This is a genomic window from Bacillus sp. NPDC060175, from assembly GCF_042728695.1.
GTDB lineage: Bacteria > Bacillota > Bacilli > Bacillales > Bacillaceae_G > Bacillus_A.
This window is the reverse complement of sequence record NZ_JBHWYR010000009.1, coordinates 1-114,659: the sequence shown is the minus strand read 5'-3', so window position 1 is coordinate 114,659 and position 114,659 is coordinate 1. Positions and strand designations below refer to the sequence as shown.

Here is a 114,659-nt window from a genome sequence, read left to right as displayed (position 1 = left end):
TTATTATATATTACGCCTTATGACACTCTGGACAAACGCCATAAATTTCTAAGCGATGACTATTAATAACGAAGCCTGTCGTTTTCGCAGCTTCCTCTTCAAGCTGTTCCAAACCTCCATAAGGAAAATCAACAATCTTACCACATTTTTCGCAAATCACATGATAATGTTGACTTGTAACATAATCAAATCTACTTGAAGCATCCCCATAAGTTAATTCCTTTACAAGTCCAACTTCTTTAAACACACGTAAGTTATTATAGACAGTTGCAACACTCATATTTGGAAACTTACCTTCTAATGCTTTATAAATGTCATCCGCTGTTGGGTGCGTCATAGATTCCACAAGGTACTCTAAAATAGCATGACGCTGTGGAGTAATGCGTACACCCGTATTTTTCAGCATTTCTAGCGCTTCTTTTAATTCTTCTTTGACCACCGTCATGCACCCCGATTCTATACGGATTATTATTTTATAATTCTTATAAAGAGTGTACTCTTTTTCTTATAAATCGTCAATATTTCTACTATAAGTATGTGGTTTATTTTTGTATATAGCCTTATTCTTATGTACCTTCCCCCATTTCCTATACATTTACATAGAAAAAAGTGCGACATAATCGCACTTGGAATACTATCATCTGAGGAGGTATGCCCTACACTTTCACTTTATGTATCGCAAGAAAATATGTATAGACGCATGCCTTACATATGTATTTTTTCTCCACATTAATATAGATTATTTTATCCCGCTATTTGCGGGCAGTAAGACTCCCACTTCAAAATTAAGCAAATGCGAAGAAGTTAGGCGGGAGATCAATTGCCCGTAAAAGCCCAATTGGTACGGGCTAATAATCAGTGTGGATAGCCCTCCACTGATTAAAGTTTCACTTTATATAAGAAAGAACGTCTTCAATATGTCCTTTCACTTTCACTTTACGCCATTCTTTTACAAGTTCACCATCTTTATTGATAAGGAATGTAGAACGCTCGATTCCCATGTACTCTTTTCCAAAGTTCTTTTTCAACTTCCAAACATCGTACAATTCTGCTACTTTATGATCTTCATCTACTAAAAGTACAAATGGAAGTTCATGCTTCTCGATGAATTTCATATGTCTGTTCACCGAATCAGGGCTTACACCAAGGATGACCGTGTCCTTCTCTTGGAATAATCCATATGCATCACGAAAATCACATGCTTCAGTTGTACACCCTGGAGTCATATCTTTCGGGTAAAAATATAAAACTACATTTTTACCTCGGAAGTCAGCTAAGCGAATTTGTTCTCCGGTACTTCCCTCTATTGTGAATTCCGGTGCTATTTCTCCTACTGTGATCATTGTTATCACTCCTTTTCTTTTCTATTACTATAACAAATGCTACCTTATTTTTCATTGTCCATTACAGTCCTTACCACAAAGGCAAACGGTAATGTATATCCAATTAGCGCTTCTCCAATTGCAATCCATCTTCCGATTCCAATCGGAGCTATATCACCATATCCAACGGACAATAAAGTAACCGCGCTAAAATATAAACATATTTCAACGAGTTGAAAGGAGTGAGCACTTAACCTATCCCCATCTTCTTTCAAAACTGCAAAACCCATTTCCTCTAGCACAACATAACTTAATCCAAACGCAATCAGTACCGTTGTATAAATTAAAAACAACGTAGCTAAATTGTACAGCGAAAAGAAACGATTGGAATTTGAATATGAACTCCATAATAATTGGACACTTCTCAAAATAGCGATTGCTGCAATTAATAGAATAAATCCCCATAACATGTCCTCCACCTCATTTTATATGTATGAGGACTATAGCTGATTTATCCCTTAGAAACGAACAAGCTTCTATAATTAATTCCCTGCACCACGATATCGCTTAACCCCTTGATTCCAGAGGGTGATTGCAATAGTAAAACAGATAATACCAACAATTGGTGTTGCGAAAGCATAGCTATTCCACTCTGTTTTTCTTAAAAAGTATGCTGCTGGATATACCCCAACAAATGCAAACGGTAAAACGAACGTTAAAACAAAGCGAATAACACGGTTATAAATATCAACAGGATAGCGTCCATAATTCCCTATGTTATACATAAGCGGCATAATGGAACTTTTCGAATCCGACCAAAAGCCAAGACTTGCAAGCGTAACAAATATCCCGCCGTACACAAGTGCCCCTCCCCCTACCATAAGTAGGAATAAGAAGAAATCATACCAGTAAAAAGATAATTGCAGCTCCATTGCTGCATAACCCATCACAATAATCCCCGTAATAGCCCCAATTAAAGATTCAAGTTCCATTCTTTCTAATATAATTTGAAATAAACTATGAATCGGTCTCGTTAATATACGGTCCATTTCTCCTTTAATAATGTAACGATCATTAAAGTCCCATATATTAAAGAAAGCTGAAAAAATGGCAAAAGGTACTAAAAAGAAACCATAAATAAAGATTACTTCTTCTCGGCTCCACCCTTTTAGTGCTTGGGTATGCCCAAACACTACGAGAATGAAGATTAAATTAACAGCTTGTAGTGATAAATCTGAAAGTAATCCGACGATAAAATCGCCACGATACTCCAATTTTGTTTTTATATATTGACTTGCATATTGCAAAAATAATTTTATATATATCATCTCGTCATCCCCCTTGTACGATTAGACGTTTTCTCGCCGTTTTCCACATCAGTACAATTGGAATAATAAGTATAATTGCCCAAATCATTTGAAATACTAAAGCTTCATATAACTTACTTCCTTGTATACCTTCAGAGAAAATCATACTCGGAATATAACTAATTGCTTGAAACGGTAAAAACACCATTGCTTTTTGGGCCCATAACGGATAAAAACTAATCGGTAATAATAAACCAGAAAATAAATCGATAACAACACGTTTCGCATACATAATTCCACTATTATTAAATAAGAAGAATGTAAGCATTCCTGTCATTAAATTTATTTGTGTATTAATGATAAAACTAAATATTAAAGATAAGAAGAAATATAACCACGTTTGAAAATTCGTTGTAATTTGTAATGAAAATAATAACGTAACAATAACCATACCCGGAATTGAAAAGAAAGCAAAACGGAATATCCCTTCTCCAAGCCCTTGCATAACTTTCATACCTAAATAGTTATATGGACGAATTAGCTCTACCGCCACACGTCCTTCTTGAATTTCCATCGCAATTTCTCTATCTATATTATTGAAATAAAAAGCGCGTGCCATCCATGCGATCGCAATATACGTAGTCATTTGCGAAATAGATAAACTTTCAATATTCTCTTTCCCGCTATAAATTGCTTGCCATAAAAAATAATATGCACCAATGTTAATCGTATAAATTAAAATCCCGCTGTAATAATTTGTACGATAAGCAAGCATCATTAAAAAACGAATCCGAATCATTTCAATATACTTACCCATGCATAATACCTTCTTCATAAATGTTACGAATAATTTCCTCTGTAGACACTTCGTTAATTTTCAAATCTTTAATTTGAAAGGCTTGTACTACTTTAGAAATCAACATAGAAATGATAACTTCTTCATTCGGTATTTTTGCAACCCATGCGTTTTCTTCTTTCGCTTTTGACCAAACAACATGACTATCTGGCATAACCATTGATAACTCCTGGTATGAAACTGGGGCAACAAACTGAAAATGTATTTCCTTCTCTACTCCCCACTGCGTACGAAGATTATCTAAAGATCCGTCATACATAATATTTCCTTCATCAAGCATGATGACGCGTTCACATAAAGCTTCAATATCAGTAATATCATGTGTCGTTAATAATATTGTTGTTTTATAACGTTCATTCATCTCTTTTAAGAATTCTCGTATTTTCAATTTCACAAGAACATCTAGTCCAATTGTTGGTTCATCTAAAAATAATAACGGCGGATTATGAATTAACGCCGCTGCTAATTCACAACGCATTCTTTGACCAAGAGATAATTTCCGTACCGGTTTATCTAATAAAGGACCGATATCTAACGTTTCAATAACATGTTCCATATGTTCCTTATACTGAGCATCTGATACACCGTACACTTTCTTCAATAAACGAAATGATTCTTGTACAGCAATATCCCACCAAAGCTGCGAACGCTGCCCAAACACAACACCGATTGTTCTTACAAATTCTTCTCTCTGTTTGTGTGGATTCATTCCGTTCACTGTAATTTGTCCTGATGTCGGAGTCAAAATCCCTGTAAGCATTTTAATCGTCGTTGATTTACCAGCACCATTCTCACCAATATAACCAACCATTTCACCTTGCTTTATAGTAAAAGAAACATCATTTACTGCTGGCACTATTTTATAATTACGATTTAATAAATCGCGAAATGCACCCTTTAAGCCCGGACGACTTGAATAAGCTGTAAACTCTTTACGTAACCCTTGTACCTCAATTACCGATTTCATAATCGGACCCCCTTCCTAAATGTCACAACGAATAGTTTACCCAACTGCTCCTTCTATCACAAACAATACGTCTTTTCGAAAAACATGTTAGAATAATACATAGATTTTTGTAAGGAGATGAATTGTAGTGAATTTCACGAAATCAGAAGCATTACATAAAGAAGCGTTAGAACATATCGTTGGTGGTGTTAATAGTCCTTCTCGCTCTTTTAAAGCAGTTGGAGGCGGTTCCCCTGTTGCAATGGAACGCGGGAAAGGTGCTTATTTTTGGGATGTAGATGGAAATAAATATATCGACTATTTAGCAGCATATGGTCCTATTATTACTGGACATGCTCATCCGCACGTAACAGAAGCAATTAAAACAGCGGCTGAAAACGGCGTACTATACGGTACTCCAACAGCATTAGAAGTAAAATTCGCAAAAATGTTAAAAGAAGCAATGCCCGCTTTAGATAAAGTCCGCTTCGTAAACTCTGGTACAGAATCCGTTATGACAACCATTCGTGTTGCTCGTGCTTACACTGGCCGCACAAAAATTATGAAATTCGCTGGTTGTTACCACGGTCATTCCGATTTAGTACTTGTAGCAGCTGGCTCTGGTCCTTCTACCCTTGGAATTCCTGATTCAGCTGGCGTGCCACAAAGTATCGCCCAAGAAGTTATTACTGTTCCATTTAATAATGTAGAAACTTTAAAAGAAGCGTTAGATAAATGGGGACATGAAGTAGCAGCTATCCTTGTAGAGCCAATCGTTGGAAACTTCGGTATTGTTGAGCCAAAACCTGGCTTCCTTGAAAAAGTTAATGAACTTGTTCACGAAGCTGGTGCACTAGTAATTTATGATGAAGTTATTACTGCTTTCCGCTTTATGTATGGCGGCGCTCAAGACTTACTTGGCGTAACCCCAGATCTAACAGCACTTGGTAAAGTTATCGGCGGTGGACTTCCAATTGGTGCTTACGGTGGTAAGAAAGAAATTATGGAACAAGTTGCACCGCTCGGCCCTGCATACCAAGCTGGTACAATGGCCGGGAACCCTGCTTCTATGGCATCAGGTATTGCCTGCCTAGAAGTACTTCAACAAGAAGGCGTATACGAGAAATTAGATGCACTTGGCGCAATGCTTGAAAAAGGAATTTTAGAACAAGCTACAAAACATAACATTGATATTACAGTAAACCGTCTAAAGGGTGCATTAACTGTATACTTCACGACAAATACAATTGAAGATTACGATGCAGCCAAAAATACAGATGGTGAAATGTTCGGTAGATTCTTCAAGCTGATGCTTCAAGAAGGTATTAATTTAGCACCTTCTAAATATGAAGCATGGTTCTTAACGACAGAACATACAAAAGAAGATATTGAATATACAATTGAAGCTGTTGGCAGAGCATTTTCTACCCTAGCGAACAATAAATAATCTCTTCATTCAAAAGGAAAAAAGAAAGCCCATCTTTCTTTTTTCCTTTTTTCTATTTCATAAATCCCTCATTAATAGTATAATTATTCATAATTATCTGTTTTATATTCTTTTATATCCTTACTATCCCTGTATACAAGGCAGTTCACGCCTTAAATAGTAAGATTATTCAAAATTCATTTTCCAGAGGGGGGATTGACGGATGCTCAATAAAAAAAAGAAATGGACACCGTCTTTATTTCGGAATTATAAAAATGCAGAACATGATGCGTGTGGAATCGTTTCCGTTATGGAAAAACGAAGAATTCCTACAAAAGAAAACATCGACCTTTGTATACAATCACTAGTCAAAATGAATCACAGAGCTGGTTTCATTAATGGCGAAGGAGATGGTATCGGAATTCATATCGACATGCCAAAAGCACTTTGGAATGAAAAACTGAAAAGTAGCGGATATAATCCAACGATTGTGGATCATCCCCACTTTATCGTTGGACATTTTTTTCTAAACAAAAAAGAAAACATTGCTGAGTTAAAAGATTACATTCGTACGCAACTAAACAATGAAAACTTTACAATTGTTCTCGAAAATGATGATGTAATAAACTCAGATGCACTCGGTCCTCTTGGTAAACAAGAAGAACCTTTATTTTGGCAAATTGCCCTTATCGCCGAAAGTGAAGTTAAAAATATTGAACAAACATTATTTTCTGTAACAATACAAATCGAAGAAAATGAAGCAATTCATGTTGCCTCATTAAGTCATGAACATGTTGTATATAAAGTTCTCGGCGCTGGTGATACACTCGTTGCTTATTACAATGATTTACAACACCCACTTATCGCTTCAACTATGACACTAGGACATAATCGCTATTCTACTAATACGTTATCTAATTTTTTTCGTGTACAACCATTTAGTATTCTCGGGCATAATGGTGAAATTAACACGATTGCAAAATTACGCGATCAAGCTGACATGATTAATGTACCACTTACTGCCGGGGGCAGTGATTCCCAAGATTTAAACCGCACCTTAGAAACCCTTCTCGTTCAGTATAACTACAGTTTATTTGAAGCAATGGATATATTATTTCCACCAATTATTAATGAAATAAAACTTTACGAAACAAAATTACAAAACTTATACACTTATATACGTGAGGCTTGGGGGCATTTCGCACAAGGTCCAGCTGGTATCATTTCACGTTATAAAGATGAAGCTGTTTTCAGTGTCGATTCCCTTGGATTACGTCCAGTTTGGAAAGTAGAGACAGAGAGCTCCTATATTTTCTCTTCTGAACCTGGAGTTGTATCACCAACTGAATATGTAGCAGAGCCGAAACCACTCGCTCCTGGCGAAAAGGTTGGATTAAAATGGAATCAACAAGATGAGCTTGTTCTCTATGAATACGATAATTATCAAATTGAAGTATACAACCGTTTTAAGAAACGAATCGATTTTACCAACTATCATGTAAACTTATCTATCCCTGAAACGAAAGAAACTGAGGGATTATGTGATTCTGTTCAAGTTGAAACGAAGCAATACGTCGCTTTCGGCTGGGATCGAGAACATATTCAGCTCCTTGAACAGATGGCGACAAAAGGCGTCGAACCAATTCGTTCACTTGGGCATGACTCACCACTTGCCGCACTTGATACAGATAGACGAAATATTGCTGATTTCATTAAGGAAAGTGTAGCCGTTGTTACAAATCCAGCAATCGATCGTGATCGAGAAGTCGAACACTTCTCCACACGTACTGTACTCGGAGAGCGTCCGGGTTTATTAGATAACTCTAAACAACCATTTGTAATCGAGATGCTCTCACCAATTATTTTAGAAGGAAGTTTAGCTCAATCTATCGCGGCAGACTTACACACGATTACGTACGAACAACTTATACAGCTATTCATCACTCATAGCTCTGTCTCTACAATTCCTGTCACATTTAGTCCATCAGAAACTCTACAAAGCGCATTAAACCGAATTAGTTCCGAAGCCATAGCAGCCGTTAAAGACGGGGCTTCCCTACTAGTATTAGATGACGCTAAATCTCATCAAAATGAACTGTTATGGATTGATCCACATTTAGTTACTGCTAAAGTACATCAAGCATTAACTGAAAATAAATTACGCCGGAAATGCTCTCTCGTTATACGTTCTGGCGCCCTTCGCTCCTTACATGATATCGTCACGCTATACGGATTAGGGGCAGATGGTATTAATCCATATTTATTGTTCGCAACGGTAAATGATGGAACAAAAGCACCGATTACTAATTTGTATACCGCACTTAATAAAGGACTAGAGAAAGTAATTTCAACGATTGGAATTCATGAATTACGCGGTTACGGTCGCCTCTTCTCCTCTATTGGATTACATGAGGAAATCGAAAATATATTACAAATTACAAACTTCTTCGGTTCAAATGATTTAGCTTTTTCACTTGAATCACTTGCTGAAGATGCGAAAATTCGAGCTGATGATTATAACAATCCAAAAGTTAGAATGCGAAAATCATTTCATATATTCCCGCGGATTTGGAAAGCAATTGGTGATGTTGCAAAAGGAAACTCTTATGATGATTACCGCGATAAGTTAAGTGAATTAGAAGAAAATACTCCCATCGCAATTCGGCACCTTATTCAAACAAAACAAACAAAACATGTAATTCCGACCGAAGAAGTGTCCATCGGCATTCAAAATCATGATTTACCATTTATTATTAGTTCTATGTCATTCGGTTCTCAAAATGAAATTGCCTTTCGCGCATATGCAGAAGCTGCCAATCAGTTAAATATGATTAGTTTGAACGGTGAAGGCGGCGAAATTAAAGATATGATTGGTAAATACCCACATACACGCGGACAACAAGTTGCATCTGGCCGATTTGGAGTAAACGCTGAACTACTAAATTCATCAAATTTAATTGAAATAAAAATTGGTCAAGGAGCAAAGCCTGGTGAAGGTGGACATTTGCCTGGTTCAAAAGTGACTGCCAAAATTGCGGAAGCACGTAATGCTACAATTGGCTCAGATTTAATTTCACCTTCTAACAACCATGATATTTATTCAATTGAAGACTTGGCTCAAATGATTACAGAAATTAAAACGGCTAATCATCTTGCAAAAGTAGCTGTAAAAGTTCCTGTCGTTCCTAACATCGGAACAATTGCTGTCGGTATCGCAAAAGCTGGCGCTGACTTTATTAACATTAGTGGATTTGATGGCGGAACAGGTGCTGCACGTATTCACGCATTGCAACATGTAGGTCTTCCTGTAGAAATCGGTGTTAAAGCTGCTCACAATGCGTTACTAGAAGCAAATATGAGACATAAAGTAGAAATTTGGGCAGATGGCGGTATTCGAAGTGTCAATGACGCCTTAAAAATCATGCTCCTTGGAGCAAACCGGATCGGATTTGGCACATTATCAATGATTGCAATTGGCTGTACAACTTGCCGTGGTTGTCATCTCGATACGTGCCACGTCGGAATTGCAACACAAATTGAATCTGAGGCTCAAGCGAAAGAACATGGACTGCGCCGCTTCGTCCCGCGCGAATTAGAAAGCGCAGTTACAGGGCTATTAAGCCTATTCACTACTTTCGGTACAGAATTGAAACGTTTAACAGGGCAGCTCGGTTACACAAACTTACAAGATATTATCGGACGATCGGATTTATTAGAACAAACTCGAGGCAAGGACTTATTAGACTTACGTAATTTAATACAAACGATAGAAGATTCATCCGTGAAAATAACGGCATCTGTACAAGAAAAACAATTGGAAACAACAAATTCTCTCCAGTCAAAAGAATTAGTAAGCGTCGGCGTAGAGCAACGCGTAATGGGCGGTCTAGAATCCTGTTATCGTATTCGTAGCAAATTATATGAAAACACTCATCTTGAACCACTTACATTAAAGTATACAAACGGATCTGTTCCCGGAAACGGATTAGGCGCGTACAATAGCGAGAACTTATTTATACACGTAAATGGTGGCGCGCAAGATGGAATTGGAAAAACTTCATTTGGCGGTGGCATTTATATAACGAAAGCAAAAGGAAAAGATGGAACATATTATAACGGTTCTGTCGGAAAAGGATTTGGATACGGCGCTCAAAAAGGTGCATTATACGTGCAAGGTAACGCTGATGCTCGTGCTGGCATTCGCCTTTCTGGAGCAGATATGATAATTGGAGGCAGAATTACAAAACCACTCCGCGAAAAAGAACAAGGAAATATCGGAGTATATTCTAATATAAAAGGATTTGCTTTTGAATATATGACAAATGGTCGTGCTCTTGTTTTAGGAGATCCTGGTCCATGGATTTGTGCCGGCATGACTGGTGGTGTTGTTTATTTACGTCATGAGCCAAACTTAGGTTTAACAGAACACGCTTTAAAAAGAAGAATTGCTAAAGGTGCAAATGTAACATTGCAACCAATTAGTAAAAATGGTTTGCAAGATGTGAATGAATTATTATTAGACTACATTCGTGTATTAAATGAGCATGAACAATATGAAGAAGTCGCTTTGTTAACACCATTATTAGATGATATCCAGCTTCACTTCTATGAAATTATCCCGAAAAAAGAACAGGCGGATCCATCTATTTCCACTGAATGATATGTACAATATTTATGTTCACAAAAAAATTGACGAAGCGAGTAGCGCATAGTAATCTAGAATAACAATTTGAAACCTGCTGAAATTCAGCAGGTTTTTTTATTAAAGAATAGATGTTTAAAGAGAATTTGGAGAAATTATAAATTGATTGTAATTTATTTACTAAACTTTTTAACGTCACTAAAATATCACTTGCTAACATATTGTAATGAATGTATAGTATCATGTTGTACATTCATTATGACAAGAGAAAGGATATCAATAAGGGTATGAAACTTGGTGCTCGCATTTTAAAAACGGGTATTGCCATTACATTAGCTTTATTTGCTTGTATTTCACTTCAATTACCGAGTCCAGTATTTGCGGGAATCTCAGCTATCTTTGCTGTTCAACCGTCTGTATACCGCTCGTATTTAACTGCTCTTGAGCAAATTCAAGCAAACGTAATTGGTGCGGTATTCGCTATCGTATTTGCTACTGCTTTTGGACATAATCCTTTTATTATTGGATTAACGTGTATATTAGTAATTGCTCTTACTTTACAATTACGCTTAGAAAAAACAATATCAATCGCTTTAGTAACAGTTATCGCCATTATGGAGTATCAAGGCGAAGATTTCTTTAATTTTGCCTTACTTCGATTCGCGACGATTATGATTGGAATTATTGCGGCTTCACTTGTAAATTTAGTATTTATGCCGCCAAAATATGAAACAAAACTTTACCATCGCATCGTTGATAATACAGAGGAAATTGTTAAATGGATTCGTATGAACAGTAGGCAAGCTTCTGATTTTACAACGCTAAAAACCGATATTGATCGCATGAAAGAAAAAATGATTAAACTAAATCATTACTATTTGCTGTATAAAGAAGAAAGAAGCTATACGAAAAAAATACAATTCGCGAAAATTCGTAAGCTCGTTTTATTCAGACAAATGTTAGCGACAACAAGCCGCGCTTTAAGCACGTTAAAGTCATTGCATCGCACTGAAAATGAACTGCGCTACATGCCAGAAGAGTTTCAGGAATCTATTCAAAACGAACTTGATTCATTAACGCATTATCACGAACAAGTGTTATTAAAATTTATTGGTAAAGCAAAGAAACAACAATCTGTTGAAATGCTTGATGAAGTTGAAACAGGTAAACAAGAATTGATTGATATCTTTATGGATTATCAAAATAAGGACGATGAGGAAGCATATAAAATATGGTTACATCTCTTCCCTCTTATTTCTTCAATTATTAACTACAGTGAGGAAGTAGAGCATTTAGATTTACTTGTGGATAGCTTCTACACATACCATAAACCAGAGAGTGAACTCCAAATCGAAGATAAAAAAGAAGACGAATAAAAAACAGCTCCTTTTACGCTAAAGGAGCTGTTTCTGTTATATGCTGAAGTTGATATAGATTGTAATAAAATTCCCTCTTTTTCATTAACTCTTCATGAGAACCCTTTTCTTTTATTTCACCATCTTCAACATAAATAATTGTATCGACATGCGTAATCGTCGCTAATCGGTGTGCAATGATAATTGTTGTCCGATCTGCAGCTAACGTTTGCAGTGCCTCTTGAATATATCGTTCATTCTCTAAATCTAAAGCGGAAGTTGCTTCATCTAATATAAGTAAAGACGGATTCTTTAGAAAAACCCGTGCGATTGCTACACGCTGTCTTTGTCCACCAGATAATTTCACACCACGTTCCCCAACAACAGTATCATAGCCCTCTGGCAACTCTGTAATAAAATTATGAATTTGTGCAGCTTTGGCAGCTGAAATCACTTCCGCCTCTGTAGCTTTCGGATTGCCATATAAAATATTAGCCCCGATTGTATCGCTAAATAATAAATTATCTTGTAGCACAATTCCAATATTACTACGCAAATTTCTCATATCATACTTTCTTACATCTATCCCGTCTATATAAACTGCGCCTTCAGAAACATCATAGAAGCGCGGAATTAAACTAGCAAGAGATGACTTTCCTCCTCCACTTGCCCCTACAAGCGCAACCTTCTCTCCCTGGCGCATAGTTAATGACAGATTATGCAATATTTCTTTTTCATCCGCATTATAACAAAAAGAAACATTATCAAATACAATTTCACCATTTAACTTTTTTGTTTGCACCGCATTTGGCACATTAACAATATCGTATTTTTCATCCAACAATTCAAACACTCGATCCATCGAGGCGAAAGACTGTGTTAATGTTGTAGATGAATTAACAAGGCGACGAAGCGGACTATATAAACTATCCATATATCCAACAAAAGCAACCATAGTACCCAGTGTTAACGATCCTTGAATTACCTCATACGCTGCAAAACCAATAACAAGTAATGGCCCTAAATCCGTTAACGTATTCACTGCCGAAAACGTTCTGGCCGTCCAACTCGTATGAGTTAGTGCTTTCGTTAAAAATTCATTATTTCTCTTTTCAAACTGTCCTCTTTCATACTCTTCTAATGCAAAACTACGTGTCACTTGCATCCCTTGAATACGTTCATGTAAATACCCTTGCATAGTTGCTAACGCTTGTGAGCGCTCTTTCGTCAATTTTCGAAGGCGCCCGAAAAAATATTTCACTGCAACTACATAAATAGGTAAGATTAATAAAGCAACAAAGGTTAATTTTATATTCATAGAAAACATAATGATAATAGCAATAACAATTGTTGCAGTATCTAACCAAACATTCATAAGACCAGTAATTACAAAGTCCTTCGTTTGTTCTACATCATGGATTACACGTGAAATAAGCTCCCCTGTTTTTGTGTTCGAATAATAACGTAAGCTCAATTTTTGCAAGTGCCCAAAAATGTATTTTCGTAAATCGTATAGTATTGTATTGGCAATGCGCTGCGCGAAATATTGACGATAATATTCTATCGGCGGTCTTACTATTGCAAAAATAAAAAAGGCAATCCCAATTGCGGTTATTAATTGAGACGTTTTTTCTTGAAGCGATCCCGTGCCTTGAATAACATCATCAATAATATACTTTAATAACCATGGCATAATAAGCGGGATACCAAACTTCACAAGACCAATAATGATTGTAATAGCAATGAGCCATCGATATGGTTTAACAAATTGTAAATATCTTTTTATACCTTGCACATAATCCCCCCTCTAATAGGACAAACCTGCCGGGAAATCCCCTGCAGGTTTGTTTTAATTTCTGTACATTAAATATCTTTCATACCACATATCTACGAAATCCGGTGCGAATGGACCTTTTCTTTGATGAATCCACTGTGTTAAATGTGCTACATTTCGTTTTAAAATTGTATCAATAACAGGTGGATACTGCATGATTTGACTATGCTTCTCATACTCATCTTCATCTAAAAGTGTATATGTCATATCCGGATATACTTTAATATCTAAATCGTAATCAATATACTTTAATGCCTCAGAGTCATATGCAAAAGGAGAACTTAAATTACAATAATAATATACTCCTTCTTCCCTCAGCATCCCAATCACATTAAACCAATAATTGGCATGAAAGTAACAAATCGCAGGTTCGCGAGTAATCCATGTTCGGCCATCTGATTCCGTAACTACTGTACGATCATTCGCTCCGATCACAAGACTCTGCGTCCCTTTTAAAATCGTTGTCTCTTCCCACATTCTATGAATGGAGCCATTATGTTTATAACTATGTATTTGTACCTTTTCTCCTTCTTTGGGAAATCCCATATATGCTCCCTTCTTTCAGCTGCAAATGCCATTCTTAAGTTGTCTTAACTACCCCTTGAACTGCATTCACTTTTTTTCTATTATAACTTTTTTGTCAAAATTTTAAAACTAAAGCGATAGGATACTTGTTTTCATAAGGAATATAATGAAGTTTGTATTATTGAATACCACATCACCAACCCTTTTAATAAAGGAAAATCCTCTATGAATTAGCAATACGTATTTTAGAAGATTAAACGAAGATATAACAAAAAGAAAAGTCCCCCTCATCTCTGTTTAAGAAAGGACTTTCCCCTAAAATCAACAACATATCTCACCCTTAATTTGAAATTATTTTTTCGGTTTCAAAAGATTGAATCACATTATTCGTTTGCTGTTCAAATTTTTCATGCAAAAGTTTTAATGCTATTTCTGTTCTGTATATTTCTTGACGGATAAAATGCAATTCTTTTTTATCACACGTATCCCTTCCACTCATTTCAATTTGCTGATACTTCTCTAAATGTGATTGTAACTTTAAAAGCTCATCCATCGTTTCCAACTGCTCTCCTACCAACTTATCAAAGTCGTTCATCACTTACCCCCTTTTGGATTCATTCGCCAGTTATAATTCCTATTACATATTTCTAATCGTGAACTTCTTTCTCCTTTGACTACATTTGTTGACTTATTAGAAGTTATGTCGTTCCCTTTATTTTCATTACAGTGACACGCACACAAAGAAAACACTTCTCTCGAACGGAGAAGTGTTTTTCTTTCATTACTGATTTGAGCTAGAAGATTGTGATTGTTTTGCAGCTGATTTTACATTTTGTTTTTGCACAGAATGCACATCTGTTTCAGTTGCAAACTCTGTACCATAACTAGCATTTGCACTTTGAGCACTAGAAGCTTGTGCTTTCTGTGCCTCTGATTGTGCGTTCGCTTGTTTTACTGCTTGTACATTCGTTTCAGTTGCAAACTCTGTACCATAACTAGCATTTGCACTTTGAGCACCAGAAGCTTGTGCTTTCTGTGCCTCTGATTGTGCGTTTGCTTGTTTTACTGCTTGTACATTCGTTTCAGTTGCAAACTCTGTACCATAGCTAGCATTTGTACTTTGAATGCTAGCACCAGAAGTTGCCTTATTATAACCTTGTTGTTTTTTACTCATCTTTCTCACCTCCACAATCAATAATGTAACCAATTCACTTAGAAGTTATCCTTAATTTTCTTTTAAAAATTCACGCATATATCTCTTATCACTCATTCAAACTACATATGATGGAGGTGGGAATATGTATACTGGACGTGATATGACTGAGCTAACTATGATTTCCAAAAATGAATGGAAAGAGGATGAATTAGCTTATTTTCATCATTCATTTCAGCAAATTATGCCTTATCTAAATGTAGAGGGACAAACGATTTATAAAGAAATTGTGAAAGAAATTGAGTCACGGGGCGGATTATAAACGCGTGGATTTTCAACCTCAAAATACAAATTTAGTTTCAATATAAAAAACGTGTTCCAAAGTTCTGGAACACGTTTTTATTATTTATCCCGCTATTCGCCGGGCAGTAAGACCCCCACCTCAAAATGCAGCGAAAGCAAAGAAGTTAGGTGGGGGACGGGCTGCCCGTAAAAGCCCGATTGGTGAAGGCTAATAATCAGTGGGGGATGAAGAAAAACCCCACTGATTAAAGTTTCACTTTATTGCATTGTAATTTTCTCAACACACTTTTCGTAAATTGTACGATGTGATTTCGAGAAAGGTAACTGTTCGAACGCTTCTTTCGACACAAACTTTAATGTATCCGTTTCGACAATATTACCTGTTACTTTTCCGTAAAATATAAATATATCCCAAGTACGATGTGTAAAAGTATGTTGTACATTCATCGCGTATTCATCAATTGAAACCGAGAGATCAAAGCTCTCCTTCATATAATCCGTAAGCTGTTGTTTCTGATTACGAATACCTTCACCTAGTTCAATATTCGGGAACTCCCACATATTAGCCAGTAATCCCGTACTTGGGCGTTTATTAATTACGTAACGACCATCTTCAGTTTGAAGTACTCCTGCAACGAGCGGTACCATTGTAGGTGCTTTCGCTTTACTTTTCACTGGTAGTTCTTTTTGAACACCTTCAGCATACCCTCTGCAATGTTCACGTACAGGACAAAGTAAACAAGAGGGATTTTTCGGTATACAAATTAATGCCCCTAATTCCATCAAACCTTGGTTAAAATAAGATGGATTTTCTGTCGAAATAATTTCACGCACAATCTCTTCAAAAACTTTTCTCGTCCTCGGTTTTGCAATATCATCCCACACTGATAAAATACGAGATAATACGCGCATAACATTTCCATCAACCGCTGGCTCTGGTATGCCATATGCAATGCTTAAAATGGCACCTTTTGTATATGGTCCCACTCCTTTTAATTTTTCAATTTTCTTTACATCGCTCGGTACTGTCCCGCCGTATACTTCTTTTACCTCTTTTACTGCAGCGTGTAAATTTCGTGCTCTAGAATAATAACCTAAGCCTTCCCATGCTTTTAATACTTCTTCATCATCGGCAGTTGCTAGCGCTTCAAGCGTAGGAAACTTCCCCATAAAATTTGCGTAATATGGTTTTACAGCCTCTACCCTTGTTTGCTGTAACATAATTTCTGAAACCCAAACACGGTATGGATCTTTATTTTTTCGCCACGGTAAATCACGTTGTTCTTTTTCAAACCAACCAATTAAATCATTTTGAAACTGTTCTATGTTAAACTCATTTAATATTTCAAGTGTCAAACTTGATCCCCCTCATTTTTTTGCATATACGTACTATTATAAAGATTTTAGGAAAAAATTTAAGTAAGATGACATAGAAAATAGAAGGCAAAGGACTTGAGGTATCGAATAAAAAGAGTTACATTAATAAAAAACGGAGGTGGATTTCTATGGACACAGCCACTCACCTTGTTATGGGCGTTACTCTAGGCAGTTTGGCAACATTAGATCCAGCTATAGCACAAAGTGATATTGGGCCACAAGCAGTGATGCTTGCAACAATTGCTGGTTCCAATATTCCTGACATCGATACAGTTTTAAAATTGCGTAATAACGCTAAATATATAAGAAATCATCGCGGGATTACTCATTCCATTCCTGCAGTGATTCTTTGGTCACTCCTTATAAGTGGCATCTCTTTCGCCTTCTTTTCAGACGCTCCCTATCTGCATCTACTACTTTGGTCATTTATTGCCGTCTTTCTTCATGTCTTTGTGGATATTTTCAATGCCTATGGTACACAGGCATTAAGGCCCTTCACAAAAAAATGGGTAGCGCTCGGCATAATTAATACGTTTGATACTGTCATTTTCTTTATCCATATACTCGCTATCGCCTGTATGCTTGTCGGAGCACATAAAGGCTATACTGCTTTAGCAGCGTATATATTAATGTTTGTTTACTACATCGGCCGCATTATGATGCATCGAAATATCAAAAGTGTAGTATACAAACGTTTCAAAAATGTAGAGAAAGTAATTATTTCTCCTTCTTACAAATTTTACCATTACCATTTAGCCGTCGTTACAACTGAACATTACTACGTCGCAAGATGGCACCGCGGTAACATCCTTGTATACGATAAATTTAATCGCGTACCGTTCCCGAATACTGCCATTATGCAAGCTGCTGTGCGAGATGAAAATATATCTGCTTTCTTATCTTTCTCACCTGTATATCGCTGGGATATTTTCGATTATGATAACTATTATGAAGTTCGATTTATTGATTTGCGGTATCGAAGTAAAGATTATTATCCATTCGTCGCAATCGTTCAGCTCGATCAAAATTTAAATATTATTAGTTCCTATACAGGATGGATTTTCAGCGAAGAAAAACTTCGAAAAAAACTAGAATTGCTTCCACATTAAAAAAAGCGACCTAAGTCGCTTTTTTTAATGTTTCAAATGATCTTCTTGATTGATTAAATGGCTATACTTCGGATTATTTGTACGCATTTCATGAAGGCGACTTCCATGATTATTAATCCATGTTCGTACCACTTGTTCAGTCATTTCCTCACCTTGGTAACGACCTGATTTAGCATAAGTTGTTCGGAAGTCTTCCCACAGTAATTCAACCCATGCACGAGCTTGTGCGTAAGAAAGGTTGTCATTCTTATCTAATAATTCTTTCGTTAATGTTTCATAAATATCATTCATGTTCTATTCTCCTTTTACCCATTTATTCCCTTAATTTCTAAAGGATAGTTTCTTCTATTTTGCACATTCTATAAGTGATACTTCTTAAAGAGGTATCGACTGATAATGAGGGGGCGTTCTTAATGGGTAGACAAGCCGAATTTTGGTCTGAGTCAAAAAACAACAGCAAAATCGAAGGTCAACCGAAAGCGAAATCACGCTTCGCTTCGAAAAGACCTAACGGCACAATTAACACGCACCCACAAGAACGTATGCGTGCTGCAAATCAGCAGGAAGAGTAGTACAGTAACAAACTAAATTAACTTCCTACACGAGGTGATAAAGATGAGCTACCGTGACCATTTAGATCGTCGTTCTGAATTATTTAACCATACGTGGACTCGTCCAAAACATGCGAAAGCGCAAGTTAATGGACAGACGCAACAAACCCAGTCTCTCATTATACTGGCAAACGAATGTAAAAAACGCCAATTTTAGAATCTCCTATCTCCTTTAACGCCTACCAAAGATGAAAACCAGAGAGATATTCACTCTCTGGTTTTTATTTTTCCTGCAGCAAGGAAATTGGTATTCCAATCTCTTCATTATCATTTTGCTTATATCCCCAAGCAAATACCCCATTGAAATACGTAATTTTAAATACCACACCAGGTTCTTCTACTAATTCATATGCCTCACCAATATGGAATTTATTTATATCTATCATATAAGCACGAGCCATAGCCATTTTTCTCATTAATACATCGAATTCATTTACAATTCCAAGTTGCTCAGCCTTTACTGCTTGCTCCTTCAAAACCCCAATTTCTTCCCTTAGCTCATGTGGTGTCATTTCACTGTAGCGTTTTGGCATACCCATCTTATTTCCTCATCCCTCTTCACGTTTCATTTGTAAAAATATATCGATCTCATCAATAGAGAATCCTTTTCGATATAACGCTTGCTTCACCTTATTTTCGAATGTCCAACCATCATACTTCTTATATTTCTCATAATATTTATTCCCATGATAGTGTAACGCTTCTTGTTGCTGTTCGTCATCTTTTTCGTCTTTCAATTCTTCCAGACAAATTTGAATTACCTCTCTAGAATACCCTTTACGAACAAGCATTTCGTCTAACTTTAGCTTCATTTGTAAAAAGGAATGTTTTTGATAAGATCTTTTCTTCTTTTCTATAAGAAATAAGGCATTCTCAATTTGCTTCTCCTTCGGATACTCTTGTAAACTATGCGTAATAATTAGATCCTGAATACCTTTATTTAACAACTCTCTTTTAATAACAGTTGGGCCTTTTCGACTCACATTACTTTGCGTTCGCACGTATGAAATCGCGTACTCTTTATCATTAATATATCGATCATGTAATAATTTCGAAACGACTTCAGAGATGATGGCCTGTCCCACTTCTTTTTTTCGTAAGAAATCTTCTATTTCTTGTTTTGTTCTCATTTGATAGGATAAATAGGAAATTGCTTGTAAATATGCTTTTTGTACCTCTTCATTGTACAAAATATTCCCTAACGCTACTTCATCAATTTCTAAGCCTTTTTGTAACCCATGTTTCATTAAGATTGATTGATTCACACTAAACCCGTACTCTTCACCTTGGCCTTTATCAATATAAATATTAAATCGTTCTTTCGATCGTTTTTGCACTTCTATTTTTGTAATGACAGCCATACTCTCACCTCTCTATTATTTTAACATAGTCAAGGAACGTTTTTGCTTTTCAAGAATATATATAATGAGGAGGAAATGATTGTGAAAATCGCAATTTCTGGTGGCACTGGCTTTATCGGCAAATGCCTTTCTAATTTTTTTATTCAAAAGGGATATACTGTTTACATTCTTACTCGAAAAAAAACTGCTAAAACTTCACATACTAACCTTCAATACGTACAGTGGACACCGGATTTACAGACCTTCCCCCTCTCCTCTATCGATGTAGTTATTAATCTATCTGGAGAGTCTATTAATAGTAGATGGACAAAGAAACAAAAAGAAACAATTTTAAACAGTAGGATTCAAACAACAAAAGGACTCATTAAACAATTACAAGCACTCGCAGCAAAACCACACACATTTATTAATGCAAGCGCTATCGGATACTATGGAACATCTGAAACAGAGTCTTTTACTGAGCAACAAGAAACTCCCGGAAATGACTTTTTAGCAGAAACAGTATTTTTATGGGAGCAAGAAGCATCTAAAGCACGTTCTCTTGGAATAAGAACAATCTACTCAAGATTTGGAGTCGTATTAGGTGCAGACGGAGGAGCTCTTCCAAAAATGCTACTTCCCTATCAATTATATATTGGGGGGACAATTGGATCTGGAAACCAATGGTTATCATGGATTCATATAGACGATGTCGTTCGCATGATTGATTTCATCATTCACAAAAAAGAAATTGACGGACCTTTTAATATTACAGCGCCAACGCCAATACGGATGAAAGAGTTCGGTGAAATTATTGCCACTATAACTAGGCGACCTCATTGGTTACCTGTTCCTTCATTTGTACTTCGCGCTTTACTCGGTGAGATGAGTATACTTGTATTAGAAGGGCAGCATGTATTACCGAATAAAGCGATTGAACATGGATATCGATACACATTTCCTACAGTTAACCATGCATTACAAAATATACTCTTGCATACAATGTAGTACTTCTAAAATAGTTTTACGGGTAGTTTATCTCCTTCAAAACTTCTCACTTTCTAAAATCCGGAGCATTACTACACGAACAACCTTTCAGTTACTTTGTCTTAACTTACACTAAATATTACAAAGTAACAGAAATGAGGTACCTATGAAAACATTGCTCAAACAAGCCATTGTATATCCTATTACCTCTCCAAAATTTCAAGGAGATGTATTGGTTACAGGAGAACGAATCACCGAGGTCAAACCTTATATTAAGCCTACTCAAGATATGACTGTTATAGACGCACGAGCTCTTCATCTTTTACCTGGATTTATTGATGTGCATACTCATCTTGGTCTCTATGACGAAGGCACTGGTTGGGCTGGTAATGATGCAAATGAAACATCTGAAGTTTCAACACCACATATCCGTTCTTTAGACGGGATCCATCCTTTTGATATTGCATTTCAAGACGCTGTACAAAATGGGGTTACGACTGTTCACGTTATGCCCGGAAGCCAAAATATTATCGGCGGTACTACTTGTGTAATAAAAACTGCTGGAACTTGTATTGATCATATGATTATTCAGGAACCTGCTGGTTTAAAAATTGCCTTTGGAGAAAACCCTAAAAAGGTCCATAGCAACGGCACAAAAGAATCAATAACACGTATGGGAATTATGGGGTTACTTCGTGAATCATTCTATGACGCACAACACTACGGGCATGAAGCTGATTTTCGAATGCTCCCTATTTTAAAAGCACTCCGCCGAGAAATACCGGTACGTATCCACGCTCACCGCGCAGATGATATCACTTCAGCTTTACGCTTTGCGACAGAATTCAATCTTGATTTACGTATTGAACATTGTACAGAAGGACACTTTATTGTTGAGGAACTTTCGAAACATAATTTAAAGATTTCAGTTGGTCCGACTCTTACACGACGTTCGAAAATCGAGCTTAAAAACAAAACATGGGATACTTATCATATATTATCGAAAAGTGGCATAGAAGTTTCTATTACAACAGATCACCCTTATACACCCATTCAATATTTAAATGTTTGTGCCGCTATCGCTGTTCGAGAAGGATTAGATGAAAAAACAGCCTTGGAAGGAATAACTATTTTTCCAGCTCGTAATTTACGTTTAGAGAATAGAATTGGAAGCATTGAAGTTGGAAAAGATGCTGATCTCGTGTTATGGACTCACCATCCTTTCCATTATTTAGCCAAGCCTGTACTCACCATGATTGACGGAAAAATAATTTACAAAAAAAATAAAAAAAACTAGTTTATTTTTTTGACTAGATAAAGTATTATACGATTATAAACTGAATGAAACCATAATCAATTTGTGTCGTGATTATCATTTTCAAATTGATGAATGGGGAAGGCAAATGGTGCGCCACCAGCGTTATAAACTGGTTCTAGTGGGTTCGATTCCCACCCCGAAATTTTTTAAAGATTGATATAAAAATTTCGAGGGTGGGTGTTTTTTCGTCATGCTACCCTCGTGTGAGGAGGAGTTAGTGTGTTGAAAAAACGCGACTTACACGACAGCCACGTTCTATACGAGTTAATGGTGGATCCAGCTGTCTTCCCTTTTGTGCGTCAAAAGGCTTATTCTTATGAAGAATATTTATTTTTAACGAAACAAACAATTGAAGCCGAAGAGCGTGGAGAATTAATCTCACGCACAATTTTAGATGAATGGGGTAACCCTATCGGTACAATTACTTTATTTGATGTGCAAGAAAAAGCCGGATTCCTCGGAACCTGGCTTGGCAAACCCTATCATGGTAAAGGATATAATAAATTAGCGAAAGATTCACTTTTTAGCGAACTTTTCTACGAATTAGATATTGAAACGATCTTTATGCGCATTCGTAAAATAAATATCCGGTCTATTAAGGCTGCCGAAAAACTACAATATGTAAATCTAGCAAACGAAACAAGAAAAGCCGTTTATGATGAAATTAACGCGCATGAAGAAGTATATAATTTATATGAAATTCCAAAAGATCAATATACACTTGCAACAATGCGAGATACAACATTCCAAGAAGCACACCAATTAAAAGAAGCATAATCTAAAAATTCAGAAATAATAATTAATCATTACTAGTTTGACATATATGTATATCACCCCATGTCTTTGGAAACGATAGATAGTGACTTTAGGACACGAGGTGATTTGTAATGGATAAAAAGAAACATGATAAAGCAAAAAACACATTATCTAGTACACAAGAAGTTCTCTATCAACGAGAATTTCGAAAAGCAGATCGTGCAGCGGGCTATCGCTCAAAAAGTATTTAAAGTGAAACTGAATAATTAGAAGGTTTCCCCCCTAATTATTCAGTTTCATTACATAAGATTTTCCAATAGATTGGCAAAAAAGGTTCCTTATAAATAAGGAATTTTTTTTGTGGACAACTTTATCCACAAAAATCGTAGACTTGTGCATAAATTCCAAAAGTTTTTTACGAATTCATCTATTTAAATGAATTCTAAACGTGAGAATTGTGGATAATTTTCTAAAAATTGTGGACTATGTGGATATAGTTGTTAATATTCCGACTTTACTGTCTAATAGAAGCGCAATCCTTTGTGGATAAAGTGAAACTTTAATCAGCGTGGTTTTTGTTCATCCCCCACCTAACTTCTTTGCTTTCGCTGAATTTTGAGGTAGGGGTCTTACTGCCCGCAAATAGCGGGATAAGTTAATAATTCACGTTTACTTTTTTTACAACAATAAAAAAACCCTCTTTAAATGCTTAAAAGAGGGGTTTCATATTAAGTAAAAGATTCGGCAAGAGCTGGTGATTTAATAGGTATATGATTCGGCTCTGCATGATTTTCTGCCAATATTGTATCCACAATATGACCAGCTGGCTCAGGACGATAAATACTTTTCATTGCTTCTTTCATTTGAAGAAGCTTCATATCATCTTGTAATAACGCCTCTGTTTTTGCAAAAACTTCACTATCATCACGAATTACAACTGCAGCCCCTTTTTTTTCAAAATACAACGCATTTTCATTCTCTTGTCCTGGGACAGGTTTATATAAAATGACAGGTACTTGTAATGCTGCTGCTTCGCTTAATGTAATACCACCTGGCTTCGTAATCATACAAGAAGTAACACGGAACAACTCATCAATGTTTTCAACATAACCAAATACTTTTAAAGCATCAGAACTTTGTTCCTGTAGTTCCATCAAATCCTGCTTTAAAGCTTCGTTTTTCCCACAAACGACAACTACTTGTAAGTTTGGTACTGACATAAATGACTGGCATAGCTCTTTTACACTCCCTAGCACACCATGAGCACCTGCTACAATTAGTAACATCTTTTTATCCTTACATAACTGATATTTATTATATATAATTGCTGGATTTATCTTTAGCTCAAAACTGCTGCGAATCGGAATCCCTGTTTCAACAATTTGCTCTGCAGGTACACCGATATCAACCATCACTTTTTTCACATGATCGGTTGCTACAAAATAACGATCTACTTCTCGATGGATCCATATTTTATGCACACAAAAATCCGTTAATACGTTATAAACAGGAATAGAAATACCTATTTGCTTTTTCAATTCTGGTACAGCGATGATTGGAAAGGTATTAATAACAATATCCGGTTTCTCCACCTGTAATAGCGTCTTCAAACGCTTTCTCCCAAAATTCGCATACCAAGATGCTATTTTTTTATCATAAATTTTCTCTACACCATAATAAAACAAACGATATAATTCTTTTCCTACCGTATAGCTTTTTAAATATAAATATTTTGTAATATCGGTTATAACTGGATGTGATTCTCCAAACAAGTCGCATACAATTACATCTTTGATTCCTTTTTGACGAAAGGTTTGTTCTAATGTTTTCGCTACTTGCACATGACCGTTACCGTAATGTGCAGTTAATATTAAAACCTTGGGGTTTTTTATCAAACAAATCCACTCCTAGCTTTTTGTTTCTCCATATTGCATATACGACAATAGGAAAAACATTTTCCTTAAACATTACATACTTGGATTCCAATATTCCCCTGTTAGCTATGTACCTGTCGTGGATATGCAAAGCATATAAGATTGACCCCTTAATCCTATCTGTGCTCATATCTTTACATTATACTTTCCTATAAGAGCTTTCGCAATAACTTACAAATGTTCTATATTTCATGATACTCACTCTTTTACTTCTTAATTCTTTTTACTATTTTGATTTCCCTTTACGATTATGTAAATTTTTCCGCCTATCCTTTACAAAAATATGGATATTATCTCTTCAGTATACTCTTTTCTAAATATATACTCTAGATTTTATTATAAAGAAACAAAAAGTCTAATCCAATATTTGGATTAGACTGCTTTTAAAATATGTTTTGCATGCTCAACATTTTCTTCTGTCGGTGGATTCACATCCGCAAGTGGATACTTATGTCCAAGTGCCTCCCATTTATAAACACCGAGTTTATGATATGGTAACACTTCCACTTTCTTAACATTAGATAGACTTTGAATAAAGTTTGATAATTTTTGCAGATCCTCTTCACCATCGGTAACACCGGGAACCAATACATGTCTTACCCAAATTGGTTTCTTTCTATCCGATAAATAACGAGCAAATTGTAAAATATGTTCATTTGGTTTCCCTGTTAATTTACGATGTTTCTTTGAATCAATATGCTTCAAATCCAATAAAACTAAATCTGTATAATCCATTAAAATATCTAGCTTATTTTGGAATTCTGGTTCTTCAGAATAACAACCGCCCGAAGAATCGATTGTTGTATGGATACCAGCTTCTTTGCACTTTTTAAACAACTCAATTAAGAAGTCTAGCTGTAATAGTGGCTCTCCACCACTAACTGTTATACCGCCTCCAGAAGCTTCAATAAATGGAAGGTAACATGTCACATCCTGCACTACTTCTTCAACTGTTATTTCTTTACCTTTACCGATTTCCCACGTATCAGCATTATGACAATATTGACAACGTAATAAACACCCTTGTGTAAATATGACATAACGAATCCCTGGGCCATCAACAGTACCACAAGACTCTACAGAATGTATTCTTCCTTTTACCATGTTACTTCCTCCTTTATTGAAACAGCCTCCCTCCGCTATATATTAAAAGCGGAGGAACACTTTTTTCACTTACATGCTTTCATGCATTGTACGGTTAATTACATCAATTTGTTGTTCACGAGTTAATTTAATAAAGTTAACAGCGTAACCAGATACACGAATTGTTAATTGTGGATATTTTTCAGGGTGCTCCATTGCATCCATTAATGTTTCACGGTTAAATACGTTAATATTTAAGTGGTGTCCTTGTTTTATTGCATATCCATCAAGCATAGATACTAAGTTGCGTACTTGTACATCATCTTCTTTACCAAGTGCTTTTGGAATAATAGAGAATGTATTTGAAATACCATCTTGTGCATCTTCATATGGTAATTTAGCTACAGATAATAATGACGCTAATGCACCTTTTGTATCACGGCCATGCATTGGGTTTGCCCCCGGTGCAAATGGTTCTCCAGTACGACGTCCATCTGGAGTGTTACCAGTTTTCTTACCGTATACAACGTTAGATGTGATTGTTAAGATTGACATTGTATGAACAGAATTACGGTATGTTTTATGTTTGCGAAGCTTGTTCATAAATGTTTTCACGAGATTTACTGCGATTTCATCTACACGATCATCATTGTTACCGTATTTAGGGAAATCTCCCTCAATTTCGAAATCAACTGCAATACCATTTTCATCACGAATTGGTTTTACTTGTGCGTATTTAATTGCACTTAAAGAGTCTGCTACTACAGATAATCCAGCGATACCTGTTGCCATTGTACGAAGAACATTTGTATCATGAAGTGCCATTTCAATACGTTCATAGCTATATTTATCGTGCATATAGTGAATTACATTTAATGTATTTAAGTATAGACCAGCTAACCATTCCATTGTCATATCGAATTTACGCATAACTTCTTCATAATCTAATACTTCAGAAGTAATTGGTGCGTATTCAGGACCAACTTGTGCTTTTGACTTTTCATCTTTACCACCGTTAACCGCATATAGTAATGCTTTCGCTAAGTTTGCACGTGCTCCGAAGAACTGCATTTGTTTACCAATTCTCATTGCTGATACACAACAAGCAATACCGTAGTCATCACCGTAGTCAGAACGCATAATGTCATCATTTTCATATTGAATTGCTGATGTTTTAATAGACATTTTTGCACAGTAGTTTTTAAAGTTCTCTGGTAATTGTTTAGACCAAAGAACTGTTAAGTTTGGTTCTGGAGCTGGTCCTAAATTATCTAATGTATGCAAGAAACGGAATGAGTTTTTTGTTACTAACGGACGACCGTCTAACGCCATACCACCGATAGATTCAGTTACCCAAGTTGGATCTCCAGAGAATAGTTCATTATAGTCAGGTGTTCTTGCGAATTTCACAAGACGTAATTTCATAATGAAGTGATCCACAATTTCTTGTGCTGCTTCTTCTGTTAAAGTACCATTTGCTAAATCTCTTTCAATGTAAACATCTAGGAATGTAGATGTACGTCCAAGACTCATTGCTGCCCCGTTTTGCTCTTTAATTGCTGCAAGATAAGCAAAGTATAACCATTGGAAGGCCTCTTGTGCATTTGTGGCTGGCTTAGAAATATCGAATCCATGAGAAGCAGCCATCTGTTTTAACTCTTGAAGTGCACGCATTTGCTCAGATAATTCTTCGCGTAAACGCATTGTATCTTCGCTCATTACACCGCCAGTTAAATTATAATCCGCTTTTTTCGCTTCAATTAAATGATCTATACCATATAGCGCTACGCGGCGATAGTCACCGATAATACGTCCACGTCCATACGCATCTGGAAGACCAGTAATAACACCTGATTTACGAGCCGCTTTCATTTCTGGTGTGTATGCATCAAATACACCTTGATTATGAGTTTTACGCCAGTCTCTGAAAATCTTGCTAAGTTCTTTATCCATTTCATATCCATACGCTTCACAAGCTTGCTCCGCCATACGAATACCACCATATGGTTGTAAAGAACGTTTAAATGGTTTATCAGTTTGGAAACCGACCACTTTTTCAATATCTTTATTTAAATATCCTGGTTCATGTGATGTAATAGAAGAAACAATTTTTGTATCCATATCAAGAACGCCACCGTTTTCACGTTCCTTTGTTGTTAAATCCATTACTTGATCCCAAAGTTTTTTCGTTTCTTCAGTTGCTTCCGCTAAGAAAGAGTCTTCTCCCTCGTAAACGTTTACATTATTTAAAATGAAATCGCGAACATCAATCTCTGCTTTCCATTTTTCACCTTTAAAGTTTTCCCACGCGTTTTTTACATTTTCTAATACTTGAGTCATCCTAATCTCCTCCATTTTTGATTAGTACAGGACTACGTTTTTTTATATAACAGCTTACACACTTAGAATACTACTTTTTTTCGGAAGTGAACGAAATAGTTGTGACATGTTTGTGAAATGTTGAGCAAACTACTATATTCGTAGTGTTAACCTCGTTTAAAAGTCTTTATAATTAACCCTTTCTTTAATTGTATTTTTTTGGTATTCTTATATACGAGTCCTATTTTGTAATATAAGAACGATACCCATTGTAGAGCTGTAATACTCTTATCTCCTAATCTGTTATAGTCTTATGACAGATTGAAAAGAAGTGTACCGATTAGGTACACTTCTTTTCATAATAAGATAGAAGCTCTATATAGCTCCTCTATTTCTATTTCCATCGTAAAATCCACCACGACTGTTTGTTAATGCAATTAATTGCTCTAATCCTTCTATATGATCACCAATAATTCGAAGGACAGCTGGAGGATGACCTATTTTTGCGAAATGTTCACTGGGACGAATACGGTTCACCCTATCAACATCAATACGACTTACACAAGCGATTTCAAAACCTGAAAGTACAGCTTTAACTTGTGCTACACAAGGTGACAATAATGATCTATACCCTATTTCCTTCAAACAAGTACGACTAAACGCATTAGGTACAGCAATAAGAGAGCCTACGCCTAAATCTTTTCTATCACAAGCTAAATTTAATGCATATTTAAATGCTGTTACAAGATGAAGTGGTACTCTCAAATCTAAATAATGATTTAAATCATTTAATGCGACATCTGTTCCATCTGCAATTGCTTTTGCAAAGGGATATAGCTCACTAGCTGGAATAACAAAATCGCCGTCTATAAATAACACAATTTCTCCTTTTGCAAAATAAGTTCCAAGCGAACGCCCCACATCGTTTCCAAGTGCTTCTTTATACACAATTGTTGTTGCTCCCTTGTCTTTTGCAATTGTTGCCGTTTTATCGGACGAACCATTTACAACAACAATGATTTCCAATGGTTCAATTTTGCGAAGCTCTTCTATAATCTTTCCAATCGTCATCTCTTCATTTTGCACAGGAATAATAACCGATAGTTGCTGTCCTTTATACAAATTAGATGTAATGCCCCACCCTTGATAAAAGTCTTCAAAATTTAGAGTATGGTAGACACTCTCTCTTTTCCTATTTCCATCATAATATCCTCCGCGCCCATCACTGTCTACTATCCGCTCTGCTACAGCTTCTATATGATCGCCTATCATTCGTTTTTCGGAATGAGCAAGATTCGTGCCGTATGCAGCATGCTCGAGTGGGCGAAATTTATTCGGAGTAATAACATCAATCGCACAATGACGGCTAATTCTCCATTTACTTTGTGCTAGGCGTAGATGAGCCACAATAGGATTAACAAAACATTCGTATCCAATATTTTGCACAACTTCCTTCGTCAGCGCATGAGGTACAGATAGTAAAGAATCAATTTTTAATTCTTCACGCTCTAACATTGCATTTAAGATTTGGCGCCATACTGTAATAGAATGTGGTCTTTGTTTCTTTAAAAATAATGCGGCCAAATTATTTAAAGCGATGTCCGCCTGATCATGTAAAATCGGATTAAGGAATAATTGTAATTTTGAAGTTTGAATAGCAAAATCACCATCTACAAACAGTAATACATCACCTATCGCATGTTTTGCACCAACTGCGCGTCCAACGTCGTTACCAAGTGACTCTTTATGCTCAATTACTGTACATCCTAAGCTCTCAGCAATTGCTTCTGTACCATCATTACAACCATTTGCTACTACAATAATCTCTACTGGATTTAATGGTTTTACCGATTGAACCACGTCTGAAATCGTATCCACTTCATTACATACAGGAATAATAACTGATAACGACTTAGCCATTGTTTTCTTCACGAAACCATTTAATAGTTTCTTTCAATCCTTGTTCCCACGTTACTTTCGCTTGAAACTGAACAAGTTCTCTTAATTTCGTTACATCCGGCTTTCGATTTGGAATTTCTTCAAATCCATGTGGATATACTTCCTCAAATGGAACGTGCACAATTTTGGAAACAGACTTCGTTATTTTTTTTATATCTTCCGCTACTTCCCTTATATTTTTTTCATTCTCAGAACCAATATTAATAATTTCACCATTTACCTTTTCATCCATTGCACGAATCGTTGCCTCGACCGCATCACTTACATACGTAAAGCAACGTGTCTGCTTTCCATCTCCATACACGAGAATATCGTCACCTTGCAAAGCCGCACGAATAAACCGTGGAATTACTCCTGCGTACGGACCATCTTTCGCTCTTGGACCATAAATATTAAAATAACGAACAATCGTTACAGGTAAGTCTTCTAATGCGTACCCTAAACATAATGTTTCCTCTAACGTTTTACAAATTGCATAACTCCAACGTATTTTGGAAGTTGCACCATATAAACGATCTCCTTCTTCAGAGAATGGTGGCTCTCCCTTTCCGTATACTTCCGAAGTAGATGCGAAAACTACTTTCTTCTTCCCTTTTAACGCTGCTTGCAAAATGTTTCTCGTTCCATCAAAGTTCGTTTCAATAAGCTCTACACTTTTTTCCATTGTAGTTTTGACTCCCAAAATTGCAGCTAAATGGAACACCACATCATGTTGATTCACTAATTCATGAATTGAACTTTTATCTAACACGCTTATTGGAATAACTGAAATCTCTTTCATTAACTCTTCATGATATTTATTTTTTCCTTTATAGAAGTTATCCACAATCGTGACCTCATAACCTCTTTTCACCAATTCTTCAGCTAGATGTGATCCAATAAATCCTGCTCCACCTGTAATTAAACATTTCTTACTCATACACTCACCTTCTTTATAATTCCACGTGTATCTATTAATCGCTCAATTCCTTTAAAGAGCTTCCAATCGATACTAGAGTGATCCGTTACAATTAAAATACAATCTGCTTGTTTAATTCTTTGTTCATCTAATGGAACGGATTGATATAGTGTATCTCCAATTTTCGCTGTAGAAATATACGGATCATGATATTCTATCTTGTATCCTTCTTTTATTAATAATTGAATAATTGGCAACGCCGGTGATTCTCTCAAATCATTTACATCTTTCTTATATGCAATCCCTACAATTAAAACCGTTGCGGGTGATTGCACCACACCTTTTACTTTTCCGATTATTTTCGCTGGCATTTCTTCATTAATTACATGTGCTGCCTCAATTAATTGACTAATTGCTCCAGCCTTTCTTATTCTCCATTGAAAATATAAAGGATCTACCGGAATACAGTGTCCTCCTATTCCTGGTCCTGGCCAATACGGAGTAAATCCAAACGGTTTTGTAGATGCAGCTTCAAGCGCCTCATAAAAATTAATATTCAAACTTTCACAAAGCATATTCAACTCATTTACTAATGAAATATTAACTAAGCGCTGAATATTTTCAAATAGCTTACACATCTCGGCCACTTTCGGAGAGCTAACTGGAACGACTACATCAAATATAGTGCTATACAAATCCTGTACTTTTTGTTTACACTGCTCTGTTTGTCCACTAATAACTTTTGGAATTGTTTCAACTGAATACTGGCTATTCGCTGGATCAATTCGCTCTGGAGAATAGCCAATATAATAATCTCCTCCTACCTTTTTACCGGTTTTAGAAATAATAGGAATAATAACTTTTTCAAGTGTTCCTGGATATGTGGAGCTTTCAAAAATGAAGGTTTGTCCTTTTTGAAGATTCTGTTGTATATAGTGAGAGGCTGAAACAAGGGCACTTAAATCTGGTTCTTTATATTCATTAATTGGTGTCGGCACAGTCACAATGACATAATCGCTATTCTTAAAATCGGTAACACCTTTATCTGGTGTATTCACTATTAATTTTCTTTTTTCTAATAAGTTTTGTAATACTTTAGAAGAAACATCAGGAATATAACTTTCTCCTTTTATAATTGATTCTATTTTCCTAGTATCTTTATCTAATCCAAGTACAGCATGTCCTCTTTCTGCAAAAAGGACCGCCAAAGGAAGGCCGACATACCCTAATCCAATAATAGTTACTTTACTACTGGCATCCATCTGTATTTTCTTCTTCCCTTCTCAATTGTAGTATTATATCTCTATCCCTTTCTCCGTCTGTAAAACTCCCGCGCCCATTCGTATGTTGTAATAAATAAGCAATAGCCTCAAGCTGATCTCCGAAAATACGATCGAATGCAGGAATTCGTCCATTTACAAATCCATGTTGCTCTGGGCGTACTCGATTTGTTTTTATAACATCTACAAATTCTACTGCTGTAATAGAGAATCCCTCCAAAATAGCTTTCATTTGAGCTAGTGGCGGAATAACAAGAGAATCATACCCTATTTTCTCTATTACCTTTTTATGCATAGCATGTGGTACAGCAGTTAAAGAGTTATTCCATAAATCTGGTCGTTTCGCTACCAAATTCACGAAATATTTCCCCATACTAATTGGATCTGCCGGGTGAAACATATCTAACAAACATTGCAAATCATTTAACGCCACATCATTTCCGTCTTCAATAGCATGCAAAAATGGAATTAACTTTTTTGCCGGAATAGCAAAATCACCATCAACAAATAAACAAATATCTGCCGTAGCATGCATGGCCCCTATCGCTCGCGCTACATTATGTCCAAGCGCCTTCCCAAATTCAACAACAATTACATTCTCTAGTTTTGCTTGTTTAATAGTCTCGATATCCGCTCCATTCGCAACAACAATAATTTCATCTACTCCTGCTTTTTTCACTTCTTGTATAACAGATCTTATAGTCATTTTTTCTTCTGACACTGGTATAATCGCACTGTATTTCGCTTTTTTCCGTTGTAATAAAACTGGTTTATACTTCCCTATAAACTCTCTATCCCTGTTTCCTTCCGAAAAACCGCCGCGTTTACCATATGTTTCAATTACGTATTGCAAAGCACGTAAATGATCACCTATAATACGACTAGTCGCTTTCGGATAAGGAGAACCAGGTGATGTACCAGTATGCACAGGACGAACCTTATTCGTGTGAATTACATCGACCGAAGCCATATCAACAATATCTACTCCCCTAGACATCGCCATCGCTTGAAATAATGCGGGATCTGCTAAATCCCACCATCCAAGTCTCTCGATAACTTCCCGGCTCATCGCATGTGGAATTGCGATTAAAGAACCAACAGCAAGCTCTTTTTTATTCAAATAACGATTCAACATGAATTTTCCAACTGTCGTATAATGTGGTCTCACCTTTAAATAAACAGACCATGTTAAATTATTCACAACAATTTGATGCCCCAGCTGAATTCCTTTCACGAAACATTGTAGCTCTTTACTCTCAATAACGATGTCACCATCTAAAAACAATATAATTTCACCTTTTGCTTCTCTAGCTCCAATTGCCCTTCCTACATCATTGCCAAGAGAATGTTTATAATAAATTACATGGCAACTATGCTGTAATGCGACTTCCTTCGTTCCATCTGTCGATCCATTATCTACTACAATAATTTCATACGGCTCGAGCTTCTCCACTTCTACTAAAACTTGTGATAAAGTACTTGCTTCATTATGCACTGGAATAACAACTGATACTCTCATACTTGTATCACTCTTACCCTTCCAAGCGAACATAAGAAATAATAGGAGTACGCACAAGTACATCTTCCGGTGGTCCATAAGAAGGAGCTGTACGAACACTTACTGCCCCATCCGTCACAGATAAAAGAATACCTGCAACAATTTCTACAGCTGTCACAACTTGCACTAATTCACCAACATGGTTACGCAATTCATCAGTAAATAACATATATAAGTCTCCTTTCTTACGCTTCTTTCATTGATATAATACTTGTAAATGGTAATAAAACTTCTGTTCCTATTCCTTCTTGCAGTGTTAAGAAATCGTCACCAACTGCTACAATAACACCTGTTAACTGTCCAACTGTCACAGTAATTTCTACGTTTTTACCTAAATATTGCTTTGCAATTTCTTTAAAAGGTGATGTATTGCATTCTTTTAAAATGCTACAAATAATAGATTGAAATTGACTTGATTCTATAAATTCTTCCGTAGCTTGCTTAGAATTTCTTTGAATAAATTTCGCAAAGTTTTGTGAAAATAAAAGTCGCTCCACAGCAGGCAGTAACTTGTCATCTAAAAAATAACCTAATTGTCTATTAAACAGTCGGGATAATTTATCCCAATATTTTCTGAACAAACACATACACTTCTCCTCCTATTATTTTTAAAGTATAAAATTTTACATCCATACATCTTAATTTATACAAAGCAGACTTTTTTTGTGATAGGTAAGGCATACATTTTTCAAAGAAACACTCTTTTCTAATCACATAAAAAAGATAGATGGTGTCCCATCTATCTTTATATATATTTTAATTTTTAATTGTCACAATGGCAGCTACGCCGTAATACACAAAATTCGTTTCGCATTGCGTGCATGATGCTTATGTATACTCATAAACCTCCCATTTTCCATTTATTTCATTATCGAACCGCACATATATTTCCTCAATACAAAAAAGACTATCCAAAAGGATAGTCTCTTACACTTCAATATTCCGCAACATCGTATAAATGTCGTTATTCACTTTACCAAATGATTTAATGTTATTTTGAATGTTAGATAATAAAACCACATATACACTACCATTTTTACTAAAACCATTTAAGCAATTCCAACCTGGCATTACACCGTGATTTGAATAGCTTCCTGGATCTACATACCAGCCAAATCCATAATCCTTTTTCACGGCTGTAAACATTTGATTATAACTCTCTTTTGAAATTAATTTTCCAGAAAAGAGTGCTTCATTAAATAAATATAAATCATGCGCGCTCGTATATATATCACCACAACCATATAGTTGTGACATGCTCGGAATATTAGGTGTTGTCATATTGTTATTCACTATTTTATAACCCGTTGATGGGAATCTTGTTTGTTCCAACGCTGTACCGAAACCAGAATGTTTCATACCCGCAGTCGCAAAAATATGTTGTTTTATATATTCTTCGAGCGACTGTCCACTTACCTTCTCAGCAATGTAAGCAAGTATAGAGTAGTTCGAATCGGAATACTTCCATTTCTCTCCTGGACTCCCGATACGCTTTTGATTTCCTATCCGCTTTATCAGTTCTTCATGAGAAATATCCTCTTTTCCCTGCTCATATTCTGGAATCCCTGATGTATGTGTTAATAAATGTTTTAGCTGAATGTTATTACCTTGAGGAAAGTCTGGAATATACTTTGCAACCGTATCCTCTACTTGCAACTTATTTTGATCTTTCAATTGCATAATAGCAGTCGCTACAAATGCCTTTGAAATAGAGCCAATATAAAAGGTTGTTTCTGAATTATTCGGTACTTGCTTCTCTTTGTTCGCCATACCGTACCCTTTATTCAAAAGAACTTTTCCGTTCTTCACAATAACAGCTGTCCCACTAAATCCTGCGTTTTGTAAATATTGATTCAATTGAGCGTTTTCATTAATTTCTTGAGGTGGTCCTTCAGCAGGTTTCTCTATAACTTGCGCCTGTTTTATCTGTTCTTCCTGTTCTTTTTGTTTTCTTTGTTTTTCAGCTTCTTGCCTTTTCATTTCTTCTTTCTTTTTTATCTCTTCTTGCTTCTTCATTTCTGCTGTCGCTTTTAAAGTTTCTTCTTTCTTATTATGCGCAACAATTTTTGTATACATGAAATATACAAGTAAGAATATTAAGACGAGAATGATTGTTCTTTTTATGTATACAATCGGCCGATGTGCTTTCCCATTCGCATTATTTTTTTCCTGATCCATGATTGCCTTTTTCCCCTTATTCACCAATAATTTACTTCCTCTACTAAAGATTTATTTTAGTAGATTATGGATACTCCATTCTATATCATCCCTACTTTATCACGCACTGCACATATTACCAACCTATATGTATAAAAAAGAAAAAGAAAATTTACAAAAGTAAGATTCCCGTTAAATTTTTAACAAAAAAAAGAGGATATCCTCTAAAAAAACTGATGTTATCAATCTTTTTGGATATCCTCTTATCTAATTATTTATACGTGTTTTTTCATATCATCGGCAACAGATTCAACATTTGTACCTACGATAACTTGTACACTTGTGTTACTTAATTTCATAACGCCTTTTGCACCTGCGCGTTTTAATGCTGGCTCATTTACTAAACCTGCATCTTTCACTTGTAAGCGCAGACGAGTTGCACAGTTATCGATAACTGTTAAGTTGTCTTTTCCACCTAAAGCAGCTACATAAGTTTCACCAATTGAACCTGCAACTGGTGCATCACCATCTTCAGCTAACTCATCGTCATCTTCACGACCAGGAGTTTTTAAGTCGAACTTCTTAATTAAGAAATAGAATACTACGAAGTAAATTGCTGCGTAAATTAAACCGATTCCTGCTAGTAAGACTGGTTTTGTTGCAATACCGAAGTTTAAGAAGTAATCAATTGCACCGGCACTAAATGTGAAGCCATCGTGAATGCCAAGTGATGTTGTTACAAATAAAGAAATACCTGTTAACACGGCATGAATACCATATAATACTGGTGATAAGAACATGAATGAGAATTCAATCGGTTCTGTAATACCAGTTAAGAATGAAGTTAATGCTAGACCACCTAACATACCTGTAACCATTTTACGTTTTTCTGGTTTAGCAGCCGCAATCATTGCGAAACATGCTGCTGGTAAACCGAACATCATAACTGGGAAGAAACCAGTCATAAACATACCTGCTGTTTTATCCCCTGCAAGGAAGCGAGCGATATCACCATTTACAACATTGCCTGCTGTATTTGTAAAGTCACCAAATACGAACCAGAAGTATGTGTTCATTACATGGTGTAAACCAATTGGGATTAATAAACGGTTTAATAAACCAAATAGACCTGAACCAACTGCACCTAAATTAACAATTCCATGAGCCAGTGCATCAATAGCATTTTGAATTGCTGGCCAAATTTGTGCGAATAGAATTCCTAATATTAGCATCACAACCGATGTAACAATCGGAACGAAACGTTTTCCAGCAAAGAAACCTAACCATTCTGGAAGTTTAATTTTATGGAATTTATTATAAAGGAGCCCTGCTATAACACCGACAATAATACCACCTAAAACTTTCATATCCACTTTAGTCGATAATTCGGCTGCCTTAGATACTTGTGTCATTGTATCTGCAAGCTTAGAAGGATCTACATTCGCGCTATTGCCTATTAAATCTTGGACTTTACCTAATTTATCTTGTAATTCTGCAGTAGAATATCCCTTACTAAGTGCATCAATACTGTTTTTCATAACCAGATAACCAATTGCACCTGCAAGACCTGCTGCACCACTACCATCAACTGAAAGACCTATTGCAATACCTATTGCAAAAATAAGTGCTAAATTATCAAAAACCGCTGCGCCGGCCTGTGCCATAACAGGAATATCAAATACATCTGGTTGCCCTAAACGAAGCAATAATCCTGCTGCTGGTAGTACGGCGATTGGAAGCATTAACGCTTTACCAATACGTTGTAAAAACTGCAACATTTTAATTCCCCCTATCAAATTTATGAAATCGTTATCATTATAAGTACGCTTTAGAAAACGCTTTCTATTACATAACCATAATAACATATAGTTGTATAGATGTGTAGTTTTTATTTTCGAACTTTTTATGGATAAGTTTTCTATTTCCAAACTGTTATATAAAAGGGAAATTCTCCTTATTGAATACAAAATATGCAGGCAAAAAAACTAATTATAGCACAGATAACTTTCGTTTTATCATTCCACTTTTTCATGTTATTATTTATTTCCGAGCATATCGGGAAAAGTAAACTTAGTTAATTCGAAATAGGAGCGTTGGTACTATGCAGTGCATTGAAACAAACAACTTACAGCAGTTGTTAGAACAAGTAAAACCATATACGAAAAAAGGAAAACTTGCTACTTATATCCCCGAACTAGGAAATGCAAATCCAGATGATCTAGGGATTGCTATTTTCCATAAAGAAACAGAATATATCCATGCTGGTAACTCACAAACACTATTTACTCTTCAAAGTATTTCTAAAGTAATTACACTTGCACTTGCCCTTTTAGACCGTGGTGAAGAATATGTATTTTCTAAAGTTGGAATGGAACCAACTGGTGACCCATTTAATTCTATTATTAAGCTTGAAACAACAAGTTCTTCCAAACCTCTTAATCCAATGATTAATGCGGGTGCATTAGCTATTACAAGTATGCTAGCTGGTAATGATAACGAGGAGAAGATGGAACGCATTCTTCAATTTGTGCGTGATATAACAGACAATCCTACTATTAGTTATTCTTCTAAAGTTGCCACTTCTGAATTAGAAACAGCTTACTTAAACCGTTCACTTTGTTACTATATGAAACAAAATGGCATCATCGATAACGATATTGAAGAACTTATGGATTTATATACGCGTCAATGTGCAATTGAGGTTAACTGTATCGACCTAGCACGTATTGGTTTAATCTTTGCAATGGATGGATATGATCCTTATAAAAAGAAACAGATCATCCCTAAACATATTACGAAAATTTGTAAAACATTTATGGTTACTTGCGGGATGTATAATGAATCTGGTGAATTTGCAATTCGTGTTGGAATCCCTGCAAAAAGTGGTGTAGCGGGCGGCATTTTCGGCTGCGTAAAAGGCGAAATGGGAATCGGTATTTTCGGACCAGCTTTAGATGCAAACGGAAATAGTATCGCTGGTTTTAAAATTCTTGAATTACTTTCTGCCCAAGAAGGTTGGAGCATGTTTTAATTTAGAAGTTATCCTGCTATATTGGCAGGATTTTTTATTTCACAAAAATCCGTTCTACTAGGCATCAACACAATTCAAAAAACAGTAATAAAAGTTCTCTTTATTATGCATATTTGCTCCCCCCTCCTGAATAATATAGTACAACCTAGCGCTGTATGTGGAGGTGTAAAAGATGAAACTCATATTTCAAATGGAGAAACAACCTGTTCTCGAAAAAACAATTCTTCTTTTCATATTGAGTATTGTAGAAAGTTTGAAACTAAAAGTTGTTTCACTCGATGAAGCTCACCGATACATATTCAATTTAGAAGTGCTTGAACTATTAATGGATCGGAACATCGATGATCAAGTACTAGAACTTATTCATTTCGGAATGGGACTTGAAGACATTTACCATGTACTTCCCGAAGAACTTGAGCATAGTATCGAAGAACTGAAATGGCTTTGTATTCAAGTTTTAAGTGAGTACAGTATGCATGATGATGAATGTGCACAACTAATTGAAGATATACGCTAAAAAGCACCTATGCAGGTGCTTTTACTTTTTTAAACCTTTTTACACACAAAGATTTGTATAATACTTACAATCTTTCATTACCGTGAAAAGATTTCACGTCGATATATGCAATTTCTTAGTGTATTTCCAAGGAAATACTCGAATACTGTTTTCCCTATCATTCTTACAACAATTGATCAATTCCAATAAGAATTAATAACACACCTGCAATTATAGTTGCCCATTTCCCTAAGTATTCAGCTAAAAATCTTTTACCAACATACGTAAAACCACTAATACAAATAAAACTAAAAACTCCAGAAATACATGCCGTAAGCCAAAGATTTAAATTTGTTACTCCAGCATCAAATCCACCTGCAATATTGTTTATGGACAATGCAACTCCTAAAACAATTGCTTCAGAAAAACTAATTGTTTTAGAACCATCAAAATCTGCTTTTTCTGGATCACGTAAAACCCCCATAAGTACACTACTATCTTTAGATTCTACGGTATCTTTTTGACTCAAGAAAGGCTGACATAAAATAAACACCCCGATTATTCCTAAAACGATTGCGCCAATAATGTTTGCTGTGAACTCTGAAATAAATAATGCGATCCAATTCCCAAAAAATCCAGCTAGTAAAGTAAATAAAAATCCAAAAAATGCGATGATAAAATTGTTAAGCCACGAAATTCGAATTTTACGAATGCCATATGCAATCCCAACACCTGCATTATCTAAATTAGACGCAATCCCGATTAAAAAAATTGAAAATAAACCTGCCGTACTCATCGTACAGTCACCCCTTTTCTCACTTTTCATTGCATATTATGAAAATGTTGAGCAACTGTGCCTGTCTGTTTCATATACTTGTAATAAATGCTCAACATTTTTTCAACGATAGACAATAGAAAAGGAGTGCCTACATTATGCCCAATGAAAATCCAAATGAGCGGCTCGGTAAATTAATAAAGAAACTGTTAAAGGAGCGCGCTCTATCTATGCGCCAACTAGGAACACTTACAAATATTGATCCTGCAACAATTTCAAGAATAATTAATGGCAAACAACAACCGAAGCAAAACCATTTACAAAAATTCGCAAACTGTCTACAAGTTCCACCGCAATTATTACTTGATGAAATGTACCCTGACTCTCCACACATAAATAAGGAAAAAGCAGATATGTACACATCTCTCGATACAATTCAGCAAACATTACAATCCTCTAACCTATTCGACTTCGAATACACAACAACTCGTGTGAAACAAGAACTTGAAAATTACGAGCGCTATGCTCAAACTACTGAAGGCGAAAAACGTATTCACGAGAGTTTCAAAAGTAAAATAGAACAAATTGATAGTGCTGGTCCTTTCATTGAGCAATTAACAAATATGTACCAACAATTTTGTACAGAAACCATTTCAACCGAAGAGCGTGCAATTATTGGGGGTGCCTTACTATATTTCATTTTATCAACAGACATTATCCCCGATTATCTTTTTCCAATCGGCTATTTAGATGATGCGATTGCCGTTGAATTAGCTAAAGAGAAATTAATTGAAATAAAACGAAAAACATAGAAAAATAAAGAACTATTTCAGTTGTTTATGTTCAACTCTGAAATAGTTCACTAAAAAAGCGTACAAGTACATACCTGCATGATTTCAACATACTAATCTATTTTTTTGTATGACACCATTCATATATGAACGCTGTTATTACTTTTGTAAATTCAATTAACTGCTCAACTTCAACTTTCTCATTTATTGAATGAGCTTCTTCTAATGTACCTGGTCCGTAAATAACAGCTGGAATGTTAAACTCACTAAACCATCCGCCATCAGTTACCGTTGCTGACATATTTAAAATTGCATTTTTAGATAAAATAGATTCATGTACTGAACTTAGCGTTTTTACAGCAACATGTTCGCTATCTACTTCTAAAGAAGGAAAAATTTCGCCACGATCCACAATCATTGATTCTCCGCCCCACTTAAATTGTGGTGGGTTCTCGCTTAACCATGGATCTGCTGCTGCCACTTTTCCTAAATACTCTTCTATTTCTTCTATTATTTGTTCATGTGTTTCATTTGGATAAAAGTGAACCGTAACCCATAATCGGCACTCATCCGCAATAAATGCTGCATGGCGCCCGCCTTCAATTACTGCTGGGTTAATTGTTGTTGTTCCTGATGGATATCCTTCATAGGTTTTCATTACCGCCCAATGACGTTCTAGCTCCTGTAAACTTTGGACAATCTTCATCATTTTCTCAATTGCACTTGCGCCAAACAAACGGCCTCCAGCATGAATCATTTGTCTACGTGTTGCATCATGAAACGTTTGCGGGCTCTTCACAGTAATCCATCCCGTAATTACGCCGCCCTGTCCTTGCATATGTAAATCACTCGTATCCACTACTACCGCAAAATCAGCATCGTACCCTCTTTTGCAGCATTGAAGTGTACCAGCTTCTCCAACTTCTTCCCCAATTACCGATTGAAAAATTAAATCTCCAGGTAATTCAATCCCCACTTCTTCTAAAAGCTGAATAGCAAATAAGGCTCCAGCTAGTCCACCTTTCATATCTGCCGCGCCTCTCCCAACTAACCAACCATCTTTTATAAACGGCTCAAACGGCTTTGTTTCCCACGGCTCGTCCGCTGTTACTTCTGCAACATCTATATGCCCATTAATAATGAGACTTTTATGTGACTCACTTGCTGTCCCTTTTTTCACTCCAACAACATTCGGATCATTCGGATATACATCCCACTTATCAATACTAAAATTTCGTTTTTTTAGAAACTCTGCCACAAATTCTTGCGCCTCATTTGTATTTCTTGCTGGTGGTGCTGGTGTTTCAAAGCGAATTAAAGCTTTTGTAAGTTCTAGTAGCTCGTCTTTTCGTAAATCAATCTGTTTTAATAGCTGTGAAACTTCTTGATTCATTGCTAATTCCCCTTTGCATACGTAGTATGTTTCCAGCTTTATTTTTACAAAAAAAGAGACTGTTTACAATTCTACAGTCTCTAAATTCCTTGTTATTATAAATTCAATTTCAACTATAAACTTTCTAATTCTGTTGTATTCATCTTTTCGATATGTTCTATTTTACTTTTCTTACTTCTTGTAGCACGGTAAAACAGTAAACAAACGATCATAAATGGAATACCACAATATAATGCCATTCTTTGTTCTGGAATAAAAGCCATAGCTACAATTACTGTTAAATTTAATACTAAAGCAAGAATTGGAACAAATGGATACAGTGGTGTTTTAAATTTCAAATCCTTAATATCTCCCCCTTGCTTCACGTATGTCCTTCTAGCTAATAGGTTAGATAAAGCAATAGATGCCCAAACTAATATCGCTCCAAACCCAGCAATAGAAAGAAGCCATAAATAAACTGTATCTTCCGCATAAATACCTGATAGTAATGAGAGACACCCTACAAACGTACTTACAATCAATGCATAAATAGGAACACCGTTTTTAGATAACTTACCAAAAATCGGGCTAATCATTCCTTGATTAGACATAGACCATAGCATACGGGAAGTTGCATATAATCCTGAATTCGCAACTGATAGTACAGCTGTAATAATAACGAAATTTATAATATCAGCCGCATAAGGAATACCAATTTTATCAAATACAACTACGAATGGACTTTCTATCACTCCTGCTTGCTGCCAAGGAAATAGTCCCGCAAGAATAAAAATAGATAGTACAAAGAAAATAAGTATGCGCCAAACTGTATTATTAATTGCCTTCGGGATAGTTTTCTCTGGATTTTCACTCTCACCAGCTGCAATACCAACTAGTTCTGTTCCTTGGAAGGAAAAATTAACTGCAATCATCGTAATTAAAATGGCTGATAATCCATTTGGGAACAATCCACCATAATCAGTAAAGCTAGAAAACATCGGCGCTGGTTCATTTCCTTTCATATCTAGAAAACCAAACATTGCTGCCCCGCCCAAAATGATAAATGCAATAATTGTAATTACTTTAATACTTGCAAACCAGAATTCAACCTCCGCAAAACTTCTTGAAGATAACGCATTAATAACAAAGAGCAATGCGGCAAACACTACGCACCAAATCCATGATGATACATCTGGAAACCAACGTTTCATTAATATACTAACTGCAATTAATTCAATGCCTATCGTAGCCGTCCAGTTTAGCCACGACATCCATCCCACTACATAACCCGCTGCAGGTGAAATATGTTTTGTAGCATATGTTTGATACGATCCTGCATCAGGCATCGCAACCGCTAACTCTCCAAGACAGAGCATCGTTAAATACATAACAAATCCACCGACAAGATACGCTACAATTGCTCCTCCAGGTCCAGCTTCATGAATTGTATAACTGGATCCTAAAAAAAGCCCAGTACCAATAACCCCTCCGAGTGCAATCATAAATATGTGCCGACTTTTCAATTCTCTTTTTAATCCCTGGTTTTGATCCATCATATAAATCCCCCCTTTTCACTTAGCAAACCCTTTTAATGTAAGCGTTTTTAAAACCCTTCATAGTAAAAATAATTATTAAAAAGTGCAAAATACATATTACTACTATTAATCACTACCTGTTATTAAAAGGTCATCCCTCACTGTTATTAATAATTTTTGATCAGCGATAGCTTCTCCTTCTATCACTTCTAATGATTCAATATAACCACTGATTCCCACTTTAATTTCTACTTTCTGTTTATCTATCGTTTCAATTAACGCTAATTTTTCCCACTCATATACGTAAGAACTTTCAGTAACAAATAATTTCTCTACTTTCCCGTAACAAGGACTATACACACCTTCTACAACCGTCTTCACTTTATAAATTCCTCCCTCTTATTAATTGGCACTGAAACGTTGCATAACCTATAAAGATTCCTAATCCCCCTACTCTTTAAATTTAGAGATCTCAACTACTATTCATGCAAAATACGTACCAACCTCAATACCTATGTAAAATTAGGATTTCTTACGAAAAAAATCTGCATAACCGCAAAATTTTTCTATCATTTGAAAAGTTTTAAGAGAAAATAGCAAAAAAATTTTGCGATTTTATGAGAATTTTAATAAAATTATAAAAAGTCAGTCTTCATAGGGTATAACGAGGAGAAGATAATTCATGTATACAGAAGAAATCAATTTTAAAAAGATTATTGAAATGAATATGCTATATGAAACTTTACTAAATGAACTAGATATTGGGATTCACATTATTAATGAGGAAAGTAAAACGATTATCTATAACCGCAAAATGATGGACATTGAATCAATGGACCGCTTAGATGTGCTATATAAAAATCCTTTAGAAGTATTTGCATTTGAAGAAAATAAAAATAGTACTCTTATAGAAGCATTAAAACTTGGAAAAACAAACAAAAATATAAAACAAACGTATTTTAACAATAAAGGACAAGAAATTACGACGATTAACGATACTTTTCCTATAATAGAAAATGGAAAAATTAAAGGCGCTATTGAAATTTCAAAAGAGATTAGTCATTTAAAGCAAACAACGAAAACGAACCTTTCTCGCAAACAAAATACTAAGTTTACCTTTGATCACATAATTGGTGATTCTAGAGCTATTCAATCAGTCATTGCAGAAGCAAAGAGAGTAATACGTACATCCTCCTCCATACTTATCATCGGAGAAACAGGGACCGGTAAAGAGCTATTTGCGCAAAGCGTCCATAATGAAAGCCAGCGTTCAACAAAACCATTTATTTCGCAAAACTGTGCCGCTATACCAGAAACCTTAATGGAAAGTCTACTATTTGGTACAAATCGAGGTGCTTTTACAGGAGCAATAGATAAACCTGGTTTATTTGAAGAAGCAAACGGCGGGACTTTGTTATTAGATGAGATCAACTCATTAAGTCCAACACTTCAAGCTAAATTGCTGCGGGCTATACAAGAAAAAACAATACGAAGAATCGGAGGCACACAAGAAAAAGAAATTGATGTTCGTATTATAGCAACTATTAATGAAGGTCCTCTTGAAGCCATAGCACACAATCGATTAAGACAAGACTTATATTACAGATTAAGCGTTGTTACTTTATGTCTTCCACCTTTACGGGAACGAAAAGAAGATATTGCATATCTTGTTCAACACTTTATTGAAAAATACAATATCCAATTTGAGCTTAGCGTAAAAGATGTAGATTTAAACGTAAATAACTTCTTCTATAAATACGATTGGCCTGGTAATGTGAGAGAACTAGAACATATAATTGAAGGCTCCATGAACTTAATAGAAGATGAAGATATCATTACAGCGTTCCATATGCCAACGCACTTTCGCGAACTAGCAAAAAAGGAACTCAATATGCAGACTCCGCTAACTAGTCACAATACTGATACACCACAGACTTTAAAACATATAATCGAAGAAATGGAAAAGAAATATATCCATCAAATTCTTAAAGAGAATAAAGGTAATATCTCACAAGCCGCAAAATTTTTAGGATTGAGCAGACAAAACTTACAATATCGAATTAAAAAATTACATTTACACATATAAAATGACTCTCTCCAAGTACAAGTAATCATTTGGGAAAATATGTTATAATATACATATAACATGCTAGAAAGGGGCTATATATATGAGTAATGATAAAAAATTAAAGTTATTACAATACTTATACCTTCTCCCTGCCGTTCTATGTATGATGTTATTCATTAATGCTGATATGAGCAGCTTTCCTCATGCAAAGCTCTTAGGCACAATTAGTGGCTCCTTTGCAGCTATTATGCTTGCTGCTTTTTGGAATTTGAAGCTACGTATGAAGAAAGAACGCTCTTCTTGAACTAACAAATTCTATTGTTTACTTATTACCAGGTGTTTTATTATTAATCGGCGGATTAATGGGGATTTTCCGAAAAGATAAGACTACTGCATCAGCATAAAAGAAGAAGCACTCAAATGAGTGCTTTTTTCTTATCCATATCTTTTCTAAAACTCAATCTTCTCCAAGTACAATCCACTCGCCTCAGCAAGACAATTAATTTGATTACGTTGTTTTTCCTCTAAAATGTTTGGAATTGCGTCCGCCTCTAATTGCCCTAATCCAACTTCAATTAATGCTCCAACAATTTTCCGCACCATGTTATGAAGGAATCCGTTACCACTTACTCTAATTTGTACAAATCCTGATTCTTCGGAAACATCAAGTGTATACACTTCTCGAACCATAGATTTTTTCTTAGACTTTGCATTTGAAAAGGCAGTGAAGTCATGTGAACCAACTAAATGTTTCGCAGCTTCTTTCATGCTTTTCACATTTAATTGTTTATTCACGTGCATGCTGTATTTACGCATAAATGGGTTCGTATGCTCTTCATTCCAAATTTTATAAAGATATGTTTTTGCTTTAGAATTGTAACGAGCATGGAAACGATCTGGTACTTCTTCTACACTCGTAATACTAATATCATTTGGTAAATATTGATTTAAATACTTTTTCACTTTATGTTCTACTAACTTCTCATCACTTTGAAAGTTAGCTACTTGATTCAAAGCGTGTACACCAGCATCCGTTCTACTACAGCCGATAATTTCAATTTCTTTTCCGACCATTTCAGATATTATACTTTCGATTTTCCCCTGAATCGTATTGTCATTATTACCAAGACGTTGCCACCCTTTATAACGCGCACCATCATATTGAATCGTCAATTTATAATTGTTCATCGTATTCTCCTTACTTCCATTCGCTAAATAAAATATACCCTCACATAACTCCTGCTTTGTGAGGGACATATCCTTATTGAATGTTACTTTCTAACAAGTTTCACTACATTTTCTACATGAGCTGTATGCGGGAACATATCAACTGGTTGTACATACTCCACTTCATAGCTCTCCATTAATGTTTCCACATCACGTGCTAATGAGGAAGGGTTACAAGACACGTAAACAACTTGTTTCGGTTTCACTTTTAAAATCGTTTCAAGTAATTTATCATCACAACCTGTACGCGGTGGGTCGACAACAATGACATCTGGACGCCAGCCTTCTTTTACCCACTTTGGTAACCATTGTTCCGCTTTACCAGCTTCATACTTTGCATTTGTGAATCCGTGGCGTTTTGCATTTTTCTTTGCATCTTCAATCGCTTCTGGAATTACATCCATACCACGTACTTCCGCTGCATCATTCGCAAGCCAAAGTCCAATCGTACCGACACCACAATATGCATCCACAATCTTCTCGTTTCCTGTTAAAGCAGCTGCTTTTTTCGCTTCATCGTATAAAACAACCGTTTGTTCTGGATTTAATTGGAAGAATGCGCGTGCTGATAATTCAAATGATAAATCACCTAGTGTTTCTTGAATTACTTCTTTTCCAGCTAATTTAAATGTTTTATCCCCGAAAATAACAGATGTTTTACGCCAGTTTACGTTTTGCATAATTGATTTAACACTTGGCATTTGTTTTTGTACTTCTGCGATAAATTGATCTTTATTTGGTAATTCTTCTTTTGTTGTAATAAGTGTGACTTGTACTTCCCCTGTTTGAACTGCAGTACGTGTCACAATTGTGCGTACTAAACCTTTTTGTTTTTTCTCATTGTAAATAGAAACATTTAATTTTTCTAATATACGTCTTACAACTTTTGTCGCTTCATTCGTTGCTTTATGTTGAATCATGCAATGAGAAATATCAATTAACTGATGTGAGTTTTGCTTATATAACCCTGTAATAACCTTTTCGTCTTTACGCCCCACTTGCAATTGACTTTTATTACGATAATGCCATGGATTTTCCATACCAAGCGTCGGGCGAATTTTCTCTTCCAGACTGTTATTCATATACTTTTCGAATGCTTGTACAACGATATCACGCTTTTGATTTAACTGTTCTTTATAATCTAAATGCTGCAATTGACAGCCACCACACTCCTCATATACTGAACATGGTGCTTTCACACGATGTGGTGATGATTTACGAACTTTTTTCACTTTCGCTTCAGCGAAGCCACGCTGAATTTTCGTTGCTTCAGCAACAACTTCTTCTCCTGGTAATGCCCCTGGAATGAAAACAACTTGTCTCTTAAAATAACCAACGCCTTCTCCGTTAATCCCAAGACGTTTAATTGTCACAGGAAACGTTTGACCAACTTCCAACTTACTCTCTTGTTGCTTTTGTATCATTATTACACCTCTACTCTATACTTTTCCATAAATATAACGCTGCATAACTGCAATATGGTTCACACTCTTGTTTCACTTTTTCTAAAAATACATCATCAGGCTTATTATCTAATTGAAATATACCTTGAAGTGCACGCCTAATCCCGATATCTGCTTCCGGAAACATGTTTTTCCGGCCAAGCCCAAACATTAAAAAGTTTTGCACTGTCCATGCTCCAATACCCCTTATTGGTAACAATTGTGCCGATACTTTTTCTTCTGTTTCGTTTTCTATCCTTGCTAAATCTAATTTACCGCCCACAATATGTTTTGCTAATCCTACTATATATTCAGCTTTTCGCTGACTAAATTTCTGCTCTCTCAATTCCTCTATTGAAATATTCGCTACTCTTTCTGGTGTTGGGAAAAAGAAAACGCCGTTCTTCTCTGTCCCATATCGTTTTACAAATTGATCTGTTAGCGCCGTAGCAAATTTTAAATTTATTTGTTGATGAATAATACAACGAAGAAGACAAGCGAAATAATCAAATTCTAATATAATTGGAGTATAAGCATATGTTTCAAACAGTGGACGTAATGATGTGTTTAAAAAATGATCTTGTATATTTTGAAACGGTTCATTCCAGTGAAAAATGGACCTCATTCGTTTCATTACTTTCTCTTGATCTCCTGCCTGACTAGAAATCCAAAACTGTGGATTTTGAACAGTACCAATCCCTTGCAAACGAACAACAATTTGTTCTTCGTCTATAAAAAGCGGGACATAGATTATTTTCTCGTCTAATTGAATGACGTTTAACGGGTCGAAAGATAAACGCTTTAGCACTTCTTCAAAATGGTACGGATATTCTAACGTAACATGTTCGCTCCACATACGTTTCCCCATCCTTTTTACACATCATTATAGCATGAGAAAACCGCAAGCATACATGCTTACGGTTGATTGCTTTTTACTAAATCATCTAGGCTTTTAAAATGATACCCTTTCTCGCGCAAATCATCAATGATTTTCGCAAGTGCTTCTGCATTATCTTTTGATATTGCATGAAGTAACAAAACAGATCCTGGATGAATCATAGTCATCACATTATTATGAGCGTATTGCCATCCTCTTTGCTGATCTACTTTCCAATCAAGAAATGCAAGCGACCAAAACACATTATAATATCCCATTTCTTTCGTAACAGCTAACGTTCTTTCGCTAAATACACCTCGCGGAGGGCGTACATATTTCACTTCTTTTTGCCCTGTTACCTTTTTAATCTCTTCCGTTACGCTCGTTAATTCTTCACGAAGTTTTGCATCATTTACTGCTGTAAAATCTGGATGACTCCAAGAATGATTACCAATAATATGTCCTTCATTTTTCATTCTTAATAATAAATCTTTTTGTGTTTTTATATAATGTCCCGTCACAAAGAAAGTTGCTGGTACTTTTTTCTCCTTTAATACATCTAAAATCTTTCCTGTATATCCATTTTCGTATCCATTATCAAATGTTAAATAAATATCTTTTTTCTTCGTATCTCCTAAATAAAACCCACCATTTTTTTGTAGTAATTCTGTATATAGTTTCCCTGCATCTGGCACCGTTTCATTTTTAGGACGTGGGATTCCCCAGTTATGTGGTGTATTCGTATAAGCAAATGTTGAAACTGGAACAAGTGCCATCATAATTGAAAAAATGAGACCTATATATAACCATTTATATTTCATAAATAGTCTCCTTTCCATATATAATCGTACCTGTAGTTTCTGTTTTCCTGCTTTCTTTCATGCTGAACATGTTTTTCTATATATACCAAAAAATGCACCTCGAATAATTCGAGATGCACTTCTCTTTACTTAAATACAGGTTCTTTAAAGCTCGCCAATTTTTCAAGTGATGTTTTATCAACATCAGCATGTAGACTTTTACCATGAGAATCCATCGTTACAACTGCTTTAAAACCATCGATACGTAAATGCCACATTGCCTCTGGGATACCGAATTGTAAGAAATCAACATCTTTCACTTCTTTAATACATTCAGCATAATATTGTGCTGCACCACCAATTGCATTTAAGTACACACCACCGTGTTCTTCTAAAGCTGCTAATGTTTTAGCACCCATACCGCCTTTACCAATTACAGCACGAATACCGAACTTTTTCATAATATCGCCTTGATATGGCTCTTCACGAATGCTTGTCGTTGGACCTGCCGCTTTAATTTGCCAATTGTCATTCTCATCTTTCACTACAACTGGACCACAGTGATAAATAATTTGTCCCTTTAAATCTACTGGACAGTCGTTATCCATTAAATGTTTATGAATTGCATCACGTCCTGTGTACATCATGCCGTTAATTGTAACAACATCACCAACACGAAGTTCACGAATTTGCTCTTCTGTAATTGGAGCCTGTAATACGATTTCACGCTGCTCTGTTTGTTCTTGCGCAGCATCTTGCTGAAGTGTATCTTCACCTTCTTGGTATAACCAATCCATAATTTCACCTGTTTCAGGATGAATTGTTACGCCAAGACGACGATATGCCCAACAATTATACGCAACAGATACGTAGAAGCTCGCTGGCAAACGATTATATACTCCAATTTTGCAACCTAATAAAGTTGTTTCTCCGCCAAATCCCATCGTACCAATGCCAAGCTTATTTGCATTCTCTAATACATACTCTTCAAGCTTTTGTAATTCTGGAACTGAATTTACATCATCTAATGTACGGAATAATTGATTTTTTGCTAATTCGTAACCTGATGTGCGGTCTCCCCCGATACCGACGCCGATTACCCCTGCGCTACACCCTTGCCCTTGCGCTTGATATACTGCATGAAGAAGGCATTTACGAATTCCTTCTAAATCACGCCCAGCTCGTCCAAGTCCTTCTATTTCACAAGGCAAGCTATATTGAATATTTTTGTTCTCACAGCCCCCGCCCTTTAAAATTAAACGTGCATCAATGTAATCTTTTTCCCATTGTTCGAACTTAATAACAGGTGTACCTGGTCCTAAATTGTTTCCGCTATTGTCTCCAAAAAGAGAATCAACAGAGTTTGGACGAAGTTTACCATCTTTTGTCGCCCGCTCAAGCGCACTATAGATAGCTTCCTTCAGTTTTAATTGATTCACACCAACTGGTGTATAAATTTTAAACGTTGGCATCCCTGTATCTTGGCAAATTGGCGAGATATTATCATCTGCCATTTTAATATTATTCGTAATTGTGCCAAGTGCCATCGCCGAACGAGTTCCTGCATTTTCTCGTTCTTTCGCTTGTTGAATTGCGCGACGAACATCTTTCGGTAAGTTCGTTGACGTTTCAACAATTAGTTGATACATGCTTTCTTGAAGCTTTTCCATTGTTACTTCCCCCTCAATTGTGAACGCTACCAAAACGTTATGAAATGAAAATTCCATTGTTATACTCTTCAGCTTTTTATTTATCCCGCTATTTGCGGTTTAATGAAATTTTTCACAACTTGATTATACCTTTTTTTCTATATTCCTTCTATTATCCGTACAGAAAAAGGCTGCCAATTTTGTAGTGGCAGCCTTTTTAATATATTATTCGTCTTTTTTAAATTGCTCACATTTCAGTTCTAATTCATCTAACATTGCAAGAAGACGATCTACATCTTCTAATTCTACCTCTTCTGGTTCAATCGTATCAATTACTTCAATGAACATATTTAAACGTTTTTTCAAATATACTAGTTGTGAATCTTTATCTTGAATTGCTTTTCCCATGAAGGCACTCTCCTTTTAATTCGAGTTACTTTTATTATACCGCAAAAATGATGGCTATGGGCATGTAATTTCATCAAATTTGTCTCAGTAATTCATTATAATGTAAGCCCTCTCTCTTTTTTTACAAAAAAGTTTCACTTTATAAAAAGCACATATTCTTCTATTATAGAGAATGGACAAATTGTTATTTCAATAGTCAAAGGAGTATTTCATATGACGATATCACAAATAATGAAGCCGATTACTCCTTCTTACGATCCATGGGAAGCGTATATGGACCTTGAAGAGTACGGCAAACTACTATTAACAAACGTTGAGTTTACAACAACGACGTTATGCAATATGCGTTGCGAGCATTGCGCTGTTGGTTACACATTACAGCCGAAAGATCCAAATCCGCTTCCGATGGAGCTTTTATTAAAACGATTAGATGAGATTCCTTATCTACGTTCTTTAAGTATTACAGGCGGAGAACCTATGCTTTCAAAAAAATCCGTCGACAACTATGTAACACCACTCTTAAAATACGCCCATGAACGAGGCGTTCGCACTCAAATCAACTCAAACTTAACTATAGATTTAGCACGTTACGAACAAATTATTCCCTACTTAGATGTATTGCACATTTCACATAACTGGGGAACAATCGATGACTTCGTTGAAGGCGGATTTGCAATGATGGAGCGTAAACCTACTTATGAACAGCGCGCTAAATTATTTGAAAGAATGATTACAAATAGTAAAGCTCTATCAGAGGCAGGTGTACTCGTATCAGCCGAAACTATGTTAAACAAACGAACTCTACCACATATTGAACATATTCACCGTCAAATCGTTGAAGAAATGGGCTGTAAACGTCATGAAGTGCACCCAATGTATCCGAGTGACTTCGCTAGCACACTTGAAATTTTAACAAAAGAAGAAATTCGAAATGCAATTGAACATTTATTAGAGATCCGTGATGAAAATGTATGGATGCTATTTGGAACATTACCTTTCTATGCATGTAGTGATGATGAACGTGATTTATACACATTGAAGAGATTACATGAAAGTAAAAATGTAACTGTCCGCAATGATCCAGATGGTCGTTCTCGTTTGAACGTAAATATTTTCGATGGAAATATTATCGTAACCGATTTCGGTGATGTCCCGCTTCTAGGTAATGTACAAACAAATACACTACAAGAAGCTTACGACAAATGGTGTGACTCAAAAACAGCAAAATCATTAAGTTGCCATTGTCCTGCCGTGAAATGCCTTGGACCAAATGTTCTTGTAAAAAATAGCTACTATCCAAAAGAAGATTTCTTATCAAAAACATCAAACATTATGTTATAAATAAAAAACGTCAGCTTATAGGCTGACGTTTTTTATTTCATTGTGAATGCGATGAAGAAACAAATTTAAAAAACAAATGATCATGAATTGGAATAGCAGCTCCAATTCCTTGAGAAGTAACATTTTTTACGACAAGCCTTTTTTGATTTCCCTTTAAAACAAGGTACACTTCTCCAAACGTTACTTTTCCTTTTTCATTTACTGCTGGCGTATAAGCATATAAATACCCGAGTTGACTTGGACTAATATTATAAACACGCTCATGTCCTGTACCATAACCAATGGTCGTTTTAAACGAAAGTGGCAATTGTACTTTTTCAAGCGCTTTTAAAAGCATCATTTTTTTCACATCTGTAGCATCTTTCATATCCGCTGTTAAATCGCCTTCGATTGTCTTTTGAGTTTCTTGCTTATAGCGAAGTGGATATAAGCGATCTCCTCCGCGATTATCATATACATTTCGATTTACTTGCTTATATTCCCAATTAATCGATGTGTCTATTGACTCATAATTTAATGCCCATTGACCTAAATAAATTTTCGCTCGGTATCCTACCGCAAGCGGTGCATTCGAAATTGTTGTTTCATTAAACATTCGAATTAAATCAGGGTTTTCAATTTTGATATTTGCTGTTTTCAATAATTCTTGCGCAAACTTACTTGGCTGTAAACGCGGTAAATCTTGTGCGTCATTTGGAAATGTATTATCTTTTGAAATATTTAAAACAGATGAAGGCATTTTTACTTCTACCGTTGTCTTTGCAAAACTACTGTTAGGAAATAATAAAATAAACGAGACCATGGTTGAAAGACATATGCTGTATACTCGTTTCACCTGTCTGGCTCCTTCCTACATAAAGGTATATAAATCTGTATTTATTGTTTTCCCTCTGAAGCATTGTTATCCCTATTTTTCATAATAAATAAAAACCAATTCCCATAATGACATACGCCGCTAATAAAGTGCCTCCTTCAAACCAGTTTGTATCCCCATCATTTGAAATCGCAATGGTTAAGAAAACAGCTGTAATCATAGAAACAAGTTCTGGTATTGTAAATACTAAAGGCATCTTTTGTGCAAAAAGCATCGAAAGAAGTACTAACACAGGAGCAACAAACATAGCGATTTGTAATGTAGAACCTACTGCAATTTCTACTGCGATATTCACTTTATTTTTATATGCCATAATAATCGCAGATGCATGTTCTGCTGCATTACCAACAATTGCAACGATAATAACCCCTATAAATAACTCTGACCAGCCAAACGACTTTGCGACCGTTTCAAAAGTATGTACGAGTGCCTCTGACACATAAGCAACTGCAAGTGTTGCTATCGCTAAAATGAGTAGCGCTTTACCTTTGGACCACTCTGGCTCTTCCTCATGCGCTACTTCATCACTTTTATGTTGATATACACCACGGTGCGTAACTAACTTAAATAGCAATGCAGCAAGGTACATAATAATCATGATAATAGAAACACCAATACTTAATTGATACGTCTTTCCAGCATCCATCTTCATTGAAAAAATCTCCGGAATAACAAAGGCTACGACAACAGCAAATATTAATAAAGCTGAATTATGTCTTGCATCATAAACATTGAAACTTTGTCTTTTATACTTAAGGCCACCTATAAAGAAGGATAACCCTCCTACCAGTAATAAATTTCCAAGTACAGAACCAGTTAAGGAAGCTAAAACAACTTCTGTTAGTCCTGCCTGAAGTGCAAAAATTGAAATGATAAGTTCAACGGCATTACCGAAAGTGGCATTTAATAAACCACCTATCCGAGGTCCAGAAACGATTGCTAAACTTTCTGTCGCCCTCCCCATAAAACCAGCTAATGCAATAATAGTAATGCAGTATACAGTAAACATAATGGTTTGTGGCCAATGAAGTGTTTTTCCGATTACAGAAAGTGGTACACCTATAAGCGCTACTATAAGAAATATTTTATTAAACATGCTTTTCATCCTTCCATCGTATGTATTTCTCCTCGATATTATTATTATTCATCTCCTAACTTGTTCGATTTCATCACAATTACGTTTAAAAAATCGGGTTGAAGAAAACAGTATGAAAGATATTTAAATTATCTTGTTCAGACAGAAAAAATTATGAATTATGGAAAGAGGCTAAAAATATGCACTTAAAAGAAAAAATCGCAACTATTATTCAAGGTCAACGTACTGGTGTATTATCTACTGTACGTAACGATAAGCCACATAGTGCCTTTATGATGTTTTTCCACGAAGATTTTGTACTATATGTTGCAACAGATCGAAATTCAAAAAAGATAACAGATATCGAAAAAAATCCCAATGTACATGTACTACTTGGACGCGAAGGAAAGAAATTAGATGAAGATTACATTGAAGTTGAAGGTATAGCTTCCATCGAAGAAGATCAAACATTAAAAAACAAATTTTGGACTAATAGCTTAAAACGCTGGTTACTCGGTGCGGAAGACCCTAATTATGTACTAATAAAAATCAATCCCGATACAATTTATTACATCGATAGTGCCGGTACAACCAATCCTGAGTTTTTACGACTTTAAAATGAAAACAAGCCCTTTAAGCGGGCTTGTTTTGTCGAAAGGTTCTTCTGAAAAAAATAATAAAATAGGTGGAACTTTCTAAAGATTCTGTTATATAATAGCAGTAACTTAAATAAACTGTATTAAAACAGATTGAGGGGAGAAATAAAAATTGATGAAAAGAGAAGAACGAAAAAACATGATTGAGTTTATCGAAAAGAAAAAAGGGATTGAACGTGACGAATTATTATTTATGACGGATGATGAAGTAGAGCATATTTATAATGTAACGTACTTTTTATATGAAGAAATAGCAGAGTAGTATAATAAACCCCCACCTTATTAAAAATATAGGGCGGGGGTTTATTTCGTTATTTATACATGAGAATGATTTTCATGTATAATAATGTAAGATTGGAGGAATATCACTATGAGTTCATGGCTATTATTCGCACTATTATCAGCAATTGCTGCTGCCCTCGTATCTATTTTTGGAAAGATCGGCTTAGATGGAATCGATGCCAACGTCGCAACAACGATTCGCTCTATTATTATGGCATTATTTATGGTAGGAGTTATTATTATACAAGGTAAATTTCAAAATATCGGTGATGTACTCCTAAATAAAAAAGCACTGCTATTTATCACATTAAGTGGAATCGCTGGTGCTTCGTCATGGCTATTTTATTTTCTTGCATTAAAAACAGGAAAAGTTTCACAAGTAGCACCTATCGATAAATTAAGTGTAGTATTTTCCATTATTCTCGCGATGATTATATTAGGTGAAAAGTTAAACTTTATGACTGGTATTGGTGTAGTCTTTATTACAGCTGGTGTACTATTTATTGCTTTCAGCTAAAAAACCGCTATTATTAGCGGTTTTTTCTTTTCCTTATGTAAATCCACACAATCAATGTTACAATTGCCGAAACTAATAAGATCCATATTCCATAATGATGTAAACTATATTCAACAAAGCGCCACTTCTCTCCCAGTTTCCAACCTAGGCCAATAAAAACACTTATCCAAATTAGTGCACCACCGTAAGCATACAAACAAAAGCGCCACCATGTTAAATTTGAAACGCCAGCAAAATATGCTGTTAAATGACGTACTCCTGGTATAAAGTAGCCAATCATTAAAAGAAATGGACCGTATTTTTCAAATAAAATATGTGTTTTTTCAATATGATGTTCCTTAATTCTAACTTTCGGACCATATTTTTTTAAAACAGGGAGCCCAAGTTTTAAACCTAATATGTAACTTAATGTAATGCCAAGCATTGCCCCTGCCATTCCACTTAAAAAAGCAGCTGTTCCTGACATAACTCCTTTTGAAATGTTATAGCCAATAAAAGTCAATAAGAACTCATCCGGTATAGGTAATCCAACAATCCCGCCAGCTAGAGCTATAATAATTCCAAAATACCCATAGTGTGCGATTAGCTCACCAATATGTTGTTCCATTCGGAAGACACATCCTATACACGATCGTTATTCCATATTGTGCCCATTCTATCTTTAAGACAAACATGGTATACATATTCACTATACATTGTTTTTATAATGAACTCTACTTCTATTCCATTCCTTAAACAGAGATTTAATCAGTGGTTTTTTTATCCATCCCAACTAATTATTAGCCTGCACCAATCGGGATTAAAAAATAAAAATTCATAGGCTTATTTTTTTGTTACAATAAAGGAAAGTTAATTTTTGCAACGGTTTAACTCTCAGGAAAAATGATATATCTAGCAAAAACATAGTTTGGTCTATATAATGCAACTTCTACCTATTAGAGTAACATGCACCCTTTTACATACAACATCATTTTTCTAAATTATACAGGGGGAACGAACATGACCATTGAAAAACAATTTATCCAAAAGATTTACTATAAAACATTTTTAACAGAAGACTCTTCCATTCCGGTAGCGGAAGTACTCGGTGAAGCATATATAAATGAATCCAAAAATGAATTCTCCAACATATCTAATATTCGCTTCGCACAAGGTGAAGTTTATTTTCAAACTAACGACTTTGAAGCCGCTATATTCAAATGGGAGAAAGTAAATAATGAACTTGCTCTCTGGGCTATGAAGAATATTGCAGATGCTTATTTCGAATTAGATTTCTTGCCAAAAGCAGAAGAAATTTATACATCTATCCAAACAGAAGATACAACTCTTACGATGGAAGTTTCCCTACAACTTCTTTCTCTTTATATAGAGCAAAATCGTTTAGGACTAGCATTTAAGACGATTAGCGAAGCTGTTGCATTTCAACCAGACTATCCAAATATTACTGCAATCGCTCGATCGTTCTATGAAAAACAAGAAGATTGGAATAATGCTATTGAACTCGCTGTTCAAGAAGGAATTCGAACAAAGTCATTACACTGGTTCGATACTTTAATCAATTATGTGAACAGAGGCTTTACTAAAAAAATTAAACCTGAGTATTTCTATGAATCTTTAAAAGCCTTATATACAATTGATCAAGTTCAATTTAAAGGACTTGTTATTTCACTTTGGAACAGCTATGAAAATGAATCATTCCATCTACCTTGGATTCAAACAATAAATCACCTATTCTTACATATTGAAGTAGATGCTAATGACGATTGGAATGAAATTTCTACTCGCTATCAAGAGACGTACTTCGAATTGATTACTGGACAACATTTCATGCACGAATTACAAGGACTTGTACCAGATTTATTAACAAATTGGTTTAGTTTAATGAGAGCGGAAGATTCTTTACTTGTCTCCGCAGCAGTATTAGCATGGAATGAAGTTTCACCGACAACTCTAGAATCATTACTCGTAAAAAGCGCAGGTGCCTTACTTTCAAATGCATCAGCTCATGCAAATGTCGCTATGGCAGACGTATCAGCATTATTTGAAACGATTGCTGTATGGGCTGAGAAGAATGATGTAGATTTAGGTCATCAATTCACACTACTTGTTCGTGAGTTATACGATTTAACTGTTACACAACTTCTAGTAGCAGGAGCTAGCGATTATGATAAATCAGCCTTTATTAACTCTATACTAGGAGAAAATATATTAAATGAGGCTATAACAACTTCAATTACATTTAAAGATAATAGTCAAACTGAAATAACTGAGCTTACAGAGCTAGATATACGAAATATACCAAACTTTGACGAACTTCATAACATACTAGCGGTACCTTCTCAGTCAGAACTAGAAAGAAAATGTATTGAAGTTAAATTACCAAGTAGATTTTTACGAAAAAATAAGTTTTCATTCCTTGTCACACCTACTGTGCATGGACAACTTGACAAAAACAGCTCTCACTTTGAATACTTACAGGCAGCAGATAGTCTCATCTATGTACTAAATTCAGCTTCACCATTACATGATGAAGAGCTCGATACATTATTATATATTCGTAAGCAAGTACCAAATTTACAAATTCAATTCGTCTTACAAACAATTGATACGAATACTAGTGAAAATATCACGAACAGCATTAAAAAGAAAATACTCGTACATTTCCCAGAAGCACAATTTTTCCCTTACTCTCCTTCACAAGAGAGTAGTGAACAGCTAGGTAACGTAACAGACTCTATTCTTTCTAACCTTACTCAGCGTAACGTGGAAAAAGAACGCATTGAAAAATTATTATGGTTTATCCAAAAAACAATTGCATACCTTGTAAATGAACGTGTGGAATTAGAAAATACGTTAGTGAAATCCGTCCGCTGGAATAAACATATTTTAGTAAAACTTGATGGTTTTATTAATAATCTTACTGCCATTCAAAAAGATAAAATTCGTTCTATTACAGAATCTTATCTCTTAACGAAAGAAGAGATTACGCAGGATATACATTCTCAAATTCCTGAATTGTTGCAGAGTTGCTCTGATCTTGTTCAAGAAGATAGTGATTTCAAATTGGTCCATGAAGAACTAAATGTAGCAATGAATGAAAGAATTCAAAAACATGTACAGCAAGTGCTTCTTCCTAAATTTACTGGGTCTATTCAAGAATGGATTGAAACTGCTCATAATGAATTCATTCAAGCTCAGGCTTATTTAGATGAAATGGGCGATACCTTTAATAAACTCTATGAGGAAGAGCGTATTAAACTTCCTTGTGATTTCAAATTACTAGACGACTGGGATAGAGATGTTGCAAGAATGACGAATAGAATTACAGTAGCTAACATCAATATTTTATTACGCTTTACACCGACACAATTTTTCTTAAAGAGTGCAGGGAAATTATTCGGTAATATGCAAAAAAATCAATCTATGCTATCAAATAAATATAAACAATATATTGAAACAGAAGATTATACAGAAGTTGCTCAGATGATTTCAAAACAATTCTTCCTTCAATTTGAAGTATTTGAAGGTGCACTAGAACGTGATATCATGATGTTCTTTAAGGACCCTCTTAGCATATTGAAACAAACTGTAGAAGCAGCCCAACTTGAAATACAAGAAGATGAGCAAACTTTAACAAAGCTAAGAACGAACCCAGAAACTTATCATGATCCTTTAACACTCTTTAAATTGCAATTGTTACAACGAAAATTCATGTTAAATATCGACCAAAATAATGAACATATTGCTTCACAAGAAACAATAAATAAAACACCAACTGTTTAAATAAGAAAAACCAAGCAACTAATTCGCTTGGTTTTTCTTATTTCTAATTATCCATTTTCACATGTTCAAATGGATAATATATCGCCATGAGCTTTCCTAATACTTCTGTTCTATCAATGAGTCCTAAGCCGTTCCTACTATCCCTACTAACTAAACGATTATCTCCCATCACAAAAATTTTATTTTTAGGAATTGTAATCGGTCCAAAATCTTCAGTTAAATTGATAAGTAATTTTTCTGCCTGTTTTTTATTATTCTTTAAATACTCTTCGTTTTTCACTTGATGATTAACATATAATTGATCATTCTTCATCTCAATTACATCTCCTGGCAATCCAATAACCCTCTTCACGTAGAAATTATCTGTCTTCACGACAATAATATCCTCTCTCTCATAACTTTCAAATCTCTTTGCAAGTTTATTAATAATTACTTTATCTCCATCTTGTAACGTCGGCCTCATCGATGCGCCTTTTACAGTCGTAGGAAAAAACAAAAAGATTTTTGCCAAAAACACCAATAAGCATGCAATTGCAATTATTTCAAAGAATTCACGCAAACTCTTTTTCTTTTGCATCATTCCACCATCTCATCATCTTTTTATTTTTATTATAAGTACTCCGACTGGTGAATTTCCACAAAATTCTGAATTAAAACATTAGAATATTACAAATATAAAAATAATACCCCCTATAAATTTGCTATTCTTATATACTATATTTTTCATCTGCTAAGCAGGACCTTTTCTATGAAATTCATACTTATAAAATACTGTACAAATTAAACAAACAAATATAGTAGCATAGCAATAAAAAAGATACTCTCAAAATAGTCTATCAACTATTTTTGAGAGTATCTTTTTATAATCCTACATATACAATACACATCTGCGCTGCGACATATGTAAACCAAATCCAAAGTGGTTCATACTTCAGTTTGCGCCCTCCGATATCTGTCACGCCTATAATAAAATCAGAAATCACAAACAGTAAACCACCAAGTGCTGGCACCCACCATATTCCTATATTCTCGTAATATAAGGCGAATGCAAAACATGCCATTCCTCCAACCCACAAACCGTAAATTAGAGCCCCTATTGTAAAAAGTTTGTCTTGTTTTTCATTTCGAATAAAGAAAAACCACCCTATAATTAGAAAGAGTCCGTATACGAGTAAACCGATCCAAAAACCATTCCATGAAATACCTGTTTGTAAAAATGCTTTCACGTAGAAACAATGTGCAAGAGCGAAAGTAACCATTCCTCCAATTAATCGATGACCAATTGGAATTAATCCTGCCATAAATAAATCCCCTACAGTTGATAAAGTCATACCGAGTGCAACCCACGTACTGTACTCAACCGATGGATCTTGTAACCATATCCAAATTGCACTTCCTGTTAAAGAAAAACTAAGAATAAGACGAACCGCTAAAGGTAACGGCATATTATTTCTCGTTCTCTTCGTCTGTCCTATTGCATAAATTGCTCCCATTACAAAAAGAATAATTTGCCCGACTAACACAATGTAAAGTACATTCATAATATGTTCTCCTCAATAAATGCTTTTTCTATCTTTTTTTCGTTACATATAGCACGTTCTCCTTTTTCTATGTAAAAAAAGAAGAACAATGCTGTTCTTCCATTTTAATCGTTTTTCTGTTCTCTATGCTACTTGTTTTTCTTGCTCAACTTGCTTTTTAACCGGGTTACGATTTACTACAATAATTCCCGCTGCGACACATGCTAAACCAAATAGTACAAAGGAATGAATTGCTTCCCCTAAAATCAAACTTGATAGTAGCACACCAAACACTGGTATAAAGAACATATACATCGAGACTTTCCCTACTTTGTTATACTTCATAATTGTATTCCATATACAGAATCCCGCTGCTGATAAGAACGATAAATATATGAGCATAAGTATTGCATGTAGATTAAATGCGAATGGCATCATTCCAACTTGAAATGCACCTATACATAGCAACCCAATTGATCCGAAAATCATCTGATATGCTGTCATATACCCAATATCTAATGTTTTACTACCTTCTTTCGCTAATATGTTTCCATACGAATACATCATCGCTGCCCCAAGAAGTAATAAGCTACCTATTCCAAAATGAAATGATAAACTTCCATCACTCGGTACATTCACTAAAATCACACCGCAAAAACCGATAGCTACTCCAATTACTTTTCTCCTATTTAGAGCATCATCTTTATATAAAAAGTGTGCGAGTAAAATTTGAAAGAATGATGATGTTCCTGAAATAATCGCTCCTTCAATTCCTGAGCTGTAACTCATTCCAATATAAAAACATATATATTGAAGAAAAGTTTGAAATAAGCCAATTTGAACTAACTGCTTTCCTGTTCCTTTTTTGAACTTCATATCTCTTCCTAACGCTTTAAAAAATAATAAGAGCATTACACCAGATAAGAAAAAGCGATAGCCAGCAAATAATATTTGTTCCCCGACTTCTTGTGGCTGAATTCCAAGTTCAACATAGCTTAATTTAATAAAGGGAAATGCGCTTCCCCATAAAAATGTTGCTACTATTGCAGCAATAAACACGCCAATCGGATGGGTGAAAAATTTCTCTGTCTTCAACTTGATGTCTTCCTTTCCGACCTTTTTATGAACAATATTCATATATACCAAAGGAAATGCGAAAACACAAGTTTTCAGTTTATCCCGCTATTTACCGGGCAGTAAAACTCCCACCTCCAAATTCGGCTGGGGCAAAGAAGTTAGGTGGGAGCCGGGCTGCCCGTAAAAGCCCGATTGGTGAAGGCTAATAATCAGTGGGGGATGAACAAAACCCCCACTAATTAAAGTTTCACTTTATACTAAAACAAAAACATATCATCTAAGAAAAACATATGCTATACTATAGAATAATTACAACCTAATAACTATTAAAATCAGATTTAACAGAAATGCTGCTATCCATTATGGATGGCAGCTTTCGTCGTTTTATAGGGGTTTCGATTTTGATTCTTTTTCTCAATAAGAATTTGGAAGGAGCGAGTATTAATGAACGCAGAAGTAAAAACATTACAAGCACAAAAAGATATTTCTCATCCCTCTTTATGGGATACATTAAAGAAACATTATGAACTTATATTTGCAATCGCATCTGGTATTTTTATTTTAGTTGGCTGGTTATTCACAAAAAATGATGCAATAAGTGCAGGTATTACTTTCTATATCCTTGCTTATGTAATTGGAGGATTTGCAAAAGCGAAAGAAGGTATTGAAGACTCAATTGAAGAGAAAGAGCTAAATGTTGAAATGCTCATGATTTTTGCAGCTATCGGCGCCGCAGTTATCGGTTACTGGGCAGAAGGTGCTATTTTAATCTTCATCTTTGCATTAAGTGGAGCAATGGAATCTTATACATTAAGTAAAAGCCAAAAAGAAATTTCAGCGCTTCTTGATCTACAACCCGAAGAAGCATTACGTATTTCAAACGGAATTGAGGAACGTGTTCCAGTTGGACAATTACAAATTAACGATATTATTTTAATTAAGCCAGGTGAGCGCGTTCCTGCTGATGGCACAATTCATACTGGTGAAACAAATATTGATGAAGCTGCTATTACAGGAGAACCTATTCCGAATGAGAAAAAATTCGGCGATGAAGTATTTGCCGGCACTGTAAATTTACGTGGTGCTATTGAAGTTAAAATTACGAAGCCGAGCGATCAAACATTATTCCAAAAGATTATTCGTCTCGTTCAAAGTGCACAAAGCGAAAAATCACCATCACAACTATTCATCGAAAAATTTGAAGGAACATACGTAAAAGGTGTACTAATCGTTGTTGCGCTTATGATGTTTGTTCCTCATTTCTTACTTGATTGGAGTTGGAATGAAACGTTTTATCGCGCTATGATCTTACTTGTAGTCGCTTCTCCTTGTGCGCTAGTTGCAGCCATTACACCGGCAACTTTATCAGCAATTTCAAATGGAGCGAGAAACGGTATTCTCTTTAAAGGTGGTATTCATTTAGAATGTCTAGCTTCAGTAAAGGCGATTGCCTTTGATAAAACAGGAACATTAACACAAGGAAAACCTACTGTAACAGATGTATATGCTCGAGAAGGCATAGCAGAAAGTGAAGTACTTTCTATTACAGCAGCGATTGAAAGTCACTCTACACATCCTTTAGCAGAAGCGATTGTTAAATATGCAAAACATGCTTACGACATTACGATAAAAAAACCAGAAAACGTTGAAGATGTAACTGGTTTTGGATTAAAAGGAATATTAGAAAACAAAGCTTATAAAATTGGTAAAGCTGATTTTATCGGAGAAGAAATAAAAACATTCCATAATGGCATTTCTGCTTCACTTGAAAAAGAGGGGAAAACTGTCGTTTATATTAGTGATGAGGATGGTATTCTTGGACTAATCGCTTTAAAAGATACCCTTCGCCAAGAAACGATAGCGGCTATTCGTGATTTGCAAAGCATTGGTGTCGAAGCAATCATGATTACTGGTGATAATGAAGAAACAGCAAAAGCAATTGCCAATGAAAGTAATATAAAAGAATATTACGCATCATGTTTACCGGAAACAAAAGTTGAAACGATAAAGCAGTTAAAAGAAAAGTATGGCATAGTCGCCATGGTTGGAGACGGTATAAACGATGCACCTGCCCTTGCTACTGCTAGTATTGGTGTTGCAATGGGTGAAGGAACAGACGTAGCATTAGAGACTGCAGACGTTGTTCTTATGAAAAACGAATTATCTCGTCTCTCCCAAGCAATCCGTTTATCAAAACGAATGAACCGTATTGTGAAGCAAAACGTTATCTTCTCTTTAGCTGTCATTGCAATGCTAATTTGTTCAAATTTTTTACAGTTTTTAGCTCTTCCCTTCGGTGTTATTGGACATGAAGGAAGTACCATTCTTGTCATTTTGAATGGCTTACGATTATTAAAAGGAAATAAATAACGGGTCCCTGATGAAGGACCCGTTTTTTTAATGGTAGCTATTATGACCGTTCGCACTGCTGCTCGTTTTATGCTTTGGATGCGAACTACTCTTTTGTTTATTGTTACTTTTATTATTATGGTTCTTTTTATTATTACTCATGAAATATCCCCCCTGTTCCCTTTTATTATGGAACAAGAGCTCATTTTTCATTACGGGAATTATTGTCACCCGTTCTATAATGATGGAGTAAACCATTAATTTCACCACCAAGTAAAATCACCCACGCAGTTAAGTAAAACCATAACATTAAAATAATGATACCACCGAGACCACCATATGTATTAGCGTAATTTGCAAATTTATCTACATAATAGGCAAATGAGTACGATACCAAAATCCACCCTACAGTAGCAAATAAAGCCCCCGATATGACTTCTCTTCGCTTTAATTTCCGATCAGGTGCAAACGTATATAAAAAGCTAAACAAAGCGACCAAAACGAAGAAACTCGCTACTAAACGTACAATACTCCACACATAAGCAAAACTATCCGATAAACCAATTGCTTTAAACACTGCTGCACCAATTACTTGTCCGAATACTGGAACAATTAGCGCAAAGACAATCATAAAAATAATAGCTAATGTAAACACAATTGATAAAGCTCTTGTTTTAATAAAGGAGCGTGTTTCTGTTACATCATAAGCACGGTTAAAAGCATTCATAATCGCATTTACTCCATTAGAAGCAAACCATAACATCGATAGTAAACCGAATGATAATAAACCACCATTTTGTTCGTTTACAACTTTATCTACGTTTACTTCAATTAAGTTCATCGCATCTTCTGGTACGTACGGTTCTAATAAATTGAGCACACTTTCTGTTTGAAGGTCAATAAAGCCAAGAAGCGTAATTAAGAAAACAAGCCCAGGAAAAATCGCAAGCAAGAAGAAATAAGCGAGCTGTGCTGCTAAGCCCGCTACATCATCGCGCATCGTCCGGTCATATAAATCTTTCCCAAACGAAAAAGTGCGATTTCTTCTCACCTTTTCTAAAATTTTTCTCATATATGTTTAAACGCTTTTCTTCTCTTCTTTATCTTGCTTTAACTCAATGTACGCTTCAGTTTTTTTTTCCTCTGCATTTGAGTCTTTCATAAATAATTCACGCGCTTCTTTCATACCGCCATCTTCAGCAACTACCGGCTCTTCTTCTGCTTTAAGCTCATCTACCTTTGGAGATACAGCTTGAATTTCAATCGTTTCTGGCTTTTCTTCTCGCTCAACTTTTCTCTTACTAAAAATTTCTTTCGTTTCTTTTAACGTTTCTACAACAGACGGCGTCAATTTTTTAATTTCTGCTACTTTCGCTTTCACTACATTGAAATCAGCAAGTTCGCGTCCTTTATCTGTAACAGTTTGCACTTTTTCTTTTATCTTCGCATTTTCACCAATTTCAATCATCTTTGTTTTTGCTTTTTCTGCCGTGTTTTTTACTTTTTCACGGTTTTCTTTCTTTAACATAGATACAGCTACCCCTGCAGCTACACCAATCGCAATGTTTCGAGCAATATTATTTTTCTTTGCCATATTCCTTCACCCTTTCATTTCTTATATTAGAAAGTATTACTTTCTAAGCTTCCTCATATTCCTTGTTCATTTCGAATGAAAGCTAATAGCTTTACACACCCTTCTGTTACAAGGTCATACACTTCTTGGAAGTTCCCTGTAAAGTAAGGGTCAGGAACATCTGTCCAGCCACCATCTGGAACAAAATCGGACAGTCTACCAATATAGCCTCCAGTTTTACCAAAACTTTTTAAATCTGCTATATTCTTGTTGTCCATGGCAATAATATAATCAAACTTTGTTAAGTCTTCTTTTTCTACTTGCCGTGCTTTAATTCCTTCAAAAGCGACTTCATTTTCTTTTAAAATTTTTTGTGTTCCTTTATGTGGTGGATGACCAATATGCCAATCTCCAGTTCCTGCAGAATCAATGACAATTTTCTCTTCGAGTCCCTCTTTTACGACAAGATCTCGAAAAATTGCTTCTGCCATTGGAGAACGACAAATGTTCCCAAGACAAACAAACAATACTCGGACCATATTTTTGTTTCTTCCCTTCTTGGTGCATTTATTACCATATACTTATATAGTATAAACAACCAATTATTAAATATAAAGGAAATCCCTACTAATTTAATAGGATTGAAAAGTTTCATTAACGAAAATGATAAAAAAATGTTAAGATAACCTTATGTTATTTTAAAGGGGGACACTTCGGTGGATTTATCCGTAAAATCAGAAGCAAACGTTGAATATATGGTAGAAGCTATTAAAGAAAAATTACGCATGGTTAATGCTGGAGCAATGAGAGCTGCTAGTTTTAACGCAGAAATGTACGAGGACTTACGTGACATTTATGAGCATGTTATGAAACGTGAAACATTCAGTATTAGTGAAATGCAAGCTATTACTGAGGAATTAGGTACATTAATTAAAAAATAACAAAGAGCCTCACGTATTCGAGGCTCTTTTAATTTCAACAAATTCATGACAACTCTTCTCTTTTCCTCATCACATTCTAAAATACTGTACAATGAAAGTAGAACCTCACCTTAGATTTTTTCTCCATACATACTACTCTAAAAAAATTGCCACACTACCATTGCTAACTGTTTTTACTGGGGGTGCTTACTTATGAGCAATTGGTACAGTAAGACGAAAAATCAAACATTAATCGACCTAGAAACAAATGAACAGCAAGGTTTAACAGATGAAAACGTAAATGAACGTTTAAAGCAATATGGTTCTAATGAATTAGCTACCAAACAAAAACGTACTTTATGGCAGCGTGTTTTCGCCCAAATTAATGACGTCCTCGTATATGTCCTTATTATCGCTGCCCTTATTTCCGCCTTTGTAGGAGAGTGGGCAGATGCAAGTATTATCGCACTCGTTGTCATTTTAAATGCAGTTATTGGTGTCATCCAAGAGTCCAAGGCCGAGCAAGCCTTAGAGGCACTAAAGAAAATGGCAACACCTAAAGCCATCGTAAAGCGAGATGGTGAACTAAAAGAGATTCCATCTGAGCACGTCGTTCCAGGTGATATCGTTATGCTTGATGCTGGGCGGTATATCCCCTGCGATTTACGACTTATCGAAACTGCGAATTTAAAAATTGAAGAATCTGCTCTAACTGGTGAATCTGTCCCTGTCGATAAAGATGCAGTCTACCACCCTTCCATGCAAAGTGATGAGCAAGTACCATTAGGCGATCAAAAAAACATGGCATTTATGTCGACGTTAGTAACGTATGGACGTGGCGTCGGTGTTGCTGTTGAAACTGGGACGAACTCACAAATTGGCAAGATCGCTACCCTTTTACATGAAGCAGACGATGATATGACACCACTTCAAAAAAGCTTAGCACAGGTAGGAAAATATTTAGGATTTGTCGCTGTAGCTATTTGCGCTACTATGTTTCTCATCGGTTTTTTACAAGGAAGAGATACGTTAGAAATGTTTATGACCGCAATTAGTTTAGCTGTTGCAGCCATTCCAGAAGGCTTACCAGCTATCGTTTCCATCGTTCTTGCAATTGGTGTTCAGCGTATGATTAAACAAAACGTTATCATTCGTAAACTACCAGCTGTTGAAGCTCTCGGTTCTGTCACGATTATTTGTTCAGATAAAACAGGTACATTAACTCAAAATAAAATGACTGTTACTCACTTTTATAGTGATCGCACATACGACCAGCTAGAAAATTTGAATGTAAATAATGATGCACACCGTCTATTATTAGAAAATATGGTTTTATGCAACGATGCCTCTTACGGTGCCGACTCACAAACAGGGGATCCTACAGAAATTGCCCTTCTTGTTGCCGGAAGCTCTTTTAACATTCAAAAAGATCATTTAGAAAATAAATATGAACGTGTTAACGAATTGCCTTTCGATTCTGATCGTAAAATGATGTCAACTGTACATACGTACGATGAAGGCTACTATAGCATGACGAAAGGTGCTATTGATAAACTTTTACCTCACTGTAACCACATTTTTATAAATAATAAACTGGAGGTCCTAACAGATTCTGATAAAAATCAAATATTAGAAGCTGCCGGGTCGATGTCACAAGAAGCCTTAAGAGTACTTTCATTCGCATATAAACGATACGATTCAAACGATGTGGATATAAATCACCTCGAAGAAAATCTCATCTTTATCGGTCTTGTCGGTATGATTGATCCACCACGCACAGAAGTAAAAGATTCAATTACAGAATGTAAAAAAGCTGGTATTCGCACAGTTATGATTACTGGTGATCATAAGGATACCGCCTTTGCAATTGCCAAAGAACTTGGTATTGCTGAAGAAAAATCTGAAATTATGATCGGAACTGAATTAGATAACATTTCAGATACAGAGCTAGCAAGTAAAATTAATCACTTAAATGTCTTTGCTAGGGTTTCTCCAGAACATAAAGTGAAGATTGTAAAAGCATTACGTGCTGAAGGAAATATCGTTTCCATGACTGGTGACGGTGTAAATGATGCTCCTTCTTTAAAACAAGCGGATGTTGGAGTAGCGATGGGAATTACAGGAACAGATGTCGCAAAAGGCGCAGCAGATGTAGTTTTAACAGATGATAACTTCTCATCTATTGTGAAAGCTGTTGAAGAAGGAAGAAACATTTATCGTAATATTAAAAAGTCTATTCTCTTCCTCCTCTCTTGTAACTTCGGCGAAATTATCGCTTTATTTTTAGCCATTTTACTTGGCTGGGCGACACCACTACGACCTATTCACATTTTGTGGGTAAATTTAATTACAGATACACTGCCTGCATTATCACTTGGTGTTGATCCTGAAGATCCAGATGTGATGAAGGACAAACCACGACATGCGAAAGAAAGCTTATTTAGCGGCAGCGTTCCTTTTCTTATTTTCAATGGGGTTGTAATTGGACTTCTTACTTTAACAGCCTTTATCGTCGGGGCAAAGCTCTATACAGGAGATACAAATTTATTTCCTCTCTTCCCAGATCAAATTGATGAAGACGCTCTATTACACGCTCAAACGATGGCATTTGTCGTTCTTAGTTTTTCTCAACTCGTTCATTCATTTAACTTACGTTCAAGAACGAAATCAATTTTTTCAATTGGGATATTTACAAATAAATATTTAGTCTTCTCACTTCTAATCGGTGTTCTTATGCAAGTGTGTATCATCTCCATCCCACCTCTTGCCAATATATTTGGTGTGCATGCATTAACAATGCGAGATTGGGGATTTGTTCTTTTGTTAAGTATCATCCCGCTTGTTGTGAATGAAATCATTAAATTATTTAAGAGAAAATAAAGTGCAACTTGAATCAGTGGGGATTTTGTTCATCCCCACTAATTATTAGCAGGCAAATAGCGAATAAAAGGCACTGAGGAATATTCCTCAGTGCCTTTTTGTTTATCCTTGTAATTCTTTTTTAATGTTTTCTGTTAATGTAGCCATACGCTTACGACTTTCTTCACGCTCACGTTTATTTTGCTCTTCAATTTGTTGTGTTTCTTGCATACCTCTTGAAATAATGTTCCAAGTTTCCTCAAGTGTTTCCATCTTAATACTAGAAGAACCTGATATTCTCGCTACTTCCACACTTTGAGTTGCGATATTTTGTGCATTTTTCTTAAGTAATTCATTTGTACGGCGATCAAGTTCAGCCATAGAGTCCGCAACAAGCTTTTGACGTTTCGCATTTACCGCTTGAATGATACCATTTTTAAAGATAGGAATCGTTGTAATAAATGCTGTATTGATTTTACCGATTAATTTATTGTTACCGCGTTGAATCATACGAATTTGTGGCGCTGTTAATAGAGCAACCATACGTGCTTTTTCTAAATCATCAATACGTTGTTCTAAAATTTCAACAGAGTTTTTAAGCGATTCTAATTCAATACCTGCTAACTGATCATTATTACGTATGCGTTCTTCGTACATCGGAACTAACTCTGTATTTAAACGCTCTAATAACATTTCTCCTGCTACTACGTATTTTTCTAAGTCTAAATAATACTTTAAGTTTTGCTCATATAAACCATCTAACGTACCAATTGATTTTTTCATTTCATCTTGATACTTCGTAATTTCTACGTATACTTTATCCATTTCGCGACCCATCGTCTGATACTTACTAAAGATTTGTTCAATCATTTTATCTGCTTTTTTGAACATACGTGAGAAGAAACCACTTTTCTCTTCCGCAAAGTCTTTACTATCAAATCTGTCCATAATTTTACCAAGCTGTTTTAATAATTCACCAGAGTCTTCTACTTTCGATAAAGACATTGTATGTAAAATTTGATCAGCGAAACGTGAAATCTCCATAGAAGGCTCTTTTCCAAGCTCGATTAATTCTAATTGGTCTTTAATGTCTACTGCATTATAAATACGTTGTACTTCAGCATCTTGTCTAAGCTGCAAGCGAACATCTTGTGCGGTTTGCTCATTCAATTCTGTTTTCGAATCTAGTACGACTGGGTTATTCATATGGTATTCTCCCTTTCCTTATAAAAATGGACGAAATAGTCCTTTTATTGTTTGTGATAAATTTTTATAGGCTGATGAACCATGAAATTCAAGATCGAAATTAACTTCTTCAAGCCAATGTGAATCAAATGCTCCTGATTCAATATACGGTTCAATATCGTTTCTCCCCGTTGGATTAAAGTGGAATACATCTACTCCAATTTGATTTAAAAATAGTAATAACACAGCATCAGAACGACTTAATTCTCCGCTCTTCTCATTATTAAATATAACAATTTTCGGTACTTCTTGCGAATAATCAAATTTCTCAAGCTGCTCTAAAATGTTCGGTGGTATTTGAGAGAGTTGTGCGAAAACATACAGTGCTACATCTTGTTTCGTCTCTTTCGCAATTGGTTTACACATTCCACTTTCACACGTATGGATGATTGCTTCTGCAATACCATGTTGTAATCCTTCTGGTAAACGCTTATGTGGCCACCAATGGCTGTTCATAATTAAATCCGGATGTAACTTCCCCCCGCGGTCCAATGCATCTCGATAATGATATTGGAAATTCGCTTTTTGTTCTTTCGTAAACGGGAATGTATTAATCAAGAAACTGTTATCAAATGATGTAACAGCCTTTAATCGCTGAAAATATTCTTTATCATTCTTTGAAACACCTGATATTTTTGCAAATAAAGAAGGAATATAAATATGTTTATTTTCAACAAAGAATGTTGGACGTACAAATGCCTTTTCTTTCGTAATTAAAAAAAGTTCATCGTACGTCGTTTTGAGCGTACGGGCTACAGGTGTATACGAACGGAATTGCCACGGTTTGTATAATAATGAATTATCGTGGTGAAGTACTTGCTCGATTTCTTTTGAAGCTTGATAAGCTACCGTTGCGACGCGTTCACGACGCCGATCAGGAAATGGTTCCAATGAAATACGGCCGGAATGTGCTACGACAAAGGTCTTTCCTTCCTCATCTACACTCTCAAATCCATCTTTTCCTTCTGGGTGATAATAAAGCACATCGCAGCCGAGCATAATAAGAAAGTATAAGAAATATATACGACTCTCCGTCGCATCACCGTACCAAACGATACGCGGCATTTGTTTCTTATAATTAATCGTAGAGAACCACTTCGCTACGTAATTTTCACTTAATTTAATCATATCGATTAAGAAACGCCGGAATCCTTCTGTTTTTAAAGATTGATTATGTTGTTTCTCATACAATTTCAAGATAGAAATAAACGTCGTATGTATATAATGCTGTAAATCAGGATTGTCTACTTGCGGTAATAGTTGTTTCCCAGACAAATGTGCTACAAGCCTATTTACTGTAAGTCCATTCGGCGCTTCTTGATGTAATGCAAAAACTTCTTGAATATGGCGCAGTTTTTCGGGATCAATCACCTTATTTAAATTTTGTTCATGCAAAACCTCGATCCCTTTTGCTTCACTATAATCAAATAGCTCATTGAAATATTCATCTACATCATTAGGAACACCAAGAATGCGAGTTGCTATATAACTAAATTTCATCTCATTCTCTGTCAGTTCGTATTGTGGGCGTTTTTCTAAAGGCGCTTCAAATTGCTTTAAATCTGATTCATCTTTTAATGCACATGGTTGAAGTGTAAAACGTGAAAACACAACAGTTCACCTCCAAAAACATTTACGTTTTTTATAAAGTCTCTCTTCTATTATAAACTATTTTTAGTTATAAAAAATGGGCGCTCGCATAACGAGCAAACCCATTTCAATTATTTATGTTCATTTTTAGTAGCTGCAACTTCTTCTTTAGCTTGTCCAGAATTCTTCATGTAGTGAAGTATAAATGTTGCTCCAAACGCTATAACTAAAATAATAAAGAACAGCATATGACTTACTTCAATATGAACGACAGACAATAGCATTTTTGCTGCAATAATTAAGATTAAAATATATGCTGTCGTTTCAAGTTCTGGAATACGCTCTAACAATTTTAAGAATACGCCAGCGATACCGCGCATCATTAAAATACCGAGCATTCCACCTAATAGTAAAATCCAAACTTCATTCGATACACCAAATGCAGCAAGTACACTATCTACAGAGAATGCGATATCCATTAACTCAACCATCGCAACCGTTCCCCAGAAGACACCAAACATTCTGAAGAGAATACTATTTTGGTTCATACCATGAGCTTCCTCTTCTTCTGCATTACCTTTTCGTTTATCAATGAAGTATTTAATTGATAGCCAAGCTAAGTAAAGTGCACCTAACACTTTTACCCATGCTAATTTAATTAAGAACATTCCGATTCCAATTGCAATAAAACGGAATACATAAGCTCCAATAAGTCCATAGAATAATGCTTTTTTTCGTTTTTCTTCTGGAAGATGTTTTACCATTACCGCTAACACAAGTGCATTGTCAGCAGATAATAACCCTTCAAGTACAACAAGTGTACCTATTAACCCCCAAGATACTGGATCTTGTAACACTTTAATCCACATGTCCAAGTCGAAAAACTGAGCATACGTATCAAGGATTCCTTGCAAAATACTCATCTTACCTTTATCCCCTATTCTTTGCTAGATTTATAGAAAGGTCAAAAAAAGGAAACGAATACCGTTTCCCTTCTTATGCATCCAAGCCATACGCTCTTACAAGCGCACCTAATCCACCTTGGAATCCACTTCCTACTGCACTAAACTTCCACTGTCCATTATGACGATATAATTCACAAAAGACAACTGCTGTTTCAATGGAGAAATCTTCCCCTAAATCAAAACGAAGAACTTCTTCGTTTGTTTCTTCATTTGCTAAACGAACGAATGCATTTGCAACCTGTCCAAAGTTTTGATTACGGCCTTCTCCATCATAAATTGTAACTGTAATAGCGATTTTATGAACATCTGCTGGAACCTTTTTCAAATCGACAACAAGTTGCTCATCATCACCTTCACCTGCACCTGTACGGTTATCTCCTGTATGTAAAACTGATTCACAAGGAGACTGTAAATTATTATAGAAAATAAAATCAGTTTCCTTCGTGCATTTCCCGTTCGCATCTAATAAAAAGGCAGATGCATCTAAATCGAAATCAGATCCACCATCATAAGATTTAATATCCCATCCAAGACCAATTACTGCTCTTGATAAACCTGGGCTTGTTTTAGCTAAATCGATTTTCTGTCCTTTTTGCAATTGAATAACCATATATATTCACCTCTATATCTTAATTTTAAAAAATATATCCATCAGTAAATATGCGTTTCACTGATGGATATATAAATCTATTACTCTACATCTAAACCAAAGTTATTACATAGAGAACCTAATCCACCTTGGAATCCACTTCCGATTGCATTGAATTTCCACTCACCTGCGTGACGGTATAATTCGCTTACTACTACAGCTGTTTCAATAGAGAAATCTTCTCCTAAATCATAACGAATTAATTCTGCATTCTTTTCTTCATCCATAATACGTACGAAAGAATTAGAAACTTGTCCGAAGTTTTGGCTGCGGCCTTCTCCATCATAAATTGTAATTGTGAAACAAATGCGCTCAATGTTAGCAGGAACATTTTTTAAGTCTATTTTAATTGCTTCATCGTCGCCTTCACCTTCACCTGTACGGTTATCTCCTAAATGCTCTACAGCACCATTCGCACCTTTTGGGTTATTATAGAAGACGAAATCCTCTGCACCTGAAACTTTACCGTTAGCACCTACTAAGAAGATACTAACATCTAAATCGAAATCATTTTGTCCGTCATAACGATTCGTATCCCAACCAAGTCCTACAAGAACTTTCGAAAGACCTGGATTTGTTTTTGTTAAGTCTACCTTTTGTCCTTTTTTCAATGAAATAGATGCCATATTATACTATTCCTCCTTGGTTTATTTTATTGGTAACGTGATACAATCTCACTTAAGTTTTTATCTTGTGTTCCTTCTCCAACTGCTGAAAACTTCCATTCGTTTCCGTGTCGGTACATTTCACCTGCAATTAAAGTCATTTTGCCAGCATAATTATCTGACAAGTTATAACGCGCTAATTCTTCACCTGTTTGTGGGTTTTGAATACGAATATATGCATTGCGAATCATCCCAAAGTCTTGACGACGATTTACACAGTCATAAATATTTACAACGAATACTAAACGATTAATACGGCTCGGAACTTTATGTAATTCTACGAAAATTGTTTCGTCGTCACCAGCGCCTTCACCTGTTAAATTATCTCCTGAATGAATAATACTACCACAAGTAGAAAGTTTATTTCCGAAGTAAACTAAATCATTTTTGTTTAAAAAACGATCCTCTTCTAACATAACAACTGATGCATCACAATCTACATTTGGTTTACTTCCAAATAACGAAGACAGAAATCCACCTGATTGCCCAATTGGATCCCAGCCTAAGCCAACCTGTAGTTTTGCTACTTTTGGTTGTCCTTTCGTTAAATCGATTTTTTGACCTTTTTCTAAAATAATAGGCATGAAGTTTCTTCCTTTCTACAAAGCATTTTCCGAATCGGAAAACATTGTATTCTTCTCTTATATTGTAGCATTATTTATCTAATGAGAAAAAGGATAAATTCTCAATTATATGAAAACAGATACTATATTTATTTATACTGATGTAATAAGTGGTAAATAGAGCCAATCATTCCTGCACAATTACCGCTTTGCGCAAGTTTAATCTCACAATTACTATAAATCTCTTGATTTAAGTATGTTCCTATCTCTTCCTTCACTTCATTTAAGAAATCATCGCCTCTTTCAGTAATTCCCCCACCAATAATAATCATTTTCGGATTAAAAATATAAGCAAGATTGCTAATACCAATCGCCAAATGTTTAAAGAAAATCTTCACGGCTTGAGTAACACCGCTATCACCCTTATCATATAATTCGAAAATTGTTTTACCATCCCACTCCTTTTTACCTTTATATCTTCGTACAAGATGAATTAATCCCGAAATTGAGGCAACCTCCTCAAAAGTTTTCCCTTCTATTAACATGTTCCCCCATTCCCCAGCTCCAAACGAATGTCCACGGTATAACTCCCCATTTATAACAATTGCTCCACCAATGCCCGTTCCAAGCGTAAGCATAATAAAATCGCTTTCTCCCCTCCCTGTACCTTTCCATTTCTCGCCTAAGGCTGCACAATTAACATCATTTTCAATAGATACAGGAACTTTTAATACTTCTTGTAATCTCTCAACAATAGAAATATTAGCATAATGCGGAATATGATCCACACCTCCCGTTATAACTCCTTTATCAATATCAACAATTCCCGCTGTACTAATACCAATTCCGGAAATAGTATGTTCAGTCATTAACTTTTTTGATAAATATATAAGCTTTTGAACAATTTGTTCCCCGCCCAAGTGAATTTCTGTTGAGACCTTTTTATGTATTAGTACTCCCCCTATTTCTGAAACAATTCCATATTTAATTTGCGTACCACCAATATCAAATGCAATATATTCTTTCATCCGTTGCCACTTCCTCTACTGTTATGAGTATAAGTTCTCCATCACTCTACTATTTGCAAGGAATTTACATTAACTCTTTTCTCCCTTTAGAAATACACCACCTTTTTCTATATATAGTTTTTTTTGCATAAAACTCTTTTTCCTATGAAATATTACAAAGGGGTGTATTTTAGATGGAACAATAATTTTTTCTTCAGGAGGAAAACAATGACAAAAATATTCATTTTAGCATCAACACTTTCTTTATCCTTTTTTAGTGGCTTAAATATTGGTAATGCTGCAACTGAAAATTTCCATCCAATAACAAACGCTATTGTACAAAATAACGATAATTTAGCAGAAGGTAATTCAAAAGATAATAATAAACCTCCAGGAAACAATGGTTCTCAGGACGATAGTGGTTCTGACGGCAGTGGTTCTGACGGCAACGGCTCTGGTGGAAATGGTTCTGGTGGTAACGGTTCTGGTGGTAACGGTTCTGGTGGCAACGGTTCTGGTGGTAACGGTCCTGACGGCAACGGCTCTGGTGGCAATGGTTCTGGCGGCAGTGGTTCTGACGGCAGTGGTTCTGGTGGCAATGGTTCTGGTGGCAACGGTTCTGGTGGCAGTGGTTCTGGTGGTAACGGTTCTGGTGGCAATGGCTCTGGTGACAATGGCTCTGGTGGCAATGGCTCTGGTGACAACGGCTCTGGTGACAACGGCTCTGGTGGCAACGGTTCTGGTGGTAACGGTTCTGGTGGCAATGGTTCTGGTGGCAACGGTTCTGGCGGCAATGGTTCTGGTGGCAACGGTTCTGGTGGCAATGGTTCTGGTGACAATGGCTCTGGTGGCAACGATTCTGGCGGCAACGGTTCTGGTGGCAATGGTTCTGGTGGCAGTGGCTCTGGTGGCAGTGGCTCTGGTGGCAGTGGCTCTGGTGGCAGTGGCTCTGGTGGCAATGGCTCTGGTGGCAACGGCTCTGGTGGCAGTGGTTCTGGTGGCAGTGGCTCTGGTGGCAACGGTTCTGGTGGCAACGGTTCTGGTGGCAGTGGTTCTGGTGGCAACGGTTCTGGTGGCAGTGGTTCTGGTGGCAGTGGTTCTGGTGGCAGTGGCTCTCAGGGAGGCAACCGTGTTAAAGGCGACAGCAGTTCTCAAGGTGGCAATGGCTCTCAGGGAGGCAACCGCGTTAAAGGCGATAGCAGTTCTCAAGGTGGCAATGGCTCTCAGGGAGGCAACCGCGTTAAAGGCGATAACGGCTCTCAAAATGGTAAAGTAAAAGATAATTCAGTAAAACAAGGTGATAAGTTACCTAATACTGCAACACATTATCCTGCTTCTATTTTAATTGGTCTTTCAACATTCCTAATTGGTGTGTTACTATTTATTCGTCGTAAAAACGCAAAATAAAAACATCATCCTTCCATCTAAAAAATACATGTAATAAATTATAAGACTAAAAAGGACTTTGGATTGCATTTTATTATGCAATCCAAAGTCCTTTTTATCATCTATAAGAAAGCGTATTAATACGCTTTTCCCCAATACACCGTCTGCTTCGCTTTTTTACTACAGCAAATACATTCGTCAGCTAAACTTTCTTGTTCGAACGGAATACAACGTGAAGATACTCCAACTTCTTCTTTTAGTTTTTCTTCACAAGCTAGTTCTCCGCACCACATTGCTTTAATAAACCCTTGTTTTTCATCAGCTATTTTTTTCATCTCTTCGAAATTCGTCACACTATAAGTACTCTCATCTCTAAATACTTTTGCTTTACTAAATAAAGAATGATGAATCTCCTCAAGTAATGATGGGATGCGCTCTTCTAATTGATCCATTGCTATAAACTCTTTTTCTTTCGTATCTCGCCTTACAAGTACAACTTGATTCTTTTCAATATCCTTTGGACCAACTTCTAATCTAATTGGAACACCCTTCATTTCATACTCATTAAATTTCCAGCCAGGTGTTTTATTACTAGCATCTATTTTTACTCTCGCAACCTTTTGAATATGCCCTTGCAACTCTGTTGCTTTTTCTAAAACTCCTTCTTTATGCTGAGCAATAGGTACGATAACAACTTGTAATGGTGCAACTTTTGGCGGCATTACAAGTCCGTTATTATCGCTATGAACCATAATAAGTCCACCTATCATTCTTGTTGATACACCCCAAGATGTTTGGTGTACGTATTGCCACTTACCATTACGATCTAAAAACTTAATATCAAACGCTTCTGAGAAGTTCGTTCCAAAGTTATGAGATGTTCCTGTTTGAAGTGCTTTTCCATCATGCATTAAACTTTCAATCGTATAAGTTGCCTTCGCTCCTGCAAACTTTTCTTTTTCTGTTTTTTGCCCTTTAATAACCGGAATCGCTAAATACTCTTCACAAAAAGCAGCATATAGATTTAAAATATTTAATGTTTCAATTTGAGATTCTTCTGCCGTTTCATGAATCGTATGACCTTCTTGCCATAAAAATTCAGTTGTACGAAGGAATGGTCTCGTCGTCTTCTCCCAACGAACTACTGAACACCACTGGTTATATAACTTTGGTAAATCATTATATGATTGAACAATTTTTGAAAAATGCTCACAAAATAGAGTTTCAGATGTAGGACGTATACAAAGTCTTTCCGCTAACTTTTCATCCCCGCCATGTGTAACCCATGCTACTTCAGGAGCAAACCCTTCAACATGATCCTTCTCTTTTTGCAATAAACTCTCTGGGATGAACATTGGCATATACACATTTTCATGGCCAGATTCTTTTAACTTTTCATCCATTACTTTCTGCATATTCTCCCATAAGGCATAACCGTACGGACGCAGAATCATACACCCTTTTACACTTGAATAATCAACAAGTTCAGCTTTTTTTACAATATCGGTATACCACTGCGCAAAGTCCTCTTCCATCTTCGTAATGGCTTGCACTTGTTCTTTTGCCATAGTCAGTCTTCCTCCTTCTAGAAAATACAAAAAAGCCCGCGCCCCTAAATAGGGACCGAGCTTTGCCGGCGTTACCACCCTGATTCATACACAAAAATTGTATATGCTCTCTTTTTGATAACGGGAATTTCCCGCTGCATATGCAGAACTCAAAGGTAGGTTCCATATCGCCTTTTTAAGAATCTTCCAGCCAAAAGGATTCTCTCTCTGTAAAAAGGTAAGACATGTACTATTCCTTTTTCATCGTTATAACAAAATAAATTTGTTGAATATCATAATATAAATTTCATTTCAAAACAAGAGCCAATTTTCTTATTTTTATACATTATTTTCAATTATCACTGTTTTATACATAACTTTTCCGAACTATTTTTACAAGTTGATGAGCAACCATACCAATTAGTGTACCAATTAAAACGAAGAAACAAATAAATCCGTATCCCATTCCTTCCCATCCACCAATAGCGATCATTGTTACAGGAAAGAAAGCTAAACAAAGAAGTACTAAACTAAGTGCAAATATAATATCAAACTGTTTGTCTGGAAAACGTTTCTTTAGTAAATATGACATAAAAAATACAAGGAGAATCGTGACCCCACCAATGATGTAAAAGATACCAAATCCATCTAACCAATCCATGGTATTCCCTCCTTCCATTCATTCCCTTATACTTATTATATGTTTAATTTTTCTGAAAATAAACAATAAAATTTTATTCAGAAATACATTTTTATTACCAGGTATTAATAGTAATATATAAGAATAGGTTTTATATAATCAGGAGGTAAATTTTATGGATAAAGCATTAACAAATCACGTCATTATTTTATCTTTCGACTGCTTATCAGCTTTAGATTTTCCTATATTACAAAAACTACCTAATTTCAAAACTTTAATAAAAAGGGGCGCGATTGCAAAAAAAGTGGAGCCAATTTATCCTTCTGTAACATATCCAAGCCACTCAACAATCGTAACCGGTAATTATCCTAATAAGCATGGTGTTGTCAGCAATACATTACTTCAACCAGGACGTGAGTCACCAGATTGGCATTGGTATCGAAAGTCCATTAAAGGAACAACTTTATATGATGAAGCACGCAAAGCAAATTTAACGACAGCAGCCCTTCTATGGCCTGTTACTGGAAGAGCAAATATCGATTACAATTTACCAGAAATTTTTCCAAATAGACCGTGGCAAAATCAAATTTTAGTTTCATTATTTAGCGGTAGCCCGCTATATCAATTAGATTTAAATCGTCGCTTCGGCCATATACGAAATGGATTGTCACAGCCTGAGCTTGATGATTTCGTCCTTGCTTCTGCCGTACATACAATTCAGACGAAAAAGCCTAATGTTATATTTGTACATTTCACTGATTTAGATACTCAAAGACATTACCATGGCTTCGAGTCCGAGGAAACAGTAGCTGCAATCCATAGACACGACGAACGCCTTGGAAAAATTATTCACGCATTAAAAGAAAGCGGGATATACGAAGAAAGTACAATTATTGCACTTGGCGACCATAGCGCTTTAAGTGAAAACAAAGCAATCCAATTAAATGTCCTATTCCGTCAAAAAGGACTTATATCCGTAAATAAAAGTGGAAAGTTACTAGATTGGAAAGCTTATTGCCAAAGCTGTGATGGATCTGCCTACGTACATGTAAGAGATAAAAATGATACTGAAACGATTAAAGAGATTCAACTTCTTCTTGAAGGGCTTCTTCAAGATAAACAAAATGGAATTGAATTTATTCTGCACGATGAAGATGCAAAAGAACGTGGTGCTGATGGTAATTGCTTATTTATGCTAGAAGCCATGGAAGGTTATTACTTCATTGAAAATTATACAGGTGATTTCATAAAAGAAATTACTAAAAAAGATGTTACTTCTAGTAAGAAATATACATTTGGAACACACGGATATTCCCCAACAAAACCTAACTATGAAACAATTTTTATGGCTGCTGGGAAAGGCATAAAAAGTGGCGTTACAATCCCGTATATGAGACTGATTGATGAAGGTCCCACTATTGCTAGGTTACTCGGTTTGCACTTAGGTGAAACAGACGGAGCAATTGTAGAGGATTTACTTCAATTGTAAAGAACTGTGTATATATGTAAAAGTTATGTAAAAATCATCACTGTTTCTCTTTTTACAATTTTTATTTTTGTACACTGATAGTAGAACAAATTTAAGGGGGAACATTATATGAAAAAAATGTCCAGACAAGAAAAAAGCTGGATATTATATGATTGGGCAAACTCGGTATATTCGCTCGTCATTACAACTGCATTATTTCCAATTTACTTTAAAGCAGCTGCAAAAGAAGCTGGATTATCTGGTGCAACTTCAACAGCCTATTGGGGATATGCAAACTCGTTCGCTACACTTTTAATTTCTATACTCGCTCCTATTCTCGGTACAGTTGCTGATTATAAAGGATTTAAAAAACGATTTTTCACATTCTTCTTTGGGCTTGGTATCGTATTTACAAGTATGCTAGCAGTTGTTCCAACATCTCAGTGGTACTTATTACTAGGATGCTATATGCTCGCATTAGTTGGCTTTGCTGGAGCAAATATTTTTTATGATGCATTTTTAATAGATGTTACATCTAAAGATAGAATGGACCGAATTTCTACAAGAGGCTTTGCATTAGGTTATATTGGGAGCACAATTCCTTTTATCGGTTGTATTGCTCTTATTATTCTTGCTCAAAAAGGAACTATCCCCTTATCAGTCGGCATTGCTAGTCAAATTTCTTTCGCAATAACAGCTCTTTGGTGGGGACTATTTACAATTCCAATGCTAAAAAATGTAGAGCAAACACACTATATTGAACGCCATCCAAGACCAATTGCAATGAGCTTCAAGCGCCTTGCTAATACTTTTAAAAATATTAAAGAATATAAAACTGTATTTATGTTCCTAATAGCTTACTTTTTCTACATTGACGGGGTAGATACAATTATCACTATGTCTACTGCTTACGGAACAGATCTCGGCATTAGTGCAACTAATCTATTAGTCATCTTATTTGTAACACAAATTGTCGCTTGTCCATTCGCTTTATTATATGGAAAACTATCGGAAACATTTACCGGTAAAAAAATGCTATATGTCGGTATTATTATTTATATCATTATTTGCACATATGCTTATTTCTTAAAAACGACACTAGATTTCTGGATTTTAGCAATGCTGGTTGCTACTTCTCAGGGCGGGATTCAAGCACTTAGCCGTTCTTATTTCGCAAAACTAGTACCGAAAGAATCTGCAAATGAATTCTTCGGGTTTTATAATATCTTTGGTAAATTCGCAGCAATTATGGGTCCAGTATTAGTAGGTGTCACAACACAATTAACAGGAAAAACGAACGCTGGTGTCCTTAGTATTATTGTCCTATTTATTATCGGCGGATTCTTATTAACTAGAGTACCTGAAAATGATACGTCCGTTACACCACCTAATCCGAAAACTAAAACAATATAAGAAAAAGATCCTCTTCAAACGAGAAGAGGATCTTTTTTATTTTTAACGATAACGTCGTACAATTAAAAACTCTACAGCCTGTACAAAAATAGTTTATCGACAGTTGTTCCTAATACTTCTGCTAACCGGAATGCTAGCGCTAAGCTTGGATCATACTTATTATTCTCAATTGCATTTATCGTCTGTCTTGATACGTTACACTTATCAGCTAATGCACCTTGTGAAATATTCTTTTCAGTGCGTAATTCATAGATTTGATTTTTCACACCGTTTCTCCTAACCTGTAAAATCATTTTTACAACATCAGTATATAGTTGGTACATTTCATTGTCAAAAGATTTCCATAGAAAAAGGAAGCAAACATGCTCCCTCACGATACTTATTTCGAAATTAAAGAATTGGTTAACTCCTTTTGATTTGCGTCTTCTTCTTTATTTATAATATTTTCACTTATCTTCATGCGTAAAACTGGTACAATCGCTAATAAAACAAATGACATCGCTATACAAAATACAATAACTAGTGAAGTCATTTCCTTCAATCCCCCAGCTAGTGAAGTTCCAATTAGCATTGCACCCATAAACAGTGGTAAAATTGTCCCATTTACCCTTCCAATCATATTTTCTGGTACAAGTTGAATCATAATCGTACCGACAACGATATTGACACAGGCTAAACAAATACCTGTTCCAAATCGCATCAAACTAGTAACCCAAAATGATGTAGACAACCCTTCGACTAAAAATGAGATTGCTAATATACTCATACCAAATACAAACATCTTTTTCGGATTTACTTTTGAAGCGAAAACTGCAGCAACAATACCACCGATTAGCATACCTATTCCATCCGCTGCTGCTAAATATTGAACAGCTTCTTTTTCCATGCCTAAACGTTCGATTACAAGGAATACTTCTAATGGGTTCGTTAATCCGACTGCTAAACCAATAATAGTAAAAGTAATTGTAATCATACGTAAATTTCGCGTGTGAAGAACGTATTTCCATCCTTCTTTTATATCATTTTTTAATGACCCTCTCACTGCTTGCTCTTGTTCAACCCATTTTGGTAAAAACGAAAGGACAATAGCCGATAACAAAAATAAAATGATCAAGCTATATAGTGACGTAAATAAACCAAGTTGTGTATACACAATTGACCCTACAACTGGTCCGAAAATCATAAATAACGACTGTAACGTTTGGTTAAATGCAATAGCATCCGCTACCTGTTCTTCTTTTACATAACGCTTAAATATACGTGAAGATGACGGTTGAGAAAACTGACCTACAATTGCGGAAACGAGTGTTGCGAAAAATATAGCCTGCCAATAATCAAGCTTTAACAACAAGAAAATCCCTATAATAGATAGTACACTTAATACATCTCCAGCAACCATCGTTCTCTTCGGATTCCAGCGATCTGCTAATGCACCACCGATGAATGAAAAAATAAAAATTGGTGCATATTCCATAACCGACAATAAAGAAACTGAAACCGGATCATTATTCGTTCGCTCCATAATAAAATACAAAAGAGCCATATTTCTGATCCAAATTGCAAATTGTTGTAAAATATCAGATGCCATAACGAGCATAAATGCTCGGTTTTTAAATAGAGTCTTCATCCTCATTCCTCCTTTTATAAACCGACCGTTCAGTCTAATTTATTTTGTAAGAAAAGCCGCTGACTTATTATTCAGCTGCCATCCCTTTTAACAATACATCTATTGCCTTTTTATAAATTCGTTTTAGCTCTTGGTAATCTAACTCATAGTAAAGTACTCCAAGCCCTGATAATAGCCCATTCACAATATACATGAGATCGCGAGTATTATCTTCACGGAACTCTCCAGACTTTATGCCTGTTTCAATTAATTTCTCAAAAATAATATACGATTCTCTAGTTAGAGCTAACATTTCATCTAAAATCTCTTTACTTACAACTTGGCTCATAGAAAATTCTTCTATTGCACTAGAAATAGGTTGCTGTATGTCCTCTACATAATATTCTGCGAGACCATATAATTTCTCAATATTAGTAACATACAACTTCTCTTTTTCATTCCATTTCTCAAGCCAATCATACGTATGCTGTTTCACTACAAATAAAAATAATTCTTCTTTACTTTTAAAGTGATAATAAATACTTCCTTTACTTCGCCCTGTAACTTCACAAATATCTTCCATAGATGTAGCTGCATAACCTTTTTGTGAAAACAGACTTTCTGCTTTATATGCAATTTCTTTCTTTATCTCTTCTGCACTTCTTCTCATATTCACACCTCACTAAACCGACCGTTCAGTCTAATAATAACAAATGAAAAACCTCTATCGCAAGAGGCTATATCCCTTATTTAAGAAAATGTATTTTCAAACCAAACTCAACTGAAATGTATTGCTCCAAATTCAATCCCGGTTTTAACAAGAAATACACCTCCAGCAACTAATATGAATAATGCCACTTTCCCTTTGTTTTTTACTTTCGATCCCCTTCCCCTCATTACGTTTATAAAATTTAAACAAACGTTTGTTTAACTGGTGTTATGTATATGTAAGCCAACTAATCAAACGTTTGTTTAAAAAGAAATACGCCCATATAAGGCGTATTCTCATCAATCCCCGCCACCACCGCAGCTACCTCCACTATCTCCGCCAAAAGATCCTCCGCAATCATGCGAGCCACCATCATGTGAACTATCACTATCAGATCCAGCAAAGAAAAATGATGGTGATGAGCTGTTAGACGTACTATGTGTATTACTCTTTTTAGTAAGATTTACTCTTCGTTTATTTGATCTAACTGATGCTGCAATCATCCAAATTAAAACACAAAATAGTAATGCCGCTATAACAAACCCCATATAAAAACCTCCCTTATTTTTCTAACAACTGAAGTACTCTCTCAATATTTTCAAGTGAAATAAAGCGCGATTCACGAAGAATTTCTTTCCCATTATAAAATAATAAAACTGTCGGCCCTGTAAGTACTGAATACCGCCCTGCAATCTCTTGCATGTCTTGTAGTAATATCTCTACTTTCTCTACGTGATCATAATTCTCTAATACGTAGTTTACTTTTCTTAACATGACATCACAAACACCACAATTTTCCGTTTTAATAAACAAAAGTACTAATTGTTGTTCTTCAATATATGTTGCTAATTCTTCTATCGTTTCAAATTTACTCATCTTATCCCTCTTAACGTAATTTACGAAATACTTTATCTTGATACATATGAAATGCTGAACTATCTTTAACCTTTCTCTTTTCCATTAACTGCTGAAATCGCAGCGTTTTTACCGTTAACTCTTCTTGTAATTTCTTTCTCTCTTCCTCATCATAGCAACAAGCGATTAAATCCTCTATTTTCAATATATCTTTTTGCATTTCCATTTCTGGTGGAATCATCCCTGCATTTTTCAAGATTTTATAACTCATTCTTAATTTTGGAGGTACCATTGAAAGATCTTCTAATTGTAGTGGTTTTCCTTGTCCCGGAATATTATCAAGATCACCATCCCGTATTGCTTGACGAATTTTTTCCTCAGCAATGTTCAAAAACACATCCACACTATCCCTCCTTTACATATTTTTACTATTATTTTACATGAAATTTCATCATCCTGCTATGTCATTCAAGATTGACTTCATACAATTTTCCCAAGTTTATTTAAACGATACTCGAACACAAATAATCATTATGAAATTACTAATGTATAAAAAACGGTGATATCCCTTCTCGTAAATCCATTACAATCGATGACGAAATCACAAGAACCCCCGCCAAACTTCTAATTTTGCGAAAAATTGAAAATAGATATTATAATAACCTATTATAATTATATTCGGTTTACAATATGAAGTTTATGTGAAGTTCATCTGAAGTTTACATGAATTCCTTTTAAGTTCTATTGTCTTCCCATACTAATCACATTATCCTTTACATATAGGAATCATTTTTATTCCATTTCAAACTATCTATATATATAAAGAAAGATAGTAGCCTATTAGGGAAAGGCATCTAGTATTATTATAAATATAACCAAAGAAAAAGCACTCTTATGGTACGCTTATAAGCGCACCATAAGAGTGCTTTTTCATACAATTCTCTCGTAAGAGTTCTTGAAAATCATGTTAATCACAAAGAAAAGGCATTAGCTCATAAAAGCTAATGCCTTTTCTTTATTCATATTGTTAAACGTTCCATTCTTCTATATTCCATATTTTCGTTATCCATGCTTCATAGAAAGATGGCTCATGTGAAACAATTAAAACCGTACCTTTATATTGTTTTAACGCTTCCTGTAAAGCCGTCTTAGTCTCTGTATCCAAATGATTAGTTGGTTCATCTAAAATTAAAACATCAGCTTTTTCTATTTTTTCATGTAAGGAGCCAATACTCTTAAAATTTCTTCCTTATCCTTCTTTAACTCCAGCGATGTTAACATATCCATCGTTCGCGGCCTAAGTAATTTCACTTGTACCTCTCCAACAATTGATGCCGGTCTTTGAGATAAAATAAATACGCGATCAGAAAGCAAAATTGCTTCATCTAAGTCATGTGTAACCATAACAATTGTCTGCTTTTCTTGGTGCCAAGAGTTTAAGAGCCAACTATGTACTTCCATTTTTGTAAATGCATCTAGTTTTCCAAAAGGCTCATCAAGCAGCATAATGGGCTTTTCACATAAATATGTGCGAAGGAAACTAATTCTTTGACGCATTCCACCTGATAACTCCTCTGGATAATGGTCTGCATATTCATCTAGCTCAAACTGTTTTAATGCTTCCATTCCTTCTGTCAGCCTTTGTTTTTTAGGCTTTCCTTCGATTTCCAATGGAAGAACAATATTTTGTAAAGCCGATCGCCACGGCAGTAATAAATCTTGTTGCGGCATATAACTAACAACATCTTGTTTTTTTACATGCTCCTCGTTATAAAACACTTCTCCATTCGTTGGCTCTTCAACACTCGCAATCATATTTAACAATGTGCTTTTCCCACAACCACTCGGACCTACAAAAGAGACAAACTCTCCCTCTTGTATAGAAGCACTAATATTTTCTAATACATTCTTTCCATCGAAAGCTTTTACAATATCTTTTATTTGTAATCCACTCATTTTTCACTTGGAAGGAATTCATTTGTAAAGGCATCTTTTACATCAATTTTCTTTTTAATAACTTTGTTGTCATATAAGAAATTCATGTAATTTGTCCAAATCTCTTCCTTCTGTACTCCCCACGCTTTTGCATCATCTTGATACTTTGTACTTAACCACTTTTGGCTTTCTTGTACTAATTCTTTATTCACATCTGGAACAGCTTTAATTAAAATATCCGCCGCTTCTTTCGGTTCTTTAATTGCAAAATCATAACCTTCTGTCGTTGCAGTCATGAACTTTTTCACAAAATCTTTATCTTGCTTCGTATGTTTTTCACTTGTAATAATAACAGGACTATAGAAATCGAGCGCTGGATCTAAGTCTTTCACCATAATTGCATTTAACTCTTTTCCTTGACGCTTCGCTTCAATTCCATCCCATCCGTAATAAATCCATTCAAAGTCTGCATCGCGGCCAATTGATTTGAAGAAGTCTGTTTGTCCAAGAATAATTTTTTCGACTTTATTAAAATCAGCTTGATGTTTATCCATAATTGTCTTTAACGTCGCCTCTTCCGCTGGTCCTCCCCAGCCGCCGTAACGTTTACCTTCAAAATCTTTTGGTGACATCATATTATCTTTTTTAAGTGATGCAAAAGCTGAAGTATTATGCTGGATAATCGCTCCTACAGATACAACAGGAATACCTTCAACACGAGCTAACGTTACATTTTCTTGTGCACTTATTGCAAAATCAGCTTTTCCTGAAGCTATCATTTGTTCCGCTGTAACATTATCACCTGGTTGAATAATTTCTACATCTAATCCTTGTTTTTTATAATAATCTTTCGTCTTCGCTACGTATAAACCAGTATGGTTTGTATTCGGGAACCAATCTAAAACGACTTTCACTTTCTTTTCTTTGCTTGTATTCTCTTCTTTCTTCGCCGTATTACATCCGGCAACACCAACTGCTAATAATGCAGCTAACATAATTTTCAAACCTTTTTTCATTTTCTGCCGCCCTTTCTGTATATCCATGGTGCTGTTATTCTTGCCATAAATTCAACAATAAAGTACAGGAATAATGTCACCATGACGATAATCGCTGCAACACCAAATACACGAGCTGTTAAAAAGGATTTTGTCGCTCTTGTCAGCATAACTCCTAATCCTTCACTCGCTCCAAGCCATTCCCCAATAATCGCTCCCATCACACTATATGTAACAGCTATTTTTAAACCTGAGAAAAAGTACGGGAGCACCGCTGGAAATTTTACTTTCTGATAAATTTGCCACTTTGTCGCCTTCATCGTTTGTAACAACTTCAGCATATTTTTATCTACCGTTTGGAAGCCTTCTAAAATGCTAAGCGCAATTGGGAAGAAACAAACAAGAATAACGACCATTACTTTTGGCAACATTCCGTACCCAAACCAAATAATAAATAATGGTGCGAGCACAACGATTGGAATTGTTTGCGAAATAACGAGCAACGGATTCATTAAAATCCGAAATAAAGGGATGACATCCATAATGATAGCAATACTCGTCCCAAGTAAAATTGCAAAAAATAACCCAATTATTACTTCCTGTAACGTTTGCACTGTATTCGGTAATAGTAAATCTTTCATTCCAATTAACTCTTGCACAATTGCAGACGGCTTCGGTAAAATCCACGGCTCAATTTTAAATAATGAAACAGATCCTTCCCATATAACAATGAGAAGGATAAGCCAAACTGTTGTGATTATTTTAGATCGCTTCTGGTTTTGCATATTCATCACGGTACTTCCAAACTTTTTCGTCAATCGTTACGCCCGTACTTGGACGATAGTGAATTTTAATAGAAGTGATCACTTCTTCTGCTCCAGCATCGACGCAAGCTTGTTGCGCGCGTTTAATGACGTCAAGAAGTACATCTAATTCTCCTTCCAACGTTGTTTCCATTGCCCCTACTTCATAACGAACTCCCGACTGTTGTACAACTTCAATTGCTTTATCAACAACGGAATACACATCTTTGTTCTTCGCTTGTGGTACTACTGAAAATGAAATTGTAACTTGTTGTGACATAATAAAATCCCCCTTACAAAATATGGTTTCCAAAAAAAGAAAAGGCTTTCCTACCATGTAGGAAAGCCTTGTATACAAGTTATTCTATAATAACTTATGCTACATCACTTTAAAGTAACTCCCTACGCTGGCATTATCCAGATCAGGTTGAGGGTCGATGTATACTTACATCCTCTCAGCCAATTGGCTCCCCGGTTCTTAATTCGTTTTCATTGTAGCATGATTTATTTTATTGAACAAATAAAAACATATTGTATTATTTAATCACCTTTGGGAAATAACCAACTTTTTCACCGTGAGATAATAACTTTTGAATAAACTGCTTATCAATTGCTGGTACCGACAGTGCTTTCTCATTTATCCATTTACTCGTTCTGCGAGTACCCATTACAATTTCAGATTGCTCTGCTCCATCTCCGGCAACTTGTGAAGCAATTAATTCTGCTATTACTTCATTTCCCTTCGCTAATTCAAGTCCTGTATCTACATATTGCGAGAGCGGGATCATTTCAAGGTCGTATCCACATTCCTTAATTAGTTGTATAAAATGTTCAAATTCAACTTGATGTGGATGACAAATATGCAACGTCTCTCCTACAATTTGTGGATCTTGTAAATACGATACAATTGACTTACTAGCAAAATCAATTGGTGTAAAATCAACTTTCCACTTCACGTTTGGTGCCTTCCCAATTAGAAGCATCGTTTTAATAAGACGATAAAATGCATTTCCTTCAATGTTTTGTTGGAATGAACCCGTTTCTGAATGACATGCTAGGTTACCTGCACGATAAATGTTCCCTTGTATGCCGTTCTTCAAAGCTTCACGAACAAGATTTTCCGCCTGTAGTTTACTATCGGAATACACATTCTCTAACTCTACATTATAATTAAAATCACCTGTTTCCATATATGTACCCCATTGCTCTACCGCTAATTCTATCGGAATACCAATTGTAGAAATAAAGTGGAATGTAGCACCATTCTCAGCTAATGCTAGCATGCGGCTCGTGCCTTGGACATTCACATTTTCAAATTGTTTTACATCTCCAAAATGTCTTACATCTGCACCGCAATGAATTACCGTATCAATCTTAGAGCGAATTAACATAAACTCCTCTTCACTCATCCCAAGATACTTTTCTCCAAGATCACCAGGAACAGCCTGTATACGCTGTAACCACTCTTCACATATATCACTAAAGTAACTTGCTAATGTATCGATAATTCTTTGCTGCACATCTTTTGTCGGTCTTACTAAACAATAAATAGTAGCAGATGTATCTCTCAGTAATTCATATAATATGTGCGATCCCAAATAACCAGTGGCTCCTGTTAAAAAGACATTTGAAATGTGGGTATCTTCCAAAGCATTTGAATACGTAATAGTATCAGGCTCGTGAATCACTTTATATTCACGGAATACTTCTTCTACCTCTATTTTTACTTCCCTCTCAATTCTAGCTAATCCATATATCGTTCTTTCTTTAAAGAAATCTTGAATTGTTAAATGTGAAAAATCTTCTTTTAACAATGTTAAGACTCGCAATACCTTCAATGAGTGTCCACCAATCGTAAAGAAATCATCATGTACTCCAATTTTTGAAACCCCTAATACCTCCGCCCAAGCGCTCGCTATCTGTTTCTCCGCTTCAGTAGAAGACGCAACATATTCTTGTAGACGGACCGGCTCGTACTCTTCTTCTAATTGGGCTAACTTTTTAACATCAATCTTTTTATTTGGTGTAAGTGGTAATTTATTAATATAAATTAGTTTAGATGGCACCATATAATCCGGTAACTGCTCTTGTAACTGATAAACTAATTCTGGTATTTCCTTTTTATTCAAAGTTGTATAGAATGCGATTAAATATTGGCTACCTTCCTTGCTCTTCTTAGCGAAAACAGCATTTTCTTTTATATTATGATTTTGAGAAATTTTACTTTGAATTTCTCCCAATTCAATACGATGTCCTCTGATCTTTACTTGATCATCTTTCCGGTGTAAAAACTCTATATTTCCATCTTCTAATAGTTTAACAATATCACCTGTTTTGTATATATTGACTATAGGATTAAAAGGGTTTGGAATAAAAGCTTCAACTGTTTTTTCAGGCTTATTAAAATACCCCTTTGCTAATCCTACTGAATCTATATACAATTCACCAGGTACACCAATTGGACAAAGATTCATATTCTCATCCAAAATTATAACTTGATAATTAGCACATGGCTTACCAATTGGGATACTCGCATCATCCTCATTCAACTGACTAGGTATTTGATAGGTTGTCGTCACTACAGTACACTCTGTTGGTCCGTATACATTATGAATTTCAACATTTGTACCTATTCTTTCTCTCCACAATTTAATAACCTCTACAGGCAACATTTCACCGCCAATAGCAATTCTTTTTAAGGAAGCTAGCTTATATACATCTTCTTTTGCTAAATAAGTTGCTACTTGTCGAACAAAAATTGTCGGCAACGCCAAGATTGAAGTCGCTTTTACTTTATGGATTGCAGTTGCAAATGCTTCTACAGACAATCGCTCCTCCTCTAATAATACATACAAGTTTCCTCCGCAAAATAAAGAAGCGAATGACTCCCATACAGAAGCATCAAAGCTAAAGGAAGGAAATTGTGCAAATACATCTTCTTCTGTCAATTCATATTGCCTTTGCATCCAAGTGTACAGGTTAATAACACCTCTATGTGCTAACATCGTTCCCTTTGGATTTCCTGTTGAACCAGATGTATAGATCATATATGCTACATCATCACAATGAATAGACAACTTTACATCTGTAGCCTCACAAGTTTCACTATCATAAATTGAGACAGTTTGAACCTCATCACATGTTATAGGTGTTTCTTTCATTAAAATAACTTTCGCTTGGCTATCTTGAATAATGTACTGAATTCTACCTTCTGGATAATCTGGATCAATTGGAACATACGCTGCACCAGCTTTCAATATGGCCACCATACTTACTACTGTGTCTATGCTACGTTTCATAAATATTCCAACATAGTCGCCTAACTGCACACCGTTCTTAATTAACAGATGGGCTATTTGATTACTTTTTTTATTTAGTTCCTCATATGTTAAAGTACCCTCTTTTGAAGATAAAGCTGTACGATTCGGAAATTGAGTAACAGTTTTGTAGAACATATCGACAATACTTTTCTCAGGGTATACTGCTGTCGTGTCATTCACTAGATTATAAAGTGCCATCTCGGCCTCTGTAATAATATTAAAATGCTTTATATACTTACTTGTATTTTGTAATGCATCAATTAAAACACCATTTATTTGTTGTGCATAACGAATAATTGTTGTCTCTTTCCAATTAACACTATTAAATATCATTTCTACACTTTGCATATTTTTATTCAATACAAATTGTAACGTATTCTTGTCTTGTAAATCATAATACGTTTCACCAATAATAATAGGTGAAATTTCAGATGAATTATTACTTTTTTGAAACTCTCCTATTTCTTCCTCATTCATTCCTTGGATTTGTTCCACTTGCTCTACAATCTGCAAATTCAAACTTTCATAGGAGAGATAATTAGAAACTTCAATAGTAATAGGAAATAAACTTCCTCTTGTATGATAGAACACGATAATGTGCTTTTCTTTAGAAATATGATATAACCACGTTACAGTTGCTCCTATTAAATCTACAATATGAGTCAGTTTTGGAGATGGTATAGTTTTTCCTTTTATTCTAAACTCCATCTCCTGCGCATCTTTAGGTATTTTAATACTTCCTTCTACTTTTCCTAAAAATTCTTTTACCATCTCATTATAAGAAATCGCTAATTTCATATTTATGTAAATTCCTTTCCTAAATATAATAAAGGTGTGAAAATCCACACCTTTTTTCATCCCCTATTTACAGGCAGATTGGTTCAATTCATAATCAGAGGGCTGGATAAACCAACCCCTGATTAGAATTTCACTTTCTCCTTATTCGCTTTTAAACTCACCAATTAGCTCTTGTAATTCCTGAGAAAGCCAACTTAAAGAAGTCGCCAATTCTGCAATATCTTGTACTGATATTTCTTGCTCCTTCATACTTTCTTCAACATTACTACTGCTATTCGCATAAGTATTCGCAATATGTGATAATTCATTTACGACTTGAACGATATTCTGGCTATTTTGTAAAATATCACCTGAGTTGCTAGAAACAGCCCTAACTTGATCTGTAACAGACTGTGCTGACTTTGAAATTTTCTCGAAGAACGCACCACTACTTTGAACAAGAGTAATTCCAGATTCTACTTCTTTTGAACCTTTCTGCATTGAAACTACAGCCTCTTCTGTTTCAGCTTGCGTTTCACTAATTAATTTCGCTATATCTTTCGCTGACGTTTCAGTTTGTTCTGCTAATTTGCGTACTTCATCAGCAACAACTGCAAACCCTCTTCCAGCTGCTCCAGCACGTGAAGCTTCGATAGAAGCATTTAAAGCTAATAAGTTTGTTTGATTTGAAATACCTGTAATTACAGTTACAATATCACTAATTTCTTTTGACCTTGTTTCCAACGAATAAATGATGGAAGATAAATCTTTTACTGCATTTTGGATTAAACTCATTTGATTAATAATTTGTCCAATCACTTCATTACCTTCAATTGAATGTTGCTCCATACCTTCTGAGGCAACTGCAACTTGTTTCGCTGCCCCAGTTATCTCTTCTACCCTATTTTCCATTCCATGCACAATTCCTAGGCATTGTTGTACTGAATTTCCTTGAGACTGTGCCCCTACTCTTAAACCTTCAATAGAACTTGCAATCTCTTGAACTGCCATGCTGTTTTCCTCCGTACTTGCCGACAATTCTTGTGAAGAAGAAGAAACTTGCTCAGCGGTCTGCCTTACTTTATCTATAATCCCTTTAAACTTCTCGATCGTGGTATTGAAATAAACATTAATAATTCCAATATCATCTGGTCTTTCTTTTAATTTAATACTTAGATCACCTTCACCAATTTTACGTAATCCCTCTCGTAAATCTTTTAATGGAGCTAACGAGTTACGTACGATAAAGAATTGAGTAATAGTTGCAATTGCTAATGAAATAATAATAAAGAGTAAACCTTGTATCATAAACTTCTTCTTCGTACTAGGAACGATAGAAGCATCTAAGTCAGCCGCAACAATTGCAACAATATTTTTTTCTCCATCTGTAATTGGTTCTAATATTGTCACCCATGAACCTAATTCATCTTCATATACTTCTGTCATTTGTGCCTTTTTCGTATCTATCACTTTGTCGTACGCCTTCATCCAATGAGCTGGCTGTTCATAATAGTCTCCTGGCTTTACAGGTACCGCATTGGTTAGCTCTGTAGTCAAACCAACGAGTTGTAATTCTCGTTTTTCATTTGGCTTTGCTCCTGTAACATACGTTTGTCCAACACTTTTCAACTCTTTTGTCACTTCATCTAATTGCTCTGTTAATTTTTCTTTTTTCACTCTTTCTGCTGTAGGATCTTTCGCCATATCTTTAACTAATTCTGCATCCAGGTTATGTAATACTATTTCTCCTGTTTCAATAGACTGTCTTTCAAATAAAGACATCATACTATTTTGAAACATATTGAAACTTAACGCACCCATACTTCCAACAAGCGTCAAAATAACTAATACGGTTAATAAGACGTTCTTTTGAAGAAACGATAACTTATGCCAATACTTTTTCATTAATATCCACCTTCCTTAATTATTACAAATAAAAAAACAAAATATATGAATATTTTGTTTTAAAATGATTCTCAATATGTTCGAGAATAAAAAAAGACCAATGAAAAGAGCATTGGTCAAGACCAACCCTATCCGTCCGGTAACTGGCTAGCGTAGCCTTTCGACCTTAGCTCCTGTAGTTTTGCGTCCTAATGTTTCCATCAGTTTGCCTTTCTCGCTGAACGAGTTGAACGATATGGGAGTTCTATGAGAATTAAATTATTCTCTATCAAATATTACAACATAAAAATTAAAATGTCCATCTATTTATAGATGTAAATATAAAGTTTTAACGTGTTATTTTTTCGAAATAATTTAACAAAGTACATGAATGTTACATTTCTTGTGTTATATAATAAAAAATGTATATAATACAAGGATTATTCCGGATATTTACTTAATTTCCATTTAAATTAAACTATCCGAATATATCTTAACTTACGAATTTCGGAGGTAGTTTATCATGTTTTGGCTACAATTTCTTACGTTACTACTCTGCATTTTTATTGGTGCACGCCTAGGCGGAGTTGGTCTAGGAGTAATGGGTGGCGTTGGTATGGCAATACTTGTTTTCGTCTTCCACTTACAACCTACAGCTCCTCCTATTGATGTAATGCTTATGATTTTAGCAGTAATTACAGCTGCCGGTGCTTTGCAAGCTGCTGGAGGAATGGATTATCTCGTCCACCTTGCTGAGAAAGCATTACGAAAAAATCCAAAGCGCATTACATTTTTTGCTCCTATTGTTACTTATTTATTCACGCTATGCGCAGGAACTGGTCATGTCGCTTATTCTGTACTTCCCGTTATCGCCGAAGTATCTCGTGAATCAGGAATTAGACCTGAACGACCAATGTCAATTGCCGTTATCGCTTCCCAGCAAGCAATTACAGCTAGTCCAATATCGGCTGCAACAGTTGCACTTTTAGCAATGTTAGCCGACTATAAAATTACCTTGTTAGATATTTTAAAAGTCAGTATCCCTTCTACTTTCATCGCTTGTATGGTAGCTGCATTCGTTGTTAGTAAAATGGGAAAAGAATTAAATGAAGACCCTGAATACTTGAAGCGATTAAAAGAGGGAATGATTCCTAAACTTGAAGAGAAAAAAGAATTTGTAGGTTCAAAAGGCGCGAAATTATCAGTTATTCTTTTCCTAGTCGCAACTTTCCTTGTTGTACTTCTCGGTTCATTTGAAACACTTCGTCCAGGATGGATGGTTGATGGGAAATTAGTTCGTCTGTCAATGCCAAACACAATTGAAATGGTCATGTTAACCATTGCTGCTCTTATTATTATTTTCTGTAAACCAAATGTGGAAAGCATTGTAACTGGTAACGTCTTTAAAGCAGGCGCAACAGCAGTTGTTGCTATTTTTGGTATCGCTTGGATGGGAGATACTTTCTTCAACGGAAACTTAAATATAATTCAAGGATCAATTCAACACTTAGTGACAAGTGCACCATGGCTATTTGCTATCGCACTATTCATTCTATCTATTTTACTGTATAGCCAAGCAGCAACAGTTCGTGCTTTAATACCACTTGGACTATCACTTGGTATTCCGCCAGCATTACTTATTGCAATGTTCCCTGCAGTAAATGGATACTTCTTCATTCCAAACTACGGGACAATCGTTGCTGCAATTAATTTTGATCGCACTGGTACAACAGGAATTGGTAAATATGTTTTAAATCATAGCTTTATGATTCCTGGCCTAATTGCAACCTTTACTTCTATCGGAATTGGAATGCTCTTAATTTCAATTATGTTTTAAATAAAAGCACAAACCTACAATTCTAAAGGGTTTGTGCTTTTTTAATCAAACGTTTGTTTAAATAAAGTGAAACTTTAATCAGTGGGATTTTGTTCATCCCCCACTGATTATTAGCCCGCACCAATCGGGCTTTTACCGGCGTAAGACTCCCACAAATAGCAGGATAAACGAAACAACTCATTTTGCGACTCTACAAACTCTTATTTACTTCCTCAACTAATTTCTTCGTACTTTCATACGCAGATTCCGCTAAGCTAATCGCTGAAATAACTGAAACACCATCCGCACCCGCTTCTATAACAGAAGCTGTATTTTCAATTGTAATCCCACCAATCCCAACGATCGGTATTGTAATCTCTTGTTCCCTAAAATACTTTAGACCTTTCGTTCCTTGAACCGCTTTTGTATCTTTTTTCGTACTCGTCGGGAAAATTGGACCAACTCCTAAATAATCGGCACCATTTTCAATCGCCCAGCGTGCTTCTTCAATTGTATGTGTAGATACTCCAATAATTTTATCTCCCATTTTTTTACGAACAGATGTAATTCCTTCATCATCTTGTCCAACATGCACGCCATCTGCATCTAACTCGAGGGCTAGTTCCACATCATCATTTACGATGAATGGTACACCGTACTCCTTGCAAAGCGCTTGTAGTTCTTTCGCAAAATCAATACGTTTCTCTCCCGTTAAAGCCCCTTCTCCCTTTTCACGAAGTTGAAAAATTGTTATACCACCTTCTAGTGCATCTCTCAATACTTGTAGTGGCTCCTTCGTACAATTGTTACTTCCCATAATAAAATATACTGGTAATAACCTAGACATTTCATCCATTGTAATGCGCGACATCTAGTTCCTCTCCTTACTGTATAACCTCAATCTTTCCATACTTCTCAATATCATCTGAAGTTGTATTCGCTAACTGATTTAAAAATTCAATTTGAAAGCTTCCTGGTCCATTCTCTACTGTTTTCGAAGCCGCTATTTCTGCTGCTACTCCATAGAATGTTAATGCGGCTACTGCTGCCTTTACATAATCCTTTTCTACCGCTACAAATGCTCCTATTACAGAAGTTAGTAAACAACCTGTTCCAGTAACTTTCGTTAAAATAGGATGTCCATTTCGAATAAGAATAGTTCGCTCTCCATCTGTAACAACATCTTCTTCTCCAGTAATTACCACAACTGTATTTAATTCAGCCGCTGCCTGTTTTGCAATATTTACAACATTACCATTTCCAGTACCAGCGTCTACACCTTTAATTTCCCATTTCTCATTAATAACATTAGCAATTTCAGCTGCATTTCCGCGAATAACAGCTAAATCTATTTCAGCTGGAATATATCTCGCAACTTCTGTTCGATAAGAAGTTGCTCCTGCCCCAACTGGATCAAACAATACTGGTACCTCATTCGTATTTGCTGATTTACCCGCAAGTAACATCGCTTCTACCTCTTCAGGCCGAAGTGTACCCATATTTAATACAAGGGCTCCTGCAATGCTAGCCATTTCTGCTACTTCTTCTTTTGCATACGCCATTACAGGCGATGCCCCTAATGCTAATAAACCGTTTGCTGTAAAATTTGTTACAACAACATTTGTAATATTATGAACGAGCGGATTAGACTCTCTTACCAAATCCACTACTTTACTAATTTCTTTCATATTCATCCTTTTCATCTCCTAACTATAGTGATGGGAGATACACAAAAAGGCACTTTGCGCGTACGCAAAGTGCCTGAACATGTGCTTTTACACTCTCCCTACGCTGGCATTATCCAACAGGTTCAAATGGTCAATAACGGACTAGTAGTCATACTCTCAGTTTGCATCCACAAACTCCCATGTGTTTATTATTCATCTACTTCAAAGTCTACTCTTATTCTAATAAAATAACAAGTTCTTTACTTTTATAGAATGATAGAGATCAGAACTCTCCTGGTTCAACCATTCTTCGCCTTTATATAAGTAAAACTCTCACACGTATATTTCACCACAAATAACTCAAACCGTCAGCAAGACTGAATAGAACAAAGATGTATGCTATATTTAACGTATGGAAATTTGAAAGGATGTTTTTAAATATGGCAAAAAGTATTGTAATTGCTGAAAAACCTTCTGTTGCACGTGATATCGCACGTGTACTGAAATGTGATAAAAAAGGGAACGGCTATCTTGAAGGTAGTAAATATATTGTTACTTGGGCTTTAGGTCATCTCGTTACATTAGCTGATCCAGAAAGCTATGATGTGAAATATAAACAGTGGAATTTAGAAGATTTACCAATGCTACCGGAGCGTTTAAAACTAACCGTTATTAAACAAACAGGGAAACAGTTTAACGCTGTAAAAAGTCAGCTTCTTAGAAAAGATGTAAATGAAATCATTATAGCTACTGACGCCGGTCGTGAGGGAGAGTTGGTCGCACGCTGGATTATCGATAAAGTTAAAATGCAGAAACCGATTAAACGTCTATGGATTTCATCTGTTACCGATAAAGCAATTAAAGATGGCTTCGCAAATTTAAAACCAGGAAAAGCATATGACAATCTATACGCTTCAGCTGTCGCACGTTCAGAGGCTGACTGGTATATCGGGCTTAATGCGACTCGAGCATTAACTACTCGCTTTAATGCCCAATTAAATTGTGGTCGTGTCCAAACACCTACTGTAGCCATGATTGCAAGCCGTGAAGATGAAATCAAACATTTCAAAGCTCAAACTTACTATGGTATCGAAGCTCAAACAGCTGAGAGATTAAAGCTAACTTGGCAAGATACAAAAGGAAATAGCCGTAGCTTTAATAAAGAAAAAACTGATGCAATCGTGAACAAAATTAGTAAGGAAAATGCTACTGTTGTAGACATTGATAAAAAACAAAAGAAATCGTTCGCTCCTGGTCTTTACGATTTAACTGAACTACAACGTGATGCGAATAAAATATTTGGTTACTCTGCGAAAGAAACATTAAACATTATGCAAAAATTATATGAACAGCATAAAGTTTTAACGTACCCTCGTACAGATTCACGCTATATTTCATCTGATATTGTCGGAACACTTCCAGAGCGTCTGAAGGCTTGCGGAGTTGGAGAATACCGTCCTTTAGCACATAAAGTATTGCAGAAACCTGTAAAATCTAATAAATCATTTGTTGATGATAGTAAAGTAAGTGATCATCACGCAATTATTCCAACAGAGAGCTATGTAAACTTCTCAGCTTTCACCGATAAAGAACGTAAAATTTATGACTTAGTTGTAAAACGTTTCTTAGCTGTTTTATTCCCGGCCTTTGAATATGAACAACTAACATTGCGCACGAAAATTGGTGACGAAACGTTCATCGCACGTGGAAAAACGATTTTACATGCTGGTTGGAAAGAGGTTTATGAAAATCGATTTGAAGATGATGATGCAATCGATGATGTAAAAGAACAAATCTTACCTCGCATCGAAAAAGGCGACACATTAAACGTAAAACTAATTGTCCAAACATCAGGTCAAACGAAAGCACCTGCACGCTTTAATGAAGCAACATTACTTTCAGCGATGGAAAACCCAACAAAATACATGGATACGCAAAACAAACAACTTGCTGACACGTTAAAGTCAACTGGTGGATTAGGTACTGTAGCAACGCGTGCTGATATTATCGACAAGTTATTCAATTCGTTCTTACTTGAAAAACGTGGTAAAGATATTCATATTACTTCAAAAGGCCGTCAGTTACTTGATTTAGTGCCAGAAGAACTGAAATCTCCTACACTAACTGGTGAATGGGAGCAAAAGTTAGAAGCTATCGCTAAAGGAAAATTAAAGAAAGAAGTATTCATTTCAGAAATGAAGAACTATACGAAGGAAATTGTTACTGAAATTAAATCAAGCGATAAAAAATATAAGCACGACAACATTTCAACGAAGTCTTGTCCAGACTGTGGTAAACCAATGTTAGAAGTAAACGGTAAAAAAGGAAAAATGCTTGTATGCCAAGATCGCGAATGTGGTCACCGTAAAAATGTATCCCGCACTACAAACGCACGCTGTCCTCAGTGTAAAAAGAAACTAGAACTTCGTGGTGAAGGAACAGGCCAAATTTTCGCATGTAAATGTGGCTATCGTGAGAAACTTTCTACATTCCAAGAGAGACGAAAAAAAGAATCCGGCAGCAAAGCTGATAAACGTGACGTCCAAAAATATATGAAACAACAGAACAAAGAAGAAGAACCATTAAACAATCCATTCGCAGAAGCATTAAAGAAATTAAAATTTGATTAAACAAAAAGGTTCCTACCACTATCGGTAGGAACCTTTTATTTTTAATGAATAATTTTACTTCCTTTTGCGTTCTCAACAAACTTTTCACTTGATTTGTTAATTGGTTTTTTCAGTAATAATGCAGCCACAACCATGATTACTACGAAAACACTTAACACAAGTAAATCTCTAGTTACTATATCCCAAAGCATTCCACCTACTGTTTCACGAATTGCACTAATAGCATATGTGAACGGTAAAAACGGATACAGTGCTTGGAAGAACGGCGGTGTCATTTGAATTGGGAACGTGCCGCCCGATCCTGCTACTTGCAGTACAAGTAAAATGATCGCCATCGATTTCCCAACGTTTCCGAAAATAGAAACGAGTGAGTACACGATACAAACAAATACTCCCCCAATAAATAAACTAAATAACACAAACCAGAATTTATCGACTACGTACGTACCGAGTAAGAATATATCACCCATCGATACGATAAACGCCTGTGAAAGACCTATCGTTAAGAATGTTAATAAACGTCCGAAGTAAACCTCATGGCTCTTATAATTCGCGCCCTCTTCGTGTACTTCTACCGTTAATAATGAAACCATTAATAATGCGCCTACCCATAATGCAAGCACTGTATAGAATGGTGACATTGCTGAACCGTAGTTCGGCATTGCAAATAATTTATTCTCTTTTAAATTTACTGGATTTGCAAAGTAGTCACTTTGCTTTTCAACATCGTTTTTCAATAAGCGTATGATGTCTTTTATATCCTCTTCAGATTCAAAATCACGAATTTTATCTGCTAATTCTTTAATCTTTTTCTCAGTAGCTGGCATTTCAGCTTTAATATCTGCAATTTTCTTTTGACCATCTACTAAGCCTTTTGATGAGTCTTCAAGTAATTTTTTCACATCTGGAAGCTTCTTATCTGCCTCGCCTAAAATTTGAGTTGTATTTTTAGACATCTCTTTTGTACGAGCAATTGCTGTGTTAAAGTTTGGAACAATTTCTGAATCATATGTTGCTAAGAAATCTCCTAATTGAGCTGAAGCATTTTTAGTTGCTTCATTAATACTTTCTACAACCTCTTTTGTAGGCTTCTGTCCATTGTTAATTAGTGTAGTTGCCTTATTCGTTGCATCTATACCTTTTTGAACAGTATTTTGTGCTTTATTCAATTTTGCAATTCCATTATTAAGGTTTTTGCCACTATTTACATCTGCTAATACCTTATTTGTGCTTTCTAGAACCGGAATCGCATCACCAATTAGATTCTTAGTAGCTTGTAATTGACCATTTAAATCGTTTAAAGCTACTTTTGTGCTATCTAATCCATTAACACCTCTATTATTTACGTCTGCTATAACACCTTCAAAATTATTTTTTGCCTTATCATATTCATTTTTCACAGTATCGTATGCTTCATTTGCATCAGCTTTAGCTTGATCAACTGTGCTAACTGCTTTTTTATAATCTGCTACAAATGTTTCACTGTAATCTTTTTCAGCTTGATCAATTAATCCATTTGCTGCATCTAGTTTTTGATTTGCTACATCTGTTACATCTTTCTTTACTTCTTGTCCTGTACCAATAACATTTACAATATCTTTAATACCGTTGTTTGCATTTTCCATACCGCTTTTAAGCTTAGTTAAGCGATCCACTCGCCCTTGGAAAAAGCTTTGACCAAAATCAGTCGTAGCCGATTTTTGAAGTTCAGTAAATACATTTATAAGGTATGCAACACTATCTGTACGACCTTGAAGATTTTCAGAAACCGCATTAAGATCTTGCTTTGCCTTTTCTGGATCAAACTGTCCATTTTGCAATCCATTCACAACACTTTTTCCATATGCTGTTCCTGCACGTGCTGAGTTTAAAACATTATTCACCGTTTGATTAATATTTCTTGCAATATTTTTATAACCTTCATCATTTAACTTTGAAAGATCTGGACGTGCTGGAAACTCAGGTAATCCCTTCATACCAGAAAGGTCTATCCCTGGATTCATTAAAAAGTTCGTAAACGTATTTGCTTTGTCCATTACATCTTTAGCCGTTGTTAAATGATTTCGTATCGTCCCAGGTGCATTTTGCAATGTTTGATCGTTGTTTGCAAAGAACTTATCTAAATTCCCTAACGCTTCTTGCCCATCATTAATAACACTTTCTACAACTGGTAACTCTTTTTGCGCTACTTTCACAACATCTTCTGCTCGCGTCGCATCATCTAATGCCTTATCCACAAGTGTATTCATTTCTGGGAACTGTGCTTCTAACTTAAATACGAGATCCTTGACCTTTTCAATACTCGGTAAGTTAGTTTCTAAATCGATTCCAAGGTCATTGAAGATTTTAAAAATCTCACCGTTTGCTGTTTTAACAAAGTTTTTACTAACCTCTTCTGTAAGACCCGATGCACCTTTAGCTGTAATTTTCGGTGCAATCGCATTTACTTTTTCATTTACATAGTAATCAAGTTCTGGTTTCTGTGGATTTTCATTCAAGACCGTTGCAATCTTTTCAGAAAAATCTTTTGGAATAGTAATACTTGCGGAATAATCTCCACGCTCTACTCCATAAATTGCTTGCTTTTCATCGACAAACTTCCATCCGAAATTTTTGTCCTTCTTAAGTGAATCTACAATTTCTTTCCCGATGTTAATATCTTTCCCTCTTAAATTTGATCCAACATCTTGGTTAGAAACTGCAATCTGGATTCCTTTCGTATTTCCGTAAGGATCCCAAGAGGCTTTAATGTTAAACCATGCATATAACGATGGTAAAATCATTAACCCTAAAACAATAACAATTGCAGCCCAATGTTTGGCTACATTCCGTAAATCTGTCTTATAAATACGCCAAATCTGTTTCATATAAGTTATCACCTAATTATATATTTTTCCTTCTTTAGAAAATGATACATGCATTTTGCAATTATATCACTTTCTACATCGTGGATTAACCGAAAACGCACTATTTTTCCCATTAAATATTTCACTTACTTCATTATATAACGAAGTAGAAAAAGTATGCATACAAAATGACTAAATTAGTTTTACATTCAATAATAACAAATATATAGGAAATGTCATAAAAAATACAAGTATTTTCTCTTGGGAATACTTGTATTCACAAAAAATCCTCACAGCTTTTCATTATCTGTGAGGATTTCTTCTATTATATACCTAATTGTACTTCTACACCGAAATGATCAGAAATTACATTTCGATTTGTTCCATTAAAAATGACTTTTGAAGAATTAATTGTTTTACTTTGAGTGCTTAATATTAGGTCGATTCGTAAGTTTTGTTTATTTTCATCCCAACCAGCAATCTCTCCTTGGACAGTCGTTCCTTCATCCTTCTCTATCGCTAGTTCATATGTGTCATATAAACCTTTTTGCATCATATACTCATAACCCTCTCCTTCCAAACGAGCATTGTTATTAAAATCACCCATTAAGAAGGAAAGTTCATTGCTATTTACACGCTCCATTAAACGATCAACTTGGTCTTTGAATGATTCTTCTTCATCATTCCACCAACCAAGATGGCAAGAATAAAACGTTATATTCTTATCATTATAAGCAATTGTTGCACTTACAATTTTGCGTGTTTTCCAATACGTTGTATCCTTATTTTTTGAGACAAAGAACGTATCTTCCTTTACAATGTTGTGCTTTGTTATAATTGCTAATCCTTCTTCGTACACATCATATCCAATATGAGAGAAATCCCAAATAATATTGTATTCTTTTACGTTTAATGCTCTTAACTCTTCTAGCAGTAAAAGCCCAAAATTATCTTTTTTCTTGTTACCGCATACATTTTCAGCTTGTATAGACTGACTTACTTCTTGCAATGCGATCACATCATAATCTTCTTCTTGAATTACTTTAGCAAGATACTTTATTTTTTCAATTTGATTCTCTTCTTGCCAAGAGTGACAATTTAAAGTTAGCAATTTCATATTATTACGCACCTAACATATCTTGAATATCTGACTTTAATACGTCAGCTTTCGGGCCATATACTGCTTGTACACCTTTATCTTTTACAATAAGTCCTAAAGCACCATTTTGTTTCCATTGTGCTTCTGGTGCAACAACATCTAAATCTTTTACTGTTATACGTAAACGTGTCATACAAGCATCTACGTCAGCAATATTATCTTTTCCGCCCAATAAATCAATAACTTTTGTTGCTAATGAACCATCTTGTACATTTCCTGTTCCTTCTGATGACTCATCTTCATTATCAATATAGTTACCTGCACGTCCTGGTGTTGGTAAATTGAATTTTTTAATTAAGAAATTGAATAACGTAAAGTTAAGACCGAAGAATACTAATGAAACAATGACAAAGTTAATTAAATCTCTTGTTAATCCTGCATTGACCATCATTGGTGTACGTGTAATTAACTCAATAAATCCAAATGCATGAACACGTAAATCAATTAAATCTACTAATGCGAATGCAAGTCCTGTTGTAATTGCATACACAACATATAATACTGGCGCAATAAACATGAACATGAATTCAATTGGTTCTGTTACACCTGTTAAGAATACCGCTAATGCAGCTGATAAGAACATTGGCTTATATTTTGCACGTTTTTCTTTATCAACATTACGGAACATCGCAAATGCAATCCCCATTAACGCTGCTGTTGAGCCGATAACTTGTCCAGCTTTGAAACGAGCTGGTACAACGTTATTTAATAAATCGTTATATGCTTTCGTATCTCCATTTGCTAATAAGTTATTTAAATCTGTAATCCATGCAAGCCATAATGGATCTTGTCCTGCTACAACTTGTCCAACTTTTGAACCAGTTAACATCGTATATGTTCCGCCTAGCTCTGTGTAGTTCATCGGAATCGTTAACATATGATGTAATCCAAACGGTAATAATAAACGTTCTAACGTTCCGTATACAAACGGTGCAACAATTGGTGCACTGTCTTTAGATGCTGCAATCCAGCGACCAAATTCATTTAATCCACTTTGGATAAATGGCCATACAAGTGATAATACAATCGCAGTAACTGTAGACCATACAATTACAACGAATGGTACGAATCGTTTTCCATTAAAGAATGCTAATGCCTGTGGCAGTTTATTATAGTTATAGTATTTGTTATATAAAGTAGCTCCTAGGAAACCTGTGATAATCCCTACGAACACTCCCATGTTTAATGCTGGTGCACCAAGTACAGAAGTAAAGTAATCTTTTACAAGTAAATCTCCTGCTAATGATGAAGAAACTGTCGCTTTTGAATCCGCTAACATTTGAGCGTTTACGCCAAATATAGCTCCTGTAATTCTGTTTGTTAAGACGAATGCTAACAGTGCTGCAAATGCACCACCTGCTCGATCCTTCGCCCAAGATCCCCCAATTGCTACTGCGAATAAAATGTGTAAATTTGTAATAATTGCCCAACCGATGTCTTCCATTACTCGAGCAATTGTATGAACTGCGTTAATATCCCCAGCAGACATCCCAATTAACTTACCGATAGAAATCATTAAACCAGCTGCTGGCATTACAGCTACAACAACTAATAATGCTTTCCCGAACTTTTGCCAAAAATCAAAAGACGTAATTTTCATCTGTTCTTCCTCCCCTTTATTTATAACAACATAATGATTTAAATTATAATTTCTGTTTCTCTTATGAAAGCGATTCCTTATGTTACTTTTTTATCTTTACGCAACCGTTTTCATAAATCTATTTTAATAAAAGCGTTTTCACATTGCAATAGAAATTTATTTTTTTTCATAAAAAAAGATGCTCAAGGAGCATCCTTTTTCATTATAAAATGCGATAAACCCTTGTTTCATAAGGTTTCAACGTGATTGTAGTTATTTGTTCATGTTCCGCAACTTCATAGTTATTTAAAAGCAAACGTTTGCGTTCTAATGCGAATAAACTCTCATTATACACAGCTTCCTCTTTTGAGATATTACTAATTACAATGACTTTTTCATCCTGTAACGTACGTGTATACGCATAAATTTGTGGATCATCTTCTAAAAGTAAATCGTACGTACCGTAGTTCAACACATCGTGCTCTTTTTTCAAGGCAATCATTTTCTTATAGAAATTGAAAATAGACTTTTCTTCATTTTTTTGCTTTTCAACATTAATTTCTTTGTAATTTGGATTCATGCCAAACCAAGGTGTACTTGTTGTGAAACCAGCATTCATCTCATCGTTCCACTGCATAGGTGTACGTGAATTATCGCGGCAAGAAGCCCATATAATTTCCATCATATCTTGATGTGATACGCCCTCTGCAATTTTCTCGCGATATAAATTTTTAATTGCTACATCATCGTAATCTTCAATATTTGGTAACTGAACATTTGTCATACCAATTTCTTGTCCTTGATAAATAAATGGTGTACCGTGCATAAAGAAATACATCGCTCCTAGAGCTGTTGCACTTTCACGCCAATATTGTTTATCATCTCCCCACGTTGAAACGATACGTGGTTTATCGTGATTCTCAATGTATAAAGCATTCCATCCTTTATTTTCTAATCCTTTTTGCCATTTCGTTAATACCTTTTTCAACCCTACAACATCAAGATCTTTCTTCTTTTCTGCATCCCATAAGCTTAAATGCTCAAACTGGAATACCATATTGAATTTACCTTGCTCTTCTCCAACCCAAAACTCAGCATCTTCAATTTTAACGCCATTAGCTTCACCAACAGTCATAATATCGTACTTAGAAAATGTATTTTCTTTTAACTCTTCTAATAAAGGTTGAATACCATCCACATTCATATGTTTATCAAAAGATGGCACATATTTTAATTCTTTTGGATTTGGCATATCCTTGAGGCCATCTTCTTTCTTAATATGACTGATCGCATCCACACGGAAACCATCAATTCCTTTATCAAGCCACCAATTAACCGTATCGTATAACACTTCGCGAACTTCTTTATTCTCCCAGTTTAAATCTGGTTGTTTACGTGAGAATAAATGTAAATAATATTGTCCTGTTACTTCATCGTATTCCCATGCCGAACCATTAAAAATACTTTCCCAGTTGTTTGGTTCCGCACCATCTTTGCCATCATGCCAAATATACCAATCACGCTTCGGATTGTCTTTAGATGAACGCGATTCAATAAACCATGGATGTTCATCACTCGTATGATTAATAACTAAATCAATAATAAGCTTCATATCACGCTTATGAACTTCATCTAGTAAAGCATCAAAATCTGCCATTGTACCAAACTCATCCATAATGTCTTGATAATCACTAATATCATAACCATTATCATCATTAGGTGACTTATACATTGGACAAATCCAAATTACATCTATACCTAAATCTTTTAAATAATCTAGTTTTGCAATAATACCTTGTAAATCTCCAATACCATCACCATTTGAATCCATAAAGCTACGTGGATAAATTTGATAAGCAACTGCTTCTTTCCACCATGTTTTCTTCATAATAACTCTCTCCTTTTGCATCTCTATTTTTTATGCAAACGTTTTCGTAACACTATCATAACAAAATATGGAGAGTTTGCAACTGTTTTCATTGAACTCCATGTAGATTCCTTATTCTTATGCTTTATTTATTTCTCGCAAAGGTAAAATGAAACTTTAATCAGTGGGGGGTGTCCATTTCCCACTGATTATTAGCCCACACCAATCGTACTTTTACGAGCATCCTGATTTTCATCTAACTTCTTTACTTCAGCCAGATTTTGAGGTGGGGGTCTTACTGCTCACAACTAGCAGGATAAATCTAACACTTCTCTGCTTCTTGTCCATACGCGTTAAACACACTCTTCATATACTAATACAAACTCATATTATTTCAGAAAGGAGATACAAATTGAAACAAACAAAATTAACTGGTCGTATCGTCGTTCCTTCGGATCCCGGGTATGACATAGCCCGAATGAATTTAAATTTAAGTATTCCAAAACTCCCTTGTATTATTGTTTTTTGTCAAAATAAAAATGATGTGTGTAACGCCTTAAAGTGGGCACGTGAGCATCATGTACCATTTCGCTTAAGAAGCGGACGTCATAGCTATGAAAATTTCTCTCTTTTAAATCGAGGACTTATTATTGATGTGAGTGAAATGAAGCAAATTACGGTTAATACAGGGAAATTAACAGCAACAATTGAAGCGGGTGCAAATCTTGGCACTGTTTATAAAGAACTTTGGAAACACGGTGTTACAATACCAGCTGGCACAAGTGCAAGTGTTGGTATCGTTGGATTAACACTTGGCGGTGGCATCGGCATGCTTTCACGCTTATTTGGACTAACATGTGATCAATTATTAGAAGTCGAAATGGTACAAGCGTGCGGAAAATTTGGTGCAAAAATCATTCGCGCAAATGAACGAGAAAACCCTAACCTGTTTTGGGCATGCCGCGGCGGTGGGGGTGGGAATTTCGGGATTGTTACTTCCTTAACTTTTCGTGTCCATCCTATAAAAAACGTCTCAATTTTCTCGATTACATGGGAATGGGAAGACTTTATTGCTGCATTTCAAGCTTGGCAAAACTGGGCACCTTATATAGATGAACGTCTCACTTCATCAATTGAATTATTCTCCAAACAACGAAATAAAATTGAGGTGAAGGGTGAATTTGTTGGCTCTCCCTCTGAACTCTATCCTCTATTATCTCCTCTTCTTGAAACTGGTAACCCCTCTCTCTTTATAGATGAAGTTCCTTATATAAAGGCTGTTCAATTCTTTAATAGCGGTAATATCCCTGAAAAATTTAAGCGCTCTGGTTCCTATGTATATAAAACGATTCCCCTTAAAGGCATTCAAATCATGCAACATTTTCTTTCTCATGCACCAAATAAAGATGCGAGTATTTGGCACCAATCACTCGTAGGTGCTGTAGAAAACGTTTCCCCTAATGAAACAGCTTATTTCCACCGCAAGGCAATTATTGCTCAAGAATATATTACCTCTTGGAAATGCGATGATGAAGAAAACCGAAATATACGCTGGGTTAAAGATTTACGGGAAAGCTTAGATCCTTACACACTAGGAGACTATGTCAATTGGCCCGATATCGACATAAAAAATTGGCAAACTAGTTATTATGGCTCTAATTTTCAAAGGTTGCGTAAAGTGAAGACAGCATATGACCCTTGTAATATTTTTCGTTTTCAACAAAGCATTCCTCCTTTTCATACGTAAAAAAAGAGATAAAATAAAAAATCATCCAATATGCCGTTGCCTCGCAGCATGTTGGATGATTCAAGTTGATTTTCTATATCGTTTCAAATTATTGCTCCTACTCATAAACTTTCAATTACGGATTAATTGTATTTCTCATCATTTTTATGTAATAAATGTAATTTAATATTTGGTACTTTATCTTTTTCAATACCGCTATTATAAGCAACAGGAATTTGAAATTCGAATTGCTTTGTCTCATGTTTTTGTAAATAGACTGGTTTCGGTACTGGATAATTTTTTGAATTCTCGTTTGCATTATCATATAAAACAACTTTTAATGCTTGTGAATGATTACAATAATTTTTTAGAGTAACAATACACCTTTGTTCGATATCCTCTCCATTTTTCTCCATTCTACACTGGCTATCTTCTTTTTTATATTCTATCGCCTCTACCCCTGTTTTTCCTGCGTAGTACCATGTTTTATTCAATGTCTGGAGGATGTTATTTAAAATAAACGGCATCATTAAAATCAAAATACTGATGCCTACTACTTTTATCTTATTCATTGTTCTAAATGTACTAGATTTCTTTTTCACTAGCCATTTTACAAATAATATAAATGCGATTACATGTAGTACGAAAGAAACAATTAATATATTTGAGACTTTATAATCCATATAAATATATGTATATACCGGAACCTTATAGAAATTGAATAGTTTTTCCCCAATTAATTCATTATCGTTTGGAATTTTTAATAATAACAAAACCCCTATACTGTAACAAATAGCTACTAATCGATCATACTCAATTCGAACCATTCCTTCTCCCCTTCCCTTTGCTTTTTTATTATCGATTTTAGCTATTATTACCATACTATACAATCATTTTATAGAGGATAACGTAAAAAAGTTCCTTATAAATATATAAAGAACCTTATTAATATACAATATGAATTAGAAAATCAATATGCAATTTTCACATAGAGATCTCCTCAAAATATGTTGGATTATGTATTGTAATTTTTTTATCCAGAATTGTAACAATACTATCGTTTTTTAATTGTTTTAATACGCCGCTAACCGTCTCTCGGGACGTCCCAGATATTTTCGATATTTCAATTGTTGTAAGTGGGCATGAAATTACAATCGTTTCGCCACTCTGTTCTCCTAAATCCTGCATTAAATAATTTAATGTTTGAATGACCCGATCTTGTGCATTAGGAATTGTAATGTTTTGTACTCGATTTTCGTTTAGTTTTAATATCGATGATAATTGCTGAACAACGTACATTAATTGCGCCCTACTAGATTTCACCATATCTTCGAAAATTACTGTCGGAATATAATATACCTCTACATCTGTCATCGCTTCTGCCGTATAGTTATATCCTCTGTCTGTAAACATACCACCATAAGGAAAAATAGAATACCGCTTTACATAGTCATCATATAATAAATTCCCACTTTGATTTACCCGCTCTAACTTTACAAAACCATCTAACATGAAGTAAATTCTTTCTCTTGAATCCCCTTCTAAAAATAAAAATTGACCCTTTTTATAAGTTCGCCAATAGACAAACTCCGTCAAACCTTTCAATTTCTTTTCTGTTAAATGAGCAAATAATTCAAATTGCTTTAAATCTTTAACTACGTTCCGTCTATTCATAAGATTCCCTCTCTCTTGCTG

General features: G+C 35.5%; 104 protein-coding genes, 2 pseudogenes, 3 riboswitches and 1 other annotated feature. Of the genes and pseudogenes, 30 read left to right on the top strand and 76 right to left on the bottom strand.

Features of this window, described 5'->3' with window-relative positions; genetic code table 11:
* Positions 1-10: 10 nt before the first annotated feature.
* The 6 genes from perR to ACFWDE_RS07660 form a co-directional block, all read right to left on the bottom strand.
* The gene (perR, locus tag ACFWDE_RS07685) at positions 11-439 is read right to left on the bottom strand and encodes a peroxide-responsive transcriptional repressor PerR (protein WP_000237831.1); all 429 of its coding nucleotides are present in this window, start codon (positions 437-439) and stop codon (positions 11-13) included.
* Between the two features lie 448 nt (positions 440-887).
* Entirely contained in the window at positions 888-1,343 is a 456-nt protein-coding gene (gene bcp, locus ACFWDE_RS07680) for a thioredoxin-dependent thiol peroxidase (RefSeq protein WP_377891238.1), read from the bottom strand.
* A gap of 44 nt (positions 1,344-1,387) precedes the next feature.
* Complete coding sequence (locus ACFWDE_RS07675) at positions 1,388-1,792, bottom strand: potassium channel family protein (RefSeq protein WP_002091112.1); 405 nt, start codon at positions 1,790-1,792, stop codon at positions 1,388-1,390.
* Between the two features lie 72 nt (positions 1,793-1,864).
* Complete coding sequence (locus ACFWDE_RS07670) at positions 1,865-2,650, bottom strand: ABC transporter permease (RefSeq protein WP_377891236.1); 786 nt, start codon at positions 2,648-2,650, stop codon at positions 1,865-1,867.
* 4 nt (positions 2,651-2,654) lie between these two features.
* Positions 2,655-3,446 carry an ABC transporter permease gene (locus tag ACFWDE_RS07665; protein WP_377891235.1) on the bottom strand — a complete coding sequence of 264 codons (792 nt, stop codon included), beginning with the start codon at positions 3,444-3,446 and terminating at the stop codon, positions 2,655-2,657.
* Entirely contained in the window at positions 3,439-4,452 is a 1,014-nt protein-coding gene (locus ACFWDE_RS07660) for an ABC transporter ATP-binding protein (protein WP_002113870.1), read from the bottom strand. Before ACFWDE_RS07660 ends, ACFWDE_RS07665 begins: the two co-directional genes overlap by 8 nt.
* A gap of 127 nt (positions 4,453-4,579) precedes the next feature.
* Here ACFWDE_RS07660 and hemL point away from each other — a divergent pair, with 127 nt between their 5' ends.
* The 3 genes from hemL (at position 4,580) to ACFWDE_RS07645 (ending at position 11,875) form a co-directional block, all read left to right on the top strand.
* Entirely contained in the window at positions 4,580-5,878 is a 1,299-nt protein-coding gene (hemL, locus tag ACFWDE_RS07655; protein ID WP_002159373.1) for a glutamate-1-semialdehyde-2,1-aminomutase, read from the top strand.
* A 202-nt stretch (positions 5,879-6,080) separates the two neighbouring features.
* Positions 6,081-10,517, top strand: coding sequence for a glutamate synthase-related protein (locus ACFWDE_RS07650; RefSeq protein ID WP_377891233.1), 4,437 nt, complete (start codon positions 6,081-6,083; stop codon positions 10,515-10,517).
* A gap of 269 nt (positions 10,518-10,786) precedes the next feature.
* Positions 10,787-11,875 (top strand): aromatic acid exporter family protein, encoded by a 1,089-nt coding sequence (locus ACFWDE_RS07645; RefSeq protein ID WP_375370535.1) that lies wholly within the window; start codon positions 10,787-10,789, stop codon positions 11,873-11,875.
* 13 nt (positions 11,876-11,888) lie between these two features.
* Here the strand turns inward: ACFWDE_RS07645 and ACFWDE_RS07640 are convergent, their stop codons facing one another.
* From ACFWDE_RS07640 to ACFWDE_RS07625, 4 genes are all read right to left on the bottom strand, one after another.
* Entirely contained in the window at positions 11,889-13,649 is a 1,761-nt protein-coding gene (locus tag ACFWDE_RS07640; RefSeq protein WP_377891231.1) for an ABC transporter ATP-binding protein, read from the bottom strand.
* A gap of 54 nt (positions 13,650-13,703) precedes the next feature.
* Positions 13,704-14,234, bottom strand: coding sequence for a nucleoside tri-diphosphate phosphatase (gene ntdP / locus ACFWDE_RS07635; protein WP_000506627.1), 531 nt, complete (start codon positions 14,232-14,234; stop codon positions 13,704-13,706).
* A 319-nt stretch (positions 14,235-14,553) separates the two neighbouring features.
* Positions 14,554-14,808: a YgaB family protein gene (locus ACFWDE_RS07630; protein WP_002010338.1), complete on the bottom strand. Its 255-nt coding sequence runs from the start codon at positions 14,806-14,808 to the stop codon at positions 14,554-14,556.
* A 186-nt stretch (positions 14,809-14,994) separates the two neighbouring features.
* Positions 14,995-15,402, bottom strand: coding sequence for a gamma-type small acid-soluble spore protein (locus tag ACFWDE_RS07625; protein ID WP_377891245.1), 408 nt, complete (start codon positions 15,400-15,402; stop codon positions 14,995-14,997).
* A 109-nt stretch (positions 15,403-15,511) separates the two neighbouring features.
* Here ACFWDE_RS07625 and ACFWDE_RS07620 point away from each other — a divergent pair, with 109 nt between their 5' ends.
* Positions 15,512-15,688 (top strand): hypothetical protein, encoded by a 177-nt coding sequence (locus ACFWDE_RS07620; RefSeq protein WP_002159377.1) that lies wholly within the window; start codon positions 15,512-15,514, stop codon positions 15,686-15,688.
* A gap of 239 nt (positions 15,689-15,927) precedes the next feature.
* Here the strand turns inward: ACFWDE_RS07620 and mutY are convergent, their stop codons facing one another.
* A complete protein-coding gene (gene mutY / locus ACFWDE_RS07615; protein ID WP_377891227.1) occupies positions 15,928-17,025 on the bottom strand; it encodes an A/G-specific adenine glycosylase in 1,098 nt (365 codons plus the stop codon).
* Between the two features lie 149 nt (positions 17,026-17,174).
* On the opposite strand from mutY, the gene ACFWDE_RS07610 reads away from it, so the two are divergent.
* A complete protein-coding gene (locus ACFWDE_RS07610) occupies positions 17,175-18,155 on the top strand; it encodes a metal-dependent hydrolase (protein ID WP_002125060.1) in 981 nt (326 codons plus the stop codon).
* Between the two features lie 24 nt (positions 18,156-18,179).
* On the opposite strand, the gene ACFWDE_RS07605 is transcribed toward ACFWDE_RS07610, so the two are convergent.
* A complete protein-coding gene (locus ACFWDE_RS07605) occupies positions 18,180-18,446 on the bottom strand; it encodes a YfhJ family protein (RefSeq protein WP_002113846.1) in 267 nt (88 codons plus the stop codon).
* Positions 18,447-18,568: 122 nt separating this feature from the next.
* Here ACFWDE_RS07605 and ACFWDE_RS07600 point away from each other — a divergent pair, with 122 nt between their 5' ends.
* Entirely contained in the window at positions 18,569-18,727 is a 159-nt protein-coding gene (locus tag ACFWDE_RS07600; protein WP_002113845.1) for a small, acid-soluble spore protein K, read from the top strand.
* A gap of 43 nt (positions 18,728-18,770) precedes the next feature.
* Positions 18,771-18,923, top strand: coding sequence for a YpzG family protein (locus ACFWDE_RS07595; RefSeq protein WP_002010325.1), 153 nt, complete (start codon positions 18,771-18,773; stop codon positions 18,921-18,923).
* A 64-nt stretch (positions 18,924-18,987) separates the two neighbouring features.
* Here ACFWDE_RS07595 and ACFWDE_RS07590 read toward each other — a convergent pair whose 3' ends face one another.
* Entirely contained in the window at positions 18,988-19,305 is a 318-nt protein-coding gene (locus tag ACFWDE_RS07590; RefSeq protein WP_377891223.1) for a YfhH family protein, read from the bottom strand.
* Positions 19,306-19,314: 9 nt separating this feature from the next.
* Positions 19,315-20,127 (bottom strand): recombination regulator RecX, encoded by an 813-nt coding sequence (gene recX / locus ACFWDE_RS07585; protein ID WP_377891221.1) that lies wholly within the window; start codon positions 20,125-20,127, stop codon positions 19,315-19,317.
* Between the two features lie 81 nt (positions 20,128-20,208).
* Here recX and ACFWDE_RS07580 point away from each other — a divergent pair, with 81 nt between their 5' ends.
* The 4 genes from ACFWDE_RS07580 to ACFWDE_RS07565 all read left to right on the top strand — a co-directional run bounded on the left by ACFWDE_RS07580 (position 20,209) and on the right by ACFWDE_RS07565 (position 23,418).
* A complete protein-coding gene (locus ACFWDE_RS07580; RefSeq protein WP_377891219.1) occupies positions 20,209-21,114 on the top strand; it encodes a TIGR01777 family oxidoreductase in 906 nt (301 codons plus the stop codon).
* Positions 21,115-21,259: 145 nt separating this feature from the next.
* A complete protein-coding gene (locus ACFWDE_RS07575) occupies positions 21,260-22,390 on the top strand; it encodes an amidohydrolase (RefSeq protein WP_098778055.1) in 1,131 nt (376 codons plus the stop codon).
* A 240-nt stretch (positions 22,391-22,630) separates the two neighbouring features.
* Entirely contained in the window at positions 22,631-23,188 is a 558-nt protein-coding gene (locus ACFWDE_RS07570) for a GNAT family N-acetyltransferase (protein WP_377891216.1), read from the top strand.
* A 110-nt stretch (positions 23,189-23,298) separates the two neighbouring features.
* Positions 23,299-23,418 (top strand): YfhE family protein, encoded by a 120-nt coding sequence (locus ACFWDE_RS07565; protein ID WP_078178179.1) that lies wholly within the window; start codon positions 23,299-23,301, stop codon positions 23,416-23,418.
* A gap of 477 nt (positions 23,419-23,895) precedes the next feature.
* Here ACFWDE_RS07565 and ACFWDE_RS07560 read toward each other — a convergent pair whose 3' ends face one another.
* The 12 genes and pseudogenes from ACFWDE_RS07560 to nagE all read right to left on the bottom strand — a co-directional run bounded on the left by ACFWDE_RS07560 (position 23,896) and on the right by nagE (position 38,133).
* Entirely contained in the window at positions 23,896-25,062 is a 1,167-nt protein-coding gene (locus ACFWDE_RS07560; RefSeq protein WP_002113823.1) for a diglucosyl diacylglycerol synthase, read from the bottom strand.
* A gap of 411 nt (positions 25,063-25,473) precedes the next feature.
* Positions 25,474-26,205 (bottom strand): pyruvate formate-lyase-activating protein, encoded by a 732-nt coding sequence (gene pflA, locus ACFWDE_RS07555; RefSeq protein WP_377891213.1) that lies wholly within the window; start codon positions 26,203-26,205, stop codon positions 25,474-25,476.
* 69 nt (positions 26,206-26,274) lie between these two features.
* Positions 26,275-28,524: a formate C-acetyltransferase gene (pflB, locus tag ACFWDE_RS07550; RefSeq protein WP_377891211.1), complete on the bottom strand. Its 2,250-nt coding sequence runs from the start codon at positions 28,522-28,524 to the stop codon at positions 26,275-26,277.
* Between the two features lie 146 nt (positions 28,525-28,670).
* Positions 28,671-28,863: pseudogene (locus ACFWDE_RS07545) on the bottom strand (hypothetical protein).
* Between the two features lie 15 nt (positions 28,864-28,878).
* A complete protein-coding gene (locus ACFWDE_RS07540) occupies positions 28,879-30,423 on the bottom strand; it encodes a glycosyltransferase family 2 protein (RefSeq protein WP_377891208.1) in 1,545 nt (514 codons plus the stop codon).
* Complete coding sequence (locus tag ACFWDE_RS07535; RefSeq protein WP_377891206.1) at positions 30,416-31,381, bottom strand: NAD-dependent epimerase/dehydratase family protein; 966 nt, start codon at positions 31,379-31,381, stop codon at positions 30,416-30,418. The genes ACFWDE_RS07540 and ACFWDE_RS07535 overlap by 8 nt, the downstream gene beginning before the upstream one ends.
* Entirely contained in the window at positions 31,378-32,622 is a 1,245-nt protein-coding gene (locus ACFWDE_RS07530) for a nucleotide sugar dehydrogenase (RefSeq protein WP_377891204.1), read from the bottom strand. Before ACFWDE_RS07530 ends, ACFWDE_RS07535 begins: the two co-directional genes overlap by 4 nt.
* Positions 32,609-34,159: a glycosyltransferase family 2 protein gene (locus ACFWDE_RS07525; protein ID WP_377891202.1), complete on the bottom strand. Its 1,551-nt coding sequence runs from the start codon at positions 34,157-34,159 to the stop codon at positions 32,609-32,611. The genes ACFWDE_RS07530 and ACFWDE_RS07525 overlap by 14 nt, the downstream gene beginning before the upstream one ends.
* A 13-nt stretch (positions 34,160-34,172) precedes the next feature.
* The gene (locus ACFWDE_RS07520) at positions 34,173-34,367 is read right to left on the bottom strand and encodes a hypothetical protein (RefSeq protein WP_377891200.1); all 195 of its coding nucleotides are present in this window, start codon (positions 34,365-34,367) and stop codon (positions 34,173-34,175) included.
* Between the two features lie 16 nt (positions 34,368-34,383).
* Positions 34,384-34,785: an LSm family protein gene (locus ACFWDE_RS07515; protein WP_377891198.1), complete on the bottom strand. Its 402-nt coding sequence runs from the start codon at positions 34,783-34,785 to the stop codon at positions 34,384-34,386.
* 340 nt (positions 34,786-35,125) lie between these two features.
* Positions 35,126-36,376 (bottom strand): serine hydrolase domain-containing protein, encoded by a 1,251-nt coding sequence (locus ACFWDE_RS07510; protein ID WP_377891196.1) that lies wholly within the window; start codon positions 36,374-36,376, stop codon positions 35,126-35,128.
* 254 nt (positions 36,377-36,630) lie between these two features.
* On the bottom strand, positions 36,631-38,133 hold the full coding sequence (gene nagE / locus ACFWDE_RS07505) for an N-acetylglucosamine-specific PTS transporter subunit IIBC (protein WP_377891194.1): 1,503 nt from the start codon (positions 38,131-38,133) through the stop codon (positions 36,631-36,633).
* Between the two features lie 323 nt (positions 38,134-38,456).
* Here nagE and glsA point away from each other — a divergent pair, with 323 nt between their 5' ends.
* Positions 38,457-39,386 (top strand): glutaminase A, encoded by a 930-nt coding sequence (gene glsA, locus ACFWDE_RS07500; protein ID WP_002151698.1) that lies wholly within the window; start codon positions 38,457-38,459, stop codon positions 39,384-39,386.
* A gap of 172 nt (positions 39,387-39,558) precedes the next feature.
* Positions 39,559-39,903, top strand: coding sequence for a DUF3969 family protein (locus ACFWDE_RS07495; RefSeq protein ID WP_002091149.1), 345 nt, complete (start codon positions 39,559-39,561; stop codon positions 39,901-39,903).
* 163 nt (positions 39,904-40,066) lie between these two features.
* On the opposite strand, the gene ytaF is transcribed toward ACFWDE_RS07495, so the two are convergent.
* Positions 40,067-40,678 carry a sporulation membrane protein YtaF gene (ytaF, locus tag ACFWDE_RS07490; protein WP_002091150.1) on the bottom strand — a complete coding sequence of 204 codons (612 nt, stop codon included), beginning with the start codon at positions 40,676-40,678 and terminating at the stop codon, positions 40,067-40,069.
* A gap of 137 nt (positions 40,679-40,815) precedes the next feature.
* On the opposite strand from ytaF, the gene ACFWDE_RS07485 reads away from it, so the two are divergent.
* Complete coding sequence (locus ACFWDE_RS07485) at positions 40,816-41,469, top strand: helix-turn-helix domain-containing protein (protein WP_002091151.1); 654 nt, start codon at positions 40,816-40,818, stop codon at positions 41,467-41,469.
* A 97-nt stretch (positions 41,470-41,566) separates the two neighbouring features.
* Here the strand turns inward: ACFWDE_RS07485 and ACFWDE_RS07480 are convergent, their stop codons facing one another.
* From ACFWDE_RS07480 to ACFWDE_RS07470, 3 genes are all read right to left on the bottom strand, one after another.
* Positions 41,567-42,841, bottom strand: a complete 1,275-nt coding sequence (locus ACFWDE_RS07480) for an acetylornithine deacetylase (protein WP_377891191.1) — start codon at positions 42,839-42,841, stop codon at positions 41,567-41,569.
* A 113-nt stretch (positions 42,842-42,954) separates the two neighbouring features.
* Positions 42,955-44,376, bottom strand: coding sequence for an amino acid permease (locus tag ACFWDE_RS07475; RefSeq protein ID WP_377891188.1), 1,422 nt, complete (start codon positions 44,374-44,376; stop codon positions 42,955-42,957).
* 105 nt (positions 44,377-44,481) lie between these two features.
* Positions 44,482-44,736 (bottom strand): biotin/lipoyl-containing protein, encoded by a 255-nt coding sequence (locus ACFWDE_RS07470; protein ID WP_377891186.1) that lies wholly within the window; start codon positions 44,734-44,736, stop codon positions 44,482-44,484.
* A 301-nt stretch (positions 44,737-45,037) separates the two neighbouring features.
* On the opposite strand from ACFWDE_RS07470, the gene ACFWDE_RS07465 reads away from it, so the two are divergent.
* Together ACFWDE_RS07465 and ACFWDE_RS07460 are read left to right on the top strand one after the other, a co-directional pair.
* The gene (locus ACFWDE_RS07465; RefSeq protein WP_377891184.1) at positions 45,038-46,441 is read left to right on the top strand and encodes a sigma-54 interaction domain-containing protein; all 1,404 of its coding nucleotides are present in this window, start codon (positions 45,038-45,040) and stop codon (positions 46,439-46,441) included.
* An 82-nt stretch (positions 46,442-46,523) separates the two neighbouring features.
* Positions 46,524-46,727, top strand: a complete 204-nt coding sequence (locus ACFWDE_RS07460; RefSeq protein WP_002151680.1) for a hypothetical protein — start codon at positions 46,524-46,526, stop codon at positions 46,725-46,727.
* Between the two features lie 146 nt (positions 46,728-46,873).
* Here the strand turns inward: ACFWDE_RS07460 and truA are convergent, their stop codons facing one another.
* The 6 genes from truA to ACFWDE_RS07430 form a co-directional block, all read right to left on the bottom strand.
* Positions 46,874-47,611: a tRNA pseudouridine(38-40) synthase TruA gene (gene truA, locus ACFWDE_RS07455; RefSeq protein ID WP_002139527.1), complete on the bottom strand. Its 738-nt coding sequence runs from the start codon at positions 47,609-47,611 to the stop codon at positions 46,874-46,876.
* An 83-nt stretch (positions 47,612-47,694) separates the two neighbouring features.
* Positions 47,695-49,074: a 23S rRNA (uracil(1939)-C(5))-methyltransferase RlmD gene (gene rlmD, locus ACFWDE_RS07450; protein WP_002029595.1), complete on the bottom strand. Its 1,380-nt coding sequence runs from the start codon at positions 49,072-49,074 to the stop codon at positions 47,695-47,697.
* Between the two features lie 10 nt (positions 49,075-49,084).
* Positions 49,085-49,948 (bottom strand): DNA-3-methyladenine glycosylase family protein, encoded by an 864-nt coding sequence (locus tag ACFWDE_RS07445; RefSeq protein WP_377891180.1) that lies wholly within the window; start codon positions 49,946-49,948, stop codon positions 49,085-49,087.
* 59 nt (positions 49,949-50,007) lie between these two features.
* The gene (gene pdaA, locus ACFWDE_RS07440) at positions 50,008-50,790 is read right to left on the bottom strand and encodes a delta-lactam-biosynthetic de-N-acetylase (protein ID WP_002151671.1); all 783 of its coding nucleotides are present in this window, start codon (positions 50,788-50,790) and stop codon (positions 50,008-50,010) included.
* A 125-nt stretch (positions 50,791-50,915) separates the two neighbouring features.
* Entirely contained in the window at positions 50,916-52,439 is a 1,524-nt protein-coding gene (fumA, locus tag ACFWDE_RS07435) for a class I fumarate hydratase (protein ID WP_087963513.1), read from the bottom strand.
* A 204-nt stretch (positions 52,440-52,643) separates the two neighbouring features.
* On the bottom strand, positions 52,644-52,826 hold the full coding sequence (locus tag ACFWDE_RS07430; protein ID WP_002091170.1) for an SE1561 family protein: 183 nt from the start codon (positions 52,824-52,826) through the stop codon (positions 52,644-52,646).
* Positions 52,827-53,039: 213 nt separating this feature from the next.
* On the opposite strand from ACFWDE_RS07430, the gene yfkAB reads away from it, so the two are divergent.
* The gene (gene yfkAB / locus ACFWDE_RS07425; protein WP_002113768.1) at positions 53,040-54,167 is read left to right on the top strand and encodes a radical SAM/CxCxxxxC motif protein YfkAB; all 1,128 of its coding nucleotides are present in this window, start codon (positions 53,040-53,042) and stop codon (positions 54,165-54,167) included.
* 37 nt (positions 54,168-54,204) lie between these two features.
* Here the strand turns inward: yfkAB and ACFWDE_RS07420 are convergent, their stop codons facing one another.
* Together ACFWDE_RS07420 and cax are read right to left on the bottom strand one after the other, a co-directional pair.
* Positions 54,205-55,002 carry a YfkD famly protein gene (locus ACFWDE_RS07420; protein ID WP_078180149.1) on the bottom strand — a complete coding sequence of 266 codons (798 nt, stop codon included), beginning with the start codon at positions 55,000-55,002 and terminating at the stop codon, positions 54,205-54,207.
* Positions 55,003-55,081: 79 nt separating this feature from the next.
* Positions 55,082-56,137, bottom strand: coding sequence for a calcium/proton exchanger (gene cax, locus ACFWDE_RS07415; protein WP_377891175.1), 1,056 nt, complete (start codon positions 56,135-56,137; stop codon positions 55,082-55,084).
* A 179-nt stretch (positions 56,138-56,316) separates the two neighbouring features.
* On the opposite strand from cax, the gene ACFWDE_RS07410 reads away from it, so the two are divergent.
* The 3 genes from ACFWDE_RS07410 (at position 56,317) to ACFWDE_RS07400 (ending at position 57,571) form a co-directional block, all read left to right on the top strand.
* On the top strand, positions 56,317-56,733 hold the full coding sequence (locus ACFWDE_RS07410; RefSeq protein ID WP_377891173.1) for a pyridoxamine 5'-phosphate oxidase family protein: 417 nt from the start codon (positions 56,317-56,319) through the stop codon (positions 56,731-56,733).
* A 154-nt stretch (positions 56,734-56,887) separates the two neighbouring features.
* A complete protein-coding gene (locus ACFWDE_RS07405; RefSeq protein WP_000817786.1) occupies positions 56,888-57,034 on the top strand; it encodes a BH0509 family protein in 147 nt (48 codons plus the stop codon).
* 108 nt (positions 57,035-57,142) lie between these two features.
* On the top strand, positions 57,143-57,571 hold the full coding sequence (locus ACFWDE_RS07400) for an EamA family transporter (protein WP_002115869.1): 429 nt from the start codon (positions 57,143-57,145) through the stop codon (positions 57,569-57,571).
* Positions 57,572-57,584: 13 nt separating this feature from the next.
* On the opposite strand, the gene ACFWDE_RS07395 is transcribed toward ACFWDE_RS07400, so the two are convergent.
* The gene (locus ACFWDE_RS07395) at positions 57,585-58,178 is read right to left on the bottom strand and encodes a DedA family protein (RefSeq protein ID WP_377891171.1); all 594 of its coding nucleotides are present in this window, start codon (positions 58,176-58,178) and stop codon (positions 57,585-57,587) included.
* Positions 58,179-58,570: 392 nt separating this feature from the next.
* Here ACFWDE_RS07395 and ACFWDE_RS07390 point away from each other — a divergent pair, with 392 nt between their 5' ends.
* On the top strand, positions 58,571-61,354 hold the full coding sequence (locus tag ACFWDE_RS07390; RefSeq protein ID WP_377891169.1) for a tetratricopeptide repeat protein: 2,784 nt from the start codon (positions 58,571-58,573) through the stop codon (positions 61,352-61,354).
* A gap of 43 nt (positions 61,355-61,397) precedes the next feature.
* On the opposite strand, the gene lepB is transcribed toward ACFWDE_RS07390, so the two are convergent.
* The 3 genes from lepB to ACFWDE_RS07375 form a co-directional block, all read right to left on the bottom strand.
* A complete protein-coding gene (gene lepB / locus ACFWDE_RS07385; RefSeq protein WP_377891167.1) occupies positions 61,398-61,934 on the bottom strand; it encodes a signal peptidase I in 537 nt (178 codons plus the stop codon).
* A gap of 280 nt (positions 61,935-62,214) precedes the next feature.
* Complete coding sequence (locus tag ACFWDE_RS07380; RefSeq protein ID WP_002151659.1) at positions 62,215-62,895, bottom strand: lysoplasmalogenase; 681 nt, start codon at positions 62,893-62,895, stop codon at positions 62,215-62,217.
* A gap of 123 nt (positions 62,896-63,018) precedes the next feature.
* Positions 63,019-63,969 (bottom strand): DMT family transporter, encoded by a 951-nt coding sequence (locus ACFWDE_RS07375; RefSeq protein WP_377891164.1) that lies wholly within the window; start codon positions 63,967-63,969, stop codon positions 63,019-63,021.
* 426 nt (positions 63,970-64,395) lie between these two features.
* On the opposite strand from ACFWDE_RS07375, the gene ACFWDE_RS07370 reads away from it, so the two are divergent.
* Positions 64,396-66,321, top strand: coding sequence for a heavy metal translocating P-type ATPase (locus tag ACFWDE_RS07370; RefSeq protein WP_377891162.1), 1,926 nt, complete (start codon positions 64,396-64,398; stop codon positions 66,319-66,321).
* Between the two features lie 181 nt (positions 66,322-66,502).
* On the opposite strand, the gene ACFWDE_RS07365 is transcribed toward ACFWDE_RS07370, so the two are convergent.
* From ACFWDE_RS07365 to ACFWDE_RS07355, 3 genes are read right to left on the bottom strand one after another with little or no spacing between them, the layout of a single operon-like run.
* The gene (locus ACFWDE_RS07365) at positions 66,503-67,372 is read right to left on the bottom strand and encodes a YihY/virulence factor BrkB family protein (protein WP_377891159.1); all 870 of its coding nucleotides are present in this window, start codon (positions 67,370-67,372) and stop codon (positions 66,503-66,505) included.
* A gap of 6 nt (positions 67,373-67,378) precedes the next feature.
* Positions 67,379-67,894: a DUF4075 domain-containing protein gene (locus ACFWDE_RS07360; protein ID WP_002010240.1), complete on the bottom strand. Its 516-nt coding sequence runs from the start codon at positions 67,892-67,894 to the stop codon at positions 67,379-67,381.
* 53 nt (positions 67,895-67,947) lie between these two features.
* Positions 67,948-68,412 carry a low molecular weight protein-tyrosine-phosphatase gene (locus tag ACFWDE_RS07355; protein ID WP_377891157.1) on the bottom strand — a complete coding sequence of 155 codons (465 nt, stop codon included), beginning with the start codon at positions 68,410-68,412 and terminating at the stop codon, positions 67,948-67,950.
* A 177-nt stretch (positions 68,413-68,589) separates the two neighbouring features.
* Here ACFWDE_RS07355 and ACFWDE_RS07350 point away from each other — a divergent pair, with 177 nt between their 5' ends.
* Both ACFWDE_RS07350 and ACFWDE_RS07345 read left to right on the top strand, forming a co-directional pair.
* A complete protein-coding gene (locus tag ACFWDE_RS07350) occupies positions 68,590-68,814 on the top strand; it encodes a DUF1128 domain-containing protein (RefSeq protein ID WP_002113714.1) in 225 nt (74 codons plus the stop codon).
* A 192-nt stretch (positions 68,815-69,006) separates the two neighbouring features.
* Positions 69,007-71,673, top strand: coding sequence for a cation-translocating P-type ATPase (locus ACFWDE_RS07345; protein WP_377891154.1), 2,667 nt, complete (start codon positions 69,007-69,009; stop codon positions 71,671-71,673).
* A gap of 102 nt (positions 71,674-71,775) precedes the next feature.
* On the opposite strand, the gene ACFWDE_RS07340 is transcribed toward ACFWDE_RS07345, so the two are convergent.
* The 7 genes from ACFWDE_RS07340 to ACFWDE_RS07310 all read right to left on the bottom strand — a co-directional run bounded on the left by ACFWDE_RS07340 (position 71,776) and on the right by ACFWDE_RS07310 (position 78,357).
* On the bottom strand, positions 71,776-72,858 hold the full coding sequence (locus ACFWDE_RS07340; RefSeq protein WP_002113709.1) for a toxic anion resistance protein: 1,083 nt from the start codon (positions 72,856-72,858) through the stop codon (positions 71,776-71,778).
* Positions 72,859-72,876: 18 nt separating this feature from the next.
* A complete protein-coding gene (locus ACFWDE_RS07335; protein ID WP_377891151.1) occupies positions 72,877-74,508 on the bottom strand; it encodes a YceG family protein in 1,632 nt (543 codons plus the stop codon).
* A gap of 110 nt (positions 74,509-74,618) precedes the next feature.
* Complete coding sequence (locus tag ACFWDE_RS07330) at positions 74,619-75,410, bottom strand: TerC family protein (protein ID WP_002139507.1); 792 nt, start codon at positions 75,408-75,410, stop codon at positions 74,619-74,621.
* Positions 75,411-75,483: 73 nt separating this feature from the next.
* Positions 75,484-76,062, bottom strand: coding sequence for a TerD family protein (locus tag ACFWDE_RS07325; RefSeq protein WP_002063649.1), 579 nt, complete (start codon positions 76,060-76,062; stop codon positions 75,484-75,486).
* A gap of 80 nt (positions 76,063-76,142) precedes the next feature.
* Positions 76,143-76,727 (bottom strand): TerD family protein, encoded by a 585-nt coding sequence (locus ACFWDE_RS07320; RefSeq protein WP_002063648.1) that lies wholly within the window; start codon positions 76,725-76,727, stop codon positions 76,143-76,145.
* Between the two features lie 26 nt (positions 76,728-76,753).
* Positions 76,754-77,350 (bottom strand): TerD family protein, encoded by a 597-nt coding sequence (locus ACFWDE_RS07315; RefSeq protein WP_002063647.1) that lies wholly within the window; start codon positions 77,348-77,350, stop codon positions 76,754-76,756.
* Positions 77,351-77,478: 128 nt separating this feature from the next.
* The gene (locus ACFWDE_RS07310) at positions 77,479-78,357 is read right to left on the bottom strand and encodes an ROK family protein (protein ID WP_002010221.1); all 879 of its coding nucleotides are present in this window, start codon (positions 78,355-78,357) and stop codon (positions 77,479-77,481) included.
* Positions 78,358-78,564: 207 nt separating this feature from the next.
* On the opposite strand from ACFWDE_RS07310, the gene ACFWDE_RS07305 reads away from it, so the two are divergent.
* Positions 78,565-79,743 carry a cell wall anchor protein gene (locus ACFWDE_RS07305; RefSeq protein ID WP_377891242.1) on the top strand — a complete coding sequence of 393 codons (1,179 nt, stop codon included), beginning with the start codon at positions 78,565-78,567 and terminating at the stop codon, positions 79,741-79,743.
* A gap of 116 nt (positions 79,744-79,859) precedes the next feature.
* On the opposite strand, the gene proS is transcribed toward ACFWDE_RS07305, so the two are convergent.
* Both proS and ACFWDE_RS07295 read right to left on the bottom strand, forming a co-directional pair.
* Entirely contained in the window at positions 79,860-81,290 is a 1,431-nt protein-coding gene (proS, locus tag ACFWDE_RS07300) for a proline--tRNA ligase (RefSeq protein ID WP_377891147.1), read from the bottom strand.
* Between the two features lie 47 nt (positions 81,291-81,337).
* Positions 81,338-81,543: a binding site (T-box leader), on the bottom strand.
* Positions 81,544-81,636: 93 nt separating this feature from the next.
* Entirely contained in the window at positions 81,637-81,930 is a 294-nt protein-coding gene (locus tag ACFWDE_RS07295) for a YesK-like family protein (protein WP_002151635.1), read from the bottom strand.
* A gap of 154 nt (positions 81,931-82,084) precedes the next feature.
* On the opposite strand from ACFWDE_RS07295, the gene ACFWDE_RS07290 reads away from it, so the two are divergent.
* Together ACFWDE_RS07290 and ACFWDE_RS07285 are read left to right on the top strand one after the other, a co-directional pair.
* Positions 82,085-83,398 carry an alkaline phosphatase family protein gene (locus ACFWDE_RS07290; RefSeq protein WP_377891144.1) on the top strand — a complete coding sequence of 438 codons (1,314 nt, stop codon included), beginning with the start codon at positions 82,085-82,087 and terminating at the stop codon, positions 83,396-83,398.
* A 108-nt stretch (positions 83,399-83,506) separates the two neighbouring features.
* The gene (locus ACFWDE_RS07285; RefSeq protein WP_377891141.1) at positions 83,507-84,790 is read left to right on the top strand and encodes an MFS transporter; all 1,284 of its coding nucleotides are present in this window, start codon (positions 83,507-83,509) and stop codon (positions 84,788-84,790) included.
* 71 nt (positions 84,791-84,861) lie between these two features.
* Here the strand turns inward: ACFWDE_RS07285 and ACFWDE_RS07280 are convergent, their stop codons facing one another.
* The 14 genes and pseudogenes from ACFWDE_RS07280 to ACFWDE_RS07215 all read right to left on the bottom strand — a co-directional run bounded on the left by ACFWDE_RS07280 (position 84,862) and on the right by ACFWDE_RS07215 (position 97,695).
* Positions 84,862-85,113, bottom strand: a complete 252-nt coding sequence (locus ACFWDE_RS07280; RefSeq protein WP_377891139.1) for a helix-turn-helix transcriptional regulator — start codon at positions 85,111-85,113, stop codon at positions 84,862-84,864.
* Positions 85,114-85,169: 56 nt separating this feature from the next.
* Positions 85,170-86,417, bottom strand: coding sequence for an MFS transporter (locus tag ACFWDE_RS07275; RefSeq protein WP_377891137.1), 1,248 nt, complete (start codon positions 86,415-86,417; stop codon positions 85,170-85,172).
* A gap of 67 nt (positions 86,418-86,484) precedes the next feature.
* Entirely contained in the window at positions 86,485-87,066 is a 582-nt protein-coding gene (locus ACFWDE_RS07270) for a TetR/AcrR family transcriptional regulator (RefSeq protein WP_377891134.1), read from the bottom strand.
* A 107-nt stretch (positions 87,067-87,173) separates the two neighbouring features.
* A complete protein-coding gene (locus ACFWDE_RS07265) occupies positions 87,174-87,293 on the bottom strand; it encodes a histidine kinase (protein WP_377891132.1) in 120 nt (39 codons plus the stop codon).
* Positions 87,294-87,404: 111 nt separating this feature from the next.
* A complete protein-coding gene (locus ACFWDE_RS07260; RefSeq protein WP_377891130.1) occupies positions 87,405-87,653 on the bottom strand; it encodes a hypothetical protein in 249 nt (82 codons plus the stop codon).
* A gap of 13 nt (positions 87,654-87,666) precedes the next feature.
* Positions 87,667-87,981, bottom strand: coding sequence for a thioredoxin family protein (locus ACFWDE_RS07255; RefSeq protein ID WP_002113668.1), 315 nt, complete (start codon positions 87,979-87,981; stop codon positions 87,667-87,669).
* 10 nt (positions 87,982-87,991) lie between these two features.
* Complete coding sequence (locus ACFWDE_RS07250) at positions 87,992-88,363, bottom strand: DnaJ family domain-containing protein (RefSeq protein ID WP_377891127.1); 372 nt, start codon at positions 88,361-88,363, stop codon at positions 87,992-87,994.
* A gap of 624 nt (positions 88,364-88,987) precedes the next feature.
* Positions 88,988-89,170 (bottom strand): annotated as a pseudogene (locus ACFWDE_RS07245) (P-loop NTPase family protein); the annotation flags it as partial.
* Positions 89,167-89,916: an ABC transporter ATP-binding protein gene (locus ACFWDE_RS07240; RefSeq protein ID WP_377891125.1), complete on the bottom strand. Its 750-nt coding sequence runs from the start codon at positions 89,914-89,916 to the stop codon at positions 89,167-89,169. The pseudogene ACFWDE_RS07245 and the gene ACFWDE_RS07240, both read right to left, overlap by 4 nt.
* Entirely contained in the window at positions 89,913-90,911 is a 999-nt protein-coding gene (locus ACFWDE_RS07235; protein WP_377891123.1) for an ABC transporter substrate-binding protein, read from the bottom strand. Before ACFWDE_RS07235 ends, ACFWDE_RS07240 begins: the two co-directional genes overlap by 4 nt.
* Positions 90,908-91,681: an ABC transporter permease gene (locus ACFWDE_RS07230; protein WP_377891121.1), complete on the bottom strand. Its 774-nt coding sequence runs from the start codon at positions 91,679-91,681 to the stop codon at positions 90,908-90,910. Before ACFWDE_RS07230 ends, ACFWDE_RS07235 begins: the two co-directional genes overlap by 4 nt.
* On the bottom strand, positions 91,653-91,973 hold the full coding sequence (locus ACFWDE_RS07225) for an MTH1187 family thiamine-binding protein (RefSeq protein WP_000082898.1): 321 nt from the start codon (positions 91,971-91,973) through the stop codon (positions 91,653-91,655). The genes ACFWDE_RS07230 and ACFWDE_RS07225 overlap by 29 nt, the downstream gene beginning before the upstream one ends.
* A 102-nt stretch (positions 91,974-92,075) precedes the next feature.
* Positions 92,076-92,177: riboswitch (TPP riboswitch) on the bottom strand.
* Between the two features lie 52 nt (positions 92,178-92,229).
* Positions 92,230-95,811: a non-ribosomal peptide synthetase family protein gene (locus ACFWDE_RS07220; protein ID WP_377891119.1), complete on the bottom strand. Its 3,582-nt coding sequence runs from the start codon at positions 95,809-95,811 to the stop codon at positions 92,230-92,232.
* 141 nt (positions 95,812-95,952) lie between these two features.
* A complete protein-coding gene (locus ACFWDE_RS07215) occupies positions 95,953-97,695 on the bottom strand; it encodes a methyl-accepting chemotaxis protein (protein WP_377891117.1) in 1,743 nt (580 codons plus the stop codon).
* Between the two features lie 135 nt (positions 97,696-97,830).
* A riboswitch (cyclic di-GMP riboswitch) is annotated at positions 97,831-97,915 on the bottom strand.
* Between the two features lie 282 nt (positions 97,916-98,197).
* On the opposite strand from ACFWDE_RS07215, the gene ACFWDE_RS07210 reads away from it, so the two are divergent.
* Entirely contained in the window at positions 98,198-99,511 is a 1,314-nt protein-coding gene (locus tag ACFWDE_RS07210) for an anaerobic C4-dicarboxylate transporter family protein (protein WP_377891115.1), read from the top strand.
* A gap of 190 nt (positions 99,512-99,701) precedes the next feature.
* Here the strand turns inward: ACFWDE_RS07210 and thiE are convergent, their stop codons facing one another.
* Positions 99,702-100,361 carry a thiamine phosphate synthase gene (gene thiE, locus ACFWDE_RS07205; protein WP_078185157.1) on the bottom strand — a complete coding sequence of 220 codons (660 nt, stop codon included), beginning with the start codon at positions 100,359-100,361 and terminating at the stop codon, positions 99,702-99,704.
* A 13-nt stretch (positions 100,362-100,374) separates the two neighbouring features.
* Positions 100,375-101,184, bottom strand: coding sequence for a hydroxyethylthiazole kinase (gene thiM / locus ACFWDE_RS07200; protein ID WP_377891112.1), 810 nt, complete (start codon positions 101,182-101,184; stop codon positions 100,375-100,377).
* A gap of 72 nt (positions 101,185-101,256) precedes the next feature.
* Positions 101,257-101,369, bottom strand: a riboswitch (TPP riboswitch).
* Between the two features lie 228 nt (positions 101,370-101,597).
* On the opposite strand from thiM, the gene topB reads away from it, so the two are divergent.
* Positions 101,598-103,787 carry a DNA topoisomerase III gene (gene topB / locus ACFWDE_RS07195; protein ID WP_377891110.1) on the top strand — a complete coding sequence of 730 codons (2,190 nt, stop codon included), beginning with the start codon at positions 101,598-101,600 and terminating at the stop codon, positions 103,785-103,787.
* A 41-nt stretch (positions 103,788-103,828) separates the two neighbouring features.
* On the opposite strand, the gene ACFWDE_RS07190 is transcribed toward topB, so the two are convergent.
* From ACFWDE_RS07190 to ACFWDE_RS07175, 4 genes are all read right to left on the bottom strand, one after another.
* On the bottom strand, positions 103,829-106,654 hold the full coding sequence (locus tag ACFWDE_RS07190) for a YhgE/Pip family protein (protein ID WP_377891108.1): 2,826 nt from the start codon (positions 106,652-106,654) through the stop codon (positions 103,829-103,831).
* 304 nt (positions 106,655-106,958) lie between these two features.
* On the bottom strand, positions 106,959-107,750 hold the full coding sequence (locus ACFWDE_RS07185) for an endonuclease/exonuclease/phosphatase family protein (RefSeq protein ID WP_377891106.1): 792 nt from the start codon (positions 107,748-107,750) through the stop codon (positions 106,959-106,961).
* Between the two features lie 4 nt (positions 107,751-107,754).
* Positions 107,755-109,392 carry a PTS transporter subunit IIBC gene (locus tag ACFWDE_RS07180; RefSeq protein ID WP_016103422.1) on the bottom strand — a complete coding sequence of 546 codons (1,638 nt, stop codon included), beginning with the start codon at positions 109,390-109,392 and terminating at the stop codon, positions 107,755-107,757.
* A 202-nt stretch (positions 109,393-109,594) separates the two neighbouring features.
* Positions 109,595-111,259, bottom strand: a complete 1,665-nt coding sequence (locus tag ACFWDE_RS07175) for a glycoside hydrolase family 13 protein (RefSeq protein WP_377891103.1) — start codon at positions 111,257-111,259, stop codon at positions 109,595-109,597.
* 391 nt (positions 111,260-111,650) lie between these two features.
* On the opposite strand from ACFWDE_RS07175, the gene ACFWDE_RS07170 reads away from it, so the two are divergent.
* Positions 111,651-112,985: an FAD-binding oxidoreductase gene (locus ACFWDE_RS07170; protein ID WP_377891101.1), complete on the top strand. Its 1,335-nt coding sequence runs from the start codon at positions 111,651-111,653 to the stop codon at positions 112,983-112,985.
* 122 nt (positions 112,986-113,107) lie between these two features.
* On the opposite strand, the gene ACFWDE_RS07165 is transcribed toward ACFWDE_RS07170, so the two are convergent.
* Positions 113,108-113,791 carry an ABC transporter permease gene (locus tag ACFWDE_RS07165; RefSeq protein ID WP_377891099.1) on the bottom strand — a complete coding sequence of 228 codons (684 nt, stop codon included), beginning with the start codon at positions 113,789-113,791 and terminating at the stop codon, positions 113,108-113,110.
* Positions 113,792-113,948: 157 nt separating this feature from the next.
* Positions 113,949-114,638 carry a Crp/Fnr family transcriptional regulator gene (locus tag ACFWDE_RS07160; RefSeq protein ID WP_377891240.1) on the bottom strand — a complete coding sequence of 230 codons (690 nt, stop codon included), beginning with the start codon at positions 114,636-114,638 and terminating at the stop codon, positions 113,949-113,951.
* Between the last annotated feature and the right edge of the window lie 21 nt (positions 114,639-114,659).

Excerpts from the sequence above, each read along its gene's own strand:
- bcp (WP_377891238.1), bottom strand. The coding sequence starts at position 1,343 with ATGATCACAGTAGGAGAAATAGCACCGGAATTCACAATAGAGGGAAGT.
- ACFWDE_RS07675 (WP_002091112.1), bottom strand. The coding sequence starts at position 1,792 with ATGTTATGGGGATTTATTCTATTAATTGCAGCAATCGCTATTTTGAGA.
- ACFWDE_RS07670 (WP_377891236.1), bottom strand. The coding sequence starts at position 2,650 with ATGATATATATAAAATTATTTTTGCAATATGCAAGTCAATATATAAAA.
- ACFWDE_RS07665 (WP_377891235.1), bottom strand. The coding sequence starts at position 3,446 with ATGGGTAAGTATATTGAAATGATTCGGATTCGTTTTTTAATGATGCTT.
- ACFWDE_RS07660 (WP_002113870.1), bottom strand. The coding sequence starts at position 4,452 with ATGAAATCGGTAATTGAGGTACAAGGGTTACGTAAAGAGTTTACAGCT.
- ACFWDE_RS07650 (WP_377891233.1), top strand. The coding sequence starts at position 6,081 with ATGCTCAATAAAAAAAAGAAATGGACACCGTCTTTATTTCGGAATTAT.
- ACFWDE_RS07645 (WP_375370535.1), top strand. The coding sequence starts at position 10,787 with ATGAAACTTGGTGCTCGCATTTTAAAAACGGGTATTGCCATTACATTA.
- ntdP (WP_000506627.1), bottom strand. The coding sequence starts at position 14,234 with ATGGGATTTCCCAAAGAAGGAGAAAAGGTACAAATACATAGTTATAAA.
- ACFWDE_RS07630 (WP_002010338.1), bottom strand. The coding sequence starts at position 14,808 with ATGAACGACTTTGATAAGTTGGTAGGAGAGCAGTTGGAAACGATGGAT.
- ACFWDE_RS07620 (WP_002159377.1), top strand. The coding sequence starts at position 15,512 with ATGTATACTGGACGTGATATGACTGAGCTAACTATGATTTCCAAAAAT.
- ACFWDE_RS07610 (WP_002125060.1), top strand. The coding sequence starts at position 17,175 with ATGGACACAGCCACTCACCTTGTTATGGGCGTTACTCTAGGCAGTTTG.
- ACFWDE_RS07605 (WP_002113846.1), bottom strand. The coding sequence starts at position 18,446 with ATGAATGATATTTATGAAACATTAACGAAAGAATTATTAGATAAGAAT.
- ACFWDE_RS07600 (WP_002113845.1), top strand. The coding sequence starts at position 18,569 with ATGGGTAGACAAGCCGAATTTTGGTCTGAGTCAAAAAACAACAGCAAA.
- ACFWDE_RS07595 (WP_002010325.1), top strand. The coding sequence starts at position 18,771 with ATGAGCTACCGTGACCATTTAGATCGTCGTTCTGAATTATTTAACCAT.
- ACFWDE_RS07590 (WP_377891223.1), bottom strand. The coding sequence starts at position 19,305 with ATGGGTATGCCAAAACGCTACAGTGAAATGACACCACATGAGCTAAGG.
- recX (WP_377891221.1), bottom strand. The coding sequence starts at position 20,127 with ATGGCTGTCATTACAAAAATAGAAGTGCAAAAACGATCGAAAGAACGA.
- ACFWDE_RS07575 (WP_098778055.1), top strand. The coding sequence starts at position 21,260 with ATGAAAACATTGCTCAAACAAGCCATTGTATATCCTATTACCTCTCCA.
- ACFWDE_RS07565 (WP_078178179.1), top strand. The coding sequence starts at position 23,299 with ATGGATAAAAAGAAACATGATAAAGCAAAAAACACATTATCTAGTACA.
- pflA (WP_377891213.1), bottom strand. The coding sequence starts at position 26,205 with ATGGTAAAAGGAAGAATACATTCTGTAGAGTCTTGTGGTACTGTTGAT.
- pflB (WP_377891211.1), bottom strand. The coding sequence starts at position 28,524 with ATGACTCAAGTATTAGAAAATGTAAAAAACGCGTGGGAAAACTTTAAA.
- ACFWDE_RS07540 (WP_377891208.1), bottom strand. The coding sequence starts at position 30,423 with ATGGCTAAGTCGTTATCAGTTATTATTCCTGTATGTAATGAAGTGGAT.
- ACFWDE_RS07535 (WP_377891206.1), bottom strand. The coding sequence starts at position 31,381 with ATGAGTAAGAAATGTTTAATTACAGGTGGAGCAGGATTTATTGGATCA.
- ACFWDE_RS07530 (WP_377891204.1), bottom strand. The coding sequence starts at position 32,622 with ATGGATGCCAGTAGTAAAGTAACTATTATTGGATTAGGGTATGTCGGC.
- ACFWDE_RS07525 (WP_377891202.1), bottom strand. The coding sequence starts at position 34,159 with ATGAGAGTATCAGTTGTTATTCCAGTGCATAATGAAGCAAGTACTTTA.
- ACFWDE_RS07520 (WP_377891200.1), bottom strand. The coding sequence starts at position 34,367 with ATGTTATTTACTGATGAATTGCGTAACCATGTTGGTGAATTAGTGCAA.
- ACFWDE_RS07515 (WP_377891198.1), bottom strand. The coding sequence starts at position 34,785 with ATGTGTTTGTTCAGAAAATATTGGGATAAATTATCCCGACTGTTTAAT.
- ACFWDE_RS07510 (WP_377891196.1), bottom strand. The coding sequence starts at position 36,376 with ATGGATCAGGAAAAAAATAATGCGAATGGGAAAGCACATCGGCCGATT.
- nagE (WP_377891194.1), bottom strand. The coding sequence starts at position 38,133 with ATGTTGCAGTTTTTACAACGTATTGGTAAAGCGTTAATGCTTCCAATC.
- glsA (WP_002151698.1), top strand. The coding sequence starts at position 38,457 with ATGCAGTGCATTGAAACAAACAACTTACAGCAGTTGTTAGAACAAGTA.
- ACFWDE_RS07495 (WP_002091149.1), top strand. The coding sequence starts at position 39,559 with ATGAAACTCATATTTCAAATGGAGAAACAACCTGTTCTCGAAAAAACA.
- ytaF (WP_002091150.1), bottom strand. The coding sequence starts at position 40,678 with ATGAGTACGGCAGGTTTATTTTCAATTTTTTTAATCGGGATTGCGTCT.
- ACFWDE_RS07485 (WP_002091151.1), top strand. The coding sequence starts at position 40,816 with ATGCCCAATGAAAATCCAAATGAGCGGCTCGGTAAATTAATAAAGAAA.
- ACFWDE_RS07480 (WP_377891191.1), bottom strand. The coding sequence starts at position 42,841 with ATGAATCAAGAAGTTTCACAGCTATTAAAACAGATTGATTTACGAAAA.
- ACFWDE_RS07475 (WP_377891188.1), bottom strand. The coding sequence starts at position 44,376 with ATGATGGATCAAAACCAGGGATTAAAAAGAGAATTGAAAAGTCGGCAC.
- ACFWDE_RS07465 (WP_377891184.1), top strand. The coding sequence starts at position 45,038 with ATGTATACAGAAGAAATCAATTTTAAAAAGATTATTGAAATGAATATG.
- ACFWDE_RS07460 (WP_002151680.1), top strand. The coding sequence starts at position 46,524 with ATGAGTAATGATAAAAAATTAAAGTTATTACAATACTTATACCTTCTC.
- truA (WP_002139527.1), bottom strand. The coding sequence starts at position 47,611 with ATGAACAATTATAAATTGACGATTCAATATGATGGTGCGCGTTATAAA.
- rlmD (WP_002029595.1), bottom strand. The coding sequence starts at position 49,074 with ATGATACAAAAGCAACAAGAGAGTAAGTTGGAAGTTGGTCAAACGTTT.
- ACFWDE_RS07445 (WP_377891180.1), bottom strand. The coding sequence starts at position 49,948 with ATGTGGAGCGAACATGTTACGTTAGAATATCCGTACCATTTTGAAGAA.
- pdaA (WP_002151671.1), bottom strand. The coding sequence starts at position 50,790 with ATGAAATATAAATGGTTATATATAGGTCTCATTTTTTCAATTATGATG.
- fumA (WP_087963513.1), bottom strand. The coding sequence starts at position 52,439 with ATGGAAAAGCTTCAAGAAAGCATGTATCAACTAATTGTTGAAACGTCA.
- ACFWDE_RS07430 (WP_002091170.1), bottom strand. The coding sequence starts at position 52,826 with ATGGGAAAAGCAATTCAAGATAAAGATTCACAACTAGTATATTTGAAA.
- yfkAB (WP_002113768.1), top strand. The coding sequence starts at position 53,040 with ATGACGATATCACAAATAATGAAGCCGATTACTCCTTCTTACGATCCA.
- cax (WP_377891175.1), bottom strand. The coding sequence starts at position 56,137 with ATGTTTAATAAAATATTTCTTATAGTAGCGCTTATAGGTGTACCACTT.
- ACFWDE_RS07410 (WP_377891173.1), top strand. The coding sequence starts at position 56,317 with ATGCACTTAAAAGAAAAAATCGCAACTATTATTCAAGGTCAACGTACT.
- ACFWDE_RS07405 (WP_000817786.1), top strand. The coding sequence starts at position 56,888 with ATGAAAAGAGAAGAACGAAAAAACATGATTGAGTTTATCGAAAAGAAA.
- ACFWDE_RS07400 (WP_002115869.1), top strand. The coding sequence starts at position 57,143 with ATGAGTTCATGGCTATTATTCGCACTATTATCAGCAATTGCTGCTGCC.
- ACFWDE_RS07395 (WP_377891171.1), bottom strand. The coding sequence starts at position 58,178 with ATGGAACAACATATTGGTGAGCTAATCGCACACTATGGGTATTTTGGA.
- ACFWDE_RS07390 (WP_377891169.1), top strand. The coding sequence starts at position 58,571 with ATGACCATTGAAAAACAATTTATCCAAAAGATTTACTATAAAACATTT.
- lepB (WP_377891167.1), bottom strand. The coding sequence starts at position 61,934 with ATGATGCAAAAGAAAAAGAGTTTGCGTGAATTCTTTGAAATAATTGCA.
- ACFWDE_RS07380 (WP_002151659.1), bottom strand. The coding sequence starts at position 62,895 with ATGAATGTACTTTACATTGTGTTAGTCGGGCAAATTATTCTTTTTGTA.
- ACFWDE_RS07370 (WP_377891162.1), top strand. The coding sequence starts at position 64,396 with ATGAACGCAGAAGTAAAAACATTACAAGCACAAAAAGATATTTCTCAT.
- ACFWDE_RS07365 (WP_377891159.1), bottom strand. The coding sequence starts at position 67,372 with ATGAGAAAAATTTTAGAAAAGGTGAGAAGAAATCGCACTTTTTCGTTT.
- ACFWDE_RS07360 (WP_002010240.1), bottom strand. The coding sequence starts at position 67,894 with ATGGCAAAGAAAAATAATATTGCTCGAAACATTGCGATTGGTGTAGCT.
- ACFWDE_RS07355 (WP_377891157.1), bottom strand. The coding sequence starts at position 68,412 with ATGGTCCGAGTATTGTTTGTTTGTCTTGGGAACATTTGTCGTTCTCCA.
- ACFWDE_RS07345 (WP_377891154.1), top strand. The coding sequence starts at position 69,007 with ATGAGCAATTGGTACAGTAAGACGAAAAATCAAACATTAATCGACCTA.
- ACFWDE_RS07340 (WP_002113709.1), bottom strand. The coding sequence starts at position 72,858 with ATGAATAACCCAGTCGTACTAGATTCGAAAACAGAATTGAATGAGCAA.
- ACFWDE_RS07330 (WP_002139507.1), bottom strand. The coding sequence starts at position 75,410 with ATGAGTATTTTGCAAGGAATCCTTGATACGTATGCTCAGTTTTTCGAC.
- ACFWDE_RS07325 (WP_002063649.1), bottom strand. The coding sequence starts at position 76,062 with ATGGTTATTCAATTGCAAAAAGGACAGAAAATCGATTTAGCTAAAACA.
- ACFWDE_RS07320 (WP_002063648.1), bottom strand. The coding sequence starts at position 76,727 with ATGGCATCTATTTCATTGAAAAAAGGACAAAAGGTAGACTTAACAAAA.
- ACFWDE_RS07315 (WP_002063647.1), bottom strand. The coding sequence starts at position 77,350 with ATGCCTATTATTTTAGAAAAAGGTCAAAAAATCGATTTAACGAAAGGA.
- ACFWDE_RS07310 (WP_002010221.1), bottom strand. The coding sequence starts at position 78,357 with ATGAAAGAATATATTGCATTTGATATTGGTGGTACGCAAATTAAATAT.
- ACFWDE_RS07305 (WP_377891242.1), top strand. The coding sequence starts at position 78,565 with ATGACAAAAATATTCATTTTAGCATCAACACTTTCTTTATCCTTTTTT.
- proS (WP_377891147.1), bottom strand. The coding sequence starts at position 81,290 with ATGGCAAAAGAACAAGTGCAAGCCATTACGAAGATGGAAGAGGACTTT.
- ACFWDE_RS07295 (WP_002151635.1), bottom strand. The coding sequence starts at position 81,930 with ATGGATTGGTTAGATGGATTTGGTATCTTTTACATCATTGGTGGGGTC.
- ACFWDE_RS07290 (WP_377891144.1), top strand. The coding sequence starts at position 82,085 with ATGGATAAAGCATTAACAAATCACGTCATTATTTTATCTTTCGACTGC.
- ACFWDE_RS07285 (WP_377891141.1), top strand. The coding sequence starts at position 83,507 with ATGAAAAAAATGTCCAGACAAGAAAAAAGCTGGATATTATATGATTGG.
- ACFWDE_RS07280 (WP_377891139.1), bottom strand. The coding sequence starts at position 85,113 with ATGTACCAACTATATACTGATGTTGTAAAAATGATTTTACAGGTTAGG.
- ACFWDE_RS07275 (WP_377891137.1), bottom strand. The coding sequence starts at position 86,417 with ATGAAGACTCTATTTAAAAACCGAGCATTTATGCTCGTTATGGCATCT.
- ACFWDE_RS07270 (WP_377891134.1), bottom strand. The coding sequence starts at position 87,066 with ATGAGAAGAAGTGCAGAAGAGATAAAGAAAGAAATTGCATATAAAGCA.
- ACFWDE_RS07265 (WP_377891132.1), bottom strand. The coding sequence starts at position 87,293 with ATGAGGGGAAGGGGATCGAAAGTAAAAAACAAAGGGAAAGTGGCATTA.
- ACFWDE_RS07260 (WP_377891130.1), bottom strand. The coding sequence starts at position 87,653 with ATGGGGTTTGTTATAGCGGCATTACTATTTTGTGTTTTAATTTGGATG.
- ACFWDE_RS07255 (WP_002113668.1), bottom strand. The coding sequence starts at position 87,981 with ATGAGTAAATTTGAAACGATAGAAGAATTAGCAACATATATTGAAGAA.
- ACFWDE_RS07240 (WP_377891125.1), bottom strand. The coding sequence starts at position 89,916 with ATGAGTGGATTACAAATAAAAGATATTGTAAAAGCTTTCGATGGAAAG.
- ACFWDE_RS07235 (WP_377891123.1), bottom strand. The coding sequence starts at position 90,911 with ATGAAAAAAGGTTTGAAAATTATGTTAGCTGCATTATTAGCAGTTGGT.
- ACFWDE_RS07230 (WP_377891121.1), bottom strand. The coding sequence starts at position 91,681 with ATGAATATGCAAAACCAGAAGCGATCTAAAATAATCACAACAGTTTGG.
- ACFWDE_RS07225 (WP_000082898.1), bottom strand. The coding sequence starts at position 91,973 with ATGTCACAACAAGTTACAATTTCATTTTCAGTAGTACCACAAGCGAAG.
- ACFWDE_RS07220 (WP_377891119.1), bottom strand. The coding sequence starts at position 95,811 with ATGAAATTAGCGATTTCTTATAATGAGATGGTAAAAGAATTTTTAGGA.
- ACFWDE_RS07215 (WP_377891117.1), bottom strand. The coding sequence starts at position 97,695 with ATGAAAAAGTATTGGCATAAGTTATCGTTTCTTCAAAAGAACGTCTTA.
- ACFWDE_RS07210 (WP_377891115.1), top strand. The coding sequence starts at position 98,198 with ATGTTTTGGCTACAATTTCTTACGTTACTACTCTGCATTTTTATTGGT.
- thiE (WP_078185157.1), bottom strand. The coding sequence starts at position 100,361 with ATGTCGCGCATTACAATGGATGAAATGTCTAGGTTATTACCAGTATAT.
- thiM (WP_377891112.1), bottom strand. The coding sequence starts at position 101,184 with ATGAATATGAAAGAAATTAGTAAAGTAGTGGATTTGGTAAGAGAGTCT.
- topB (WP_377891110.1), top strand. The coding sequence starts at position 101,598 with ATGGCAAAAAGTATTGTAATTGCTGAAAAACCTTCTGTTGCACGTGAT.
- ACFWDE_RS07190 (WP_377891108.1), bottom strand. The coding sequence starts at position 106,654 with ATGAAACAGATTTGGCGTATTTATAAGACAGATTTACGGAATGTAGCC.
- ACFWDE_RS07185 (WP_377891106.1), bottom strand. The coding sequence starts at position 107,750 with ATGAAATTGCTAACTTTAAATTGTCACTCTTGGCAAGAAGAGAATCAA.
- ACFWDE_RS07180 (WP_016103422.1), bottom strand. The coding sequence starts at position 109,392 with ATGAAAATTACGTCTTTTGATTTTTGGCAAAAGTTCGGGAAAGCATTA.
- ACFWDE_RS07175 (WP_377891103.1), bottom strand. The coding sequence starts at position 111,259 with ATGAAGAAAACATGGTGGAAAGAAGCAGTTGCTTATCAAATTTATCCA.
- ACFWDE_RS07165 (WP_377891099.1), bottom strand. The coding sequence starts at position 113,791 with ATGGTTCGAATTGAGTATGATCGATTAGTAGCTATTTGTTACAGTATA.
- ACFWDE_RS07160 (WP_377891240.1), bottom strand. The coding sequence starts at position 114,638 with ATGAATAGACGGAACGTAGTTAAAGATTTAAAGCAATTTGAATTATTT.